Origin of the sequence: Cognatundibacterium crateris (genome assembly GCF_010078235.1) — a bacterium.
Classification (GTDB): domain Bacteria; phylum Pseudomonadota; class Gammaproteobacteria; order Burkholderiales; family Burkholderiaceae_D; genus Undibacterium; species Undibacterium crateris.
Genome location: NZ_JAABOS010000003.1, coordinates 403,700 through 519,042 on the forward strand (window position 1 = coordinate 403,700; position 115,343 = coordinate 519,042).

A 115,343-nucleotide genomic window follows, 5' to 3' on the forward strand; every position below is an offset into this window, starting at 1 on the left:
ATTTGGCGATCGCATAATCCTCGCAATCGCCACCGGCAGAGCCGACGAATTCTACCGGTGTGGCCCAGTAATCGGCTTGATTCCAATGCTCCTGATCGGTGAAATACGGAACCCGGTTATAAAAATCATTCACGCGGCGCAGTATCGTCATGGCAGGCTGCACATCGCTGGCTTGCTGTAAGCTCTTGCTAAAGTCTTTACCGGCAGTCGCACGGAATTGCTGTACTGCCTGCTGCATCTGTAATAAGCGCTTGGGTGCCTCTGGTCCGAAACGCTGTTTGACGTGCTCCAGCAAGCCTTTGGAAAAATCGACCAGTCCCGGATAAGCAGGCGTGCTCAGCACCAGCAGCATTGCGGCACACAACAGCCCGCCAGCCAGTCCCGGGCTAAGCAGGCGTCGTGATCGTGGAGGGCATAATTTCAGGGCTGCTGGCATAGGAAAAGTGATTGTGTCATCAGCCCGGTTAGCGTGTCAGCTACGATTTATGCTTGCGCAGTGTCGTCAGAAAAACGGACCTGGCCTTTCAATGCCGTAATCAGGTCCGCCGTTAAGGCGGCCGCTTCCTTGTCCTTCACGCTATAGCGTATGCACGTTTGCTGCGCATAGCTGACTTCCAGGATCTGCGCCTGATATTTGTCCAGCCAGTGGCGTGCCTGAGATTCGTCAGCATAGGCGACTTCCAGACTCGCTTCACGCCGGCTTTCCACTGCGATTAACTGCGCTTGTTTAAACGCTTCGGAAATCGCCTGCCCATAGGCGCGCGTGAGGCCGCCGGCACCGAGTTTGATCCCGCCCCAGTAGCGCACCACGACAGCCAATACATTGGTCACATCTTTATGTACCAGTACGTTATACATGGGCTTGGCCGCCGTGCCTGAGGGTTCGCCGTCGTCATCCAGACCGGATTCTCCGGCACAGATTAACGCCCAGCATACATGCACCGCACCGGGATGGGCACGGCGCAAAGCATCCAGCGTCTGACGTGCTTCTGCGCGGCTGTGGAGGGGATAAAGCTGACCGAGAAAACGGCTTTTTTTGATTTCAATTTCCGCAAAAGCGGGGGCGGCAAGTTGATGCATACTCAGCGATGCTGGCACTGCGGCGCAGTGCGCCACAGCAGCTGTTATTGAATGACGAAATTGACAAAGAAGACGTCAGTCACGCCATTCTTTTCTTTGGTTTCCAACACTTTATTGACTCTTTCCTTGATCTCTTCGATCAGGTCATGTTTGCCATCAGCAGACTGAATCTGGGACGATTCTTTACCGCTCAACAGCATGATCATATTGTGTCTGACCATAGGCATGACGGCCTTGATCTTGTCTGCCACTTCTGGTCCCGCAACCTGCAGTGTGACACTGACTTGCAGATAACGGTCAAAACTCGACAGATTGACTGTGAAAGGTTCCAGCGCAGCCGTAGCGGCACCACCGGCACTGGCACTCGCGCTGCCGCCACCGGAGTTGGCGAAGGCGGCCGGTGTCAGGCTACACAACACACACAGCAAAGCGGAACAGAACAGTTTCAGAAATGAGAATTTTTGCATGGTTTCACCTGGAAGCGACACAGAGAAAGCGGAGAACAGCCGGAAAACAGCCGGAAGACAGCTTCCGGCCGACTGCTGTACAGTATGCCCCGCCAGCTTTACACCGTCAAAGGTTTGTAGCGGATACGCTTAGGTTTGGCACCTTCCTCACCCAGACGCTTCTTCTTGTCGGCTTCATATTCCTGGTAATTACCGTCAAAGAAGACGGCCTGGGAATTGCCTTCAAACGCCAGGATATGGGTGGCGATACGGTCCAGGAACCAGCGGTCATGCGAGATCACCATCACGCTGCCAGCGAATTCCAGCAAGGCGTCTTCCAGTGCGCGCAGGGTTTCCACGTCCAGATCATTGGATGGTTCATCCAGCAGCAGCACATTACCGCCTTGCAGCAGGGTTTTGGCCAGATGCAGACGGCCGCGTTCACCACCGGACAGATTGCCCACGATCTTTTGCTGATCGCCGCCTTTGAAATTGAAGCGTCCCAGATAGGCGCGCGATGGCATTTCGAAACGGCCTACGGTCAGCAAGTCTGCACCATTGGCGACATCTTCGAACACGGTTTTAGTATTGCCCAAATCTTCACGTGACTGATCGACCAGCGAGATTTTAGCGGTCTGACCCAGCACCACTTCACCGCTGTCCGGCTGTTCCAGACCTTTGATCATTTTGAACAGCGTGGATTTACCGGCACCGTTAGGGCCGATGATACCGACGATGGCGCCAGGTGGAATCTTGAAGCTCAGGTTATCGATCAGCAGACGGTCACCAAAGGCCTTAGAGACATTCTTGAATTCGATGACTTCATTGCCCAGACGCTCAGCCACAGGGATAAAGATCTCCTGGGTTTCATTGCGTTTCTGGTATTCGTGCTCGCTCATTTCATTGAAGCGGGCCAGACGTGCCTTGCTCTTGGCCTGGCGTGCTTTCGGATTCTGACGTGACCATTCCAGCTCTTTTTGCAGCGCTTTCTGGCGCGCTGATTCGGTCGCTTCTTCCTGTTTCAGACGCGCTTGTTTCTGATCCAGCCAGGAAGAGTAATTGCCTTTCCATGGAATACCTGCACCACGGTCGAGCTCCAGGATCCATTCAGCGGCATTGTCGAGGAAGTAGCGGTCATGCGTGATCGCTACGACAGTGCCAGGGAAACGGCACAGGAATTGTTCCAGCCAGTCCACCGATTCTGCATCCAGATGGTTGGTTGGTTCATCGAGCAGCAGCATGTCGGGTTTCGACAACAACAGGCGGCACAGCGCGACGCGGCGTTTTTCACCACCGGACAAGACGCCGATTTTGGCATCCCAGGCTGGCAAACGCAGCGCATCCGCCGCCATTTCCAGTTGCAGCTCTACATTGTCACCGGCCGAGGTAGAGATGATCGCTTCCAGTCTGGCCTGTTCTTCTGCAAGTGCATCGAAGTCCGCATTTTCTTCTGCATACGCGGCATACACTTCTTCCAGTCTGGCTTTGGCAGCGAAGACTTCGCCCAGTGCCGACTCGACAGCTTCACGCACCGTCTGTTCCGGATCTAACTGTGGTTCCTGCGGCAGGTAACCGATGTTCAGATTCGGCATAGGGACGGCTTCACCCTGAATATCGGTATCCAGACCTGCCATAATTTTCAGCAGCGAGGATTTACCTGAGCCATTCAGCCCAAGCACGCCGATCTTGGCACCCGGGAAGAAAGACAGCGAAATATCTTTCAGGATCTGACGTTTAGGCGGCACGATTTTGCCGACGCGGTTCATGGTATAGACGTAATTAGCCATTTTTCTGTTGTTTTCCGTGTACAAATGAATGAACGCAAGGATACCTCATTGCCGCTCTGGCTGACAGGTTTTCCCTGATCTGCATCAAATTTGTGCTGCGCATCAATTTTGATCTAGCACAACTTGTCGTGTTCTGCAGACGCCTACACTTGGTTCATCAATTTCGACAACCAAGGAAAACAAAATGAAAAAGCTCGCATTGGCTCTCTCTCTCGCAGCAATCGGTTTGACCGCTACCCAGGCAATGGCAGCAGAACAAAGCCCATGGCAGGTACGCGCACGTATCGTCAACATTTCACCAGCGAATGGCTCTGATCCTGTTGGTGGCGTTGGCGCAGCAGATCTGATCACTGTCAGCAAAAAAACGATTCCTGAAGTAGATATCAGCTACTACTTCACACCAAATATTTCTGCAGAACTGATCCTGACTTATCCACAAAAACATGATGTGGAACTGGCTGGCAAAAACATCGGTCACTTCAAACATCTGCCGCCAACCCTGACTGCAAAATACCATTTTGCACCAGAAGCACAATTCAGCCCATATGTAGGCGCTGGTGTGAACTACACCCGCATCTCTGATGTGAACCTGCTCAACGGTGCAGCTGATCTGGAGAAAAGCAGCTTTGGTCTGGCTCTGCAAGCTGGTATCGATTACAAACTGGACAAAAACTGGTCTCTGAATTTTGACGTGAAAAAAGTACAGATCCGCAGCGATGTGACTTTGTCTGCAACTGGCGCAAAAATCAGCGCAGTGAAAGTAGATCCATGGCTGGTCGGTGTAGGCGTAGGCTACCGTTTCTAAGCCTGTCCCTGGGGCCTCGGATAAAAAGCCGGCAGCAGCCGGCTTTTTTTATGTTGCGCCTATGGCTGCACACTCAGAATGGCTGATCAACCGCCACACTGGGCCCGGTGAACCAGCGCGGGCCCTGCTCCGTCATATAGAAATGATCTTCCAGCCGCACGCCGAATTCGCCTTCTATGCAGATCATCGGTTCATTGGAAAAGCACATGCCTGCTGCGAGCGGACGGGTATTGCCGCGCACCAGATAAGTCCATTCATGGATATCCAGTCCGATACCGTGACCGGTACGGTGTGGCAAGCCCGGTAAGGCATAGTCAGGGCTCATACCAGCGGCGGCCAGCACCCGGCGCGCGGCAGCATCCACCGCTTCGCAGGCGACACCCAATTGTGCGGCATGGAAGGCGGCTTCCTGAGCTTCTTTTTCCAGGTTCCAGATGCTGCGCTGACGTGCGCTGGGCTGGCCAAACACATAGCTGCGTGTGATGTCGGAATGATAGTGCTGTACCTTACAGCCGGTATCGATCAGCACATTATCGCCTTCGCGCAGAGTCTGTACCCCATCCGGGCCATGTGGAATCGCCGTCAGTGCGCCGAAGCTCACGATACAGAAGGTCGACGGGCCAGCGCCATAGGCACGGTGTGCGCTGTCGATAAAATCGCTCACCTCGGTTGAGGTGATCCCTTCCCGTAAAATACGTGCCGCCCGTCTTTGCACATCCAAAGTAATCGACTTGGCTGTTTGCATCAGAGCGATTTCCTGCGCAGACTTATGCATACGGCATTCAGCGGTAATCACTACGCCATTGATCAGCGGCTGCTCAGGCAGGGCCTGGCGCAAGGCATCTGCCACAAAGAAAGGCGTGCTTTCGTCGATTGCCAGCGGGCCACGGTCGCAGCCCAGATCTTTGAGCCATTGTCTGACCAGCAGCGCCGGGTTTTCTTCTTCCTGCCACAAGCGTATGGCAGCCTGTTCGCCCAGCGTTTCACGCAGCTTGGATTCTTCAAAGGCCGGTGTGACGAATACGACCTGCGCGTCCGGAGTCAGGATGGCTGCTGTCAGACGTTCGCTGGCATACCAGCGCAAGCCGGTGAAATAATACAGACTGCTGCCGGCTGGCAGCAGCAGCGCGGCGATGCCCTGTTCGCGCATCAGCCGCGCTGCTTTGTTGACGCGGTCCTGGAATTCTTGCGGCGTAATGGGCTGCACTTGCGACAGCGCAGGCTGCAACTGCATGTGCGCGCGGATATCGGCTAATTCGATGGCGGCACTGGAGCCGCCAATTTGTGAGGATGTCATGATCGTATCGGTAGCAGAAAAACGGATGAATTCAGCACAGCTTACCTGCGCCACTCCAGGTTGTCTTGCCATCTTTGCTGCGCAGTTGTGGGGAAATCCGCACAGCTTAGCCCTGCCAGAGCTTTATTCGCGGATCGCTTCTATGCTGAAGCGCAGTGTGATGTCATCGCTGACAAAGGGTACGTAACGGCCCAGATCAAAATCACTGCGTTTGACGGTCGCCTCGCCATTAGCACCGCAAGCCTGTTTCAGGTACAGCAGCATGAAGCGGCAATGAAAGTGAGTGATCTGCAAAGTCACAGGCCGGGTAATGCCCTTGATGCTTAACTGGCCTTCAACCTGGCGCAATTGTTCGCCTTCAAACAGTAGTTTGTCTGATTGAAAACGGATGGCCGGAAAGCTGGCCACATCAAAAAAACTGGCTGAACGTAAGGTTTTATCGAACAAGTCTGAGCCGGTATTGACTGAGGCGGCATCGATACTCAGGTCAATACTGCCGCTTTTAGCGCCGCCATTCTGGCCAGCGTCAATTTGTATGCTGCCGCTGTTTCTATCGAAGCGTCCGCTCTGGCGCGCCAGGCCCCAATGCAGATACTCGAAACTGGAAAAAGTATGTTCACTGTCGATACGATAACGATCCGCTGCCTGCAGTGGTGTGCTGACAGCGATCAGCAGCGCGATGAGCGGCAACTGCCATAAGCTAAGCTGTGGGCGCAACATCCCGGCCTCCATCAGTTTTTATTCCTGAGTGGCTGCCGTGAGTATGCGCGGCATGCGTTTCAGGCGATCAGGGTTTGATAAATTTGAGCGTCATGCGGTCACTTTCACCGATAGACTCATAGTTTGCGCGGTCTTTGTCTTTGTTGGCATAGGTCGGTGGCAAAGCCCACACGCCGCCTTCGTGATCGGCCTTATCTTTGGGGTTGGCATTGATCTCGGAACTGCCAGCCAGCTTGAAACCAGCGCGTTCTGCCAACCTTATCACATAACTCTGATGCACATAGCCGCTGCTGGCTTTCTCATCCTGAGTACGCGATGCTGGCAAACGGTGCTCTACGATGCCGAACACACCACCGGACTTCAGACTGCGGAAAGCACTGTTAAAAATTTCCTGCACATTCGCTTCGCCAGCCGGTATCCAGTTATGGATATTACGGAAGGTCAGTACCATGTCCACGCTGCCAGGCGCGGCGTAGCTGATTTTCTTCGGTGGTTCAAAGATGCCGGTGCTGACCTGATCATAGATGGCCGGATTGGCATCCAGTTTCTGACGCAGACGCGCATACGCACGTTTGCCATAGTCACTGTCCGAGGCCGGATCATTGGCGGCTGCGATCAGCTTGCCGTTTTGGCGCAGATAAGGCGCCAGGATTTCGGTGTACCAGCCGCCGCCGGGTGACAACTCAACCACGGTCATGTCGGGACGGATACCAAAGAATTGCAGGGTTTCCAGCGGGTGGCGCGCCGGGTCGCGTGCGACATTGGCCGGGCTGCGATGGCTGCCACTGATGGCGGCTTGCAAAGCCTGATCGGCATGGGCTGACAGGCTGATCGTTTGCAATGCGGTGCCGAGCAGGGCGGCGCTGAGTAACAGTTTATTCATGGACGTCTCCGGTGGGCTGAGTGGCTGTCTGACCGCATTAGCGCACAACAGTTCCCGGCTGCTGCATGAAGGGCTTTCGCTGTGCATATCGAATACTGTGCTCAGGGCGCTGATACCACGATATCTTTTTTCATCACGGCCAGTCTGGCCAGCAAGCGGTTCTGGGTAGTGAAAGGGATATGGTTTTTGTGCATCGCTGCCTGCAAATCCTCGACCAGCGCATTGAAAGCCGCGCTTTTGATACCCAGTTGCGCATGCACCGTCAGCATGTCGTCACCGCTGTATTGGCAGGGGCCATCGCTGACCACGCAGAGCTGTTCTTTTAACAGTTCAGCCAGCCGCTTCATATTCGTTTCTTTAAATTGCGGACTGATGCGTGCATCCTGCTGAATTTCGACGATGAGCTGATCAACCACGCGTGCAATACCGGGGCTGCCACCCAGCGCCTGATACAGGCTGTCAGTTTGGGTCTGCGCCGACGCGCTTAGTGTGAAACTCAGGGCACTCAGGCCAGCGATTAAAAAAAGACGCATACGCGATCCACTTATTGAGCTAATTAGTTGGCGAGTTGCAGTGACAAATACCAGCCCTGTTGATTACGCGGATTGAATACCGTGATATCGCCCAGGCTGACATAGGCCAGTGTCAGTGACAATTGCTTATTCGGGAAGTAAGCCAGAAACACATCTTTTGCAGCTTTCTCACGATCGATCTGCAGATTCGATGGGCGCTGCCGGTATTCGGCACCGACTACCCAGTGCGGGCTTAACAAATAGGCCGCAGAGACCTCAGGCAGTAATTGATAATTTTGCGATTGCGGCCCGCCAAAACCCAGTAAGCCAAGTTGATTACCTTTGCTCAGACGCAGCGTCCCGTTGAGTAATAGGTTGTTGGCTAATAGTAGTTTGGTCGCAGACACATAGTAATCCACGCCCTTGCTGTCCGCTGCACCCAGTTGAGTCACGGAAGTGACGCCTAAGGCAGACAATCCTTCAACGGTACGGCTTTGTTTGAACATTGCGCCGACCGCCAGCTGCGGCCGCCAGCTGTCCTGATCGGCAATCAGATCGCCACTGAGTTTGAGCTTGATGCCCACGATATCCTGGCTGAGTCTGAGCTGATCCAGCGGTGCTTCACTGCCGGTGAATTCTTGCCTGGCCAGCGATACTTCCAGCTTATCGTGCCAGCCCAGCGCGACGCCGCTGCTGCGCAGACGGTAATCACGGGTGTTTAGCTGGGTCAGGAAGGCGGTCGCTCCAGCGCTGTCTTCGCTGCCATAGCCTGCAATCACGGCCCAGGGCACCAGACCGCCACCGGCCGCGCCTTCTGCCTGGCTCACCCCGGCAGTCGCGAGCAGTTTGCCACGATCTGAAACGGGTAATTCCAGTGCATGGGCCACATGAATCAGACTGGCACTCAGCAAAGCTGCCGCACTCAGTTGGAAAAATTGAAGTCTGCTCATAGTCGTCATCAGTACGTCATCGCGATCGCTTAATCTTAGTTGATTTTGGGAAATGATGCTTTTTGTATGGTTTTTTAGCGTGTTCTGTTGCATCTGCCGCATAAAGCAGAAAAAAGATGTTAAATCCAGATATTTACTGTCTTTGCGGCAACACTCCATAGTATGCTTAGCGATTTGTGTGAATTTGTAACAAAATAGGCTTGTTGCCGGATTGCTTCTTGTCTCTTGCAGAAAAGAGACAGAGTGCGCATGATCAGGCTGTGCGTAAGCCCGGTGATCTGCAGTTAAAAAGAAATAACGAAAACAAGAACGTCACACCCTAGTCGCTATCCATTCTTTATGAGTCGTTCCTCTTTACGCCGCGAGTTAGTTATACCCATCACGATACTGGTCATCAGTGTATCCGCGGCGATTGCCTGGGTATCCATGAAGGCTGGTACGGATGCGGTATTCACACTGACCCAACGGGTGTTGGTTGATATGGTCAACCGTATCAATGTCGCCTCTGAAAAGCATCTGGACGGTGCGCTGACTGCGTTGGAATCGGTCGCGCCCAGCTCTACACGTGTACCCAAAGAACATGATTTCTCAAGCGATCTGCATGTACTTGAAGATAAATTCTGGGCCGCCAGCGGTTTGTTCATGGACGTGAATAATTATGTGTATTTCGGCGGTACAGATGGCCGTTTTATGGGGGTGTATCGTATTTCACGCAGTGAAGTGCAGTTATTTGTACGTGAACCGGATTCTGATCATCGTGATGTCTACCGCGTCACAGCCATCGGCGACCGCTCCGTCAAAATCCGTCAGGATCAGTTTGATCCACGCAAGCGTCCCTGGTATCAGGCGGCCATGAATTCGGAAACGCCGGTCTGGTCAAAAATTTACAATAACTTCTCATTTCACTATCCGACTATTACGCTGGCTAAATCGGTTTTCCAGAAAAATCACGAATTTGCCGGTGTGGTCGCGACCGATGTGACGCTTAAAGAATTGTCGAACTTTCTGAGTCGTCTGGAAATCAGTAAAAACAGTGTCGCTTACATTGTTGATGCCGAAGGTTTTATCGTGGCGACTTCTGGCAAAGAATTACCGGAACGTGTAGTCAATGGTCTGCCTGAGCGCATGCGGGCTTCAGATATGAAGACCAGCCTGATTAGTGAGACTTTCAAAAAAGTTGGCAACCGCGTGCTGACCCAGCAGGAAACCCTGTCGCTGGAGCTGGAGCAAGGGACGGTGGATGTGGCGGTGTCTCCACTTGGCAATAAACAGGGACTGAACTGGCAGACAGTGGTTGCCGTACCGCGTGCAGATTTCATGAACACGATTAATCAGGGCTTTTTCCAGAGCGTGGTGATTGCGATAGCCTGCATTATTTTTGCGCTGACTATAGGTCTGACCATCGTGGAACGCGTGATACGCGATATCCGCAAGCTGACCGCAGCGGCAGAAAAATTCGGCAATGGCGAACCTATGCCGAAAATGGATATACGCCGCACGGATGAAATCGGGATACTGGCGGAAACCTTCAGCGAAATGGAAAACAAGCTGCGTTTCGATAAACTGACCCAGGTCGCCAACCGTGAATCGCTGTTTGCCCAAATCACCCATATTCAGCGACTGGCAGAAGACAATCCTGAGCAGATTCAGGGCTATACCTTACTGTTCGTCGATCTGGACCGTTTTAAATTTGTGAATGATAACTATGGTCATGACGCTGGCGATAAGGTGCTGGTGATTACCGCCGCCAGATTGCGCGCTGCTGTGCGCGATACTGACGATGTGGCGCGTTATGGCGGCGATGAATTTGTGTTGCTGATCAAAGATGTACGCAAGGCAAACGATATTCACCATCTGGTCGACAAAATCTCTGCAGTGGTGGAAGAGCCGATTGCACTGGAAAATGCCATGGTGGATGTGGGTGCCTCAATCGGCTGGGCCAGCTATCCGGAAGATGGAGATGACTACATGCGTCTTATCAAAATTGCCGACAGCCGCATGTATAACCGCAAACGCGACCGCAAATTACAGCGCGTGAATCGGGCTTGAACCGCGGGCCTAAATTCTCAGGCTTAACGCCTGCTCTTCAGGCTACGTCCTGGTTCTGCTGCAGCTGCGCTGCACGCTGTTCCCAGTCTTGTTTCCAGGCCGGTAACTGGCTCGCCGGCATAGGTTTGCTCAGGAAATAACCCTGTACCTGATCACAGCCCAGCTCTTTGAGCAAGTGCATCACCTGTTGATTTTCTACCCCTTCTGCGACCACCCTCAACTGCATATTATGAGCCAGATCGATGGTGGACTTGACGATGCGGCTGTCCGCATTATCCCTATCCATTTTCAGCACGAAAGACTTATCAATTTTCAGCTCATTGACCGGTAGCTGCTTCAGATATGCGAGTGAAGAGTAGCCAGTACCGAAGTCATCTATCGACAAATCCATGCCCATCGCATGCAGATTGTCCAGCGTCTGATGGGCACGCACAGGATCATCCATAATTGCGCTCTCTGTGATTTCCAGGCAAAACTGTGCCGGGGCAAGCGTGTGTGCATGGAGTATGGCTGCAAATTTTTGCGGTAAATCCTGATCCATTAAATCCATGGTGGAGATATTGACCGACATTTTCAGTGCGATATCCTGTGCCTGCCACAGTTTCAGGGTCTGCGCCGCCTGGTTCATGATCCAGTGCGTCAGGCTGCGGATAAAGCCGGATTGTTCGGCAAACGGGATGAATTGATCGGGGAAAACCATGCCGCGTTCAGGATGTACCCAGCGTACCAGCGCCTCTACCCCGATCAGCTTGTAGTCTGACAGACTGACTTTAGGCTGCACCCACAGCTGAAACTGATTTTGTCCCAGCGCTGCACGCATATCTGACAGCAGTGACAGATTTTTCTGGCTGGATTTATCAATCTCAGGCGAGTAGGTAACGGCCCCCTGACGTGCGCGTTTAGCCGCATACATAGCGACCTCAACCCGGCTCATCAGACTGGCGGCATCGCTGGCATGAGCCGGATAGGCGGCGATACCGATGCCGGCACCGATATCCACATTTTGCTCACCAATCGCGATTGGACGTTCAAATGACTGTGCGATTGCGCGCGCAGTCTGTTGTGCTTCTTCCAGCGTACTGGCTGGCAGCAGCACCGCGAATTCATCACCACCAAGCCGCGCAGGTTTCGGTTTACCAGCGCCCAGCTGCTGGCTCAGGCGCTGTGCGACTTCGGTCAGCAACTGATCGCCAAACTCATGCCCCATCAGGTCATTCACATATTTAAAGCGGTCCAGATCCAGCATCAGCACATGCACCGTATCGCCGCGTGTGGCAGCCGCAGCCAGTGCATCATTGAGCATAGAAGTGAACAGCGCGCGATTGGGCAAATGCGTGAGCGTATCCCAGTAAGCCAGCCGGCTGATTTCCTTTTCACGGGTGGCGATCGCATCGCGCATATGGCTGAAGCTCTTGGCCAGATCGCCGATTTCATCACTGCGCCGTATCGCAATTTCGTCTTGATAATTGCCTGCTGCAAAACGCCTGGCCGTGTCCGACAACTGGCGTAAAGGGTTAGTGATACGGCGTGCAGTGACTGCACTGATGATAATCGCCAGCAGGGTAGCGACTATGCTCAGTATCAGCAGATTACGTTGCAGCAGCTTATATGGCGCCACGGTGCGGCTGAACGATAACTGCAGCACAGCGACAGTATGCTGGCCTGCACTGGCATTCATATCGACCAGTTGTGAACTGTATTCATCCCGATCAATGTGCATGGTCGTGATCAGCTTATTGGAAGGCAGCGCGCGTGGCAGTGATGCAAGCAGCTGTTTGCCCTGGGCTTCAGTCAGGCTGGTGCTCTGCATTTCCCACGCGCCGTCTTTGGCAGCGCTGACGATACTGACCTGTAGCGGAGACAGTTCGTGCATTTCCCTGACCAGCACCTGATCGACCGGCACGGCCAGCGCCACCCAGCTGATTGCTACCGGTGCCAGTATCGGCACCATCACCAGCTGATAGGGGCGTCCATTCAGGCTGACGATGTTCGCGGCGCCGCCTTTATTGCTGGCGGCATGCATCAACTGCTGTACCCGGTCCTGCATCCCATGCGCCAGTGTATCGCTGCTGGCAGCGATAATATTCCCATCGAGTCCGACCAGCATGGTCAAATCCGCATTAATACGTTCACCATGATTCAGCAGCGCAGATACGATGGTCTGGATGTCGTTACTGCTGATGGCGTCGCGCAAGGCATAATCCTTAGCCACGATGGTGGCAGCCTGCACCAGATTTTGTGCATTTTTCTCTATGAGTCGCTGGAAAACGTTTTCATGATATTGCAGATTTTCGCTGAGCACCTTACGCGCATTTTTATCAATCGCCTGGTCAATAAAGCCATAGGCCAGCAGTTGCAGCACCAGCAGCAGGCTGATGAAGAGCGTAATAATTCTTGCTTCCAGGCTCAGAAAACGCATAAATTCTCTCGTGAATGAAGTACTGGCTGAGATACTGTTTTATTTATAGGACTGACGCAAAATTGTCCCGGCAAGGCATGGCGACGCAGGCAGTACGCAGTGTACGACAAGGCGCCATAACGCTGCTGGGGCGGTTTTGCGTCAGTCCTGACTTAGTCGAATTTGCCATTCAGCCTGATTGGATACGGTGCACCCTCTGCATCCGCTTGCCAGCTTTGTTGTATGCCTTCCGAGCCGGGTGCCATTTTGTAATGCCAGACTTTCAGTGTGTATTTCCCACTGGGTAAATTCGCTAAAGTGGCAAAACCTTTGGCATCCGTTTTGGCGAAATATGGGGTATTGACGACCTGCACATAAGCGATCATCTGATCGTGGATATTACAACCTATCACCACGGTGCCTGGTGTGTCGAACACCACCGGACTGCCGGGTTTACCAGAATACAGTTTAAGTTCAAATCGCTTGGCGGCGGAAAAGGAATAGGCATGGTGCTTCACCGTATCATTATTAGGGAAGCTGACGGCACTGCCGACCGGAATCACGCTGACTAAAGGCAGGAATTTGCGGTCCTTTTGTTCTATGGTGTAGCTGCCTGCCTTCACAGTGTGGTTGCCGTTAGCAGCTTCCGCGCTGACTACGGCGTTTTCAACAGCTTTCCCTTCGCTGTCCAGAATTTGTACTACTCTGTTGGCATAAGCTGTTTGCATGCCAGCCATCAGCAGCATCCCAGTCAATACCGGTGGAAAGCAGGACGCAAAGCGTAAGCGTGGCAGTAACATAGCTGAATCTTTCTAGTATCTCTTGTAAATGCAGGCGTGTAGCGACAGATGTAGGGATCGCAGTATCAGCTTTTGTTGTTATATCGCATCGAAATTAACAAGTACAGCGCTGCAATACCGGGATAGAAAATGTAATATGAAAACAATCAGGACTTACGCAAAACCGCCCCAGCGGCGTTATGGCTCCTTGTCGTACAGCTCGTACTGCCTTCGTCGCCATGGTGTAGCCAAGGTTTCAGGCAACATGTTGCCTGCTGGCGACACGGACATCGCTTACCAGCGATGTTTCCTAAAGCACCAAAGGGCTGTTTCGCCTTGCCGGGACAATTTTGCGTAGGTCCTAACAATTTTAGCCTAAGTTTTCCGCACGCACTGCAGGAATGTCAGCATGAACTCTTTTATCAAGCATCTGGTGGAAATCACTGGTCACCGTGACCATGATCTGCTCAATATCTCCGTTGCCTCCTCCCTGCGTGAATTGCTGGCTGCAGAGCAGGCGACTGTGTTTGAGGTGGCGAGTATGGGTGGCCATACTGTGATGCGCCCTAAAATACGCATCACAGCCGAAGGCACGGACGTGCTGGAGCAAGTGACAGATGCGGACGATCTGCTTCCCGAGCAGATCAGCGACTTATGGCAGGGATTGGAGCAGAAGCAGGGCGTGATCCGGGTCACGCAGGATGGGCAAGACTTGTTGTGGCTGCCGATCTGGATCAACGACAAACTGCACACCTGTCTGCAACTCCGCCATCCTCAACAGGCTGAAGAGCCGGTCATGGAAGTCGTCAATGGCATGCTGATTGTGTACCGGAATTTCCAGAATCTGCTGGATTACAGCGAGCGGGATTCGCTGACCGGACTGCTTAACCGCAAGACTTTTGATGACAGTTTTTCCAAGGTCTTACGCACCAATTTAAGGGAAATGACGCCATTAGAAGTCACGCCTGAGTCGCAACAGTTGCTGGCTAAGCCGGAAACCGAAAGACGTGAACAGGATGCGGAAAAATTCAACTGGCTCGCAGTGCTCGATATTGATCACTTTAAGCGTGTGAATGATCAGTTTGGTCACTTATATGGCGATGAGGTATTGATACTGATCGCCAACCTGTTGCGTAACTCTTTCCGTCCGAATGACCGCTTGTTCCGCTTTGGTGGTGAGGAATTTGTGATCTTGCTGCGCTCAGTCACGAAACAGGATGCTGACCAGATTTTTGACCGTTTCCGCGAGACCGTAGGTAATCATCACTTTCCACAGGTAGGTACCGTCACTGTCAGCATAGGCTATGCCAGGATCGACTTATTTGAACCTGCGGTCGCCATTGTAGGGCGTGCGGATCAGGCGCTGTACTATGCCAAAATGAATGGCCGTAACCGCAGTTGTTTTTACGACAGCCTGGTTGCGAGCGGTGACTTACATCAGGAACAGGCCAACGATATTGCCGAATTCTTTTGAATCCGGCGTCTGCGCTGGTCTTTCTTATTCAGCCGGACGGCGCGCGGTGGTCAGCATCACCACACTGCCCAGGATAATCGCCATTGCCAGCATGGCTTTACCCGATAAATGTTCGCCACCGAATGCCACCCCCAGCGCCACTGCGATGACAGGATTGACATAGGCATAGCTGGCCGCCAGTCCGGCCGGGACTTTGGACAACAGATACATATACGCGGTAAACGCGATCAGCGAACCGGCTACCACCAGATAAGCCCAGGCGCTGAAGGCTTGGACCGTCAGCGGCCCTGTCATTTTTTCACCACTGAGCAGGCTGACGATAAACAGGAAAGCGCCACCGACCAGCATTTCACTGGCGAAGCCCATGCCACCCTTGGCCATCTTCAGTTTTTTCTGCGACAGGACAGAGCCCACATCCCAGCTCAGTATCGCGCCCAGTAACAGGAAAATTCCTGCTGGCTGGGCCGCGAAACCATGATCCGAGGCCAGCAACACCGCACCCAGAAAACCGCACACGATGCCCAGCCATTCACGCCGCCGCGGCCAGTCTCCGAACAGGCCAGATAAACCGGACAAAATCATGGGCGAGCATGCAATAAACACTGCAGTCAGGCCGGACGACACATATTGCTGGGCACAGGCGGTCAGACCTGTGCCACCACCTAGCATCAGTATGCCGACGATGCCGCCATCGCGCCATTCACGCAGCGTGGGCTGCGGCGCTTTACGCCATAACTGCCACAGATACAGCAAACCACCCGCCACCAGAAAGCGCGTGCCTATCATCATGAATGGCGGAAAAGCAGTCAGCGCGACCTGAATCGCAAAATAGGTAGAGCCCCAGACGATGTAGACCGTCAGCAGGGCAGTCAGGACAGATTTTGGTAAATGACGCATACAGGCTTTCTTGAATTATTCACGATATTTTATGCTGGTCAGGTACGGTTTTAAATGGATGTTCTAAGGGAAATCAGCTACATTTCTTTTAAATTGACTGAAATATCCGGGTTTTCCCATGAAAATAGAATTAGATCTGATGGATGCCAGAATTCTCGAGATTCTGCAGGAAGATGCGCGTGTCACGCTGGCTGAAATCGGACGCCGCATTCATCTGAGCCAGCCTGCGGTGGCGGAACGCATACGCCGCATGGAAGCCGATCAGGTCATCACCGGCTACCATGCGCGCGTGAATCCTGAAGCTCTAGGTTATGGCATCACCGCCTTTGTGCGCATTGCGAGCCGTTCCAGTGATGTGTCGGTGCCGCAAATCGCGGCCCAGGTGCCGGAAGTGGTGGAGTGTCATGCCATTACCGGCGAGGATTGTGTGATCGTCAAAGTGGTGGCACCGTCGGTCCGTGAGCTGGAGCGTGTGATCACCGCGCTGGCACGCGGCGGCGTGACCTCGACTTCGCTGATCCTGTCGTCGTCGATAGAACGGCGCGCCATTAAACCTGCGGAGTAGTCATGGAACTGCGCCAGTTACGCTATTTTGTCGCGATTGTGGATCATGGTTCGCTGTCCCGTGCGGCGCGCGTGCTGCATATCGTGCAGCCGGCGCTGACGCAGCAAATCCAGTCGCTGGAAGAAGAATTGGGTGCCATCCTGCTGCACCGCTCGGCACAGGGTATGCAGGCGACCGATGCCGGTAAGCTGTTTTACGAACATGCTCAGGCTATCCTGAAACAGGTCAGTGACGCCAGAACTGCGGTGGCGCAATCAACCGATAAGCCACGTGGTACGGTGGCACTCGGCATACCGCAAAGTGCGTCCGGCGCGCTGGCTTTTCCTTTGCTCAAAGCGGTACGTGAGACTTATCCCGACATCCATTTTCAACTGACCGAGGAATTGACCGGCAATCTGACTGAGCAGTTGCGTTCAGGACGGCTGAATCTGGCGATATTGTTCGATGACGGGCAGCTCAACGGCTTTCACAGCCGCCCGCTGGTGCATGAAGAGATGATGTATATCACGCGCAGCGGCTCGCAATTTGCCTCGCGCCGCAAGAGTATCAAGCTGGCGCAGGTATTGCAGGTACCGCTGATTTTGCCCAGCCTGCAGCATGGTGTGCGTCCGCTGATAGAGCAGGTGGTGCGCGAACATGGGCAGCAGATCAGTCAGGTGATCGACATCACTTCGATTGCGATTTTGAAGTCAGCGCTGATGGCTGATATGGGCGCGACCATCTTGCCGGTTTCACCGATGCTGGCGGAAATTCAGCGTGGCGAAATGCAGGCCTTAGCTATCAGTGATGCGCAACTGTCGCGCACGGTCAGCCTGTGTGCATCGAAAAATATCCCGCTCACCAATGCTGCCATGGCGGTTGAAAAACTGGTCATCGAAGTGAGTCGTGAACTGTGCCAGAGTGGAGTCTGGCTAGGCACCCGTTTGCCTGCGAATCCGCACTGAGTCTGGTCCTAAGTTGGTGACAAGGCGTCTGTCATTGTTGCCTGCAGACGCCAGACACAGGCTGGTGGCAGATTGCGCCAGACCCGGCTCACGCGCTGCCATTGCAAGCCATCGACACCGTGCAGCGCAAACGGTGGTGCCAGTCCATAACTGAACTGGATGACGGCGCCACCATTCTGTACAAAGCGGATATAGGTGCTGCTCAATAAGCGCGCCTGCGCTGCTGGTAAAGACTTAAACGGTAAGGATGAAACCAACAGGCTGCTGCCGGGATCTGGCGCGGCCTGCGGCAAAAAATGTTCTATGCGTTCGCGTCGTATATCCAGATGCGGGAATTTTTTTCTGAGTACCTGAACCAGCTCCGGCGCACACTCGACGACTTGCAGGCGTTCGCTGCCAAAGCGGGTCAGCAGAGCAAGCGTCAGCGCTCCGCTGCCAGCCCCGACTTCAATCACCCGCCCGTTTGCGCCACAGGCTGCGGCAGCCTGCGCCATGGACTGCGCCAGATGACGCGAAGATGGCCACAGCGCGCCGACTTCAGCTGGTGCCGCCAGCAAGGCGCGCAAAAAACTCAGTGTGGTATTCATTCCGAGGCGGTGAGTGTCGCCAGTGCCTGCGCCAGATCGGCCTGTAAATCGGCCGCATGTTCAATACCGACGGATATCCTGAGCAAGTCCGGTGTCACGCCTTTTTCCAGCCGTATCGCTTGCGGAATCGCAGCATGCGTCATCGACCACGGATGATTAATCAGACTTTCCACGCCACCCAGGCTTTCGGCCAGTGTAAAAATCTTTAAGGCCTGTACAAAACGGCGCAAGCCCGCATCATCGGTATCGAGACGGATAGAAATCACGCCGCTCTGACCTTGCGGTAACAGTCGTTGCGCCAGCGCATATTGCGGATGGGATGGCAGGCCAGGGTAAATCACTGCGCGGATGCCAGCTTGCGTTTCCAGCCATTGCGCCAGGCTTAGTGCATTGCTGCTATGCCTTTGCATACGGATCGCCAGCGTGCGCAAACCGCGCAATGCCAGGAAGCTGTCAAATGGTGACAGCACAGCACCGACTGCATTTTGTAGCCAGCGCAATTTGTCTGCCAGTGCCTGCTCCTTCACGATCAGTGCACCACCTATCACATCCGAGTGACCATTGAGATATTTGGTCAGCGAATGCAGCACGATATCCGCACCCCATTTCAAGGGTTGCAGCAAATACGGTGTGACAAAGGTGGCATCCACCAACGTCAGTGCGCCGGCCTCTTTGGCGATGGCAGAAATCGCGGCGATATCCGGAAATTTCAGCAGCGGATTGGTCGGTACTTCCAGCCATACCAGACGGGTAGCCGGGGTGATGGCAGCCTTCAGTCCCTCCAGATCATCGGGTGATACATAGCGCACCTTGAGACCGGCGCTGCGGCCTTTGACTTGTTCAAATAAACGCCAGGCGCCACCGTATAAATCGTCGACTGCGACGATCTCACTGCCCGCTTCCAGCAATTCCAATACGGTGCTCATCGCGCCCAGACCGGATGCGAATGCAAAACCTGCGCTGCCGCCTTCCAGTTCAGCCAGTGCTTTTTCCAGTGCCTGACGGCTGGGGTTACCACTGCGGCCATATTCAAAACCGCTGTGTTCGCCCGGCGCTTGCTGGGCATAGGTCGAACTCAGATAAATCGGTGGCATCACCGCGCCGGTGGCATCGGGTTGATAGCCAGCGTGTACGCTTAAGGTATCGGGATGGGTCATAGCTGTTGTCCTTATTTGTCAGACCATTAGTGTTGCTGCCAGTAGTTGATGACGTCAGTTTGTGTGATCAGTCCGAGGAAGTTACCCTGTTCGATCACAGGTGCCACCTTGTTGTCGGCGAAAATACCGATAACGCGTTCCAGCGTGTCCTGTGGTGCCAGGGTGACCAGATCGGTGCTCATTACGCTGCGTACCGGCAGTTTGAAATTCTCTTTGTTGTCTCTGACTGCGTTTAAGATGTCCCATTCATCAATCAGTCCGGCCAGCGCCGCTTCGCCTTCGATGACCGGTAACTGCGACACATCATGGCGACGCATTTTTTGATAGGCATCGGCCAGACTGTCTTCCTGTCTGGCGAATACAGTCGCGCCTTTGTGATGTGGACGCGTAATCAGATCGGATAAATTGTCGCGTGGTGGTTCACGCAGCAGGCCCTGATCGACCAGCCAGTTATCATTGAATTGCTTGGATAAGTATTTGTTGCCGCTGTCGCAGATAAAGGTCAGCACCCGTTTCGGTGTGGTCTGGGCACGGCAATAGCGCAACGCCGCAGCCACCAGTGTGCCGCTGGAAGAACCCGCCAGGATGCCTTCTTTTTCCAGTAGTGCACGTGCGGTGAACAGGCTTTCCTGATCGCTGATGCGATAGGCTTTGTTGACCATATCAAAATTCGCAAGCGGCGGAATAAAATCCTCGCCTATGCCTTCCACACGCCAGCTGCCAGCCTGTCCAAAATGACCGGTCTCGACATAATCTGCCAGGATAGAACCCTGTGGATCCGCCAGTACAAACTCTAACTGTGGTGCGGTATCCGCAAAGTAGGCGCTGAGGCCGGACAAGGTACCGCTGGAGCCTACGCCCACAGCAATCGCGTCCAGTTGCTGATCCATTTGCTGCCAGATTTCTGGTCCTGTGCTGAGCGTATGCGCAAGTGGATTGGCAGGATTATTAAACTGATCGATGTAATACGCACCCGGGGTTTCACTCGCGATGCGCAGTGCCAGATCCTGATAATACAGAGGATGACCCTTGTTCACATCGGAGCGCGTCAAAATCACTTCGGCACCCATGGCCTTGAGTTGCTGGATTTTTTCTGTGCTCATTTTATCCGGCACTACCAGCTTGATGCGGTAACCCTTACGCACTGCTACCAGCGCCAGACCCAGGCCGGTATTGCCAGCGGTTGCTTCGATGATGGTGCCGCCGGCACGCAACTGACCGCTGCGTTCAGCCGCTTCTATCATCGTCAATGCTATCCTGTCTTTGATCGAGCCACCCGGATTCTGGCTTTCCAGTTTGACGTACAGCTCACAGAGGCCGGTATCGATATTTTGTAAGCGCACTACAGGTGTATTACCGATTAAAGCTAAAACGGGATCAGTTGACTTCATTGCATACCACTTCAAAAGTTAAGCGCCTTGCAGCGCCAGGAAAGCGGCAAATCTTAGCAGTGACAAGTTGACTCTGATAAGGAATTAATTCTCACATCTAAGTTCAGAAAACGTATAAAACCAGCCACGTACTTTAAATGCGGGCTTGCAGTAGCTTACTGGGAAGGTCAGGGATAACACCTGTGCTGCAGGCATGACAGTGAAGCTGCCGGATCTGCGCTAAGCCAGCAGGCATGGGCATTTCCGGCAGGGTGATTCATTTTCAGTGGCAGCGCAGACTATCGCTGTGCGGACTGTTGGCGGTGTAGTGCAGACAGCCCGATCAGGGCCGGATAGGCTTCGGTGATGACATAGACCGGGATCGCAGCGAGATAATCGCGGAAGCGCCCCTTGTCTTCAAAGCGTGCGCGGAAACCGGATTGCAGCAAATAGTCACCCAGCCGCGGCACAATACCACCACCGATATAAATGCCGGCACGCGCACCCAGCGTCACTGCCAGATTGGCAGCCATCGTGCCCAGCATCTCACAGAAGGTGGAGAGTACCTCGCTGCAAATGCCACATTCGCGTTGCAAGCCGCGTTGCAGAATGTCGGGGGCTTCCAGTGGTGCGACAGTCGCCTGCTGCAATTCAGCCAGCGCACGGTAAATCAGTACCAGACCAGGACCGGATAACAGGCGCTCGGCAGATACATGCGGAAATTCGCGCCAGGCAAACTCCAGTATCGCGACTTCTTTTGCATTGGCTGGCGTAAAGCTCGCATGGCCGCCTTCACTGTGCAGCGGCAGCCAGCGTTCGCCCGCAGGGATCAGGCCGGACACACCGAGTCCGGTACCTGCACCCAGCAGCCCGATTGCGCTGCCTGCCAAAGCCTGATGACCACCAACCTGAAAATACTGATGTGCTTGCAGATGCGGCAGAGACAGCGCGAGTGCGGTGAAATCATTCACCACATCGAGCCGCTCCAAGCCGAACTGATGACGGGTTGCGCTGATAGAAAATTCCCAGTGATGATTAGTCATGCGAACTTGGTCACCATGCACAGGATTGGCAATCGCGATCCCCGCATGACGCAGCTGATGCGCTCCCGCTGCCAGACTGGCAGCATCTTGCAAATAGCTGTGCAGCGCGGCTTCCAGACTGGTATAGGCGGCACAAGGCTGTACCTTGACTGCCTGCAGTTCGCCATGCGCAGTTTCTATCGCAAAGCGTGCATTGGTGCCACCGATATCAGCCAGCAACAAGGGATAGGACGGAGTACCGGTTTCGGTATGAGTTTGGGTATGAGCTTGGGTATGAGCTTGAGTATGAGCGATCATTGCTGACATCGGATACTCCGCTTATTTCAGACTTTGTTCCGAAACCGGATCGAAGAACACGGCCTTGGACAAATCAAAGGCCAGACGCATAGGCTGACCCGGCATGGCAGCCGCACGTGGATGGGTGCGGCAGGTCAGGCGGGTAGCATTAAAGCTGGAAAACACCAGCGTATCTGGACCGGTTGGCTCGGTCAGATCGACGATGCAGTCGACTTCGGTAGGATGATGCGCATCACTGCAATTTGCACTACTTGTTGCACTATTTGTTGCGCTATGTTCAGCCCGTCTGGCGCTGGCGGCATCGGTCACATGTTCGGGCCGGATGCCGAGTACGATTTCGCCATTGGCCGGGGACAAACGCTGGATTGCAGCTGCTTGCGCTGCCGGTATCGGTAACAGCGTGGAGCGACCCTGATGTTCAAGCACAAAATGCAGTTGCTGCTGTTCCTGCTGCACTTTGCCACGGATAAAATTCATCGAAGGTGAACCGATAAAGCCAGCCACAAACATATTCGCAGGGCGGTCATAAATATCCTGCGGACTACCAAACTGCTGCACTACGCCATCGCGCATCACCGCAATTTTGTCACCCAGGGTCATGGCTTCCACCTGATCATGCGTGACATACACGGTGGTGGTTTTCAAACGCTGATGCATGAGTTTGATTTCAGCCCGCATTTCCACGCGCAATTTAGCATCCAGATTGGATAAGGGCTCGTCAAACAGGAACAGCGAGGGATTGCGCGCAATCGCACGTCCCATCGCGACCCGCTGGCGCTGGCCGCCGGATAAATGCGCGGGTTTGCGATCCAACAAATGGGTGATCTGCAAAGTCTCAGCTACTCTGTCTACGATTTTCTTTTGTTCTGCGACGGCGACCCGGCGTATGCCTAAACCGAAAGAGATATTTTCACGCACTGTCATGGTCGGGTACAAGGCATAGGATTGAAACACCATCGCGATATCACGCGACTTGGGCGGCACATCATTGACGCAGCGATCACCGATATAAATGCCGCCTTCGGACACGGTTTCCAAACCGGCGATCATATTCAGTAAAGTGGATTTGCCGCAGCCCGAACCACCGACCAGGATCAGGAACTGACCCTCTTCGATATCGAGATTAATCCCTTTTAAAATCTCCGCACCGTTCGGGTACACCTTGCGTACATCGCGGATAGATAAGCTTGCCATAAATTGAGTCTCCTTCAGATCTTGCTTTGTTTATTCAGTTTGCATCACGGCAGCTTGCTCAGCCTTTGACTGCACCGGCAGTCAGGCCGCGTACAAAATATTTTCCAGCCAGCAGATATAAGCCCAGCGTAGGCAGTGCGGCAATGATGGCGGCCGCCATATTCACGTTGTATTCCGTCACGCCGGTCGAGGTATTGACCAGGTTATTCAGCGCTACCGTGACGGGTTGTGCATCGGTGCCGCCAAACACCACGCCGAACAGAAAGTCATTCCAGATCTGGGTGAATTGCCAGATAAAGCAGACCATGAAAATTGGCAGCGATAAAGGCAGGATCACACTGCGGTAAATCCGGAAAAAACCAGCGCCATCGATACGTGCCGCTTTCACCAGTTCATCCGGTACGCTCACGTAGTAATTGCGGAAAAACAGCGTAGTAAATGCGACGCCATACACGATATGCACCAGCACCAGACCCGCAGTGGTATTGGATAAACCGGCCAGTCCGAGCAGACGTGCCATCGGCAATATCACGACCTGAAACGGGATGAAGCAGCCCACCATCAGTGCGGTGAACACGATTTCCGAGCCACGGAATTTCCAGTGCGCGAGTACATAGCCATTGACGGAACCGATCAGGGTGGAGATCAGCACTGCAGGCACCGCCATCTTGACCGAGTTCCAGAAATACGGTGCCAGTCCCTCACAGCTGACGCCGGTGCAGGCGCCACTCCAGGCTTTTTGCCAGGCTTGCAGATTGAGCTGAGCCGGGAAGTCGAGCAGATTGCCAGCCCGGATTTCGTCCAGGGTTTTGACCGAAGTGGTCAGCATCACATACAGTGGCGCCAGGTAATACAAGGCACACAGGACCAGCAACAGATAAATTAACAGACGGCCGATACGGCCTTGGGAATCAGCGCGCACGGCCAGCCTCCTTGGTTTCCAGATAAATCAGCGGCACCAGTACCGCCAGTACCGTCATCAGCATCATCATGGCTGATGCCGCGCCCAGACCGAGTTGTCCGCGTGTGAAAGAAAACTGATACATGAAAATCGCCGGCACATCCGATGAAGTGCCGGGACCGCCCGCAGTCAGTGCCATCACCAGATCGAAACTCTTGATCGCAATATGGCTGAGTACCAGCAAGACACTGAAGAACACCGGACGCAGTGCCGGTATCACGATCTTGCGGTAGATGGTAGGCAGGCTGGCACCATCGACCATAGCCGCCTTGATGATGCTGTCATCCACACCGCGTAATCCAGCCAGAAACAAGGCCATCACAAAGCCTGATGATTGCCACACACCGGCGATTACCACGGTGTAAATCGCCATATCGGAATCTACCAGCCAGTCCATAGAAAACTGGGTGTAGCCCCAGTCGTGCAGCATTTTTTCCAGACCAAGTCCGGGATTCAAGATCCATTTCCAGGCTGCGCCGGTCACGATAAAAGACAGCGCCATCGGATACAGATAGATGGCGCGCAGTGCGCCTTCGAAGCGGATTTTCTGATCCAGGAAAACCGCCAGCAATAAGCCGGTGATCAGGCAGAACAGGATAAACAAGCCACCGAAAATACCCAGATTGGCGGCCGATACCCACCAGCGATCGAGATCGAACAGGGCGCTGTATTGCTCCAGACCGGCGAAGCTGTAATTCGGCATCAGCCTGGATTCTGTGAGTGACAGATAGGCCGTGAAAGCGATAAAGCCATACACAAACAGCAGCGACGCAAACACGGTAGGAGATAACACCAGTCTGGGTAACCAGCGGTCACCCAGATGTGCCAGCCGCCGCGTGAGCGGCAGACTGACTGGGGATGAAACAGGGGAAGACGGAAGGCGGACCGACATACTCAAATTCTCCGGGACTGTAGCGGCACATGTGTGCAACTGCGCAATGCATCTGCCTGCGACGGCAAACGCGGACGATGTGCCGCTACCTGAACTGATGGTTGCTGCTGCCTTGTATCTTGTACCTGGTGCAGCGCAGCAGCGGGACCTGCTTATTTGGCTTATTTGGCCTATTTAGCTTTTGCGGCCTTGACCAGCGCCAATGCTGCAGCCTGAGACGTCATGCTGGAGTTCATAAAGCGCGCCACCACGTCTTGAATCGCACCGGCTTTGGCTGAGTCTATCGCCATACCATGTGCGAAGCTCGGTACCAGACCGCCAGATTTGCTGGTCGCATCCATGTCATCCATGGATTTCAGTGCACAGCTGTCAAACTTGGCGCGTGATACACCGGCACGGGCCGGGATAGAACCTTTGTTCAGGTTGAATACTTCCTGAAATTCCGGACTCATCACCGCATTCGCCAGTGTCAGCTGGGCTTTTTGCTGATCCGCCCCTTTAACATTAAACATCGCCAGCGAATCAATATTGAACGTGAAGGCTTTTTCTGTGCCCGGTGCAGGCAGACACAGGTAATCTTTGCCTGGTTGTTTGCCTGCCGCGCTGAATTCACCTTTAGCCCAGTCACCCATGAACTGCATACCGGCCTTGCCATTGATGATCATGGCCGTCGCCAGATTCCAGTCGCGGCCAGCGGCATCTTTGTCGATATAGGTTTTGATCTTGGCCAGCGTATCGAAGGCTTTAATCATGCTTGGACTATTGAGGCTGGCAGGATCGAGTTGTACTAACGCTTTCTGATAAAACGCAGCACCACCTACGCCCAATACCACGGATTCAAACACGGTGGCGTCCTGCCATGGCTGGCCGCCATGCGCGATAGCGATCAGACCGGCTTTTTTAATTTTGTCGGCAGCGACAAAGAATTCATCGAAATTAGTCGGTGCGGTGGCACCGGCTTTTTTCAGCACCTCAGGATTCACCCACAACCAGTTGACGCGATGTACGTTGACCGGTACTGCCACATAATGGCCTTTGTACTTCATGACGTTCGACACCACTTTCGGCAGGCTGGCATCCCATTTGCCCTCTGTCGCAGCAACGTCGATATTGGCCAGTACACCTTCTTTGCCCCATTCCTGTATCGACGGGCCTTTGATCTGTGCAGCCGTTGGTGCACTGCCAGCGATCACGCGTGCCTTGAGCGCGGTCATCGCATTTTCACCACCGCCACCGGCTACAGCGAAGTCTTTCCAGCTCACGCCTTTGGCTTCCATCAGTTTTTTCAATTCAGCAGCGGATTTGGCTTCACTGCCGGACGTCCAGTAATGCAGCACTTCGACTTCTGCGGCCATACCGGATAACGGGATAGTCAGCAGACTGGCAGCAGCCAGGGTGGCTTGTACGATTTGTTTAAGTTTCATGGATAGTTCTCCAAGTGTGGGCATCCTCGCTGGATGCGCCTTTGTAGTGTAAGGGGCGCCGGATGAATGGCGCCAGAGTCAGAAGCTGAATTGTGGCTTTGTGGGTCTTTATCTCAGAACCATGTTTCCAGTTGGATACCAACCGAGGTGCCGCTGGTGTTATTGCCATACACCGGGCCGGAGTTATTGCTGGCGTTGACCGCTGCCGTCGCCGCATTATTCCATTTGCCATAAGTGACAAAGGCGCGCAGTTCAGGACGTGACCAGTAGCTTTCACCCATGGTGATGGTTGGTGCAATGGTGAGTTTGGTCAGGCGCAGTGCCTCGCCGCCATTGGCCTGAGTTACACGGCTGGTGCCGAGTTCGGCCTGCAGTTTCAGATTTTGGGTGAAGGCATACACCGGACGCGCACCCAAGGTAGTCCAGGTCGAGGAGCCGCCGGTATTCGATTTATCACGCTGCATCAATGCCACGAATTCCATGCTGAACTGACGGGTAGGCTGTATCACCAGATCATTGAAGATACGCAGGCGGGTGACATCCGAACCCAGCAGGGTGCTGCCTGAGCTGCCGATACGGTCGCAGCAAGGACCACCGACACCGGTGCCTGGACCTACGCCATACTGAATACCGACGGTATTGCTGCCGCCGAACACTTTGTCCTGTTTGTGGAATACCGATAATTGCCAGCCATTGTGGCGGTCTGTTCCTTGCGCACTGATCAGCGATAATGCCGCATCGAGTGTGCCATCCTGATTCACTGGCAAGCCTTCGTAAGTCAGGTTTTGACGCAGTGCTGCATCGCTGCTCAGCTGCTTGCCGGTTTTCGCATCAAACACATTGCTGTCATTGTCTTTGAAAATCGCATAACTGAATTTGCCCGGGCCCAGACCGATTTTATCGAAACCGCCACCGGTACCGTTCAGATTGATGTATTGCAGGTCCAGCATGTGGATGTCAGGACGGAAGTAGTAACGCTTACCAAGCCAGGCTACACCGCCATTCAGGAAATCCAGGCCTTTCGCTTCCATATAGGCTTTGGCGATTTCCGGTTTGGCATTGCCGAAGTCAGAGCCGTTTTTATACGCGCTCAGCCAGACCGTGCCGACGAAGCTCACACCATTGGCGGACTTCGCGAGTTCTTTGGTATAGCCGCCTTCAAAGTAGCTGTCGCATTCATTGCCGAGGCGGTATTTCATGGTATTGCCGCCGAGATCGAAGCAGCTTTGCGGGCCTTTTTCTGAACTGCTGCCGACACCGGCGCGCAGATAGCCGTGGAATTCACCTTCTGCTTCGCTGGCCTGTGCCATGCCTGCGCTCAGGGCGAGCGCGATCATCGCGGACATACCGCGCAGTTTGCTGGTTTTCATGTTGTCTCCGTCTTTTTTATCTATATATTTTGGGGGTGCTACAACAAAAACCATCATGCGGAACGTAGGGATGGAGAGGACTGCATGCTGGTTTTTGTTGTGGCAGGCAGACATTAACAGCGCGGTCAATGTGATACCAGTCAACTGTGGTGTAAGCCGGGATGATGACTTAAGTATTTGATTTATATGAAAAATATATTTTCTGGCGAATTGGGATGCTTACATAACTTTACAAAGCGAGCTGCATACGGCCATACGCAGTCGGCCTGAATGAGCGTCTTACGCAGGGAAAAGCATTGCTCCCGCCTGAGCAATGCTTTGCAAGACAGGCTCACACTTCTTTACAAAGACCTATGCTTTTTTACCTCGGTAAGCTGGCTGGTTTGCGCTATAGTCTGTGCCGAGACAAAGAAGGATCCGAACGGTGCAAACAGAACAAAAAAATTTCTTGCCCGCGGAGGAAGGTACACGCATGCAGCAGTTCAGGCCCAGCCGCTGGCGCCGTCTGTTCATGCCATGTCTGCTGGCAGTCAGCTGCACGGCAGCACAGGCGCAGTCCGTGCAGGTTCTGCATTGGTGGAAATCCCTCAGCGAGCAACAGGCAGTCAATCTCCTGACCACGAAGCTGGCGCAGGATAATCTGCAATGGCGCGATGGCCTGGTGCCCAGTGGCTCCGGCGTCGGTGCCAGTATCGTGCTTAAGAGCCGCATCCTGGCTGGCAATGCACCGGAGGCCGCACAGCTCAATGGCGTGCTGGTGTCCGAATGGGCGGAGCTGGGTTTGCTGCTCGATATCGACAGCGTGGCCCAGTCCGGTAAATGGGAAAAAAACCTGTTCCCCAAAGTCTGGAATCTGATTCAGGTAAAAAATCATGTGGTGGCGGCGCCGCTGGGTGTACACCGCATCAATACCCTGTTTTATAACAAAAAAATCTTCAGCAAACTGGAGCTGGAACCGCCAGCCAGCTGGGAAGAATTCGATCAGCTCATCCCAAAATTGCAGCAGGCTGGTATCACGCCGCTCGCACAAAGCAGCGAAATCTGGCAAGTCGCCACGCTGTTCGAAACCGTGTTGCTGTCGGTTTCCAATCCGGCTTTTTATCAGGATGTATTCGTGCGCAAACAGCCGTCAGCCTTCATGGATGCGCGCTTCGCGCAGGCGCTGAAACGTCTGCGTCTGTTGAAAAAAGCCATGCCAAATCCTGTGCCTGATAAATTGTGGATGGACCTGAGCCGCCAGCTGGCGGATGGACAAGCTGCCATGCTGATCATGGGTGACTGGGTCAAGGGCGAACTCAATGCATTGGGTCAGAGTACCGATGTCGGTTTTTCCTGTGTGGCCGTGCCGGGTACCGCTGCTTACCATATCTATGATGTGGATACCCTGGTCATGCTGGCCAAAGATAACAGCAAGCGCAGTGCTCAGGAAAAGCTGGCGCAATGGGTGGTCTCACCGGCCCTGCAACAGGAATACAATCAAGTGAAAGGTTCGATACCGGTGTTGAGGAATGCCGATACCGGCAAGATGGACAGCTGCGCCAGAAATGCCTGGAAAGTGTTTTCCAGCGGCACTGCGGCGCAGGTGCCCAGCTTTGCACACCGGATGGCGACCGATGAAATTTCCAGAGATGCGATGATGAATGAAATCCATCGCTTCTTTATGGATGATCAGATGACCGTGGGAGAAGCACAGAAACGCATGGCAACCATGGTGCGTGCACTCCCGAAAAATAAAGCAGGAAATGATGCGCAAGATATTAATCGTTGATGATGACCAGAAAACACGCAGCTTGCTGAAAACCTATCTGGAAAAAAATCAGTACGAAGTCAAACTGGCCCATAACGGCGAGTCGTTTCTGACTGAGTTTCAGCGTTACAGCGAAGAGTTATCGCTGGTGATACTGGATGTGATGCTGCCCGATACCGATGGCTTTGCACTGTGCAAAACAGTGCGCCAGAAATCGAATATTCCTATCATCATGCTGACCGCCAGCTCTGATGACACCGATCGCATCGTCGGGCTGGAGCTGGGTGCGGATGATTACATCGCCAAGCCCTACAACCCACGCGAGTTGCTGGCGCGTATCAAGGCGATACACCGCCGGGTCGGCTCGGAAACCGCCGGTGCACCGCGCTTTTACCGCTTTGCCGGCTTCACCATGGACACGGTGGAACGTTCGGTAGTGGATGCTGCCGGAGAGCTGATTGCGCTGACGGGTATGGACTTCCAGTTACTCAAATATTTCGTGGAGCATCCTGGCGATATTCTGGACCGCAATGTACTGAGTGAAGAAACGCGCGGCCGTGATGCCGGGCCATTGGACCGCTCGCTTGATGTGCAAATCAGCCGTCTGCGCCTGCGTTTGCATGATGATGGCAAACAGCCGCAATTAATCAAAACCGTACGCGGCGCAGGCTATGTGTTCTCAGCCGATGTCAGCTCAGGCAGCGCCGCATGAATAATCATGGCAGTCAGGACAGTTTCGCTGTGCGCTGTCAGCACAGGCTGGCGCGCTGGATGCCGCAATCGCTGTTGGGGCGGCTGAGTCTGGTGATGCTGGCTGGTGTGATGCTGGTACAGTTCGCCGGGAATGCAATCTGGGCCGCGCAGATGCGCAGCGAAGCGCGTACTGAAGTGCGTACTGCAGCCGAACATCTGGGACATAGCGCCGCCAGCAGTCTGCGTTATTTCCTGAGTTTGCCGGTCAATTACCGTGGTTTGGTGATACAGCAATTTCGCGAAATGGGCGGCACCCGTTTTTTTGCCAATCTGACTGAAGGGCCAGTGAGTATGGCGCCATTTGCCGATGAAGAATTATCGACACTGGCGCTGCAACAGGTACGCAAAGTGATACAGCAGGAATTGCCTGCGATCCGCCAGTTGCAGGTCAGCTTCGCCTGGCCACAGGATGTACGCTTTTCTCAGGATGGTAGCGGGATCAGCGATGTACCGGATAAGTGGGTAGAGCATATCCTGGTCACCCGGCCTAAACCCGCACCGATTATGGTGATACAGGCGGAACTGGAAACAGGGAACTGGCTGTATCTGGCAACCCTGATGCCGAATCCCTATTTTTTGAATGGCAGCGATCCGTTTTCGGGTGACCGCGTTTTGTTGCAAGTGCTGACCTTGTTGGCGGTATTTGTGTTGTCGCTGATGGTGGTACGCTGGATCACGCGTCCGCTGGCAGCCTTGTCCTCGGCGGCGGATGCGTTTGGTCAGGGTGACAGCGTACCTGCGCTGCCGGATACCGGCAGTAAGGAATTCCTGAAAACCGCTCGCGCTTTCGCGCTGATGCGTGAACGTATACAACGCTATATCGAAGACCGCGAACGTTTATTCGTCTCGATTTCGCATGATTTACGCACGCCGATTATGCGTTTGAAATTACGTGCTGAATTACTCGATGACGACGCGACGCGCAGTGAGTTTCATGATGATCTGGATGAACTCGATATGATGGTCAAAGGCGCATTGCAATGCGTGAAAGACAGTGATATCCATGAAAACCCGACCGCGATACGGCTCGATGCATTGATCGGCCGCATGGTCAGGGATGTCAAGCTGGGCGGCCATGCGATTACATTTGAAGCCAGCGGTGTAGAAGTGGTGGCTAAGCCGCTTGCACTCAAACGTGCGATCAGCAACCTGCTCAATAATGCGCTGCATTATGGCAGCCAGGTCGGTATCACGGTAAGTCAGACTGCTGCCTATGTGGAGATTGCGATCCGTGATCATGGCCCCGGTGTGCCGGAACAGGCACTGGCTACCCTGTTTGATCCCTATGTCAGATTAGAACATGGCCGACAAAGTAATCAATCCGGCATGGGGCTGGGGCTGGGCATTGCGCGCGATATCGTGCAATCGCATGGCGGTGAACTGCTGCTGCAAAATGCGCCGGGTGGTGGTTTGCTGGCCTGCATACGATTACCGGCGCAGGGCTTGCCGGATAGCGCGCAGGAATAAGCAGCCGTGGCGCGGGTGCCAGCCTGCTATGCTGAAATTTTTGGCATGCATGGTGGGCTATCAAAAAAAATGATAGCCCTATTCAAATTCTGTATTTTCGCTGTTTGCAGCACTGCCCTACACTGTAGTCACAGCAGATTTCAAAGGAAGTCGGGAAAGCGCTGCAGCGAATATTTCGAAAGCTTTCTTTGATATCTTACGAATCTGGACAATAGGAAACATTGCAAATAACTGCGTCGTTAGTTGTGACCGCAGTTGTGACATATATTGCATTGCAATGGCGATGGCTGCCTCATGGCTATCGAGTTTTGTCCCGGATTCGAATAAAATGGCTGCTATCTCAGCCAACGCAACTAACCTGTACCCGATACCTCGCTACAGGTGATGAACAAATTTGTGTCTTACCGGACGCTCTGCATGTTCTTTGCGATCAAAAATCACAAATTTTGGAGCCACTATGTCAACCGACACCACCATGGGGTCTGCTGGACTTTCGTCCGCCTCAGGCGCAAGCCCATCCACTACAGCAGCAACAATCCCGTCAGCAACTTCAGTTAATCCTGCCGCCACACCCGTTTTGCACGATGTGCAGCTCGATGATAAATACACATCAAACAGCGGAACGATATTCCTATCAGGCATACAGGCCTTAGTCCGTCTGCCGATGATACAACGCCAGCGCGATCTGGCTGCAGGGCTGAATACGGCCGGTTTTATTTCCGGTTATCGCGGTTCGCCGCTCGGTGGTCTCGATGAGACTTTGTGGAAAACCAAAAAATTATTAGAACAAAATCACGTACAGTTCGTACCCGGTGTGAATGAAGATCTGGCCGCAACTGCCGTCTGGGGCACCCAGACTGTCGATCTGATCGGTCCGGCCAAATACGATGGCGTGTTTTCTATGTGGTATGGCAAAGGCCCGGGCGTGGACCGCTGCGGCGATGTGTTCAAACACATGAACCATGCCGGTACCGCCAAACATGGCGGCGTCTTGCTGGTGGCCGGTGATGACCATGGCGCTTATTCGTCCACGCTGCCGCATCAGTCCGATCATATTTTTTCTGCCTGCATGATCCCTATGCTGTATCCCTGCAATGTGCAGGAATACCTGGATCTGGGCTTACACGCCTGGGCCATGTCGCGTTTTTCTGGTTGTGCGGTTGGCTTCAAGGCACTGGCCGATACGGTGGAATCCACCGCCTCGGTCGATGCTGATCCTTTCCGCCTGCAGATACAGATACCGCAGGATTTTGTGATGCCGGAAGGCGGCCTCAATACGCGTTTATCGCTTGATACGCTGGGCATACAGGCGCGTAAGCAGGAAGCGCTGATGCAGGATTACAAGATCTATGCGGCCCTGGCCTATGCGCGTGCCAACAAGCTCAATCACACCACCATCGACAGCCCGAATGCCAAGCTGGGCATCGTCGCCTCCGGTAAATCTTATCTGGATGTGCTGGAAGCGCTGGAAGAACTGGGTATCGATGAGCAATTCGCCGCCGACATTGGTATCCGCCTGTATAAAGTGGCGATGCCGTGGCCGCTGGAACCGGATGGCATACGCGAATTTGCGCAAGGTCTGGATGAAATTCTGGTGGTGGAAGAAAAACGCCAGATGGTGGAATACCAGCTCAAAGAACAGTTGTATAACTGGCGCGACGATGTGCGTCCGCGCGTGATCGGTAAGTTCGATGAAAAAGGCGAATGGGTACATCCGCGCGGTGAATGGCTGTTAACGTCGAAAGCAGATTTTTCTGTGGCGCAGATTGCGCGTGTGATTTCTTCACGGATTGCGCGCTTCCACACCAGCGACCTGATCAAGGCGCGTCTGGCCTTCCTGGAAGCGAAGGACGTGGTGCTGACCAAGCAAGTCAATACCCCGGCCCGTCCGGCTTACTATTGCTCGGGTTGTCCGCACAATACCTCGACCAAGGTACCGGAAGGCAGTCTGGCGCTGGCCGGTATCGGTTGCCACGTGATGGCGACCGCGATTTATCCTGAACACAATAAGCTCACCACTCACATGGGTGGCGAAGGCGCGCCGTGGATAGGTCAGGCGGCGTTTTCCAAATTACCGCATGTGTTCCAGAACCTGGGTGACGGCACTTATTTCCATTCCGGTTATCTGGCCATACGTGCGGCAGCTGCTGCCAAAGTGAATATCACTTACAAAATTTTGTATAACGATGCGGTCGCGATGACCGGTGGCCAGCCCGTCGACGGCACCATTACCGTGCCTATGATGGCGCAGCAAATGGCGGCTGAAGGCGTCAAGCGTATCGCCTTGGTGACAGAAGATTTGTCACGTTACACTGACCGTTCCCAATTGCCGGAGATGGTCACATTGCATGACCGTAAAGACATGGATGCGGTACAGCGCGAATTGCGTGAAATCGAAGGTTGCAGCGTGCTGATTTACGATCAGACCTGTGCCGCCGAAAAACGTCGTCGCCGCAAAAAAGGCGAATTCCCTGACCCGAATCAGCGTCTGTTCATTAACGACGCAGTATGCGAAGGCTGTGGCGATTGCGGCGTGCAATCCAACTGTACCTCGCTGATGCCGTTGGAAACAGAATTCGGCCGCAAACGTGTGATCGATCAGTCGTCCTGCAATAAGGATTATTCCTGCGTCAAAGGCTTTTGCCCCAGCTTTGTCACGGTAGAAGGCGGCAAGCTGCGCAAATCAAAAACCGGCACCGCAAAGAACGATGATTTTGGTGCTTTGCCTGAGCCACAACTGCCGGCCTGCAGCAGCGCTTATAACATCCTGCTCAATGGTATCGGTGGTACCGGTGTGATTACCGTCGGTGCCTTGCTGGGTATGGCGGCACATCTGGAAGGCAAGGGCGCATCGGTGCTGGATATGACCGGTATGTCGCAGAAAAACGGCTCGGTGACTTCGCATATCCGCATCATCGAACAGGCTGGCAAACTGCGTGCGCAACGTATCGCAACCGGTGAAGCCGATCTGATCCTGGGGTGTGACATCCTGACCGCTGGAGCGCATGATGCGATTTCCAAAATGCGTGCGGGCCGTACCCGTGCGGTGGTGAATACCCATGAACAGCCTACCGGCGCATTTGCCAAAAATGCAGACTGGCAGTTCCCGCTGGAGTCGGTCGAACATCTGATCGATGAATCGGTAGGTGGCAAGGTTGATTTCATCAATGCGACCCGTCTGGCCACCGCGCTGATGGGTGACTCGATTGCGACCAATCTGTTCATGCTGGGGTTCGCCTATCAAAAAGGCGCGATCCCGGTATCGGAAGCCGCGCTGATGCGTGCTATAGAACTCAATGGCGTAGCAATAGAGTCCAATAAAAAAGCCTTCCTCTGGGGCCGTCGTGCTGCGGTTGATCTGAAGCGGGTAGAGGCAGTTGCGTTCCCGGCACAGAAGGTGGTGCTGCAGATGCCAGAGAGCCTGGACAATCTGATCAAGCGTCGCGTGGACTTCCTGACCGCGTATCAACATGCAGGCTATGCCGCGCAATATAGCGAGCTGGTACAACGTGCGCGCAATGCCGAAAGTGCACTCGGCAAGGGCAATGCTTTCAGTACGGCAGTAGCACGTTATTACTTCAAACTCATGGCTTACAAAGACGAGTATGAAGTCGCGCGTCTGTACACCAATGGCGAATTCACCGATAAACTCAAGCAACAGTTTGAAGGCGATTTCAGTCTGCAATTCCATCTCGCACCGCCTTTACTGGCCAAGAAAAACGCGCAGGGTCATCTGGTCAAGGCGAAGTATGGCTCCTGGGTATGGCAGGCATTTAAACTGCTGGCAGGCCTGAAAGGTTTGCGCGGCACCGCACTCGATGTGTTTGGCTACACCGCTGAGCGACGTGCTGAGCGTGCCTTGATCAAGGATTACCAGGAAATGATCGCTGGCCTGATTGGTCGCTTATCGGCAGAGAATCTGGAGCAGGCGGTGGCGCTGGCCAGCCTGCCGGAGAAAATCCGCGGCTTTGGTCATGTGAAGGAAAAAGCCATGCAGACTTACTATGCCGAGCAGGCCCGCCTGCAAGTCAAGGCTGAAGTGGTGGAATTGCATCGCGTGGCCTGATCCGGCGTTAGTTCTGGTAGCAAAGACTGAGTACAGATGCGCCTTTCCGGCGTTTTTAGGCCGCTAAGGCGCATCAATGCTCAGACTTCTGAATTCACTTTTACACATTGCTGTTCATTGAGCAAATGCGAATGCAGATACGAGCACAGAAACCAGAGCCGATCCAAGAGCCAACACAAGAACAGAACTCTAAGCACTCATTTAATTTCATATTGACGTTAACGTTAACGTCATATAACTTAGCTGCATAATTCAGCAGCAAGTTGTCAGTCCAGGATGGTCAGTGCACACTCACCCCATGAACTGACAGCTTGTCCAACTACCGTTGAGGATGACATGACAGACCTGTCCGTAGCCCAAAACCTGACCGAATACAAACCCGCGAATAAAGTGCGCTTTGTCACTGCCGCCTCCCTGTTCGACGGCCATGATGCCTCGATCAATATCATGCGCCGCATTCTGATGGCGAATGGTGCCGAAGTGATTCATCTGGGCCATAACCGCTCAGTCGAAGAAATCGTTACTGCCGCCTTGCAGGAAGATGCGCAGGGTATCGCGATCTCCAGCTATCAGGGTGGCCACGTCGAGTATTTCAAATACATGATAGACCTGCTCAAACAACGTGGCGGTGCCCACATCAAGGTGTTTGGCGGTGGTGGCGGCGTGATCGTGCCGGATGAAATCGCCGATTTGCATGCGTATGGCGTGACCCGTATTTTCAGCCCGGAAGATGGCCAGCGCATGGGCCTGGTCGGCATGATACTGTCCATGATACAAGCCTGCGACATCGACTTGTCCGGCTATGCACCAGCCAGCCTGCAAGTGCTGCAGCAAGGCGATATCGTCGACAAACACAGACCGCTGGCGCAGCTGATTACCGCGCTCGAAAACGACCAGGTTAAACCGGAATTACGTGAAGCGCTGCATAAGGCCGCGGAGCAGACACGGGTACCGGCTTTTGGTATCACTGGCACTGGCGGCGCCGGTAAATCCTCGCTGACCGATGAATTAATCCGCCGTATCCGTCTGGATCAGGATGACCAGCTGAATATTGCGCTGATTTCTATCGACCCTTCGCGCCGCAAATCCGGCGGTGCCTTGCTGGGTGACCGCATCCGTATGAATGCGATCAACCCGTGGGCCGGTCAGCATCGCGTGTTTATGCGCTCGCTGGCGACGCGTGAAGCCGGTTCAGAAATTTCCCAGGCTTTACCCGACGTGATCGCGGCTTGCAAAGTGGCTGGCTTCGATCTGGTGATCGTGGAAACCTCGGGTATCGGTCAGGGCGATGCAGCTATCGTGCCACATGTGGATGTGTCCATGTATGTGATGACGCCGGAATTCGGTGCCGCATCGCAGCTGGAAAAAATCGATATGCTGGATTTCGCCGATTTTGTCGCGATCAATAAATTTGACCGCAAAGGCGCACAGGATGCTTTGCGCGACGTGGCCAAGCAATACCAGCGTAACCGCGAACTGTGGAGTAAAAAGCCAGACGAGATGCCGGTGTATGGCACTCAGGCTTCGCGTTTCAATGATGATGGCGTGACTGCCTTGTACCAGGGCATACTGCCAGCATTGAGCAGCCGTGGTTTGAAAACGCAGCCCGGCAAACTGGCTGCGGTAGAAGTACGCTATTCCAGCGCCAAAAATGTGATTGTGCCACCGGCGCGTGCCCGCTATCTGGCAGAGATTGCTGACAGCGTACGTGGCTATCACAAAACTACCCGCACCCAGGTCAGCTTTGCACGCGAACGCCAGCAATTACAGGAAACCAAACGCATGCTGAGCAAGGCCGGTAAAGGCGATTCGCTGAACAGCATCGACGAGCTGATCACCGAACGCGACAACCACTTGTCTGCTGAATCGAAAAAGCTGATCAGCATGTGGCCTGATATGCAGCAGGCCTATTCCGGCGATGAATATGTAGTCAAAATCCGCGACAAGGAAATCCGTACCCGTTTAACTTATCAGTCTTTGTCCGGTACCACCATCCGTAAAGTATCGCTGCCACGCTTTGCCGATCATGGTGAAATCCTGCGCTGGCTGATGCTGGAAAATGTTCCTGGCTCTTTCCCTTACACCGCCGGTGTATTTGCATTCAAACGCGAAGGTGAAGATCCAACCCGTATGTTCGCGGGTGAAGGCGATCCTTACCGTACCAACCGCCGCTTTAAACTGGTATCGCAAGGCATGGATGCCAAACGTCTGTCGACCGCGTTTGACTCGGTCACGCTGTATGGCGCAGATCCGGCGCTGCGTCCTGATATCTACGGCAAAATCGGTAACTCCGGCGTGTCGGTGGCGACGCTGGATGATATGAAGGTACTCTACGACGGTTTCGATCTGTGTGATCCGGCGACCTCGGTCTCCATGACCATCAATGGCCCGGCACCGACTATTCTGGCCTTCTTCATGAATACCGCGATTGATCAGCAAATGGATAAATTCCGTACTGATAACAAGCGCGAACCGACTGCCGATGAAGCTGCCAAAATCCGCAGCTGGGTCTTGATGAATGTACGCGGCACGGTACAGGCCGATATTCTGAAAGAAGATCAGGGTCAGAATACCTGCATCTTCTCGACCGAGTTCTCGCTCAAGGTGATGGGCGATATTCAGGAATACTTCGTGCACCATCAGGTACGTAATTTCTACTCGGTGTCGATCTCCGGTTACCACATTGCCGAAGCCGGTGCCAATCCGATTTCCCAGCTCGCATTCACGCTGTCAAATGGCTTTACCTTTGTCGAAGCCTATCTCGCCCGTGGCATGCACATCGATGATTTCGCCGCGAATCTGTCCTTCTTCTTCAGTAATGGCATGGACCCGGAATACACCGTGCTGGGCCGGGTGGCGCGCCGTATCTGGGCGGTGGCAATGCGCGATAAATACGGCGCCAATGAACGCAGCCAGAAGCTGAAATACCATATCCAGACCTCGGGCCGCAGTCTGCATGCGCAGGAAATCGACTTCAACGATATCCGTACCACGCTGCAGGCATTGATCGCGATTTACGATAACTGTAACAGCTTGCATACCAATGCCTATGATGAAGCGATCACCACACCGACTGATGAATCAGTCCGTCGTGCACTGGCGATACAGCTGATCATCAACCGTGAATGGGGCCTCGCGAAAAACGAAAACCCGATACAAGGCAGCTTCATTATCGAAGAACTGACAGATATGGTGGAAGAAGCCGTGTTGCAGGAATTCGAGCGTATCGCCGAACGTGGCGGTGTGCTGGGTGCGATGGAAACCGGCTATCAGCGTGGCAAGATACAGGAAGAATCCATGCATTATGAACACCTGAAGCATGACGGCACTCTGCCTATCATCGGTGTAAACACCTTCCGCAATCCTAAGGCCGGTGAAACACCGCAAAAGATAGAACTGGCGCGTTCAACCGAAGAGGAAAAACAGTCGCAACTGACGCGTCTGGCGGATTTCCATCAACGCCATGCTGCCGTCGCACCGCAGGCGCTGGCGGCCTTACAGCAGGCCGCAATCGACAATGAAAACGTGTTTGCACGTCTGATGGACGCCGCGCGCGTGTGTTCACTCGGTCAGATCACGACCGCCTTGTTTGAAGTCGGCGGCCAGTATCGTCGCAATATGTAATTCTGCGGCGCAGAGCTCAGCCCTGTGGATACGGGCTGAGCGTCAGCCTGATAAAAAGCCGATACGACTGATATTGGCAGCGCACATCAATGCAAATCAGTACAACACAAAAAAATCCCGGATCTGTGCCGGGATTTTTTTATGGATACGTGCATACTGTACTTAGTTTTCAACGAATAAAAACAGGAGCAGGAATACGATGGCTAGTCGTCCTATGCAGACTTATCAAGGCAGTTGTCACTGTGGTGCGGTGCGCTTTCAGATAGAAACTGATTTTCCAGAACTGACCATGTGCGATTGTTCGATTTGTCGCCGCAAAAATGCGCTGATGGTGAAAGTGCATGAGACGCAGTTTCAACTGATCGCGGGTGCAGAGGTACTGACTGAATATCAATTTCATACCCATACTGCGCGCCATTTCTTTTGTAAAGTCTGCGGCATTTATCCTTTCCACCGCAAGCGCGTCACGCCCGATCATCTGGGTATCAATGTATTCTGTCTGGAGGGTTTTGAGCCTGAGGGGATACCGGTAAGGCAGGCGGTTGGTGCGGCCATGGTATAAAACTGAGTCGCTCACCACAGCTTGCGAGTCGGGATCATCATTGCTGTCGTTCTGCGGCCTTACGAAAGCACTGTGATACTGCAGCAAGCACACCGTAGTCGATGTGCTTGCTGCTAATGCTGGCATTGCTGCCAGTGCGATCCTTATGGCAGGACGTTCAGCGTGAGCCGTGTTGTTGCTTCTGTGTAGCCATCATTCAGAAATAAGCCGATGAAATAGCTGCCAGCCGCCAGACCGGAAAAGCGCATACTGCCCTCGGCTGTAGTGACATAGCTCCATTTTTTCGAGGAAGTGCTGCCCGGAACGGCGCCTTTGGCATAAATACCTATCCAGTTTTTTGGATTGATTTTCAGATTTTTCCAACTCACGCTGAAACTGTCGTTAACCCGGATTTGCGTTACCGGACAACTGAGGCTGACTTCTCCGGGGACAGGATTTGGGGTAAGGGTGGCCAGACCATTGAGTACCGGATCGGTAAAGTCTAAGCCAGCGCCTTCCAGATGTCCGGCGTAGTGACGCCAATAATCGCCATCCCCTTCTATGCTGATGCTGAAGTCATACCATCCCTGGCTATTGTCCAAAGCTTTGATTTGCGTTTTGCTTTCGCCGGGCTGGGTGTCAAAATTGTAGACGGTGCGGTCACCATAGGCCAGGTCTGTCAGTTTGAAGCGGCAGGCTTGCTGGGAATTATTTTTCACCGTGATGCGTACGGAACGGCTTGCTGCATCTTCACTGATGCTGACTTCAGCGCCACGTGTGCCAACATTGAAGCGGCCACGGAATTCACGCAAAAAGCCATTCAGACTATGTACTGCCAGATGATAGCTGCTGTCCGGCCAATTAAAGACTTCGTTATCGATGCGCTTCTTCGCTTCCACCATATAGTGCCAGGGCCCATCATTACGCAGGCTGGAGTAAACCCGGTAAGGCACTGCTATGCTGCCTTCGTTAGAAAAACTCAGCGCGAGCTGATTTGCGCTGGCGGCTACACTGGCTTCCACCACTGAGCGGTAGGGCAGCGCTGCCGCTACACGTGGCAGGTTAGTGCTGACTTTCTCCTGGCTGGGCAGGGTCTGAATTGCCGGAGGATTCGCAGATGCACTGCCCCAGTTTTTGTTATACGTAGCGGTGCGGGGTATGCTGGAAACCCAGTCGGTATTGGTGGCGGCAAAGTTAAATGCGCGTGTCAGATCACCGCAGACGGCACGCCGCCACGGTGAGATATTCGGGCATTGTATAGCTGCGCGGTTCAGGCCTTTTGCCTGTACCAGCCACTCTTCCATAAAGCGTATTAAGGAGGTGTGATCATATAATTCCGAACAGATGCGCCCACCTTTACTCCAGGGAGAAATCACCAGCAAAGGCACGCGTGGCCCCAGGCCTATAGACTCGCCATTATGCACTTCACCCTGCAACACGTTGCTCAAAGTGCTGCGGCCACGGTCATTGTTGAGCGGTGGAATATATGGCGGCATATGATCGAAGAAACCATCGTTTTCATCATAAGTGATGATTAGCGCGGTTTTAGACCACATATCAGGATTGTCGACCAGCGCAGATAACAGTCTGGCGCTGAAGTTCTCGCCCGCATTTGGCGTCGCTTCAGGATGTTCGCAATACTCGGTCGGTGCGCAAATCCAGGAGATCGCAGGCAAGGTATTATTTTTCACATCCTGAGCAAACTGATCAATCAGCCATTGACCGGTAGTGCCTTTGGCATTGCCGGGGGTGGAGCCAGGTGCGTAAGCGCGGGCTTTCTGATAGAGCGGCGAAGCGCTGGTCAGACGTTTACCGTTGGCATCGACCCGGAAATTTTGAAAATACTGCAGATAGTTATCACCGTAGTTATCCCATTCCTGATAGACCTTCCAGCTGACTGCATTGCTTTCTAAAATCTCGGCATAGGTTTTCCACTTGATTCCCTTAGCCGCCAGATTGTCATTGCTGATATCCGCGTTATAAACACCATTTGTGACATTGTACAAACCGTGGTCTGACAAGCCGGTGATGTTGTCCGGCGCATGTCCGCTCAGTGCATAGAAGCGATTGGGATCAGTCGGCCCAAACACCGAGCAGTGATAGGCGTCACATACTGTAAAAGCATCGGCCAGCGCGTAGTAGTAAGGCAGGTCAGCGCGGTTGAAATAACCCAGACAGCGTGCGGATTTCTTTTCCACCCATACATTCCAGTCTTTCCAGCTGGCTTCGGTACCTTTCCATGAATGATCCAAACCCACCCGCAAGGCATTGGTATTGCGTACATCAAAGTGGTAGGGCAGGGTGTAGCTGTTGCCATTTGGCTGATACCAGACTGGCTTGCCGGATGGAAGCGTGATCGCGCGCGGATCGTTGTAGCCACGTACCCCAGGCAGGGTGCCGAAATAGGAGTCGAAAGAACGGTTTTCCTGCATCAGGATCACTATATGCTCCAGATCACGGATGCTCTTGGTTTTACTGTTGGCTGGAATCGCCAATGCGCGGCCTATGGCTTCGGCGAAGGTCGGCATACTGGCGATACCGGCCGCGGCAGCCGTCAAAAACTTACGTCTGGAGTCATTACTCATGATGGATTAGGTCCTCGAAAAATTGGGTGGTGTGATTCTGAAGAGAAACCGGATTCAGTGAGTTTATGATATCGCCGATTCCAGAACGAAAGATCATAGTGAGTATAAATGACAATTTCATGACGCTAGATTGTTCTTTGGAAAAACGCTGTTTAACTGCCACAAGGAAACAAGTGCACACTGACCTAAGCAATGAAGTGTGATCTGGTATAGTTGGCCGGATCATGTTCATAAGCAAAGATATTTCTGGAGAAAATATGAAGCCGATCCGAATGATGAAAACGCTGAGTCTTGCTTTGTCTGTCTGCTGCCTGAATACGGCTAGTTTGCAGGCGGCACCGATTTCTGCTGCGGAGTCCAGATTCCTTGTGTTGAAGGAAGGTAACGCCCCCGAGTCCGGTGTGTTCACCAGAAAACAAACGAAAGTGATCCAAACGCAAGCGGATTACAAAGCAGAATTGAGTCGTTACACCAGTGCTGCACCAGGAACCGTTGACTTTTCTAAAGGCCGCGTATTACTGATCGATATGGGGCCACGTCAGAGTGGTGGTTTTTCACTGAAAGTTGCAGCGGTCAATATTTCTCCAAATGCAGTGACGGTCAATCTGGAACTGGTCGTGCCCGGCCCGCAATGCATGGTGACTGCGGTGCTGACCAATCCGTATCAATTCATTTTCATCCCGACCCAAAAAGAAATTCTGATGTCTGAGAAACTGGTGGCTGCTGCTTGCTAGGGTGAGGTATCTACGCCCAGGTACTTGCTTGAGCCCGGTTTATGTTGCAGTGTCCGAGAGAAAATAAATTGTTGATATGTATCAGTATTTTACATATTATATTAGCAATTAATTTTTATTCACAGGACTGAGGAAAAATTGTTCCGGTAAGGCGTGGTGAGGAAATCAGTATCACTTGTACGGCAAGTGGGCAATCACCCAGCGTGCGGACGCCATTCCTCATTCGAATTTATCGGAGACTGCATGCGTGCGTTTATTTGTCTGATTACTGCGCTGGCCGCGTATATGCCAATTGCTTCACTTGCACAGAGTGAGGCGCAATATAAACTCCGTGAAGAGACGCCCAGAACCGGAACCAATATCCGTAAAAACCTGACCGAACCCATTAATGTCGCGATCAACCTCAGCTATGCAGAGTTGAGTGCAGAAGAAAAAAAACGGGTGCGTGGTAATTATGAGGTGATGCCAGATGCGGATGAGCCGCCATTTCCTAAAAAGGGTTTACGAGCGCTCATTAAACCTATCTCTCAGCTGCAACAGAAGTTGTTGGTTGAAGGGCCGTTGTCACTGATAGGTCTGATCGATGAAAACGGTAAGGTGGTGGAGGTCAAAGCGATAGGATCACCTTCTCCCGAAATGACTAAGTTTGCCAGTAGCGTGATGATACTGACAGAATTCAAACCTGCTGTGTGCGCTGGCCAGCCCTGCGTTATGGAGTTTCCGTTTCGCATGCAATTCACGACGCGGCGATAAGTTAGCCTGACAAACAAATCGCGAAAGCCAATGATCTGGATTATTTCAGTTTGATCGCCTTCGCCAGCACTTCCCACAAGCGATCCAGGTCTATCGGTTTGGTCACATAATCCTGCATGCCGGCCTGAAAGCATTTGTCTATTTCCTGTTGCATCACATTGGCAGTCATCGCAACGATAGGCAGTTCTTCTGCGGCATACAATTGACGTAAGTGTTCGGTGGCGGTAATACCATCCATCACCGGCATTTGCATATCCATCAAAATCAAATCATAAGGCGTATTGTGCGCCATGCTTGCGGCAACCATGTCCAGACAAATTTTTCCATCCGCCGCAACGTCGACTACCAATCCGACCCCTTCCAACAGCGCGGTGGCCACTAATTGATTGATATCGTTGTCTTCTACCAGCAGTACTCTTGCACCTTGAATTTCGCCTAGGTCAGCCTCAGCCTGACTGGCTTCTACGGTTTCTGAAACATGGAAGTCGTTCGACTCATTGCCTAACATTTGCATCATCGTATCGACTAGCAAAGAGCTATTGACCGGTTTGGAAAGCACATGCTCGATACCCAGTGTTTGTGCGCCTTTTAACAGTTCCTCGCGCCGGTGTGCGGTGACCATCAGCAAAAACGGCGGTGCTTTTTGGGCGACATGTTGAATTTTTTTGACTGCTTCCAAGCCATCCATTTCAGGCATTAACCAGTCGAGTAAGACAAACTCAAATGGTGTTTCACACTTCTCTGCTTCAACGATATCTTCAATTGCAGCTTTACCCGAATTCGTGCAGCTTACCTGAAAGCCCAAGGCATTAAGCATGTCCGCCATCACATGCGCAGCGACCTCATTGTCGTCCACCACCAGAATACGTTTACCACGCAAATTCTCATTCGCCAACCTGGGTTTTTTGACACTGGCATCGACGCCAAACCGGGCTGTAAACCAAAACGAAGAACCTTCGCCAAAGACACTGTCAACACCGACCCCGCCACCCATAGCGCTGGCCAGATTTTTGCTGATGGCTAATCCTAAGCCGGTGCCGCCAAACTGGCGAGTGGTGGATGAGTCAGCCTGAGAAAAGCTTTGAAATAAGCGGCCTATCTGTTCTTTGGTCAGACCTATGCCGGTATCTTTGACCACGAATTTCAACAGTATGCCTTGCGCATCCTGATGTATCAGCTGAATGCTCAGCTGTATCACGCCTTTGGCGGTGAACTTAATCGCATTATTGGAATAATTGATTAAGATTTGTCCTACCCGCAGAGGATCACCAATCAGCGTATCCGGAATAGCAGTATCGACCTGACAGATAAGTTCCAAACCTTTGGCATCCGCCTTTTCTGATAACACCGTGATGACATTGTCCAGCACGGATTCCAGTTGAAACGGAACGGCTTCTATCGACATCATGCCAGATTCAAATTTTGAAAAATCTAAGATGTCATTGATGATGCCTAATAAATTATCGCCGGACAGTTTAATTTTTTTCAGATAGTCTCTCACCACAAAAGACAGATCGTGTTTAAGAGCGAGGCCGGACAAGCCGATAATGGCGTTCATCGGTGTCCTGATTTCGTGGCTCATATTGGCGAGAAAGGCGCTCTTGGAACGCGCTGCCTGTTCCGCTGCCAGCTTGGCCTGATACAGTTCTTCTTGCTGCGCCATGAGTTTTTCATTGGCGCTGGATAAGGCCAGCGTGCGCTGCGCTACCTGTTCTTCCAGGTCGGCATACAGCTCAGCATTTTCTATGGAAATCGCTGCCTGGGCAGTCAGCCATTGCAAGGCTTCGAGCAGGCGCTCAGAAAACAGACCGGCTAATTCACGGTGCTCCAGAAACAGTACTCTGCGCAGTGGTGAACGGTTTCCGATAGGCTGACACAGCACACTGGCAATTTTCCTTTGTGAAAAAAAAGGCTCATTCAGTATTGCTGTATGTTTGTGGATGCTGTTTTCATCATCAACGATGACCTTTTGCCCCAGGTTCAAAACATAACGGATCAATTTTTCCGGCAGCACGGCGTCCTCCATGCCGTAGCTGACTTCAATAAACAATTGATCTTCTGTGACACGACAGATGGCACCCTGCTGTGCACCGGATACCTCTACGATGGTGTTCATCAAACGATGGACTAAACTTCCTAACTCCATTTCGCTGCTGATCGCCTGCACCGAACGCAGCACCGCCAGTGTATCGAGCGAATCACCGATATCCCAGCCTGTAGTTGCCTTCGCACCGTGAACAGGTGCAGGTCTGAGTGCGAGTTCGGCCTGAACTTTGCCCGCAAGATACAGCGCCTGCGCATGCTGGAAGGACGATAGACTTTGCTCCCATGCCCACCATCCGTCCGGCGAGGTGCTGCCGCGCCACTGCGCTAACAGCGTATAGGCAAGGCCTGCGTCCAGATTGAATCCATGCGCTTGCGCCAGTTGCGCTGCCTGCAGCATTTGCGCATCGCTGTGATGACTATGTTGATCCAGTCTGGAACGTATCGCTTTCAATAGCAATAGCCTGTGTTCTGCATTGTCCGGCGCCGCATACTTACACAGCCGCAGGAAATAGCGTAGGCCCTGATTAAATCGTGTCCGCAGCGCTGAATGTGCTGATTGTGTTGACGGTTCCGACTGCGCAGTTGCGTTGATGCTGCTTGCTTCCTGCTTGCCCGTCAGGATATGCAGACCCGATGCCGCGCTAATCCAGAATTCGACTTCCTGAGCAATCGCAAAGCCCGGCATGGATGACAGTAGCGGGGAACTGCTGCATTCCAATACCTGTTCATAGTGGCCGCAACGGCCATACATAATCAGCTTCACCGCCATCAGTAATGAAGCACAGACTGGTTTGCCTCGCAGAGTCAGCATCAGAGCATCGATTTGGCGATGGAATTGTGGCTCTGTGTCAGAATCAGCAGAATTGTCGCGTAGCGCCCTGACATAGCAATATGGGCCATGTAATAACTCCAGATCAGCATCCAGCGTAAATGAGCGGCTGAAATTTCTGAGTGCGAGATAATCCTCCTCAACCATGTGCAGATTCTTACCAAGGCATAAGCCAAGCAAAAATTTACAGCCGAGGAAGCTGGCTGCAGCCTTAGGCTTGCTGGCCTGACTGGCACAGATGAAATCCGCATCTGCCAGGGCCTGCAGGCACTCCCAGGCCTGCAGCCAGGGAGCGACGAAGTAAAACCAGCGGCTGCGTGCATCTGCCAGGTCAGATGACGGCGCTCCGCTAACACTGTGCAGCAAACTGCTGGCCCGCGCTGCTGCACCAGGATAGTCCTGATCGCATTCGATCCGGCTTTGCGCCAGCATGACATCCAGCATAGCCTGTACAGCGAGAGTGGGTGCGACGGTCCTCTGCGCTGACAGCTGGTGAGCGAGTGTATGGAACATGGACCGATCCGTATAAGAAGCTGCCTCCATCGCGGTCACGGACAGTATGACGGATTCATGATCCGGCAGTGCCAGGCCCTTATGCGCTAATGCCTGTAAAGCGATAGGCAATGCTTCTTGATAAAAGCCGTACTGACACAACAAATCAAGCTGTAATACTGTGAGCCGGAAGCGTTCTTGCTCAGCGTTCACCAACTGAAGCAGACGATCAAAACTGGCGATGCTTTGTGCTAAAGCGCCCGATGCGAGTAATGCTTCTGCCTGTTTCAAGTACAAAGTGCTAAACAGCTGATCATGCATAGCCGGATCGGCTTTGGAGAGCAGTTTCAGCGCCGCTCCAAAATAATTAGCAGCAGATTGATGCGCCATATTCGCCATCGCCCGCTCACCTGCTTTGACCAGCAATCTGGCGACTGCAATTTGTTCCTCATGCTGTTTGATGAAAAATTGCGCTTGTACCAGGTGATCGACCAGTAAAAACAAATCACTGTCACTGGAATTGTCGGAATATTCCTGCCAGAGCACATGTCCTATTTTTAAATGCAATTGGGATAAACTCAGTGGCCCGACTAATGCATACGCGGCTTGCTGTATCCGGTCATGGGTGAATTGAAAAATACGGGTTTTATCCTGATTGCTGACGGCGACAATTAATTCTTCGTATAACGGTGCCGCCAGCCAGGCTAAGGTACGAGCCTCCGTTTGCTGCGACACGCGCGCCAGCAGCGACAGACTGAATTGCTTACCTATGCAGGCACCAAAGCGTAACATTTGTTGTGTCGATGAACCCAATGCAACCAGGCTTTGCATCATCATATCAACCACATTATCAGAGGCATCCTGCATTTGTGCATATGACAGCGACCAGTCCCAGGACTTCGTGTTGGGATCCACATAGAGCTGTCCTTTGGCATACATATTTTTCAAAAACTGACGGATATGAAAGGCGTTGCCACGGGTTTTTTGCATAATCAAAGCCGCTAATCCGGCCGCATCCCGAATACCCTCGCAAGTATCCTGTATCAGTTTTTCTGCATCGTCACGATACAAAGGCAGCACGGTCAGATCCAGCACCTGACATTCGGTCGCCCTGACTTCTTCCAGCATTTTCATCAAAGGATGGCTGGGGCTGACTTCATTATCGCGATAAGCCAGAACCAGCATTAAATGGCTGTCATGGGTATTGAGCAGCAAATAGCGTAGCAAATGCAGGGACGCATAATCGGCCCACTGCAGATCGTCCAGAAAGAGCACCAAAGGAGAGTCTGCACTGGCAAACAGGTGTATGAAGTCCAGAAATACGCCATTAAAGCGCTGGCTCGCGGATGCGGCTGGTAAGTCTGGAGCTGACACAGCTGGCTCGATAAAGTGCAGCAGGTCAGGCAGTAAATTGACAAAAACTGCAGCCTGATTACCCAGGCAAGCTTTAATTTTTGTGCGCCAGACTTCTAATTCTGACTGACGTTTAGCCAGTAACTGATGCAGCAAAACAGTCAGCGCCTCCACAAACGCGGCATAAGGCCGGTCGGCATGATGCTGGTCATATTTTCCTTCGCAAAAATTAGCCTGAGCCTCTGCGATACAGGCTTGCATTGCATGGATCAGTGATGATTTACCTACGCCGGAACTGCCACCGACCACACATAACAGGGTTTGTCCTTTGCGTGCGCTTGCAAAGCCTTGTACAAGCTGCGCGACTAACTCTTCACGGCCGTATAAATGTGAGGACAATAAAAATTGTGACGCCGGCTCAGTCGATCCCAGCTGAAATGGGGGAATGCTGCCGGTCTGGCCTAGCTGCGTGAGGCAAATTTCTAAGTCGTGACTCACACTGTTGGCAGTGGCATAGCGTGCCTGCGGTGATTTTGCCAGCAAGCGCATCAACAGCTCCGACAGCATATGCGGAAGGGCTGGATTGAGCAGCACAGGAGCAGGCGGACTCAATGCCATTTGGCTGTGGGCCAAATCTAAAGGGTCGGTACTTTGAAAAGGCGGATGGCCCAGCATCCATTCATAAGCGATGATACCCAAGGCATACAGATCACTGCGCTCATCAATACAGGGCAGCTTCCCGGCCTGTTCTGGCGACGCATAGCGCAGCCGTTCCAGTGAACTGGCGCTGAGCAGCTTATTGTCGGCAAGGATAGACACCGTTCCATCCGCATTGATCTCTAATGATGCCGCTGTCAGTGCACCGTGGCAGCCATGTAACTCATGATACTCAGCCAAAGCCTGGCTGAATTGCAGCAGTTTGCGGATGGTGTGTTCGTCAGCTGCCGACGTCGTACTGAAATTTGAAGCGGTCGTTTTTTCATTGAGCATACTTATTTTTCTTTGAAAAAAGGCAGGGAGGGCAGGGCAAGGTGCAATCCTTCAAACCCAGATCACAGAAAGAGGATGCGAAGGTCAGTTTAGGCCGCCGATCCTGATACTTCAAAAGTATTTTTACAGACGCTGAGCAAAACAAGCATGTCCATTAGCGTTGACAGGTTTCGATCCGCGTCCTTTCCCGTGCAGTCTCTGCCTGACTCCGCTTATTGAGGGTGTAAGGGCTGGAAACTGAAATCTCCCCTTAAAGATTTTTTTCTATGCACTATGATGGTTTGACAAGCTGCGTGTTTCCCTGCGCCTGGCTCTATACAACTATTAATTTTGCAAGAGGTCATCATGGATTATGTAGAACGAATAGATCGTGTCTGTAAAAATGTGATTGAACCGAATAGCATACGAGTTGATAAAGAAGGCGTATTCCCGCATGAAGCGATTGCGGCCTTGAAAAAGGAGGGATTGCTGGGACTGATCTCGGCTGAGCCAGTTGGCGGACAGGGCCAGGGCTTGCATGCGGCGGCGCAGGTGATATTGCGGATCGCTCAAGACTGTCCTTCCACCGCCATGGTGCTGTGCATGCACTACTGCGCGACAGCGGTATTGGAGGCTCAGGGTAGTGAAGCGGTACGCAAAGCGATTGCGAGCGGTGAACATCTGAGCACGCTGGCCTTCTCCGAAGCGGGATCGCGCAGTCATTTCTGGGCACCGGTCAGTACCGCAGAACGTGTGAATGACACTATCCATCTGAACGCGCATAAGAGCTGGGTGACCTCAGCCTTTGAAGCCGACAGCTATGTGTGGTCGAGTCAGTCGCTGAGCCAGACCGGTAGCACCTTGTGGCTGGTCGCATCTGATTTGGCGGGTCTCAGTCAACCGGCAAAGTTCGATGGCTTAGGCTTACGCGGAAACGCTTCAACGCCTATCATGGCGCAGAATGTCATGATACCGGCGGCTTGTCAGCTGGGTCAGGATGGAAAAGGCTTCGACACCATGATGGGTGTGGTATTGCCCTGGTTTTCTGTGCTGAGTGCTGCGTGCTGCGTAGGCTTGTGTCATGGCATCCTGGAGCGTGCTATCGGCCATGTCGCCGCCACCAGGCATACCCATTTATCGACTTCGCTGGCTGACTTACCCACCATACGCGCCTATCTGGCACGTGCAAAAATCCAGGCGGATGCCGCCGCCACCTTGTTACAAGACACGATAGTCGCGATACAAACAGAACGTGCCGACAGCATGCTGCGGGTGCTTGAAGTCAAAGCCGCGGCATCAGAGACGGCATTGAATGTGTCTGAAACAGCGATGCGGGTGTGCGGAGGGGCGGCTTTCCGTAAGGAGGCCGGTATCGAACGCCTGTTCCGCGATGCACGTGCTTCTTATGTGATGGCACCGACCAGTGACGTGCTGTATGACTTTATCGGTAAAGCGATCACGGGCCTGCCTTTATTCTGAGTAAATGGAGAAATCATGAGTCGCGATACGCTGGTGATGGGAGCAGTCGCTTACGCGCCCAAGGTGGTCACCATTTGGGAGGGCTTAAAAGCCTATCTGGCCCAGCACAATATGAAGTATGACTTTGTGCTGTATACCAATTACGAGAGACAGGTACGGGATCTGTTCAGTGGCTATATCGACGTGGCCTGGAATTCGCCGCTCGCTTATGTCAGGGCGCGACGCTTTGCCACCAGCCGTGGCTTGTCCATCCGCCCCCTGATCATGCGTGACACCGATTGTGATCTGCGCTCAGTGTTTGTCGTCAATGCAGAAAGCCCGATACAAACGCTGCAAGAGTTGCGCGGAAAAACACTGGGAACCGGGGCGATGGATTCGCCACAGGCTACCCTGATTCCGCTTGATCATTTGCGTCAACTGGGATTGGTCGAGGATAAGGATTACACCGTTTGCCGCTTCGATGTGCTGACCGGAAAACACGGCGATCATATCGGTGGCGAACGGGATGCCGTGCTTGCCTTGCTGGCCGATGCCGTCGATGTATGCTGCATCTGTGAGGGCAATTACAATAATTTTATGTTGGATGGCACGATGCGTTCCGGAACGACCCGGATTATCGGACGTACCGGTGCTTTTGACCACTGTAACTTTACAGCAGGTCCGCATGCGCCACCTGAGTTAGTTCAGCAATTTACCGAATTAGTACTGGCGATGCGCTGGGAGAATCCGCAGATTCGCCCCTTGCTGGAATTGGAGGGTTTGCGCGAATGGTTACCCGCCAGAAGTACCGGTTACGATTTACTGGAGCGTGCAGTGGGCGAACAGGGATTTTATGCGGAAGACGGTAGCATTTTGCATCCTGACTATGATTATGATTAGCGGTATCAGCTCAGCCCTGAGCATGTGCTGATACACGCTTGTGGCGCACGCTCATTCCTTGCGCAGTGGCAGAAACAAGGAAAATACACTGCCGCTTTCAGGTGCACTGTAGTGTTGTATGCATCCATACATACGCTGCGCCAGTTGACGTGAGATGGACAAACCCAGACCGGTTCCGCCGTAAGGACGGGTGGTCGACCAGTCTGTATTCGTCAACGCCTGTGAAATCTGTTCCGACAGCTCCGCCGTCATTCCCGTCCCGCTATCACTGACCGCAAAATGTAAAGCGGGCACAGCTAAAGGATTTTGTTCCGCTTCTGAGCGCAGAATAGCCAGACTCACTTTGCCTTCACTGTTAAATTTAAACGCATTGTTCAGTAAATGTCTGATTATTTGCTGGGTGCGTGCAAGGTCCACATTCAGCACGGCCGGAACATTGCTGGCGAGATTCAGATCAAAGTTCATATTTTTGCTTTGCGCCAGAGACTGGAACTGGTGCTGGATGTCGGCGACAAATTTCTCAGTGTCGACATCGTGGTAATTGAATTCAACAGCCCCGGCTTCAATCTTGGATAAGTCCAGTATATTTTCAATCAGGCTTAATAAACTCTTGCCTGAAGTATTGATAGTCGCCGCATATTCCACCTGCCGTGCAGACAAGCTGCCGTCGCGGTTGAGTTGTAATAACTGAGACAGCGTCAGTATGCTGTTAAATGGTGTACGCAGGTCGTGCGACATATTGGATAAAAACTCAGCTTTAAGCAGACGCGTTTGTTCGGGCAAGGAAGTTTGTTCCGCCAGCCTTGCATTCGCAGCCAGTAAAGCTTGCTGGTGCGACGCGATTTCTTCTGCCTGCGTTTGTATTTGCTGCAGCAAATCCCTGTTGTGCTGATGAGCGCGAAAACTGTCGATCGCAATGGAGACAATGCCAGCAGCTTCTTCCAGCCATTGCACTTGCTGCGGTGTGTATGCATGCGCTGCGACCAGGCTGATGGCGCCATGGATGTGCGCGTTCCAGATCAGTGGAATCGCGATACTGGAAACAGCTGGCGCGTCGTTTGCTTCACCAGACTGTATCAGTGTTTTTTTTAAGCGTACAGACTCGTTGGACATGCTCAGCAGGGCCGTGCTGCCATCTGCGGATTGCTGTTCCGGCGGATAGGTATAAACGGCAGGCTTGCTATGCGTGGCTGGAGTGAAAAGAATCAAGCCAAGTTCAGCGTCCACATAACTGGCTAATTGTTGGATGCTCGCCTGAGCAAGCTTTGCCTGATCGTATTCAGCATTCATCGTTTTTCTGAGTTGATGAATACCATTCCTGAACCAGTCTGAACCGGCTTCGTGTTCCGCGACTTGAGGCATCTTTTCCTCCACGTGAGTGATGTTCAGTTTAATTTATGCAGACAGCATGCGTGTGCAGAGCTAGTGTGACGAGTTAGTCAGCGCAGCAGGAATGACAAGTCTGAACAGTACGCCCTTACCAGACTCACTCTCTAGCGAAATATCGCCCTTCAGGGTGCCGCGTATCAGATTGTGAACGATGAACAGACCGAGCCCGGAACCGCCTTGCCCAAATTTCGTTGTATAGAAAGGTTCAAATATCCTGCGATGCAGTTCAGGTGCAATGCCTATACCGTCATCGCAATAGCTGATGTGGATCTTATCATCGTGGCGCACAGCTTCAATCGCAATTTTCCCACCTTCCTTTTCATCGAAGCCGTGACGGATGGAATTGACAATCAAATTGGTCAGTATTTGCTCAATATCACCCGGATAGCTATCCAGTGTCAGCTCGGCTGCAATATGAACTTCAGTGCTGATTTTCGCACTTCTCAAAGCAGCACCCTGGGTCGTTAATACGTCGCTCACTGTTTGTCTCAGATTGAACAGGCGTTTGGATTTGCTGGTCTGGTTGATCGCAATATTTTTAAAGCTCTCGATTAATTTTTTTGAGCGGTTCGCATTCCGCAGTAGCAGCTCGCTCGCACTATTGCAATCGGCGATGGTATGTTGAAGTTGATTGAGCGTCAGTTTTTTCTGTTCCACATTTTCAAACAGCGTCATTAGCATTTCTTGTATGGTGGATGCCGCTAATACGATATTGCCTATCGGCGTGTTTAATTCGTGCGAGACGCCGGCGACGATGCCACCCAGTGAAGCCAGTTTTTCTGATTCAAAAATCTGTTCCATCGCCAGGCTCAGCTGTTCCGTTTTTTCCTTCACCCTTTGTTCCAGATTTTTAGTCAGTTGGAAAATCTCTTCTTCCGCATGCTTGCGCTCAGTAATATCGTAGTTGACACCGGTCATACGCTGCACATTGCCATGTTCATCAAAGCTCACCATGCCGTGATTTTTCAAGTGGCGCACAGATCCATCGGGCAGCACAATACGGAACTCTATGTTGAAGTTTTGTTGATTTTTGAGTGCCAGTTTGAGCGCAGTTTTACATCTGGACTGATCTTCAGGATGGACATACCGGAGCCAGGATTCCGTCGTGCCATCAAACTGATCGCGCCCGATTCCGAATAATTGATAGACGCGATCTGTCCATACCTGGTGATTGCTGGCGGCATTCCAATCCCAGATGCCTAATTCCGCTGCACGCGTTGCCAGCTCCTGGGTTTCGGCCAGATGTTTATAGCGCTCCAGGTTTTCGTTTAACTCTGTGGTGGCGTGTTGTAATGCAGCTGCCCGGGATGCACTCAACACTTCAAGGAATTTTTTTTGTTGTTGAATAATGTCCCTTTGCCGGCACAGATCGCAAAAAACCCGGATTTTACTTTTGACGATAGTGGGTTCGATTGGCTTGATCATATAGTCAATCGCGCCCAGCTCATACCCATACAACTGGGCACTGTACTGACTCATTCCGGCAGTGATAAATATGATAGAGATATGAGAGGTAACGGCATTGCTGTGCAGCCGTTTTGCTACTTCAAAACCATCCATGCCCGGCATTTGTACATCTAACAGTATCAGTGAAATATCGTTTTGTAGCACGGCGCTTAACGCTTCCTGGCCTGAAGTTGCCCTGATCAGTGTGATGTCTGTCAATTCTTCCAGGATCGCTTCCAGTACCAGCAGATTTTCCAGACGATCATCGACGATCAGCACCTGCAGTTTATGTCCTTGTCTTTCCAGGCTGCTGGTACGTTTTGCAAGCAACTCTTCGACATGCGTCATGTATTGATTATTGTTGAGCAGCGTTTGCTGAGGCCGGTACAGTTTGGCAAATACCTCGACCTTATTGCGCAGAATAAGTGGCTCTAACGGTTTGATCAGATAGTCGACCGCGCCGCTTTCATAGCCTTGAAACTGGAAATCTTCACGCGATGAGGCTGTCAATAAAATAATGGGTATATGGCTGGTCAGCGGATTGGCACGTATTTGCGTGGCAATTTCAAAGCCATTCATTTTTGGCATGTGTACATCGAGAAGAATCAAGGCGAATTCACGATTCTTCAAATGGCGTAAGGCCTGATCACCTGAAGTGCACGACACGATTTCAAGCTGATCGAGATCTCCCAACATAGATTCCAAAGTAAACAGGTCTTTCAGTTCATCGTCGACCAGTAGTATTGGAATGGAATGTGCTGCCATTGACATATTCTCCGTACTCAGTGCAAAGCAGGTGGTGTGTGACAAATGCTAATCAGGCGGAATGAAAGGGCCCGCGATTGATGTGGAATGAACGCTGCTCCCGCACTGCGCAGGCAAATAAGATACGCAAATATCACTTCTATCCATTGCCATTGCGTGACTTGCTTGACATGTGCTTGTGATGAACGCGGTGCTAAACTTCGCGTTGGATCAACTGATTCAGTCTTATGCATTTTTGTTCTGTCCCGACTAAATTCAGCACTGATTCCAGTCATTATCACTATGTGAAGTGGGCTAAACAGTCAGCCTGCAGGCTGGGCTGGCCTGACACTCTGTGATCGCTACATGTCTGCACCCGTCGGTAAGCGGCAAACTTCAGTAACGGAGGAATCGATCCGAGTTACTCCTCCTCAGCCAAGACGGACTAGATACAAATGTAGGATACGGGAGTTGGAACTTCAAGTATTCTTCTATGCAAATTCCATCAGAAGAAGTTGCGCCCAGTCGTCTTTAAACTGCAAGCAGTCTATGCCAGTCAGCCCTGCCTGTTGTGCCTGGCTGGTGCAATTCAACAGCGGTGAAGTTGTGTCCGGCATTTCCATCACTCATTTCCCGCTTGCGTCTATCCCATGTTGTAGTGAAATCACAGGTGCTGACAGGCATGGCTGTTCGATGATGCGTGGCAAGGTATATACTGCACTGAATGACTGAACACTGAGTAGACCGATTAATTGCAGGGAGACCGTATGACCACCGTATTTGTCAGCTCCACACCGTTTGATCTCGCTGTGCATCGCAAACGTCTGAGTGAGGAATTCGCACGAGAGGCCGCCGATTATTTTGGTGCGACCCTGACTTCGGCCTTACCGGAAACCCCGATTGAAGACCGCTTACGTCTGGTGCGTAGTGCGAAAGCCTATATCGGCGTGTTTGGCATGGTATTTGGTGATGTCGACGCCAGCACCGGAAAATCTCTGATACAGCTCGAGTATCTGGAAGCGCAGTTGTATTGTGTGCCGACGCTGATTTATCTGATAGACGAAGATGAACATCCTATTTTGCCTAAAAATGTGGATACCGGTATTGCCGCGCAATGGCTGGCCGACTTCAAGGCGCAGTTGAGCCAGTCGCATGATGTGCGTTTCTTTGATTCCCCCGATGATCTGGTCGCCAAAATTCATAATGACTTGCACCGTGTGCTGAGCCCTGCACAAAAAACAGCCGCAGCAGCAGCTCCAGCCCTAGCTCCGGTTCCTGTTCCTGTAGCGGTCGCACCAGTTACGGTCGCTGCTGTGGTGACGCCGCAAGCACAGCCAGCCGCCCTCAGCGCAGCAGCGCCAGAGACGGTGGAGACGGCCGCAGTTCCGGCAGTGAAGAAGAATTCGCAGCGCTATTTACTGACTGAGCCGCGTTTTGCGTTTTTTAAATCCAAGGTGTTACCGGTGCTGCCACCGGACTTTGATGATGTGCCGCTCAAGGATGCACTGGAATTACTGTTAGCCAGCAATACGCTGTCAGCTGCTTCCAGCCTGGCGCGCGGCGCGGCGATGCCACTGGAAGATGCGGTGGAAGTGATACGCAAAATGGAGCTGATCATCATCGACACCATCTACAAGCAAAAGAATGGCGGCTGAGTGCAGCTTGCTGTGGCGTTTTCCGCCGCAGCATTTGCCGCAGTATTCTGCTCGGGCTTTGGCGGGGTAGGGCAGCTGTCCGGTTATACTGGCGCCTGTTTAATGTTTTGAAAGTATGTATGTCCAGTTTCCCCGCCTGCCCGCAATGTGGCTTAGAAAATACCTATCCCGACGGTGATAACCTGGTGTGTGCGGATTGTGGTTTTGAATGGCCGGCTCAGGCTGCTGCCAGTGAAGACGACAATGATGAACGCATCGTGAAAGATTCCGTCGGCAATGTGCTGGCCGATGGCGATGCCGTGGTGCTGATCAAGGATTTGAAAGTCAAAGGGTCTTCCACCACCCTCAAACAAGGCACCAAGATTAAGAGTATACGCATCGTTGGCGGCGACCATGAAGTCGATTGCAAAATGGATGGCGGTAACTTCATGCTGAAAGCCTGTTACCTGCGTAAAGCATAAGCAGACTCATCAGTACTCATCACCTTACATCTCACCAGCGCTCAGACCGTCGTCCGCTAAAGTCCGCGAAAGTTGACTAAGGCTGCGCTGATCGCTGTCACCACACTGTCCCAGTCCCCTGCTGCCGTTTGTCGAAACAGGCGGGTTTGCGGATACCACGGGCTGCTCTGGGTACGATTCAGCCAGCGCCAGTCAGGTTTAAACCAAGGCAGCATCAGCCAGCAAGGCTTGCCTAAGGCACCGGCCAGATGGGCGACGGCGGTATCGACGCTGATCACCAGATCCAGTTGCTGTATCAAGGCGGCGGTATCGGCAAAGTCATGCAACTCCGCTGAGTAGTCCTGCAAAGGCCGCTGCGGATAAGCCCGATTCCATGCCGCTACCCCATCCTGTGCGCTGTGCTGCGTTTTTTGCAGACAGATCCAGTCTATACCGGGTAATTCAGCTAAGGGAAGCAGACAAAGAATATCCGCGATCGAGCGGTCTGCGTCATTTTCAAACGCCGGATTGCCCTGCCATGCCAGCCCGATGCGCAAGGGTCTGGATGCAGCTTGCGTGAACAGCTGTTGCCAATGTTGGCTCAGTGCCGCAGTCAGCGATAAATAAGATGTCCCAGCCGGGATGCTGTCAAAGCGGGTTTGAACATGGCCGGGCAGGCTCATCAATGGCAGCCAGCCATCCCAGTCTGTTTCATTGATCGTGTCAGAAAAATCCAGCAACACGTCCGGCGCGGCGGGATGGGCAGGATTGCCAGTTTCAGTCAGCTCAGTCAACCCCTGCATCAGACGCGTCAATGTGCGATCACAGACCAGACCCAGTCTGGCGACACCTTCCTGGCGCAGCAGTGGCAGATAGCGACAAAACTGGATCAGGTCGCCGGCACCGCCCTCCTGTGTAATCAGCACGCGTAATCCGCGCAGTGACTGTCCGGTAGTCAGGCGTTTTGTGTGTACATAGCGGCTCAGCTGTTGCCAGGGGCGGGCTTCCCAGTGTTGCCAGCCTTCCTGCATGCGGCCTTGTCTGAGCAGCAGATAACTCAGATTGAAGCGCGGTGCCAGATTGTCCGGTGCCAGCGCTATGGCATGACGGTAGGCTTCCTCTGCCTCCACCTCGCGGTATTGCACCGTGCGCAGCATGCCGTAGTGCGACCAGCCAGCGGCGGAGGTCGGCTCTCGCTGTAAGCCCTGCAGCAGATGCAGCTCGGCTTCCTCAAAGCGTTTCAGTTGCAGCAGCACATGCGCCAGCTGAAAACTGAGTTGTGCATGCGGCGCCAATAAGGCAAGGGCTTGCTGATAGTAGTTGGCTGCGCCAGACCAGTCTTGCTGTTGCTCGGCGAGCCAGGCCAGGTTGGCCATGGCTTCGCCGTTATCGGCTTGTAAGGAGAGTGCTTTACGGAAGGCCAGCTGTGCTGTCAGCAGATCACCGTCAGCGATGCAGGCATGGCCTTCGCGCAGGTAAGCGGCAATTTCGTAGGTGGGCTTGGCGCACATGAGCAAGATCAGCACAGCGTCTGGGTAGTTCAGGATGCTGGCATGGTAATGCCGTGCTCAGCGACTGGCAAGCTGCATGCAGTAGTGCACAGCTTAGTACACGTCACGCAGATAACGGCCCTGATCGCTGAGCTGATCCAGCTGCTCCTCACCCAGCACATCGACTAAAGTCTGATGCACTTCGCCCGCCATGCCCTGCAGGCTGCCACAGACCAGGATCGCAGCACCTTGCGCAACCCAGTCTGCCAGCAACGCAGCACGCTCGCGTAAGGCATGTTGTACATAGCGGCGCTCGGCTTGATCGCGCGAAAAACACAGATCCAGTTCCGGCAGCCAGCCCTGTGTCTGCCAGTCGAGGATTTCGGACTGGTGGAAAAAATCCTTGCTGCGCTGACGTTCGCCAAAAATCAGCCAGTTCTGTTGCTGACCTTTGGCGATGCGTTGTTTCAGATGCGCACGCAAACCCGCCAGGCCAGTGCCATTGCCGATCAGGATCAGCCGTTCTGCGCCTGGGGTATGGAATTGCGGATTGCTGCGTATGCGCAGCTGTATGGCTTGCCCGACCTCTGCATAGGCGGTCAGCCAGCCGGAACCCAGACCCAGACTGCCATCATCCTTTTGCAATTGTCGGACCAGCAGCTCCAGTCCGCCATCGCCAGGCAGCGAGGAAATGGAATATTCACGGTGCGGTAAAGGGGTACCGTCTGCACCGTCGATCGCCATTCCCGGTGCGGGCTGCGGGCCGATTTCAGCGATATCGCCAGCCTTCCAGCCGACAGTGTCACCAGCCGGTGGCGTGAGCCTCAGATGAAACACCGGACTGCCCTGGCTGTCCGGGTTCAGACAAAGACGCTGTTGCAGCGTCCATTGTTGGTAATCAGGTGTGCTCCAGTCGGCCAGTTCGGTGTGGCCGCTGAGTTTGCCCAGATAATGCTGCCAGTGGCGCAAGGCGGCTTCATCGCCATTATCGACTTCAATCAGGTCGCATAAGGGCGTTGCTCCCTGATGCGCAAACCAGTGCGCCAGCTGATGGCCAAATGCACAGTATTGGCTGTAGTGACGATCGCCAAGCGCGAGCAGGCCAATTTGTAAGTGATGCAGGTCCAGCTGTTGCGGCAGCAGCTTGCGACAAAACTGATCGGCATTGTCCGGCGCATCGCCTTCACCTGTGGTACTGACGATCAGCAGCAGGCGCCGCGTCTGCTGTAACAGCGCAGGGGTCAGCTGGTTCAGGCTCAGGATCTGGCTGGGCAGTCCGGCTTGCTGTAAATGTTCTGCTGTTTTCTGTGCCAGACTCAGTGCAAAGCCGGTCTGACTCGCATAGCCGATCAGGATGCTTTCCTCATTGTCCGTGGCATCGCTGCTGTGTTGCTGACGTCGTTCGGCCAGCCAGGGACTGATCCAGCTGGCCCAGCACAGACTCAGATAGCTGCCGGCGATCAGTGCCACACTGAGTGGACGTGGCGCAGCCTGGCTCAGTGCCAGCGCACCGGCCACGCCGCTGGCCAGACTGAGGCGTCCGGCACTGAGGAATTGCTTAGGAAATTTCATTATGTATCCAGCATGGCCTGCATGGTGCGACTGAGGCTTACTTGCAGCCCGCTTGCGGACTGGCTCATGAGGCAACAGGCAATTTGATGGCTGTTCGCATAGTCCAGCGCAGCCTGCTCACCCATCACGGTGAAGGCGGTAGCCAGCGCATCGGCGATCATGCATTCCTTGTGTAAAACGGTGACCGAGACCAGACTGTTATCGACCGGATAACCGCTGCGCGGGTCCAGGGTATGCGAATACTGGCGTCCATCCTGCTCAAAAAACTGGCGGTAGTTGCCTGAGGTCGCGACCGCTAAACCATGCAGCGCGACCAGGCCGTTCCAGTCTGGCGGTGCTGACTTTGCTGCACTGGCGGGTGGTGTTTCTATGCGCACCCACCATGGCATCTGATCCGGCTTGATGCCAAAGCCGCGCAGTTCGCCGCCCACTTCCACCAGATAGCTGGGGATAGCATGCCGCTCCAGAAATCCAGCCACCTGATCGACTGCATAGCCTTTCGCAATCGATGACAAATCCAGACTCAGGCCGCCGGGTTGCAGCAGTTCGCGCTGTAGCCGGTTCAGTTGCAGGTCGCGCCAGCCAGGCTGTGCCAGCACCCCTGCGATGTCTGCTTCAGACGGGCGGCGCGCAGGCTGATGACGATTTTCTGCCGGGCCGAAGCCCCACAGATTGACCAGCTTGCCTGCGGCGGGGTCATACGCGCCTTCGGTTTGCCGTGCCAGATAAATGGCGTAATCCATCACAGTACAAAACTCCGGAGCCAGCGTGCACACGCTGCCAGCCGCGGCCTGGTTGAAGCGTGATAAATCAGACCCGGCTTCCCAGTGGCTCATTTGCTGCACCACCAGATCGAGTTCCTGCTGTATCCCGTTCTGCCAGAACGCCACCTGTTGCTGTGGCAGGCTGGCAGGCAGGTAAAACTGTACCTGCCAGTTGCAACCCATGCTGCTGCCTGAAAGCTGCAACAGGCGCAGTTGTGCAGGCAGCGCCGGTGGTTCCGGCGCATCCAGAGGGATGAACACTAGTCTCATGCGCTGCTGTTTATTGAGGCAAGACTTCCAGTGTCACCACATAGCTGGAGACACGGCTCTTGGCCGGTGCTACCGTCGCTTTGTCGTCTTTCACTTCCGCTTCCAGCCATTGCAGGCCAGGCTGAGTCCAGCTCACACTGAACTGGCCATTGGCATCGGTGACATAGGTTTTGTCATTCAGCTTTTGACGGTAACGCGCACCGCCGGGTATCACTTCCACACTCACATTGGCAGCAGGTTTACCATCCAGCAGTAAGCGGAAGGTCGCGTTTTCACCAAACACCAGATCATTCGGGTGCGTCACGGCGCTGAGCTCCAGACCTTTGCCGGAAATTTCCAGTGCTTTACCGCCTGGTTTGCCGTAGGTAACGATGGTTTCGACACGACCGCTACGCTGGGTCACTTGCAAATCAGTCACACCGGCCGGGATTTCCTTGGCAAAGGTCTCGGCGTTGCCGCGCCAGCGTTTAGGCTGACCGTTTTCTTTGTAGGAGGCGACCAGTCCATCGCTGTAGGTCCCGATTTTATAGGTACCAGTCTGTTTGAGCTGCACATCAAAGCTGCTGCGGAAACGGCCGCTATAGCTGTTTTCCGGTGTCAGTTTGCTGCCATCCGGAGCAGTGATTTGCAGGTTATCGAGTTTCAGTGCGACGTGATCAAATTCAAATACATTGGTCGCAGCTGCGGCATCGAAGCTGACCCAGGGGGCATTACCGGAAACCACGGTGGAAGTCGGTACCAGGAAAGTACGGTGCGCCTGAGCCGACAGGCTGGCGCAGGCCAGCAGCGTGAAGGCACTCAATTGACGTAAGGTGATCATGCTGCTGCTCCTCAGGATTTGATGTTAATGCTGATGGCGCCCAGTTCATGGTTGCCCTGCGCTTTGAAATTGACTTCTTTGCCTTGCCACTGGAACGGTACTTTCACCACTTCACGGCCACCGCCTTCACGCGCGGCTTCCACCAGCAGGTTGTAGTCACCGGCAGGTAACTTAGCCAGCGCGCCTTTGTCGCCGGCAAAGCTCAGGCTGTGTTCGCCGGTGGTGCGGGTCGCACCGCTCAGGCCATCAACCGGCATGTCCAGTTCGCGTCCGCTGCGACGCCACCACTGACGCATATCCTTGAGCCATTTCGTGCCTTCGTTATTGCGTTTTTTCAGGTCATACCAGACCGCCAGATTGCCAGCGAAAGTCTGATCTGGTTTTTCTATCCAGATCGCGACATAGGGTTTGTGGTATTCCGCCACATTCAGTTTCGGTACTTCGACCTTGACGTTCAGGTCAGCCGCCTGGGCGACTAAGGCCTGGCTGCCAAGCAGGGCGGTGATCGCAAATGGACGTAAATTCGGACGCAAATTCTGCAGCGTAGCAGGAGAGAGAGAACGCATAGTTAACCTTGATAAACAAGTCAATAACAAGACTGCTGCACCATCACGGCTGGGGTGGACTCATGCCTGGCAATGTCAGGGTGCGGCTCAGCTTGATCGTTAAACGCAGACTGCCGTTGAGCGATCAAGCTGCCAGTCTAATGGATAAAAATAACTGCAAGCAGTAAAGGCGTGACCAGACCCAGTGCCACATAAGGCCAGGTGCCGCGCCGGTTGGCTGCATGCATTTTCAACAAAAATAAACCGGTAATACAAAAAATCAGACAGGCCGCAGCAAACAAATCGATAAACCAGCTCCAGGCGCTGCCGGTATTGCGACCTTTGTGTAAGTCGTTCAGGTATGAGACCCAGCCACGATCAGTCAGTTCATATTCGACCGCACCACTGTCCAGATCGATGCGCAGCCAGGCATCGCCACCAGGGCGCGGCAGCGGCAGATACAATTCTTCCGGTGACCATTCGGGAATGGCGCGCGCGCTGTGGCTATGGAATTCCTGATCCAGCCATTGCGTCACAGCGGCAGGCAAGGTCGCAGGTTCTTCGTTGCTCAGGCTGTGTAATTCAGCGCGTAAGGCTGCAGGTAAGCTGGCTGATAACTGGGTCACTACCGGATGCGCTTCAATCTGCGCGGAATGATTCAGGGTGATGCCCGTGGCAGCAAACAAGATCATCGCGACCAGGCAAATTGCAGAGCTGATCCAGTGCCATTGATGCAGGTGACGCAGCCAAAATGCGCGTTGTTGATGGGATGAGCTGGAATTCGGCACTGAATACTTCCTGAAATCTTAAATGATAATGATTCTCAATTATACATTGAGTTTTTCTAATTTCTCACAATAAATGAAAAAGCTGATTTGCTGGGAATCAAATTGTTTGAATTTTGTAATCAGTCAGACCCAAGACCCTTGCCCCCGTAACGCGCACTCATAAGCAAAAAGTACACATCCCAGGCTGGCTCCGGTCTCAGATTGAACTGTTGCCTTACCTGCTATTTTGCCCGGCAGGTAAATCCTTGCATGGTAAAATCGCGCCTCTTCTTTTATTCACCAGTTCAATCAACTATGAATGTTGTGATACTCGCCGCCGGCATGGGCAAACGCATGCAATCTGCTTTACCAAAAGTTTTACATTCGGTCGCTGGTAAGCCCTTGCTGCAACACGTGATTGACACCGCACGCAGCCTCAATCCTGCTTCCATTTGCGTGATTTACGGTCATGGTGGCGAGCAGGTGCCGGTTGCGGTTGCTGCACCGGATCTGAAGTTTGCCAAACAGGAGCCACAACTGGGTACAGGCCACGCAGTGGCGCAAGCAGTACCGGTACTGAATGATGCGCATCCTACTCTGGTTTTATACGGCGACGTGCCGCTGACCACCGCAGCCAGTCTGCAGCGCCTGATCGATGTGGCGGGTAATAACAAGCTGGCGATTTTGACCGCAGTGATGGCAGACCCGACTGGTCTGGGCCGTATCATTCGTGAAGATGGCAAGATTGTGCGCATCGTTGAACAAAAAGATGCGACCGCCGCAGAGCTGGCGCTTAGTGAAATTAATACCGGCATCATGATCGTGCCTACCCCACAATTACGTGTATGGCTGACTACGCTGTCGAATAACAATGCGCAGGGCGAATACTATCTGACCGACATCGTGGCGCGTGCCGTAGCGGATGGCGTTGAAGTTGTGTCGGCACAGCCCGACGATGTGGTGGAAACTTATGGCGTCAACAGCAAGGTACAACTGGCTGAACTGGAACGCAGCCATCAGGCACGCGTTGCCAGAAAACTGCTGGAACAGGGTGTGACCCTGCTCGATCCGGCCCGTATCGATGTGCGCGGTACGCTGACTTGCGGACGCGATGTGAGTATCGATGTTGGCTGTATCTTTGAAGGTGAAGTCCATCTGGAAGATGGCGTATCGGTCGGTGCATACAGCGTGATCCGCAATGCGCGCATCGCGGCAGCGACCCAGATCAAACCGTTTTGCCATATTGAAGAAGCCAAGGTCGGCGCTGCATCGCAGATCGGTCCTTATGCGCGTCTGCGCCCTGGTACCGAGCTGGGTGAGGATGTGCATATCGGTAACTTCGTGGAAGTCAAAAACAGCCAGATCGCTGCCCATTCCAAGGCGAATCATCTGGCCTATGTGGGCGATGCCGATGTGGGCAGCCGCGTCAATATCGGTGCCGGTACCATCACCTGCAATTACGATGGTGCGAATAAATTCCGTACGACGATAGAAGATGATGCGTTTATCGGCAGCGACACTCAGCTGGTGGCGCCAGTCCGTGTTGGCAAAGGCGCTACGCTGGGTGCTGGCACGACGCTGACCAAAGATGCGCCAGCCGGGAAGCTGACCGTATCCCGTGCCCGTCAGCTGACTATCGAGAACTGGCAGCGTCCGGTCAAAATCAAGAAATAAGCACCGCGCGAGTACGACGCGGTCTTGCGCCTGCAGATGCCAACACCTTGCTGGCATCTGCAGCGATGATCATGCTATTCGGCCACCTGCTGTGCAATATGGCCTCATCCCTGCGCAGGCGGGAATGCCGCGCATCTGTTTCTGCACCTCGAAACAGGCTCCCTGATCCGGCTTAAGCGCTTGCTGAGCGCTTTTTTACACAGATGAAAAATCTGCATCGGCGCCGCTTCAGTACCCGGCTGCATTTATACTGCACGATTCCGGAGAAGATGCATGTCAGTGACTACCCCTACCCAACTTTGTCTGCAAGGTGCGCGTGACACTTTGCCTATGCTGGTCGGCGCGATGCCGTTCGGCGTGATTTTTGGCACGCTGGCCGCCGCCAGTGCGATGGCCCCGTGGCAGGGGCAACTGATGTCGCTGCTGGTGTATGCGGGTTCCAGCCAGTTTATTGCGATCGGTCTGGTGGCTGGGCATACCAGTATGCTGCTGATCTGGCTGACCACGTTTTTTGTCAATCTGCGTCATATGCTGTATGCCGCCAGCTTATTGCCGCTGGTTGCGCATCTGCCTCTGCGCTGGCGCTTGCTGCTAGGCGCTTTACTCACCGATGAAACGTTTGCCGTGGTATCGGCGCGTTTGCAGCAGTCTGCCGGACAGACATCAGCATCCAGTCTGCGTGATATGCATTGGTATTTTCTGGGTTCGGGACTGGCGATGTATCTGAACTGGCAATTGTGGACGCTGGTGGGCTTAGGCTTTGGCAGTGTGTTCCCGCAAATGCAAAACTGGGGCCTGGACTTCGCTATGGTAGCGACCTTTATTGCGATCATCGTGCCGCAAGTGCGCCGTTTTCCCTATCTGGCAGCCGCACTGGCGGCTGGCAGCCTGTCCTATCTGCTACAGCATTTACCGTATAAATCCGGCTTGCTGATCGCGGTAGTATCCGGCGTTTGTGTCGGTATGCTGGCCAGCCGTGCTGCCACGGCACAGGGAGAGGCAGCATGAATTACACCTGGATGGTGATCGGTATGGCGCTGGTCACGCTGTTTGTGAAAGCGGTGTTTTTTGTGTTGGGCGACAGGATTGCCTTTCCACTGTGGCTGAGCCGCGCGCTGGCTTTTGTGCCGGTGACTGTGCTCACTGCGATTATTGTGCCTATGATTTTGTCGCCTCACGGCAACGGTTTGGAAATTCATCTGGAAAATCCACAGTTATTGGCTAGTCTGGTTGCAGTGGCAGTCAGTTTGTTAAGTGGCAGACAATTGTTGACCATCGCCAGTGGGCTGATTGCTTTTTTCATGCTGCAGTATTTCTTCCTGCATTGAGCCCGCCACCAGCTGCACTGAGGCTGGCTTACCACAGAGTTAGCATAGGAGCGGGTTTTAAGGCTTACAGATGTCGCTAGAAAGGCAATTGAAAGCTTGCTGTCCGTAGCATGGGAGCGGTGATATGGCAACCATGTCACCTCAGAATCATAATGACCAGGAGATCCATGATGAAAAAATGTCTCAGCGCCTCCGCGCTGTTATGTCTTGCGGCCGCAGGCCAGGCGCAGGCGCAAACCAATGTCAGTATTTACGGCCTGATCGACGCCAATGTATCTTACAACAATGCGGGCGACGCAAATGGCGGCAAGCAGTTCAAAGTTAACAGCGGCGGTATGAATACCTCGCGCTTTGGCTTCCGTGGTACTGAAGATCTGGGCAATGGCCTCAAAGCCGTATTCCAGCTTGAAGGCGGTGTAATTCTCGATACCGGCGCTTCCGATGGCGATCTGTTCGGACGTCAGGCTAACGTTGGCTTGCAGGGCGATTTTGGCCGTATCGTTGGTGGCCGCTCGTACAGCACCAGCTACGATTTCATCCTGCCTTTCGACCCTATGGGCTATGCGCCGCAATACTCCTGGGCGACTTCCGCCGGTGCGACGGGCGGCCGTAAAGATGGCTTGCTGACCACCGCATCCAATTTGCTCAAGTATCAGTATGACGGTCAGGGCTATAAGCTCGGCGCCACCTATGCATTCGGTGAAACTGCCGGTAATACCAGCGCCGGTTCCAAGTATGTATTGGGTGCCAGCGCCTTTGATGGCCCGTGGGCCGTGGTAGGTACGTATGAGCAGAATAATGCAGCACTGGCAGCCAATGGCCAGTACGACCAGTCGAAAGCATTTCAACTGGCTGGTACGTATTCTGTGGGTGAAGTGAAAACCTTCGTCGGCTACCGCAACTATAAAAAATCCCTGGCCAGCGGCGCTGCAGAACAGCAGTCCGATATGCTGTGGCTGGGTGTCAGCTATGGTTTTGCTCCGAACTGGAATCTGACTGGTGCTTACTACACCCAGAACATCAAGAACGTGGCGGCAGGTAAGGATGCCGATCCGAGTTTGCTGTCTGTGCGTGTGAAGTATGCATTTTCCAAGCGTACCGATCTGTATGTGGCCGCTGGCTACGCCAAAGCCAAGAATGGTCAGCTGACCGGTGTGTCGCGTGATGACGCAGGTTTTGCTAATTCACAGTCTTCAGGTACGGTAGGTATCCAGCACCGTTTCTGATCATGGCGAATATCAGCAGGTGGCGCGGAATAGCGTGACCAGCAATGCCGGGTGCAGTTTAACCCGGCATTTTTTTATTGCGGACGGACTTCTTTTTTCAGTGCTGCCATCGCGATTTTATCGACCAGACCAGGTGCGATCAGGCGTAACCAGCGTCCCAGCTTGCCTTTGGCGGTCATCACCACTTCACGCTGATTCTGTTCCATCGCCTGTATGATTTGATAGGCGCATTCTTCAACCGGCATGGCCTGCTCTTCTTTCAGGCCGCTGCTGCCCGCCGCTACACCGGCTGCGTTGTAGCCGTTATAGCGAATCCGGGTGGCGACTACACCGGGGTAGGCCAGCGTGATCTGTACGCCAGCTTCCTTCACTTCAGTGCGCAGGCTTTCAAAAAAACCGTTCATGGCAAATTTACTCGCGCTGTAGGCGGTGCGTCCCGGAACGCCGACCAGGCCAGCGAGCGAAGACACCGCGACGATTTTTCCTTTCGATTCTTTCAGGTAGGGCAAGGCTGCATGGGTACACCAGACGCTGCCCCAGAAATTCACCCGCATCAATTCCTGATACCAGCCCAGATTATCGACTTCAGAAAACAATGCCTGTGCTGATTTACCTGCGTTGTTAATCAGGATATCGATGCAGCCAAAATTTTCTACTGTCTCGCGTATCAGGCGACGACAATCGGATTCCACACTGACATCCGTCTTAACCAGCAGGCAGACACTGCCAAAGCGTTTGCACACATCAGCGACTGCGCGTAAGCCGGCTTCGTTTCTGGCAGCAAGTACCAGGGCTAGTCCAAGCTGATGCTTAGCCGCCAGCTGCTTTGCCATTTCTGCACCGATTCCATCGGAGGCACCGGTGATCACCACCACCAAATGCTGTTGAGTACTCATGATTGATCGCCTTCATCTATGTGATTACCGAAAGGCCAAAGGAGTATCCTCAGCTCAGGGTAACGACGCTTTGCCCATCGTTTTTTTTCGTGGACCGACATCGAAATTCAGTCACTGGATGCGGGTAGCAAAGATGAGTTAAATATAACATTTAATGAATAGTGGCTTTTAGTAATCGTGTTTTTCACTTCATGGAATTTCGTTGATTAATGTTAAATGTTGTAATTTCACAGGAGTTGCAGCATGTGTCGTAACTTGTATGGCACGGTTTGTTGTGTGCAGGGAAGTTAGTCAGGATTTGGGTCGGTTAATATTTAAATTACGCATCTCGCAATGTAAATGTTAACAGGCTCTGGTCTTACCATTTTTTTTCTTCAGTGTTATTCTGGAAGGCAATAGTGCTTGTTCACATTTACATTGCGCGCACAGTTAAATGCTCACAGGCCCTGATCTGGCAAGCCATCTCGTTTGAACGGAGTCTGCATCATGCTGAAACGGCACTTATTTTTCATGCTCCCCTTGATCCTGTGCTCCGCTTGTTGGTATGGCGAGGCTTTTGCAGGCTGCATCAAAAAAATTCAAGTGTCTTTGGCGCCGACCGGTTTAAGCGTGATTAGTAATGGCGCCGTGATTAACGGTATTTACCCTGAAATTTTGGAGGGAATGGCGGGCAAAGATGGTTGTCAGTTCGAGATGCGCATTGTACCCAGGGCGCGCATGGAGCTCTTATTTGAAAATGGTCAGGCTGACTTGCTGATTCCTGCTATCCGTACCAGTCGCCGTGATGAATTCGGCATATTTGTTCCTTTGGTCTATACCAGAGCTACCCTGATTTCTATCAATCCGAATCGCCCTCCCATCACCAGCTTGCAAGAGTTACTGGAGCAAAAACAGCTGAAACTGGCGGTAGTGCGCGGCTATGATTACGGCGACGCTTATCAGCAGGTGCTACAGGATATGCAAAAAGCCGGACGCCTGATTGTGGAGTCTGACCCGGTTTCGGTGGCGCGCACTATGCGTGCAGGCGCGGCAGATATCACACTGATGGCGCCGTATATTTTTACCGGTGCAGTCCAGATCGATAAGCGGGTGGATGATATTCTGGATAAATTGCGCTATGAACCCGTCGCTGAAATTGGCTGGGCCGATAGTGGCGTCTACTTGTCGAAGAAGTCCTTGACGCCTGAAGACAGGGCAACACTGCAAAGCTTGTTTGAAAACGCTGCAAAATCCGGTATGGTATGGAAAGGTTTTCAACGTTATTACAAAACTGAAGTGCTGAAAGAGGGGAGCAGGCCGCGCTAAGCCCAGTGTGCCACCGTCAGCAATGCGGTGAAGTGCGTGTCAGGAGAAAGATTTGTTCGTGTTTTATTTAGTCAGAGTGGCACTGTACAGTACGGCCTTGAGTTGCCTGTTCTATGCGTCCGGCATCATGGCGGCAGAGTGCAGTCGCAGTATGCAAGTGCCGATGGCTGCAACAGGCTTAAGTGTTGTCGCCAACGGGGATTTGATCAGCGGTGTTTATCCTGAAATGCTGAACCAGATATCCCTGAAAAAGACGTGCCAGTTTGATTTAAGTATCGTGCCACGTGCACGTCAGGAAGCCTTGTTTGAAGCGGGCCAGTCTGATTTGCTGATCCCCGCCGTACGCACCCAAAAGCGTGACCAGTCCGGCACTTTCATTCCATTGATACAGAATCGCCCTATGCTGATCTCGCTCAAAGATAGCGGTGCTGCGATCAATCGCTTGTCCGATTTATTTTTGATGAAAGAAGCCAAGGTGGTGTTAGTCAGAGGTTTTGACTATGGTCCCGCCTATCAGACCTTTGTACGCAGGCTGCAGGCTGAGGGGCAACTGATGTTTGAAGCCGATGTGTTTTCTGTCGCGCGTACTTTAAAGTCTGGTGCAGCGCGTTACACCGTGCTGGAGCCTTCTGTGATCGCGGGTGCCATCGAAGCCGATATGAGGCTGAACGACTTGCACGATAAATTGAATTTTGAAGCCGTGCCTGAATTACCCTGGAGCGAAAATGGCGTCTATCTCTCAAATAAAACGCTGTCGCAGGAGGATGTACATACCCTGAGCCGCGTGTTCGAACAGGTCCGGCAACAGCAACTGGTCTGGAAAGGTCTGCAGCGCTACTACCGTAAAGAAGTAATTGCCGACAGCATGCGGCCACTGAAATAGCAGCTGGCCAGCGCGCCTCAATCCAGCACGATCCGCGTATCGAACTTACTGCGGTGTATAGAGAAGAAGCTGCGTACATTGCGGATATTGCTCTGCGTGGCAAACAGGCGATGTGCCAGCGCGTGATAAGCCGGCATATCAGCCACCAACATAATCAGCACAAAATCCGGCCCGGGGGATACCCGGTAACACTGCTGTACCGCGGTCTCGCCCGCCATCAACTGTTCGAACTTCAGCATCTCTTCGCTGTTCTGGCGATCCAGCGTGATTTCGACGATGGCAGTCAGCTGACTCGCCAGCCGCTCCGGATTCAGTAAAGCCACCTGGCGCGCAATCACCCCATCTTCCGTCAGTTTTCTGACCCGGCGCAGACAGGTAGGCGGCGAGGCATGCACCCTGGCCGCCAGCTCGTGATTGGTCAGGCTTGCATCTTGTTGTAATTGCGACAAAATTCTTTTGTCTAAGTCATCCAGTGCATCCATAGTGATGAAATATCCTTCCAAAAATACTTATATATTGAAATTTATAGTGATATATGTTTGACGATTTCATTATATTTCAAAGATGAGTAAATTTTGAAATATAAATTCATGCACTCTCGATTAGCATGGCAACATCTTAATTTTTCTTTGTGAGGCCATTATGTGCGGTATCGTCGGTGCAGTTGCTCAACGTAATATCACTCCAGTATTGCTGGAAGGTTTGAAGCGTCTGGAATACCGCGGTTACGATTCCTGCGGTGTGGCCTTGCATGTCAACGGTGAACTGCAGCGTTCGCGCAGCACTTCACGCGTTGCTGAATTGCAGGCGCAGGTGGATCAGACTGGTCTGGCTGGCTTTACCGGCATCGCCCACACCCGCTGGGCCACGCATGGCGTGCCATCTTCCGCGAATGCCCATCCGCATTTTTCGCGCGAACGTATCGCACTGGTTCACAACGGCATTATCGAAAACCACGAAGAACTGCGCGCCGAACTGAGCGCACTCGGCTATGTGTTTGAAAGCCAGACCGATACCGAAGTGATCGCGCATCTGGTCGATCATCTGTATCAGGGCGACCTGTTTGAAACCGTGAAGTTAGCCGTCAAACGCCTGGTGGGTGCTTATGCGATAGGCGTATTCTGCCGCGATGAACCACACCGCGTGGTCGGTGCCCGTCATGGCTCACCGCTGATCGTTGGTGTTGGCGAAGGTGAAAATTTCCTCGCCTCTGACGCGATGGCACTGGCCGGTGTAACTGATCAGATTATCTATCTGGAAGAGGGCGACGTCGTTGACCTGCAATTGCAGCGTTACTGGATCGTGGATATCGAAGGCAAAGACGTGCAACGTGAAGTGCGCACCGTACACGCACACAGCGGCGCGGCCGAACTGGGCCCGTATCGCCACTACATGCAGAAAGAAATTTTCGAACAGCCACGCGCCATCAGCGATACGCTGGAAGGCCTGACCAACATCATGCCTGAACTGTTTGGTGACAAGGCATTTGAAGTTTTCAAAAAGATAGACTCCGTGTTGATCCTGGCTTGTGGCACCAGCTACTATGCAGGTTCCACCGCGAAATACTGGCTGGAATCCATCGCTAAAATTCCGGTCAGCGTCGAGATCGCCAGTGAATACCGCTACCGCGACAGCGTGCCTAACCCTAACACCCTGGTCGTCACCATTTCCCAAAGTGGCGAAACCGCTGACACCATCGCCGCGCTCAAACATGCACGCAGCCTGGGCATGGAACACACACTGACCATCTGCAATGTCTCCACCAGCGCCATGGTGCGTGAATGCGTACTGTCCTACATCACGCACGCCGGTGTCGAAGTCGGGGTCGCATCGACCAAGGCCTTCACTACCCAGCTGGTTGCCTTGTTCCTGCTGACGCTGACCCTGGCGCAGTCCAAAGGCCGTCTGACTGCTGAAGATGAAGCCGCGCATATCAAGGCGTTGCGCCATTTGCCATCCGCAGTCAGCGCCGTGCTGGCGCTGGAGCCGCAAATCATTTCCTGGGCTGAGCAATTTGCCGCTAAAGAAAACGCCTTATTCCTGGGCCGTGGCCTGCATTATCCAATCGCACTCGAAGGCGCGCTCAAGCTCAAAGAAATTTCTTACATCCACGCTGAAGCCTATCCGGCCGGTGAATTGAAACATGGCCCGTTGGCCCTGGTCACCAAAGAAATGCCAGTCGTGACCGTGGCACCGAATGATGCGCTGATTGAAAAACTCAAATCCAATCTGCAGGAAGTCCGCGCACGTGGCGGTGAATTGTTTGTATTCGCCGATGCCGATTCCCACATCACCTCCAGCGAAGGCGTACACGTCATCCGCCTGCCAGAACACTATGGCCAGCTGTCCGCCATCCTGCACGTCGTACCACTGCAATTACTCGCCTACCACACCGCCCTGGCCCGCGGCACCGACGTCGACAAGCCACGTAATCTGGCGAAGAGTGTGACGGTGGAGTGATTGTTCCCGACAATTTGTAACTAGAGCAAATAAAGTTGGTCGGGCTGTGTTTGTTGACATTAAAGTCGTAAATTTCTCAGCAGGAATGGACATTAAATTCGTAAATTCCTGCTGAGAAAATAGTCTGGACTCTCGGAAACAACTTTCTGTTCCAATAGGGCCATTTGCGGATCCACGTAGCTCGCAAGCCACGTGCGAACGATGACTTTGCTAACTGCCTTATGCGCCGTTCTCTCCTTGGCGATTAATTGCCGACGTAGTCTGAAAGCAACATCAATAACATGGCGGGGATTTGACACAAGAGCGTCTGGTGACGATAGATCACTTCAGTTAACCATTACCTGCTCCCCAACTTTAATGGGAAATCAATCAAGAACATTGTGCCAATTTCTTCTCCGTCACCCGTGAGTCAAAATCAATTTGGTACTGATCAAGTAAATCGCGTTTGCTAATCAGATCCAATTGCGTAGCAAGAAACTGACGTTTCTTCTTGTTAATAAATGGCTGAAAAATTCTTTTTGGCATCGGCCCATAGCAACATAGCGCAGCCAGCCCTGCAGCGATCCAACAAAAAAAATTGAGGTAATGACTGTATGGCGCCTGGATTGGATAGAATTTATCAAAAACGTATGGCAGCCCGCAAAGAATGACTGCCAGTGCGCCGAAGAGTAAGGCAAGCCGAATATCCCAACGTCGCTGAATTTCAGCAGTTTTTTGGACGAGATTATTGACTAGATTGTGTTCGTCCAACTGGCGTTGCTTTTCGATTTCGATAGCCGCTGCCTTTGCAGCCCTGGCTTCTTTTTCTGCGATTTCAATCTGATTAGTTTTATCGGCAATTTCGCTATCATGAAGCAGTTTTCTAGCTTGGGCGTCAAACTCAGACTGTGCTAAATTCGCTTTGTACATCAACATCTCATTCTCAGCCTCTGACAAATTTCTTTTAAGTTCTGACTCCACACCGCTCATTGTTTGCTTTAGCTCTTGTATTTCTTTGTCCTTTTCTGCAGAAACGAGATTTGCCGCATGCTCTCCCGCAGCTATTCGAATCTCCTCAATAAGGCTAGGGATACTTTCAACAGTGACCAAGTGTGGGTCGCCCAGGTTCTTTCTAACTAATATTTCAGCCCCACGAGGAGTCCGTGACCAAATATCGAAGGATCGTGATAATTCAGGATCATCGTTTGACATGAGCTGAGCCACACGACTACGAACTTGAAGATCGGACTGTGGAATACTCGTGCAATTTGCCAACAGTCGATGATATGGCAAACTCGAAGTGGTTATGCTACCGAGCATCAACAGCAAGATCGCAGCTAGTGATTGATCGGTAATGGCGGCCGGCATTTCTGACTGATCGTATACGTTTTGACCTATCAAGAAATTTTCCGAAAGATTGGATAATCGAGAATTTCTTGTAATGAAAATATACCTTGTCAACGACAAGTCTCGCCTAATTGTCCGATTATTTTGTCTCAACCTGACAATGCTCGCGATGGACGAAGCGTCTCTTCGGCGCGCTTCGTCATGTGCGTATTCGCCAATTTGATTTGATAGTTGATCCTCTAAATCCTTAGAAATAAATGCGAGGGACCCTGTACTAGATGGAGCAGGCTGAATTTGAATTCCGAGGTTTTTAACTTCGGCGTAAATATTGTCTAAAGTTGCCGCAATACGCCGCACAAAATGTGCGTTGCTAATCATCCTAATTCCAATCGCACCATACGAGCACCTATTTTCATATGCACTCAAGGCAGCCTTAATATTGTTCCCGGCTTCTTCTAGGCTATGTGTGAAAATTGCGATTCTGGCCTTTGCATTGATAAGCTGATCCAGTAAATCTTTCGCATATACATGGCGCTCAGGTGTGTCTAAATCCAGCAAGTCCATCAAAAGGGGGGTGTCAAGAAAAAACCAAGTATTTCCAAGTGACTGAGCAGCTTTGGGATTACAAAAATTAAGTACTGCTTCTACAACTATTGCACCATTTGCTACACGTTGAACCAGTTCGTAGAGTTCAGTCGATTCATTTTTTAGATTCAAAATATATGCGGAAAATATAGTGTTTAGCCACTGAGTTTTTCGCGCATCCAATGACTTTAGAGAAGTGTCACCTGTTGTCGGTGTCAGTGAGAGCGTGCTGCTCGCGCCATCAGACTTCAATTTAAGCCCTTTGGGATCTGGCATCGGGAAGCTTTGCAGCCGCACTACAAATGCTGCGTCAATCTCGTCGTTTGAGAGAGTCAAACCGCCATGTCTTTGAAGTTCACTGCAAGTGAATGATCTAAAGGCCTCAAACAGTTGCGTAATCGTAGTCTCTTCGATTGATGGACTATCTTTGATGTCAGAAGCAACTTTGTATAAAACGTTGTTGTAAGTCCTAGATATTTCTACTAAATAACCAAGTTCAACAAATTTTGGTGTGACTTCGGAAATGGCGTATGGGTGAATTTTCGATCCGTAAAGACTTGAAAAGCAATTACTTACAACTGTGGGTTCGAAAATCCTGCCGGCTTGGGACTTAAAGATAGGGGCAAATAGTGGCAAGAGGCCCTTAATAATACCAACGCTGTCAGTACTCTTTTGGTTCCCCATTAAAAATGCGAACGTAACTCGTGCTTTAAAGTCCTCATCCTGCATGTCCATAATCATTGGCAGACCTTCCCTGTTTTTCTTAATATTTGAATTCTATTAGCCAGCAGCCTTGGATATACCAGCACCTGCAAAGACTGCAACATTCTGTTCATCAAGAGCCTTGACAATGCTCTTGATGAACGCTTCAATTTCACGGCCAAACTCCATACATTCTCCTCAAGAGAACGTTGGAAAATATAATTTTTGACAAAATTACACGCTTTTGCCAAGAATATCACTAGTAGTAATAATTGTAACAAAATAATTAAATGTATGAGCAGTACCATAGTTCGATTTTGATCTGCCCAATTTCCAGCATCCGTCCCCACTCTTTCACCACCCCTGCACCTGACTAAAACTCAACTCAAATTTACTCAGGTATTTGCGTAAGCGGTCGGCGTCGTTCGGGGTTTTTTTGTCTTTGCGGCTGTGCTCATATAAGGCGCGGCCGGCGTCGGACAGGCTGGCGGATTGTTTGCAGATCTGGATTACATAGGCCAATTGGACGCGGTCGAAGGGGTCGATCTGGGTTTGCAGCGCGATCCAGTCCGGGTGGCTGAGGGTTGACTGCGTAGCCAGCGCGCTTTGCTCAGATCCTTGATTGCGCAAGCTCAGGCGCTGTACTTCGGCCTGTACCAGTGGCTGATCGATGCGGCCGGAATCGGCCAGAGTGGCCATGCGTAGTAAGCTGCCGGACAGGTCGCGGAAATTTCCGGCCCATTGCGTGCTGCCCGCCATCGCGTATTGCAGGTAAATTTTTTTGCATCGGAATTGAAGCGCACTTTTTTACCTAGCTGGCCGGCGATGCGTTCCAGTTCAAATTCCAGATTGGGTTCTATATCTTCGCGCCTGTCCTTCAGGCCGGGCAGGGTGTACAGCCAGGTATTGATACGCGCGAATAAATCCTCACGAAAACGCCCATCCCTGACATCCTGGCTCAGGTCTCTGTGCGTACCGGCGATAAGCTGAAACTGGCTGGAGATTTCTTTGTCGCTGCCCATGGGGAAGAAGCGTTTTTCTTCTATCGCTTTCAGCAGCATGGCTTGCTCATCTAAGCCCAGCTCACCTATCTCATCTAAAAACAGTAAGCCGTTTTCTGCTGCTTTCAGATAACCGGCGCGCGCTTGTAAGGCGCCGGTAAATGCGCCCTTGGTATGGCCGAACAAGGCAGACATGGCGCCTTCACCGCGCAAGGTGGCGCAGTTGACGTCGATAAAATCGCCTTGTAACTGATGTTTGGCGCGTTTTAATTCGTAAATGCGTCGCGCCAGAAAAGACTTGCCGGTTCCTGTCGGGCCGGTCAGCAGTATGGGTGAGGAAGAGCGCAGCGCGACTTGTTCGATCTCGGCGATCGTGGCATTGAAGGCGGCGTTTTGGGTTGCGATGCCGAATTTGAGAAAGGACAGGTCTTCTTCCCGTTCGGCTTCAAAGCGGCTGGCTAACTGGTTGTATTGCGAGAGGTCCAGATCGACGATGGCGAATGCGTTGCTGTCATCGCGCTGCGGATTGCGTGGTGGCGATGTCTGCAGCAGCTTCGCAGGGAAGTAGCGTGTTTCGGTCAACAGGAACAGACAAATCTGCGCAACGTGGGTGCCGGTGGTGATGTGCACCAGATAGTTATTCTGTTCGGTATTGAACTGATAGCGACGCGCAAAATCATGCAGTGCTGAATACACCTCAACGAAATCCCAGGGGTCACGCATGCGCAGCAGCACCGGTTCGACCACAGTCTCCGGTGAGATGCGTTTGATATCTGCGGTAATCAGCCTGAGTAAAGCGTCATGCGCGCCGATGTGGAACAGGACCAGCCGGTGTACCAACATATCCTCTTGCTGGCACAGCGCTATCGTCGGACGCCAGCGGCTCCAACGCTGCGCGCTGAAACCGGCATCCAGTGTTGTGCCCAGAAAGCTGAAAATCACATTATCCATTTTTATAAATACGTATCTGAAAATATATGGAATTGATTTTCCTATAGTGATCTATTTTTTGCAAAGTATTTTGTTTTTAAAAAAATTCCTTATAAATCAAGTGTTTGTAAATTTTTTAGGAAAACTGTGCAGAGCTGGCACGCTTATCGCAATACAGTCAGGGTCTTCAGTGACATGGATTGCAACAGGTAAGGGTTCCAAAGCCCTTCCGGTGCTTCCGCCTCCACCACGGTTTTCCGTCAGGTGTATCGGCAGGAAGTATGCCGCAGCTATGTAATGAAGACAGTTTGCGATGTTCTGGTGAATTTATCCGGGTTCGATTCCCGGCGTCGCTGCAAATGGACTGCTCATTTGGTAGAGCCACTGACTAATACTCAGTTCTTAGTGGGTTCGATTCCCACTCCACTTACCTTAACCGGGTATGCATGTAGCACAAGTAGTAAAGGGTGGGAGGCGCGTAAGCTGAACAGGTATAACGCTTCCTCATTGTAGTTGACCGGAATTTGTCATCACCGATCTGACCAGGGATGCTTCAGTCTTGTTTGTGTGTCGCATTGAAAGCAAGCGTCAACAGTCAGGCACGATACCTTCCTGCTCGATTGTGCTGAGACACATTGTCGTCCTCTGCAAACCACCCTTCCCCCTTGGTTCAATAACAGAAGAGAAAAAAGAGAGAATCATGAAAATTAAAGTACAAAAAAATGAACGCGCTATTTTGTTGAAAGATAAGGAATTCGAGGAAATTCTGGGCCCGGGCGAACATGTGCGCCGTAGTTTGTTTGCGACTTATACCTGTCAGGTTTTCGATATGGGCAAGGTAGAATTCGACGGCCCGTTTGCCGAGTATTTACGCTTGCACGAAGCTGCTGTGACAGATGAGAATTTTTACGTCGCCGATGTCGGTGATGAAGAAGTGGTTTTGCGTTACGAAAACGCGAGTCTGGTTGAAATTTTAGCGCCGGGTAGCCGTAAATTATTCTGGAAATGGGGTGCAGCGCAAAGCTTTGAGCGTGTGAGCATACGTGAGCATTATCAGGTTCCGGAAAAATTGTTAACTTACCTGGCACAGCCTGCGCTGCGCGGAAAAGCGGTGGCTGGCCTACAGAATATCTTACCGGCTCAAGTACCGGAATCCTTTGTTGGTTTGTTGCGTGTCGATGGTAAGTTAGTGGCGCAGCTCACACCTGGTAAATCCGCTTACTGGCGTTTTAATCGCGATATACAGCTGGAACTGGTCGATACCCGCTTGCAGGTGCTGGAAGTCTCAGGTCAGGAAATTTTGACCCGCGATAAAGTGAATTTGCGTATTAACCTGAATGCGCACTGGCAGTACGATGATGTCAGCCTGGCTTACGCGCGCCTGGCAAAACCTGCTGAGCATATCTATCGCGAATTGCAGTTTGCGCTGCGCGCGGCAGTTGGAACCCGCAGCCTGGATGAGTTGTTGGAAGATAAGCAGGTCATCGATCGCGTGGTTGATCAGCATGTGCAGGAAAAGCTGGCTGGCTTTGGCTTGCGTGTCGCTGGCATCGGTGTGAAAGATATCGTGTTGCCAGGTGAGATGAAGGTATTGCTGGCACAGGTAGTCGAAGCTGAAAAAGCCGCTCAGGCCAATGTGATACGCCGGCGCGAAGAAACTAATGCGACCCGCTCTATGTTGAATACCGCACGTGTGATGGAAAGTAATCCGATTGCGCTGCGCTTGAAAGAATTGGAGACTTTGGAAAAAGTCGCAGAACGTATCGATAAGATCTCCGTCTTTGGTGGCTTGGATCAGGTCTTAAACGGACTCATCAAGATCAAAGCCTGAGCGATGCCTAAAGGAGGGGACGATGCCCCGCCTTCCAAAAAATAAGAACAGAAAGAAAAAGAAAATGACGAATAAAAATTACCAGTTACTGGAAATAGACAATGCTGCGCCGATCAAAATGTGGACCGAAGGGGTACCGGTCGAGGCCGATGCGAGAGCGCAATTGATCAACACTGCGCGTATGCCTTTCATCTATAAGCATCTGGCTGTGATGCCCGATGTGCACCTCGGAAAAGGCTCGACCATAGGCAGCGTGATACCTACTCATAAAGCGATTATTCCTGCTGCCGTCGGGGTTGATATCGGTTGCGGCATGATCGCTTGCAAAACCACATTGAGCGCCAAAGATTTGCCCGACAATCTGGCACCTTTGCGTGCTGCGATAGAACAGGCTGTGCCACACGGTCGCACCTCTACCCGTAGTGGTCGGGATAAGGGGGCCTGGGGTGACCGTCCGCCTGCATTGGTGGATGAGGCCTGGAAGTCATTGCAAGGCGTGTTTAATGAAATCACCGCTGACTACCCGCAGTTAATAAAGACCAATCAGCATAAGCATTTGGGTACGCTGGGAACCGGCAATCATTTCATAGAAATTTGTCTCGATGAACAGGATACGGTCTGGATCATGCTGCACTCGGGTTCGCGTGGTGTCGGGAATGCGATTGGTACGCTGTTCATCGAGTTAGCGAAAAAAGATATGCATCAGCATTTGTGCAATATCCCGGATCAGGATCTGGCGTATTTCGAAGAAGGTAGCAAATACTTTGGAGATTATGTGAAAGCCGTAGGATGGGGCCAGAAATTCGCCAAGACCAATCGCGAAATCATGATGCAGCATGTGATAGATGCGATGCGTAAAATCATTTCCAAGCCATTTCAAACTCATCTGGAAGCCGTAAATTGTCATCATAATTATGTGCAGAAAGAGCAGCATTTTGGCGAGGAGGTGTATATCACCCGTAAAGGTGCGGTATCCGCGAAAAAGGGTGAGTTGGGCATTATTCCGGGATCGATGGGCGCCAGAAGTTTTATCGTGCGTGGTTTGGGAAATGAAGACAGCTTCAGCTCTTGCAGTCATGGTGCGGGACGCACCATGAGCCGGACCAAGGCTAAAAAGCTGTTTTCTCTTGAGGATCAGATACTTGCGACGCAGGGCGTGGAATGTCGTAAGGATGCGGACGTGATTGATGAAATCCCGATGGCCTACAAGGACATCGATGCGGTCATGCATGCGCAAAAAGATCTGGTTGAAATTGTGTATACCTTAAAGCAGGTGGTGTGTGTTAAAGGCTGAAAATTCTAAGAATAAAGCGGCGTCTGTGTTAGACATAGATGCTTCACAAGGAGAAGGGGGCGGGCAGATATTACGCACCGCGCTCTCCTTGTCTATCCTGACCCAAACGCCGGTTCGGCTAACTAAAATCCGGGCGAAACGCAGTAAGCCGGGTTTAATGCGCCAGCATTTGAGCTGTGTGCGTGCGGCTACTGAAATTTCAGCTGCCATCGTTACCGGCGATGAAATCGGCAGTGATAGCCTGAGCTTTGCACCAGGGCCGGTGCGCGCGGGTGAGTATGCTTACGCGATTGGCACCGCCGGTAGCTGTGCCCTGGTATTGCAAACGGTGTTGTGGCCGCTGTTGTTTGCCGATGCGGAGAGTCAGGTGAGGATAGAGGGCGGCACCCATGTGGATATGGCGCCATCCTTTGAATTTTTGAAATACAGCTTTTTCCCTGCACTCGCGAAAATGGGTGTGGATACCGGGCTCAGTCTGGGTAAGCATGGATTCTATCCGGGTGGCGGAGGAAAACTGCAGGCGCAAATCCGACCGTGGCGGCAGCGCAATGCACTCGATTTGCAAACGCGCGGAGAATTTGTCGGACAACAGGCACTGTGTCTGACCGCCAATCTGGATCCTGCTGTCACTGCGAAACAACTCAGCGAAGTTGAACGTCATTTGCAGTGGCCGCAAGAAAGTTTACAGCATCAGGGCTTACGTAATTCACATGGCATCGGTAATGCTTTGATGCTGAGCGTGCAGAGTAGTGCGCATACCGAGGTCGTGACCGCATATGGGCTAAAAACCAGATCGAGTGAATATGTGGCACAGCTCGCCTGCGATGAGATCAGGCGTTATCTGGCGAGCGATGCCGTCGTTGGTGAACATTTGGCGGATCAGTTATTGCTGCCGCTGGCCTTGGTGGGCGGCACATTCACCACTAACCTCATCAGCGAACACTTTACAACTAACGCCGCATTGATAGAAAAATTTTTGCCCGTGAAATTCTGTATTGAGCAAAGAGATGCCCACTGTTTTACGGTAAGCTGCATATTGCCGTAAGCATCGCCAGCCTGGCATCAGCCACAGGCGGTCAAATTAATGAGAAAGAAGAATGGATATGAACAGGATACCTGAGACAGTGCGCGAAGAGATAGTGCGCCGTATCCGTCGGGCAGAGGATGAACACGGTGTACGCGTATTGCTTGCCGTTGAATCGGGGAGCCGCGCCTGGGGCTTCGAGTCGCCCAACAGCGACTTCGATGCACGCTTTATCTACGTCAATGCGCGCGACTGGTATTTGTCAGTGGGTCTGGAAGAACAACGCGATGTGATTGAATATCCTATCGTTGATGAGATCGATCTGAACGGCTGGGATGTACGCAAAGCCTTACGGCTGTTTCGGAAATCAAATCCCGCATTCGTTGAATGGATACAGTCGCCTGTCATCTACGCAGAAAATACGTGCTTTGCGCAAGACGTGCGTCAGCTGCTGCCGGAAATCTATTCGTGCCAGAATGGGATATACCATTACAGAAGCATGGCGAAAACAAATTACCGGACGTACCTAAAGGCGGATCTGGTGCCGCTGAAAAAATATTTCTACGTTTTACGCCCTTTGCTGACCGTGCGCTGGCTGGAACGTTACGGCAGCGCCGCACCGATAGAGTTTAGCAAATTGCTGCATTTGATCGAGGATGAGCCAGGCTTAGTCGCCGACATTCATGCGCTGCTTGAACAAAAGCGTGCAGCGCCGGAATTAGGCCTGTCGTCACCGGTGTTGAGTATTAACGCATTTGTTGAACGCGAGTTAGAGCGGCTGGAAGCGAGTGTGCCCGCTACAGCGCAACGTGAACATATCACGAGCAAACTGAATGCCGTTTTTCATCGCAGCTTGCAGCAGGCCTGGGCTTGATGGAGTAAATTAAGGTGGTGATTACACCTTGCTGTCTATCTTCTGCTTTTTTCGCTGCGTGTGGATTTGATCCTGGATGGCACAGAAGGCCAGGCATTTTTTTTTGATTATGTCAGGCAGTTTTTTGTTTGCGCGACTGTACTTTGATTCCTTGTCGTTTGTGCTGGCTGCAAGCTGAGTAGATAATTTGAGTGTATAAAAATTAGTGGCAGGCGACACGCTTGTTTGGGTTTTTGTTTTGACGCATCGCACTTCGGCATGATGCGATAAACCAGGGAAAAAATCATGCAATTAAGCAGAATTGAAACCGACTCCATGGGCAGTATCGCTGTCCCTGCCGACTGTTACTGGGGCGCGCAGACTGAGCGCTCTGTCCATCATTTTCCTATTGGCGTTGCGCGTTTTCGCTGGCAGCGTCCGGTCATCCGTGCACTCGGCATACTTAAGCGCGCAGCCGCGGAAGCGAATGTGGAACTGGGTGAATTAGATCCACAACTGGGTGCATGGATCATACAAGCCGCTGATGAAGTCATCGCCGGAACGCTGGACCGGCACTTTCCTTTAGTGGTGTTCCAGACCGGTTCGGGCACACAATCGAATATGAATGCGAATGAGGTGATCTCCAATCGCGCCATCGAATTAGCGGGCGGTGTGATGGGCAGTAAGCTGCCGGTGCATCCGAATGATCATGTCAATCGTGGACAATCTTCTAACGACACTTTTCCGACTGCCATGCATATCGCCGTGGTGTCTGAATTGTTTGTGCATCTGTTCCCCGCCGTGACGCAATTGCGAAATACGCTGGCGCAAAAAGCGCAGGATTACCATGATGTGGTGAAGACCGGACGCACCCATTTACAGGATGCGACGCCGATCACTTTAGGGCAGGAAATTGGTGCCTGGGTAGCACAAATCGATTTTGGTCTGGCAGCGGTGCATGCTGCTTTGCCCGGCTTATACGATCTGGCAATCGGTGGTACGGCTGTCGGCACCGGCTTAAATGCGCATCCACAATTTGGTGATCTGGCTGCGAGCCGGATTGCGCAATTGACGGGGCAGCCATTTCGCTCTGCATCCAATAAGTTCTTTGCCTTGTCTGCGCATGACGCTATGGTGCAGGTATCGGCAGCACTCAGAACGCTGGCTGGTGGCCTGATGAAAATGGCGAATGATGTACGCTGGCTGGCGAGCGGGCCGCGCTGTGGTATTGGTGAGTTGCGCATACCGGAAACGGAACCTGGCTCTTCTATCATGCCGGGTAAAGTCAATCCTACACAGTGCGAAGCATTGACCATGGTTTGTGTACAGGTGTTTGGTAATGATGCTGCTGTCGCGTTTGCGGGTACGCAAGGGAATTTTCAGCTCAATGTGTATAAGCCGGTGATGCTGCACAATGTGATGGAAAGTATCGCCTTACTGGCAGATTCCTGCACTGCATTTGATCAGTTCTGTGCCAGCGGGATAGCGCCCGATCTGGATCGTATTCAAAGTAATCTGGAACGCAATCTGATGTTAGTGACGGCTTTGAATCGTCATATCGGTTATGACAAGGCCGCTGCCATCGCTAAAAAAGCGCAGCATGAAGGCAGCAGCCTGCGCGAGGCGGCACTGGCGCTTGGGTATGTCAGCCCTGCGCAATTTGATGCATGGGTACAAGCGCTGGAAATGACCAGCAATCAGTGAATGCTTGCGCAGCCTTGCTTGTTCATTAGCTGGCTTGCAGAGCCTTGATGTCAAGCGCAATCGCAGTGCTAAGCTGGCGTATCGCATCGGATACGCTGGCGGCCAACGCGGCGTATTGAGGCGATGCCACCGGCACAGTAATCAGCTGATGCTGGCGCCTGAGCGCTTTTCTGTCCTTATCCAGTATGACCCAGCTGATATCGAGTTCAGCTGATTTTCCCGGGCTGAGCAGCAAACGCTGTACCTCTATTCTTAGCCGCAAACGCGGCAAACTGGCTTGCTCGGCAGGTTCAGTGGTGACCCAGGCTGAAGCTAAGCTGGCACGCAGATTTCCAGCCAGCGCAAGAGCTATCTGTTCCTCCAAGGGCGCCAGCCAGCGCTGATGTTCGAGCATGCTGAGCTCACCACCTTCATGTTGAATCACGAATTGTGGCCGGTTGATCGCATCCGGAATTTTGACACTTTCCAGCAGGATTTCATAAGCCGGTGCCGTGGCCTGACCGGCCAGGCTGGTTTGTCGCTCATAGTCCAGACTGTAAAAACGTTCTGTGGCAGGGCTCGCGCAGCCGCTCAGCGTCGCTATGACTGGCAGGCTGAGCAGGCAGATACACAGCCAGCGCTTACTTGTTTTCATTTTTAGGTTTTTCCTTACCATAGATGAGTGCTTCGGGATGGCGCTCCAGCATATCAGCCAGATTTGCTAAGGCACGCGCTGACTTAGCCACTTGCTTTAATGATTCCCGCATATCTTGCTGTAAAGGCGCACCTTCGGCCAGCACAGCATTGGCATGATTGAGCGTAGTACGGGCATCTTTCAACGTCGCGGTGAGTTCTGGTGTCACATCGCTGTCGATACGGCGTGTGAGTTTCTCCGTGTTTTCCAGTGTCTTATTCAGAGTCGCGATGGCTGTCAGTAAATCGGCAGACATTTTATCGAGAGGCAGCCGGTCGACTTTCTTGGCAATGCGGCCTACCGTATCCTGAATTTCACCCAGCCCACCGCCTATCGTCGGCAGCACCGGGACTTCGCTATTCCAGTTTATTTTTGCAGCTGGCGCATCAGGGAAAAAATCCAGCGCGATATACAATTGGCCGGTCAGCAGATTACCGGTGCGCTGCTGGGCCCGTAAACCGGAGGCGGTCAGGCTGTTCAGCAAGGCCTTTTCTTTGGCTATTGTTTCGTCATCCGGTGCATTGGCACCTGAGCGCAAACGCGTGCGCAGGCGATCCGGATAAATGCTGACCTCGACCGGAAAGCGCGGGATCTTCCCATCACTACCGAAATCAACACCGATTGATTTTACTTCCCCGATTACGATGCCACGCATGTCTACTGGCGCGCCTTTGCTAAGACCACGCAAAGACTCCTGGAAATACATCACAAAGCTGCGTACCCGGGTATCGGGCGCGCGCAGGGCTTCTTCGCGGTTATCAAACAGGGAGTACACACTGCCTTCAAACGCGGGTTTTTCATCTGGAATGGCATCATCCCGATTTTGAAATGCCAGGCCACCTTCGATCACCGAGGTCAGCGATTCGGTCGATAATTTGACGCCATTCGCATCCAGCGTCATCTCCATGCCGCTGGCATGCCAGAAGCGTGTATCCGCATTCACATACTGGTCATAAGGCGCATTGATAAACACCCTGAGTGTGACCCCTTTGCCATCCGGGTCCAGACTGAACTTCGTTACGTGACCTGCATTAATGTGGCGGAACAGGATAGGCGAGCCGTAGTTAATTGAACCTATTTGCTTACCGCGTAACACGAACTCTTTGCCGACTGAATCGCGTGTCACCAGCGGTGGACTTTCCAAACCATCGAAATCATCTTTCATATCAGGCGAGGTACCCGCATCAACGCTGATGTAAGCGCCTGACAGCAGGGTACTCAGGCCTGATACTGAACCACCTGAAATGCGTGGGCGCACCACAAAAAACCGGGTGTCGCTGGATAATAAATCGGCAGCGCTCTTAATCAGTTGTGCCGTGACGATGACCCTTTTCCTGTCTTGCGACAGGCTCAGTGCTTTGATTTGTCCAATATCCACATCCTTAAAGCGCAATTTGGTTTTGCCAACTTCCAGGCCTTCCGCCGATTTGAAACTGATGGTGATGACTGGACCGCGGCTGGTGATATTGTGTATCAGCAGCCATATGCCTATCAGTGCAGCGATCAGTGGAATGATCCACACCACAGTAGGATATTTCCGCCGTGGCCGCACCACCAGCGCAGGAGCCTCAGTGACAGTGTTTGTTGCCTGCGTATCGACAGGTGTAGGTTCATTCATGATGGGTCTCAATCGTATCCCAGATTAAACGTGAATCAAAATGCTGTGCTGACAGCATAGTCAGTACCACCACAGCAGCAAAAGCGAAAGCACCACCACCCGGATACACTGAAGCCAGGCTTTGGAACTGTACCAGTGCCACCAGCACCATCACCACATAGATATCCAGCATGGACCAGCGGCCTACTGCTTCCACCACACGGAATAGCCGGGTGCGTGGCAAAGGCAGCCAGCGTGAACGACGCCAGCTGCTGATCAGTAACAGCGTTAGCGAAAATAATTTCAGCAGCGGTACCATAATGCTGGCGAAAAAAACCAGCAGGGCCAGCGGCCATGATCCAGTCGACAGCAGTACCACCACGCCGCTTAGTATGGTGTCATCCTCGGCGCCGAAGATGGTTTCGGTATGCATGACGGGCAGCAGGTTAGCTGGTATGTACAGGATGTAGGCAGCGATCAGATAAGCGGCTGCTTTACTCAGTGAATGTGGATCTCGCAAATGTAAATGGGCGCCGCAACGTTCGCAATGTGCTCCAGCCTGCACCTGGCAAAAGGCTTCGCACACCGGACAGCTCAGATAACCCGCCTGCGCACCGCTGCTACCCTTGATAGGGGATTGCTGTTTGCTGTCAGCCATGCTGGCTCCCGCGCTGTGCCCATAGCCATAAATTACGCGGTGTCAGCATGCTGCTCATGATGGCGCTGCAGACGATCAGACCAGCGCAAGACCAAAACGCAGGTCCGATAATGATCTCTGCTAAATCCTGGAGTTTGACCAGAGAAACGAGCAAGCCCAGCATGAACACTTCTATCATGCTCCAGGGCCGGATTTTCTGCAAAATCAGTATCGGTGCCGCCAGTTTGTGTGCTGATATACGGCCGCGCATGGCAAGCACCGTCACATAGATTTCCAGCGCAATCTGTAATGCCGGGATCAACAGGGTGGTCAGCATCACCAGTAAGGACAAGATGTGCATCTCCTTATCCCACATGGCTAAAGCGGCTCCGAGCAAGGTTGCTTCCCTGCTGGTCTGCTGCAAGTTCATGGCGATTAAAGGAAACAGATTCATGATGCCAAACAGGAGGGCCGCAGTCAGTGTCAATGCCAGCGTCTGCTCGGGTGTGGCACCTGAATGTTTCATCAGTTTCGCCTCACAGCGCGGGCAGTAGGCAGATTCACCGGGTGCAAGTACAACGACTGCAGAAATCAGATCACATTCGTGACATACAAGCAGTTTGGTTGATGTGGGCATGGATAAACAGAATCCCTGAAAAAAGTGTAGCGCCAGACATGGCGAAAAAACACTATACCCGTAAATGATGAATTCTTTAAGACTAAGTGTTAAATGGTGTTTTCCGAATGTATTTTTGGAGCTGATCGAGGCCACATTTTCCCGCGCTATGACCGCCAGGCATACCAATCGCGCTTTCAGGTTCTGCGCTACACTGACTCTTTTTTACAGCAATATGATTATGCAAAGCAGCGCCAAAAAATATGAGTGGGTGTTATTCGATGCCGATGAGACCTTGTTTCACTTTGATGCTTACCGTGGCTTGCAGACGATGTTTGCGCAATTCGGTGTCGCATTTGCCGAAGCGGATTACGCAGCTTATCAAGTCGTGAATAAGGGCTTATGGCAGCGTTATCAGGAACATCAAATCAGTGCCAGCGATGTGCAGCAATTGCGTTTCACCAGCTGGGCAGAGCGCTTGTCTGTCACGCCTGCCACATTGAACCAGTCTTTCCTGCACGCGATGGCGGAGATCAGCACTCCCATCGATGGTGTCCCTGAATTACTGCAAACCCTGCATGGCAATACGAAGATGGGCATTATCACCAACGGCTTCACGCAATTGCAGCGCATACGTCTGGAACGTACCGGCTTACAGCCGTACTTTGAAGTGCTGGTGGTATCGGAAGAAGTCGGCGTGGCTAAGCCTGGCTCGCTGATTTTTGATCATGCATTGGAGCAGATGGGGCATCCCGCACGTTCGGCGGTACTGATGGTCGGCGACACGCTGGAATCCGATATTCTTGGCGGCATACAAGCCGGGTTGGATACCTGCTGGCTGAATCCTGCCCAAAAAGCTGGCACACCCGGTATTGCGCCTACCTTTGAAGTGACTAATCACCATATGCTCAAAACGCTGTTGACTGCGTAACTGTGACCGCAAGTACGGCGATTGTCCCCTGCTTTACACGCTTTGCGACTGGCATAGCGGGCGTATCTGCTTCTGTATCAAACCGCGCTTAAAAAATATTTTTTCAGGATGGCGCTTTGGTGACGCGCTTTGCGTCTTTAGGGCATCAGGCCGGATTCCGTGCATTTCACCTCGCCAACAGGCGCCCGGGATCTCCGTCGAATGAATGGCATTTTCCATTCAGGCTTGAGCTTCATAAAGGGTGCATAGCGATGTCAGATACAGAGATAGAAGTTCCTTTGCCGGTTGCGCAGCGCTTACAGGCCGCGCGCGCTGCCTATGCCGACGCCGATCAACACTACCAGGCTTGCAATCAGGCTTTGCAAAGCCATCAGGCCGGGGTGCAGGCGATACAGCAGCAGGCGCAAGAGCAACTGCCTAAGGTGGTAGAGACTGTACGCCAGGAACTGTTGGCTGAACAGCTGAAGAAAACGCCGTGGAAGCCAGCCTTACTGCTTAAGGGCTTGCAACACCGCTTCCCGCTTGCGAACTGGGCTGGCTGGCTGTATCTGCTGGGTAGTATGTATTTCTTTGGTTTTTTCGGCATGATGCGGGTCAGTTTCACCTTTGGCCTGCCTTACTTATTTTCTGGTCTGGTCAGTTTCACGGGATTGCTGTTTGTCTGGCTGCCTTATATCGTGATGGTGCGCGCAGCCAGACGCGGCAGTGCGCTGCAAGAGCTGAAAAAGCCATATCAGCAGTTGGATGAACAATTGGCTAAAGCCAGTATTCACGTGCTGGCCTTTGCCAGCGCAGAATCCGGTGATCCTAAGTATCCTTACTCAGCTGTGATTTATCCGGGTGCAAACCCGTCCGAGCTGGGTTGCACCAGCTTCCGACTTGGACAGGTCGCCAGACGTTATCTGGGTGCCACGCTGCTGCAATTCACTGAGCAGGGGCAGTCAGCCCAGCCTAAGCGTGCCTGGCTGGCGTATTTGCCAGAGCAAAAAAAACTGCTGCTGGAAGGTGATCATCACTTCTTTATGGCAGAACGTTGTCAGTCACATTGGATAGGGCTGCTCGGCCAGCATCATACGAGTTTGCAACAGGTGGTTGCGGCCAGTCAGTCCATCCGCGACGCTTATCAGGTGCTGCAATCCGCACATCAGCAATTGCAGAAATGCGAACAACTGGTCAGTCTCTGGCGCGAAGTTGCGGTTCCGGATGCGCTGGCGGATAAGCTGATCAAGCTGGTCGATTTATTTGCAAGCCGCTCGGAAGTTTCACCCAAAGGTATTTTGCTGTACGGGCCACCCGGTACCGGTAAGACGACCATTGCAGAATTGCTCGCTAAGACAGCGGGCGTGCATTTCATGAGTGTCAGTGAATCGGATCTGAAAGGCAGTTATCAGGGGCATACCTCACCCAAAGTCAAAGCCGTGTTTGAAGCTGCGCGCAAACAGAGTCCTTGTATTTTGTTTGTCGATGAGTGTGAAGGCATCTTCAAGCGTCGTGGCGGAGCCAATTCAGGTGGTGTGAATTTTGATGACGAGCTGGTCAAGGAATTTTTGAGTCAGTGGGGCGGCATCGCCCAGGGTGGGCAGGTGATGGTGGTGGGTGCCACCAATCTGCGCGATGGTATTGATGATGCAATATTGTCGCGTTTCACCAGTGTGGTGGAAGTTGGTTTGCCGGATGCGCGTAACCGCGAAAAAATCCTGAAAGCAGAATTACTCAAGGCTAAGCTGATCGCCCCTGCAGAAATGAAATCCATCGTACGCGAAACCAGCGGCATGAGCGGACGCGACCTGCATCAGCTGGTGATCGCCATCGCGGCTGAGCTGGCGGGACGCAATGATCCGGAAGCAGCTGAAATTCTTAAAGAAGTCAGACGTCAGCGCGGTAAAAATTCCAGCGAGGTCAGTGATCTGGGCTGGGACGACATCGTTTTGCCTGAGCTGGTGAAAAAGTCGTTTATTCATCTCGGTAAGATGCTGCGCAATAGCGAAGAGCTGAAAAAGAGTGGCATTGATACCCCGCGTGGCGCTTTGCTGTGGGGCCCACCAGGCACTGGTAAGACCCAGCTGGCGCGGGTGTTGGCGAATGAGGCCGGATTGGCCTTTCTGACCTGTACCACGGCTGAGCTTAAGCAAGGCACGGTAGGCAGCTCCGGTAACGCGGTACGCAGTCTGTTTGAACGTGCGCGTAATCAGTCACCCTGCATCTTGTTCATCGATGAAATCGAAATTCTGGCACCGGCACGCGGTGCGCAGAACAGCAACTCGGCGACCGAAGAAGTGGTTGGCCAGCTGTTACAGGAAATGGATGGCGCGAAAAGTCATCAGGGTCTGGTGTTTGTACTGGCCGCCTCGAATTTACCAGATCAGATTGATAGTGCTGTGTTATCGCGTCTGGAGCAAAAACTGGAACTGCCTTTACCTGACCGTGGCGGTCGTGAAGCGATTTTACAGAGCTTATTGCGTAAAAAACCGCTGGGCTTTGATTTGCCTGAAGCAGCAGCGACACTGGGCAAAATGACGGAAGGGAAATCCGGACGCGACTTGCGTACCCTGGTCGAAGTCGCGGCACGCAAGGCCACTGAGCGCGCCCTGCTGAGTGGTGAGGATATTCACCCCGAACGCAATCCTGTTTGTCTGCAGATGGATGATTTGCTGCAGCAATTAGAAGACAGTAAGCAATCGACTAAGGTTGAAACTTTAAGCTGGGATGATATTGTGCTGCCGGATGAATTGCGGCAGCAGTTTGAAGCACTGGGTCGCATGATACGCAATGCGGAGCAGCTCAAGGCCAGTGGCATTAACGCACCGCGCAGCGCCTTATTGTGGGGGCCGCCGGGCACAGGTAAGACGCAGCTGGCCAGGGTACTCGCAAGTCAGTCTGGTTTATCCTTCTTTGCTCCTTCCACGGCTGAGATACAGAAACAATGGATAGGTCACTCGGGAACTGCTGTGAAAGCGATGTTTGACAAGGCGCGCAGTCAGTCACCCTGCATCTTGTTCATCGATGAAATGGAAATTCTGGCGGCCAAACGGGGTGAGCACAGCAAATCCTTTTCTGAAGAAATTATCGGTCAGCTGTTACAGGAAATGGATGGCGCACAAAGCAAGCAGGGTCAAGTGTTCGTACTGGCTGCGTCCAATCATCCGGAACTGATCGACCCGGCGGTGTTATCGCGTTTTGCCCAGAAAATTGAATTGCCTTTGCCTGACCTGGCGGCACGCCAGACAATAGTGCGGCAATTGCTGCGTGATAAACCGCTGGCCTTTGATGTAGATATTGCGAGTCTGGAACTGGCAGCGCGTACTGAGGGCAAGTCCGGACGTGATTTACGCAGTCTGATCGAAATCGCTTCGAATCAGGCCACCACCCGTTGTCTGCTACGTGGTGATATCGATCCCGTCACTAATCCCATCCGCATAGAATTGCCGGATCTGACCCGGCAATTAGAGGACGTGGTGACAAAGAGCGAGACCCGGTCCGTCGTATGATGCAAAAAAGGGAGCCTGCGGGCTCCCTTTTTTTGGGTCTGATTCTATGTCTGATTCTATGTCTGATTCTATGTCTGATTCTATGTCTGATTCTATGTCTGATTCTATGTCTGATTCTTTGCCGGATTCTGTGCATGATGCAAATTACTGCCCGAATCTGCTTATTGGCTATCGCTTATCACGCAGGCGGCTGATGATCGCGATCAGGACGCTTCCAAGGATCGATATGTGTCATCAGATTCAGCACCCTGTGTCTTTGCATCACGCGCTGACGTGCCAGCACCGCGATATCGTGACCCGCTTCAACGGTGATATTGGCATCGACTTCGATATGCGCATCGACCACGATCATGTCACCCATTTTACGGGTATGTACATCATGGGCATTGATCACGCCTGGAGTGTCGAGCAAGGTCAGGCGTATCGCTGCGACTTCTTCTTCATCGGCGGCGCGGTCCATCAGATCATGCAAGGCTTCCCAGCCAAATTCCCAACCCATGCGCGCCACCATAAAGCCCACGATCAATGCCGCAATCGGATCAAGTATCGGGTAGCCTGCCATATTGCCTATGATGCCCAGCCCGACCACCAGCGAAGAGGCCGCATCTGAGCGTGCATGCCAGGCGTTGGCCACCAGCATGCTGGATTTGACCTTCTGCGCGACTGCCAGCATATAGCGGAACAGCAGTTCTTTAGAAATCAGTGCCAGCCCGGCCACCCACAGCGCTATGCTGTGTACCTGTTGCACCGATTCCGGCGTTTCCAGCTTGCGAAAAGCTGACCACAGCATGCCACAGCCAACCGCCAGCAGTATCAGTCCCAGTACCAGTGAGGCCGCATTTTCAAAGCGTTGATGGCCATAAGGATGATCGGTATCCGCCGCTTTTTTGCTGTGATGGCTGGCCAGCAGCACCACAAAATCCGATATCAGATCGGACAGCGAATGAATGGCATCCGCAATCAAGGCCTGGGAATGGCTGAAGAAACCGGCCGCGAACTGTACGCTGGTCAGCACTATGTTGACCACGACGCTGGTCCAGGTGCTGCGGTTGCCAGCAGCTGCACGCTGTGCTGCGCCTAAGGGGCCATCCTGCCCGTCTTCGTGATCATCGTGAAATTCTTGGTTATCCATCTTTTTCCAGCTTGAGGGTTGGCGGGTCAGTGCAAAACTGTGCACACAGCGAGGTGACATGGGACAATGGCGAAGAGCCGCAGTTTTTAGCCGCCGCCCTTACGCTGCTCAGCAACGCATTTCAGTTTGAAAGGAACTCACATGATCATAACGCAAACCAGGCAATCTGGCCGCGCATGGCTCAGATCCGGCCTGAACCTTGGCCTGCTATTGAGCCTGTCATGCAGCGCAGTTCTGAGTGCCTGTAGCTGGAGTCATGCCGGCAAGGGGCAATCGGCAACCGTCATCCGCGACAGCATTGTGAATGAGCAGACTGTGTTGCAGGTACAGACAGCGACTCAGACCCTGCAATTGAGCCGGGCGCAGTTACTGGCTTTGCCTGAGGTGAAGACGATAGCGCTGGACTCCGATGTGGCCTATGGAGGTCGTCGCAGCTATCGTGCTTTGCCGTTGCAGACTTTTTATCCGGATTTGTCCAAGCTGAATTTGCAATTTACCGCGCTCGATGGCTTTGTCGTGACCTTGTCTGCCAATGTGTTTAATACCTCTGCGCGTCCCTGGTTAGCGATAGAGGATGCAGCAACTCCCTGGCCTGCGCTGGCGGCTGGTAAGCCCAGTGCCGGTCCGGTTTACCTGGTCTGGCAAGATACTGAGCATCAGGTGTCCAGCGAACAGTGGCCGTATCAGATTGCTAAAATCAGCCTGACGCAAACCCTGGAGCAGCGTTATCCGCAGCTATTGCCACGTGCCAGCGGCACACAGCAGACGCAGGCTTTACGTGGCATGCAGGTCTACACTAAAAATTGTGCTGCCTGCCACAGCCTGAATGGCGGCGGTGATGCCAGGCTGGGGCCGGATCTGAATCTGCCGCATAGTCCGGTTGAGTATTTTCAGGAAGGGATGTTGCGTCAGCTGATACGCAATCCGGCCAGCGTGCGCAGCTGGCCCGCTTCGGCGATGCCTGGCTTCAATCTGCAATCCTTGTCTGCGCAGGAGTTGGATGACTTGCTGCTGTATTTCAGGCAAATGGCGCAACAAAAAGAATAGGACTGACGCCAAAGTGCCCCGGCGGCCTGATGGCTCCTTGCCGGGACAATTTTGCGTCAGGCCTGAAAAGTGAAAAAATAAAAAAGCACAGCCCTGAATTGCTGACTGTGCCGTCTTGCCTGGCTGGTACTCAGGCGCTGGTATTGATCAGACGTCCAACCACCTGGCCGCTGCCATTGACGCTGGGCTTGGGTTTGTTTTCCTGAGCTGCACGCGCCTGTTGCAACGCATCGGCAGACTGCGTCGCCTGTGCGGCTTGTGCCACCTGCTGCGTCTGGGTTTCCGTCTTTACCTTCTTATCATCCTGTTTGACTTTGTTCAGCTCACTGTCGCGCTGTTTGAGTCTTTGCACATTGTTGCTATAGGTGTCTGCTTGCGATGACTGATTATTCACGCTTCCGATATTCATGATCTTTCCTTACTGACGCTCAATGTTGCGCTGTGTTGTGTAACTTCGCACAGGTGAGATTGAAATTTCCACTTGGAAATAAATTTCTACACCTAGGTATAGAAGAAAAACGTCCTGAATACAATGGAAAGAAGTTAATTTCTGGCTGCCCAGATTTGGTTTGGTAGTATTCACTATCACGGTAGTCATTTAAATTCCTGGACTTATCTGGCTTGACGAACGCATCTTAGCCCCGCCCTCATGCGTAAAAATAGTCGTCATGCAATTGCCATGCGGCATGGTTATACTTGCAGCCCTAACATGCTTGCTGAAGCAAACCTCATTTCGATTTTTATTGTCAGGAAAATACGTGCTGAATTCTTTACCCCGACTGCGCTTTGCCCCGGCGCTTTTCATTGCGCCTTTACTTACTTTACTGAGCGCCTGCACCCAGTTACCAAGCCCGTCTGCGACCAATACGGCAGCAGCTGCGCCTGCGACAATCAGCTATCGCGCGCCTTTAGCCGCACCGGTGATTCTGGTGTCTATCGATGGTTTCCGTCCTGATTACCTCAAACGTGGCGTTTCGCCTACGCTCAATGCGCTGGCCAGCCAGGGTGTGCTGGCGGATGTGATGCGGCCGTCATTTCCTTCGATTACTTTCCCGAATCACTACACCCTGGTGACAGGCTTACGCCCGGATCATCACGGCATCGTCGGTAACACCATGGTGGATGCGGCGATCCCCGGCGTGAAATTTACGCTGAGTAACCGTGATGCAGTGACTGATCGCCGCTGGTGGGATCAGGCTGAGCCGGTCTGGGTCACGGCAGAAAAAAATGGCGTGCGCAGCGCCACCATGTTCTGGCCTGGTTCGGAAGCAGCAATACATGGCGTGCGTCCCGGCGAATGGCGTATGTTTGATGGCAAGGTCACGCCGGATCAGCGCGTCGATACCTTGTTGGGCTGGTTAGATAAACCGGCTGCAGAGCGGCCTTCCATGCTGACTTTGTATTTTGATGATGTCGATCATGCCGGTCATGATGATGGGCCAGACAGCCAGATGGTGACTGAGGCGGTAGCACACGTGGACCGCGCGCTGGCACGTCTGGTCGCAGGGCTGAAGGCACGTCAGATCGAAGCCAATCTGGTGATCGTATCTGATCATGGCATGGCTGCGACCAGCGCACAACGCACTATCGTGCTCGATCAGCTGGTACCAGCTGCCAGCTTCCGTATGGTCAATAGCGGCACCTATGCTGCATTTGAAGCGGTACCTGGTAAAGAGGCAGAACTGGAAGCCGCTTTGCTAAAACCGCATGCCCATATGCAGTGCTGGAAAAAAGCCCAGATCCCGGCGCGCTTTGAATTTGGCCGGAATGCACGGGTTCCATCCTATCTGTGTCTGGCTGAAACCGGCTGGCTGATTTTCGGCGACCAGAATCCTAAGAACCGCAGCAATGGCGGCGCGCATGGCTATGACAATCTGGCACCGGAGATGGCTGCGCTGTTCATCGCCAACGGCCCGGCATTCCGCCCGTCGGCGCGTTTGCAAAGTCTGGATAATGTGGATGTCTATCCTTTGCTGATGCGCCTGATACAGGTCCCTGCGCTGGCTTCTGACGGTAAGCCGGAAGTCACGCAAGGCATTTTGAAGTAATCCGCTACGGCCTGCGGCGTTCAGACGCTGTAGGCTTGCATGCGGTTCAGGTATTTCACCAGTATCCGGTAGGTGTCGCGATCAAAGCGTGGCTTGCCGGATGCCAGCAAGTCCGGCACCTGGGCCAGCGTCTCGGCGCGACCCAGATAGCACCAGGCCTCGATCACATGATAGACCCCGGCTTCCTGCAGCAAGGCAGGTCCGGCAAATGGCCAGGCCTTGAGCTTCATCTCGGCCAGCGCTTCGATCAGACGCAGATTATGTTGTAAGGCGCTTTCCTGACCAACACAAGCGCCTTTACATTGCTTGAGCTGACGCGCAAAACAGGGCTTGCCATTGCCGCCTTTTTCCAGTCCCAGCGTGGCCGCACACAATTGATATTGTTTGACGGCTTGCAGTAAAAATTCACGTGCACTGGCACCGCTTTTAAACAAGCCATACAACTGCTCCTGCCTGCCGAGGTCCAGATCGCGGCCATACACCAGTTGCGGTTGCAGCAGGCCGCTGCCCAGATCGCTGAGGCGCCATGAGCAGAATTCGCTATTCCTGCGTAACTGGCGATTCAGGGTAGGCTGTTTTTCCTTGATCAGGCGCGCTTCGGTAATCAGCGCATCGATTTCACCCGCGCATTCTATCCATTCGATATCTCTCACCTGTTGGGAGATATTCATTTCCTTAGCCAGTGCATGATCAGCTGAGAAATGCGATAACACGCGCTGGCGCAAGGTATTGCTCTTGCCGACGTAGATAGGCAGCCGGTTTTCTCCATAGAACAGATAGACACCATACCCCTTAGGTAACTGGTCGACGATATCGGCATCCAGATGTGGCGGCAGCGCCGGGCGTGAACTCAGCTCTTTCACCGCTGCCAGCAAGGCGGCTTCGCCCGGCACCTGATGCAGCGCCTGCCAGAACTGCAGCAGTGCATCGGCATCGGTCATGGCACGATGCCGCTCGCCGACCACGATCTGATGTCTTTCTATGATGCTGTCGAGATTGTGTTTGACGAATTGCGGGAACAGCTTGCGCGACAGCTTGAGCGTACACAGCACCGGTGCGCGGTAAGACATCTCCAGACGGCGGAATTCGTTTTTCAAAAAACCGTAATCAAAGCGCGCATTGTGCGCCACCAGCATATGGCCTTGCAGCTGCGCCAGAATCTGCGGTGCCAGCTCGGCGAACAGCGGCTGATCCGCCACCATGGCATTGCTGATGCCAGTCAGTTGTTCGACGAAGGGCGGTATCTGGGTTTCCGGGTTGATCAGTTGTGACCAGCGTTCTATGTGCTCACCGTCAAAACGGATGATGGCGATTTCGGTAATCCGGTCACGGGTGGCGATCGTGCCTGTGGTTTCCAGATCCACAAATGCCAGAGGTGTTGCTAATTTGCTCAAGATGGGACTCAGTGTTCAAGATGTGGCGTCATTGTATCGCGTTAGCCTGCACGTGGCTTTCTCCTGTGAAATCTACCTGCGCTGTGGCCCGATAAAAAAACAAGTGCAGCAGGATTAGAGCTGCTATCCTAAAATATCACTTGCGTAACAAAAGTGTTTTTTATTACAGTCAATTTATAACTTTGTTAAGAAAGTTGCTACATGAGTAAAGGTTCATTCGCAGACATGAATTGCCCTATCGCCCAGACATTGGAGCAGGTTGGGGAGTGGTGGTCTTTACTGATTTTACGCAATGCGTTTTGCGGTATGAGCCAGTTCCAGGATTTTCAGAGTCATCTTGGAATCAGCACCAATATTTTGTCCCAGCGCCTGAGCCAACTGGTGGCAAATGGCATTCTGTCGCGCCAGCAGGCGGAGGATGACGGGCGGGTGGTGCACTATCACCTGACCGCTAAAGGCCAGTCTTTGTACCCGATTCTGGCGGCTATGTCAGTTTGGGGTGAACAGTGGGTGCCCCATCCTCAGGGGCCAAGAATGACGATCGTGGCCAGCGATACAGGAAAAGCAATCAGCGGTGTAGGCATCATCGCTGATGACGGGCGCGAATTGCGACCCGATCAGCTCGATACGGTTGCCGGTCCGGGCGCCGATGAAAAAACGCACATTTTGATGCGGATGAGAATGGAGACGATGAAATGACAACAGAAAAACACTGGCTCAAATCCTACCCGGCAGGGGTACCTGAGACCATAGACCCGGCACAATACAGTTCGCTCAATCATTTATTTGATGAGTCCTTCAGCAAATACGCAGCGCGTCCAGCCTATGTCTGTATGGACAAAGAGATGCGTTACAGCGAACTGGATGCCTGTTCGCGCCATCTGGCAGCCTGGCTGCAGCAACGCGGACTGGCAAAAGGCGCCAGAGTCGCGGTGATGATGCCCAATGTGCTGCAATATCCGGTCGCTGTCACCGCTATCCTGCGTGCCGGTTGTACCGTGGTGAATGTCAATCCTTTATACACGCCACGCGAACTCGAACATCAGTTGCGTGATGCCGGTGTTGAGGCCATTTTTATTCTGGAAAATTTTGCGATTACCCTGGAAAAAGTACTGCAGCAAACGAGCGTTAAACACGTCGTCGTTGCCAGCATCGGTGACATGATGGGCAGCCTCAAAGGTGCGCTGATGAATCTGGTGGTGCGTAAAGTCAAGAAACTGGTACCAGCCTTCAGTTTGCCGGGTTCCATCAGCTTCCGCACGGCGCTGGCGCAGGGCGCAAAACTGAGTTTGCAAGAAGTAGCGGTCACGCATACCGATATCGCTTTCCTGCAGTACACCGGCGGCACGACGGGCTTGTCTAAAGGTGCAACGCTGACGCACAGGAATGTGATCGCCAACATGCTGCAAAACGATGCCTGGGCAGGTCCCACTATGCGGCATGAAGCAGCGCAAGGCGCGCTGGTCACCGTCTGCGCTTTGCCGCTGTATCACATCCTGGCATTGAATGCCTGCATGCTGATGGGCATGCGTTGGGGCGCGATGAATGTCTTGATTCCTAATCCGCGTGACATGCCGGGCTTTGTAAAAGAACTCGCGAAATACCGCGTCAATTTTTTCCCGGGTGTGAATACGCTGTTTAATGGCTTATTGAATCAGCCCGCGTTTGCCAAACTCGATTTTTCCGGTCTGCGTATTACGCTGGGTGGCGGGATGGCGGTACAGGAAGTCGTGAGTGACCGCTGGTGCAAAGTCACCGGCAGCCCTATTCTGGAAGGCTATGGCCTGTCTGAGACTTCGCCTACTGCTACCTTGTGCCCGCCCGACCAGAATGGCTTCTCAGGCACCATAGGCTTACCCGTCCCATCTACCGAAGTGGCAATCCTGAATGATGAAGGCGAGCCAGTTCCATTCGGACAGGCAGGTGAAATTGCAATCCGGGGCCCGCAGGTCATGATCGGCTATTGGAACCGCCCGGATGAAACTGCCAAAGTCATGACCGACAGCGGCTATTTCAAGTCAGGTGACGTCGGCATCATGGATGAGCGCGGCTACGTCAAAATCGTGGACCGTAAAAAGGACATGATCCTGGTTTCCGGTTTCAATGTGTATCCAAACGAAATCGAAGCCGTCATTGCCGCCCATCCGGATGTGCTCGAATGCGCATGCGTCGGGGTCCCCGATGCGGTTTCGGGTGAGGCAGTGAAATTGTTTGTAGTGAAGAAAAATCCTGCGCTGACAACGGATCAGCTCATGGACTACTGCAAACAGCAGCTGACCGCTTACAAAAAACCAAAATACATAGAATTCCGCCAGAGCCTCCCCAAGACCAATGTGGGAAAAATCCTGCGCCGTGAATTACGCGATACACCCATCGCTGCTTGAGTGACACTGTTTAAAAATTTGTACTAACCGATTGTTTTCCCACGTATTTACTTCAAGGAGTTACAAGGATGGAAGCCAGTACTGCAGTTGTCTCAGAGTTGACAGTGGATCCGATTGTTTTAGATGAACGAAGCAGAAAGACGGTCAAAACCTTAATTAATGCTTCACACCGGAATTTGCTGTTTCTCGATAAAGTCGTCGATTGGGAAGCCGGCATCGATTTCTCTAAACCGCCTAAGCTGCCTGAATCCAGCTGGATTTATGGCACACCCTACTGGGATGGCTTGACGGAAGCGCAGCGCAATGAAGTGTTGTGGCTGGAAACCGGACGTGATGTCTCATATTTTATCTGGCTGGAGCAAACACTGCCTGAGCTGTATGTCGGCTATGTGAACAAATATCATGGCTGCATGAGCGATGATGTACGTGAATACCTGATGGTGTTTTCGCGCGAAGAAATCGTGCATACCCTGATGTTCCGTCGCTATCTGGAAGCAGCTGGTTTGCGCCTGTGGAGTCATCCGGAAAACATCCCCAACTACTCGCTGTTCGAACAGCAGCTGGCAGGTAAACATCCGGTCTACGGGATATGCTGGAATTTGCTGATCGAGTGGTTTGCCGAACTGAATTCTATCTACCAGACTCAGCATGATGGCATCGATCCGCTGACGCGTAAAATGTTCAGAGAACACCATACGGAAGAATTACGTCACATCGCTTTTGCCAAAACAGTTTGCGAAAATTATTTTGAAACTGCACCCGAAGGCGAACTGGAAGAAATGTGTGAATTTTTCCAGAAAGGTTATGGCTTTCTGCTGGACGAATACACTTACATGCCTGAAATCGCTCTGCATGCGAGTTTTCCATTTCCTATCCAGCCTGGCGACACAGATAAGATACGCGAAATCCGTCTCTCTCCAAATAATCAGCGCCTCAATGAACAACGTTTCCGCGACGTCCGTGAGTGGTGCCTGAAGTACAACATCATCAAGTAATTCTTACTCTTCCCTGGCAGTGACAAGTTTGGCGTTGTACACGTCAGGGAGTGTTTTTGCCGTCCTCTTTATACGGAAATGGATACATCATGATAGACCTGATTGAACACGGAAGCGAGATCATAGAATTACGCATCTCCCGTCCTCCGCTTAACCTGATCGATGTCACGGTGCTGAAAGCTTTGCGTAGCGCATTGGCAGAGGCAGAACATGCGGGCTTTCGCGGCGTTATGCTCTCGGGCGTGCCGGGTATGTTTTCTTCCGGGGTTGACATCGCCAGCCTGATTGATGCGGATCGCGCTACGGTGCGTGCATATTGGGAACAGGTTTTTTTATTAGCGATTGACATGGCGCGCTCGCGCTTACCAATTTTTGCCGCGATTAGCGGACATTGCCTGGCAGCGGGTGCATTGCTCGCAGTGTTTTGTGATTACCGCCTGATGGCCCGTGGTGGATGGCGCATCGGGCTCAACGAAGTTCAGGTGGGCGTTGCCTTACCCGCTTGTTTTCAATACGCAGTACGCCGCGTGGTTGGTGCGCTCAATGCAGAACGGCTATTGGTTTTTGGCCGCTTGCTGGAACCGGCGCAAGCACTGGAAATGGGACTGGTTGATGAGTTAGTCCATCCCGCTAATCTGATCACCAGCACGCGTGAGCGTTTACAAGAGTTACTGCTGATGCCAGCACATGGATTTACTGAGACACGTGCCATTGCACGCCGTGATTTGTGTGAGGTATTCGCGGACATGGATGCCTTACCACTGGATGAATTTGTGGATGCGTTTATGTTACCGGAAACACAGTCTGTGTTACGCCGTGTTGTCAGTCAAATGCGGCGCACCACGCTGAATGTCACATCTGTCTGAGTGGAGTCTGGTGATGAATCTGTATTTTCGTTTGATTTGGGTTTGGCTGAAAGCGCATTGGAAACCCGCCATCCGCATCGGTGACAGTATCGATATGCAGTTGACGGTTTTGCCGAATGACCTGGATGTGAACGGGCATATGAACAATGGCCGTTACATGACCATTATTGATCTGGCCTTAGTCGAATACATGACACGTGCCGGCTTGATGAAGCCAGCCTTGCAGCACGGCTGGCGTCCTATGCTTGGTGGTTCGATGATCGCATTCCGGCGCGGTCTGAAACCATTTTGCCAGTATCAGTTACGTTTTGCAGTCATGTGCTGGGATGAGCGCTGGACCTATATCCGTTTTGAATTCATCAAAGATGGTCAGCAGATGGCGTTGGGTCATACCAAAGGTGGCATCGTGGGACGAAATGGTATCGTCAGCAGCCGCGAAATGTGCCAGACCCTGGGCGTTAATCCTGAGTCGGCTGACTTCCCTCCTTCTGTCACGGCGTGGATAGAGGCAGATCGTTTGTTGCGCGCCTGATTTTTGCAAGCAAAGTGAGCTTATGAATCATTCTATGTCCATTGCGATTATCGGTGCCGGGCCCTCTGGTCTGTCCGCAGCAGACACACTCAGGCAACTGGGTTACCGGCATATCACCATCTTTGAAAAAAATCAGCGCGTCGGTGGCAAAGTCCATTCCGTGAGCAGCGCGGCGGGTGTGGTCGAGTTGGGTGCTGTTCTGGCTTCGGCTGAATGTGAACTGGTACTGGGACTGGCCAGACGGCTCAATATTCCGCTGCTGCCCTATCCGGCCCAGCAGCGCTATCTGGACGCGCAGGGACAGCGGCATGACGCGCTGTCCTGGTTGCAGCTACGTTATCCGCTGGCGCAGATACAGGAAGCGATACGCTGCTATGCGGCTGTACTCACGCAATTTGCTGACCTGTCTCAGGATAACTCGCTCATCGTGCATGAAGATTTGCTGCTGAGCTTAGATCGTTTCGCTGACAAATATGGCTTTACGCCGGTCGCAGAACTGGCACGTAGCATGCTGGTGGGATTTGGTTACGGCTATATCGAGACAGTACCTGCGCTGTATTACATGAAGCTGCTTGCCTGGCTGTTCAAGCCGGATGCACAGGGTGGCTTAGTTGCAGGCGATTTCTATATGTTCCCGACCGGATTCCAGTCATTATGGGAGGCAGTGGCAAGCGAGCATCAGGTTCACCTTGGCGCTGCTGTCACAGCGCTGCAACGTACATCCGATCCGGAAGGCCGCATTGTACTGACCATCAACGGTCAGGAGCGGCATAGTTTTGATGCACTGATCATTGCGGCTCCCTTGCATACACTTAAAGATTTTATGCCGCTGACGGAGGAAGAGCACAGTTTGTTTAGCCAGTTAAAGAGTACCCGCTATATCGTCAGCGCCTTTGCGGCTGATGGGCTGACAACCGGGGAATTTCTGTTTTTGCCGGAAAATGGACACGCGGCAGGTATCGGTCATATGAATGCCTGGGCAAACCGGAATCCAGCTGTTCCCGTTTATCTGGGGTGGCAAACCGCAGCATGGACATCAACCGTCGCGGAATTAGAGCAATACCTGGAAAACGATGTGAGCGCGCAGGGCGGGGTGTTGAAGCAGACCGTATTACGTCAGGAATGGGATTACTTTCCTCATGTGGATGCGGCAGAGATACGTGCAGATTATTTTTCCCGGATAGATCGTCTGCAAGGACAGGGACGCATCTATTTTGTCGGCTCCGCTTTAAATTTCGAAACGGTAGAACACAGTGCCCGTCAGGCGCGCGCGCTGGTGCAGCGTTGTTTTGGTATGCAAGCGCAATGCAATAATTCGTAGTGAAACGGAATTGTGGTGTGCAGTTTGGCCAGGGGCCTGTTAACATTTAAATTACGCATCTCGCAATTTAAATGTTAACAGACCCTGGAATCAGCAATTCTTTTTACACTCACAATCGATGATGATCACAAGTTTGCCTGAGGCACCTGCATCGGTGCTCGATGAAAAAGCGGCGGTGCGGTTCGGACAATATGCCGGAGCGCCGGAACGCATAGACTGGACAGGCTTAGCCCAGCCTTTTCGCCGCCACCCGGTATGGCAGGCGCTGCACCACAAGCACTGGAATTACGCGGCGCTGGCGACAGACGAGATTTTTTGTGGGATAGCGATTGTGGATGTGGGCTGGACCAATACTGCATTTGCCTATGTCTTTGACCGCCGTGCCAGGAAGATCATTGCCAGTTATAGCCAGGACGGCTTGCCCGGATTGACGGCGCGCTTACGGCCTCAGCCTGCGGCAGGTGCAGCCAGTCACTTTCAGTTCCTGCGCAATCGCATCCATTTTCAGCATGTGGCTGAGCGTAATCATTACCAGCTCTCGCTGGCTTGTGGTGATTTTCGGATAGAGGCGTACATGCTGGCCGAGGATGCCGCACGTCCCTTGTTTGCGGTTGGGACGGCAGAGGGAGGCACGGTGCATGCGACCTTGAAATCGGCAGGTATGCGTTTGCAAGGCAGCGTTAGCGTGGCCGGACGCCAGTTTGATTTGACCGGTGGAATTGGCAGTTACGACCACAGCAATGGCTTTCTGGGGCGGGAAACCGCCTGGCGCTGGGCTTCGGCGCATAGTCTGGGTCTGGGCTTTAATTTACAGGCCGGATATTTTGGGCAGAATGAAAATGCTTTGTGGCTCGATGGCGAACTCATCAAGCTGGGCGCGGCACATTTTGATTATCAGCCTCAACGTCTGATGGATAGCTGGCATATTGTTACCGATGACGGATTACTGAACTTACATTTTCAGCCGGAAGGTCTGCGCCAGGAAAACAAGAACCTGCTGATTGCAGCCAGTCGTTATGTGCAGCCTATTGGCTGCTTCAATGGCTGGGTCAAAGCGCATGCCTCTGCACCGGCACGGTCTGTGACGCAGCTGGTGGGCGTGACTGAGGATCATTTTTCGCGCTGGTAGGGTCGGTGACATTGCTGTAAGGACCCCAGCACCACTATCCGCACAAAGTTTGATCTGTTCGCTATAGCGAAAAAAGCAGGCGTGTTACAACCGCGTTTTCTTCCTGTTTTTCCTACGGCGGCGCCATCATGTTGACCTTACAGCTAAGTGAATTTTCTCTAGACCGTTTTCTGGCGGAATACTGGCAGCAGAAGCCTGTGCTGATACGCCAGGGTTTCCCGGCTTTTCGTGATTTAATCAGTCCGGATGAGCTGGCCGGGCTGGCCTGTGAAGCGCAGATAGACTCGCGTCTGATCAGTCGCCGTAACGGCGAGTGGCAGGCCGAGCGTGGCCCGTTTCAGGATTACAGTCATTTGGGCGAGCGCGACTGGACACTGGTGGTGCAGGCGGTCGATCACTGGTCGCCGGATGTGGCTGAGCTGGTACAGGCTTTTGCGTTTATTCCCAAATGGCGACTGGATGATGTGATGATCAGCTTCGCCGCACCCGGCGGCGGCGTCGGGCCACATATTGATTTATATGATGTGTTTATTTGCCAGGGCTCGGGCAGGCGCCACTGGCGGGTCGGCGATCGTGGCGCGCATCGCCAGTTCGCAGCGCATTCGGCGCTGCTGCATACCGATCCTTTCGCGCCCATCATCGATGCTGTGGTCGAAGCGGGTGATATTCTGTATATCCCACCCGGTTTCCCACATGAAGGCGTGAGTCTGGACAGTTCCATGAGTTTTTCCGTTGGCTTTCGCAGCCGCTCGGCCAGCGACATGCTGAGTGGCCTGGCGGATTACCTGATCGACCACGAACTCGGCAAGACTCTGATCAGCGATCCGCGGCGTGAGGCACATCAGCAGCAGGGTTATATCAATCGCAGCGATTTCGCCATGATACGGGCGCAGATGCAAAGCGTGCTCAATGACGATGCGCTGATGGCGGATGTAGTTGGCAGCCTGCTGTCGACCACGCGCAGCGAACTGGATTTGCAAGCGATGGAGCCGCCACTGGATGCGGATGAATTGCTGTGCGCCTTAGAGGAGCAGCAACTGCGCCGTACCGGTGGCCTGCGTTGCTTTTATCTGGAGCCACAGATCAGCGAGGGCATTTGCTACGTCGATGGTGAGCGCCATACTTTCGGCGCAGCCCTCAGCGAGGCGGTACGCGTACTGTGTAATCACGATGTGATCGGAATCGTGAATCTGGGTTCGGCCCTACAGCAGACGCAGTTCCTGACTACGCTGCTGCAATGGGTGAACCAAGGTTACTGGTACCTGGATGAGCCGGATTAAGCATAAAATTAAGCATGAAAAAACGCCGCTGGATAATATCTCAGCGGCGTTTTTTTAACTTTAGTCCTGCGTACTTACATCAGCCAGGTAAAGCGATCTGGTTATCGGTACTGAATTGGTAATCGCGGAATACATGCTCCGCACTCAGTAACTGATAGCTGCCATCCGGGTTTTTACGGGTGGTGTCTTTCAGACGATAAGTGGTTTGGCCACAAGTCCAGCATTTGAAGTTACGCATATGGGTACACAGACAGGTCTTGTCCATCACCACTACTTTTTTCGCATCCGGATGGGCAGCAACTTCGCGGTTATACGAAGTAATGTAGGCGCAATTGCCGTTGCCATCGAGCAGATAGCCATAAGATTCACAACCCGGACGCACGCCGTCGCCGATGGCCGGCGTATTTTTCAGCATACGCATAGGATAGCCAGTCGGGGAAATATGATTAACTTCGATATCCTGTTCGCTGGCTTTGAAATATTCCTGTTTCACATCGGCGGGTAAACCGCATTCATTGGTCACGGTAAAGCGGGTTGCAACCTGCACGCCAGCTGCACCGTTTTCCAGGAAAGCGACGGCATCGCTGCCGGTGAAAATACCGCCTGCAGCGATCAGCGGAATATCGAGCTGCTCAGCCTGCAGCCATTGATGAATTTCAGTGATGATGGTTTGCAGATCAAATTCTGCCCAGTCATCACCGAAGCCCAGATGGCCGCCAGCCAGCGGGCCTTCGACGATCACATAATCCGGCAGACGGTTGAGTCTGGCATTTTTACGCAGGAATAACTGCAGCGCGCGCAAGGAAGAGACGATGATGCCCAGTTTGGCCTCACGGAAGCGCGGATGATCAGCCATCAGACCAAAGGAGCTCAGATGCAGACCCGCACTCAGGGTGATGCCATCGATACCTCCATCCAGTGCGGCTTCCAGCCTGACCTTCAGGGTTTCACGCGGGCCGTTCATGGTCAGCTTTTCCATGCAGTTCACGAAAATCATGCCTGAGCCTTGTTTGGCTTCCATGGTTTTCCCTACATGCAGGCGGGTTGCTTCGGCCAGATGCTCGAGGTTGAATTTAATCTCCGTTTTGTCGGAGTTATTGATGTTGTACTTATAGAAGCGGGTTTTTTCTTTGATATAGCTGGTGTCAAAACGACGGTCTGACACATCATGCACCATGGCATCAGAAATATGTCCGATACCACCCAGGCGTGCGGCGACCAATGCCAGTTCAGCAGTGGAAATGTCCACGCCCATCCCACCTATCATGATAGGAACCAGTTCATCTTTGCCTAGCTTCAGGCGGAAATCATCTACTCGTTTCATTGCTATCCTTGACACATTGAGCTCAAAAGTCGCACCTGGTTACGGGGTCGCGCATCCGGTGAAGCCGCCTGCCAGAGCGGCGGCGCCCCAGATTGTATGCCAGCCTACGACGTGATTGTGAATAATTTAGCGGGTGGGATTGCTTATTTTTTGTGCAGTCGGCACGTCGAATCGATACAAAAAAAGTTGCATAAAAATAATCATCTCCGATGTTGTGAACAGCTAAGCGATGAAGACATGTAATTGTCTAGAGTTAGACTGTTTTCTCTAATTTAATTTCTTTGCCTGGATGAAAGAAATGCTGGCGACTAAGCTGAAAACGCATCCCATAGCAGAAATTTTTTTTCTGCTGACTTGATTTCCATCAAGCGATTTTGCGCAGATTTTACCTGCACTGCAAAAAATCTGCTGCAGCCTAATCTGCCTGAAAACTATGTCAGGCGTATGAAAAAACTTAGATGTGACTCCCTAGTGATTCGGATTGAGGCAGAAGCTGAAGCGCAGTTCAATAGCGACTCTGTCTTACCCATGGTGCTGACGCGGCGATCCCGTCGTCAGCATAATTTGAGGACAGACGTAAGGCCGTTTGCATGATGTGATGGCGTTTGCCTGATCATCCTGGTGCGATGTTGCCAGGGGTTCTGCTGCCATACTTTGTGAGAATTGGATTGCGTCCGTTCTTTTGATTGTGTTTTTTGTTTTGAATCCAAGGAAAAACAATGAAATCAGTCTTCAAAGTGACAGCGCTCACGCTCGCTCTGTGCGCCAGTTTGCCAGCTTCAGCATTTCAGCAGGAAACCCATAGACGCATCGCTATTGATGCCGTCAACTTCATGAAAAACAATCCGGGCAAAACCAATTTTGCCAAATTGCAGGCCGGATTGAACAAAGCAGGTATTACCCTGGATCAGTTTGCCACCGCCATGGGCCAGGGTGCCTATGATGTGGATGATTTTGCTGACACCTATTTGTGTGGCGCCACCACTGGCAGCTGTGTACTGGCACCGGTCTGGGGCGCTGCACAAAGCATCGTGAAATACACGTCTTACTGGCATTTTCAAAACCATACTGCAGGTGCCGATGTGCATGGCAATCCGTTTGGCGGCTATAACTATGCCAAGCTGACTGTTGCGGGTGATATCGATAAGCTGGCGGCCACCTGGCTGGTGGGTGATTATCTGGATGATGGTCCTGGCGGCCTCAAGGGCTGGTTTGGCGACAGCAGCAAATACAATAGCTATGGCATCACGGAAGCACGTTATCGCCACGGCGGCTACTCCACACCGCAGCAATATGCGGATTTTGAAACTGCACCGTTTCAGCCTATCGACAATCTGGCGCAGTACTGGTTCCAGCAATTCCTGACTAAGCCCAGCTTGCAAAGCCTGGGTTTTGTGATGCACTCGACTGACTTGCTGCAACCACACCATACCTGGACTACTTCGGCCCGTAATCACTCGGGCTGGGAGCAATGGGTTAATGACTATTACTACAGCCAGAATCTGAACGACAGCGCATTGGTTAACGCTGCACTGGCCGACTTCACACCGCTGAGCGCAACAGCGACTGACATTCGTCCTTTGCTGACGCAGGGCGGTACTTACTCGTATCAGAATGGTGGCATCGTATTGTCATCGACCGATCAGAATGACCGGGTACAAGTCGCTAAAAAAGTGGTACCGCATGCGATTGCAATGATGGTGCATGTGCTCAACCGTGCGGCAGAACGTCTGGCGAACTAAGATGTGGAACTCACGCATAGCGCGTGCCAACAAGCGGTGCCTGCACCGCTTGTTGTGCGCAGCAGTTGGCTTACTGACTGCAGTCGGACTGGCCTCAGTTGCCAGTGCCTCGGTGTTGGCAAAGCTGGATGGACAAGCCGTACACCAGCTGACCGTGGATGTGATGCTGCAAATGGCGCAGCAGCAGGATGCCGGCGCGACGAAAGCAGCGGTACTGGAAGAAATCATCAGCAACCGTAGTCTGGTCCGTTTAGCCCAAAAACGTTTTACCAATCTGGATTTGCAAGCCGGTGCGAAGCGGGTCGGTTTTGATCCTGCCGTTGCGGCTGATGATCAACTCGCAGCCGCGCTGCGTTCTGCTTATCTGCAGCCTTTGGAGGCGGGATTGAAAGCGCTGCCCGGTGCCAGTTTGCAGGGCAAAGTGAGCGCGGAGTATCCGGTCACCGAACAGGATTGGAAAAAACTGCTGGGTGCTGACGATAAGCTGATTGTGGAATATCGCTGGAATGAAGCGCAATTAAAAACAGCGCAGCAAATTGTAGTGCTGCGTTCAAATCTGGCACCGGGCGGTGTGATTACGCTGGCCGATGTGTATCAGCGCCAGAATGTACAGGGACGGGTCGAACTGTTTGCACGTAATCAGGCTTTTGTGCGCCAGCAAGCCATGCTGTATCTGAGCCAGCGTTATGTGCAGGATTGGGCGGAGCAGCGTTTTGGCGGTGCCGCTGTGGCGGATTTGCGGCAGGCTTTACAAGAGCAGAATCAGGTGCGTGCTTTGCTGGCATTGCATGGCATAGGCGCTGATATCGACGCTGAAAGTCCGGTGCTGAATAGCTTGGCTAAGCAAGTTAAAACGGCTGAGATTCAGACCTATTACCGTCAGCATAAAGAAGAATTCAAACGCATCGCCACGATCCGCGCCAGACATATCCGGTTAGCAGATCAGGCTACCGCAGAACGGATAGTGCAGGAGGCGCGGCGTGGTCAGGATTTCGCCGCACTGGCGCGCCAGTGGTCGATTGCGCCAGACGCGGCCAGCGGTGGTGATCTGGGCGAAATCCGGCATCAGGGCCAACTCAGCTGGTTGCAGGAACTCGCAATGATGCAGGAACCGGGGCAGGTGTCGCCACCCTTTCGGGCTGCAGTCGGCCCACAAGAGCCAGCCTATTGGGAAGTGATTCTGGTCAGCCAGCGGCAGGACGGCTATCAGCCTGTTGATTCGGAATCCGTACGCTATCTGGCCAGTCGCGCCATCGCACAGGAAAAAGCCGTGCAACAGATACGCCAGTTACAACGCAGTGCAAGGCAGGCTGCCAAGGTCGAATACCTGACAGCCGGGAGCGCGACATGATGCGCCGCGCCTGGCTCTGGGTTGTGTTGCTGGCATTGGGCTTACTACTGGCGGCACGTCTGTTGTTTGATGATGGCAGTGTGCCGCAAGCGACAAATCAAAATCTGACTGCAGTGAGCAGTCAGTCTGGTACACAACTGAGCCAGCAGGGCAGCGCGAAAACCGCAAGCTGGCCACCGCCATTTCCGGAGCTCAAGCGCGTGCCTTTACTCGATACCGGTCCTGCCATGCCAGCGGCGCAGAGCCTGGCTGCAACCCGCTATGGCGACCCGCGCAGCCCGCCGATAGCGCGCGATACCCAGCGTCCGCTGCAGCCTACGCGCGAAGAATTGGCCGATCCCCAGGCGTATCAGCGTTACGAGGCGAATCAGCATCAGCAATTGCTGGCCTCGTTTGCCGATGCTGCGCAACAGGAAGTGCCGCGCCTGTTGAGCGACATAGAGCGTGGGCGGCAAAGCGGAATCGATCCGGTGGCGATCGCTAAGATGGAAGAAAAAGCACGCAGGCTGGCTGCACTGGAGCAGGAATTACGTCAGCAGCATCCGGAATGGAAACGCACTCAGCGCTAAATCAGCGCTAAAAAATTAACGCTTATTCCAGCGCAGTTTTTTCCAGCTGCTTTGCTGTGACGGGGTCAGGAAAGTCCAGGCCAGCAGGCGGCTTTGTTTATTGCCCTGACCCATAGCGATTTCGCGCCAGTCCTGAACCTTGAGTTGTTTGAGTCGTGCTTTGAGTGCAGGCAGATGTTCAGCCTTGGCCACCAGGCTGGAATACCAATAGCAATGGGCAGGGAAGAGTGCGCTTTCATCCATCATTTGCAAGATGAAGGCAAGCTCACCGCCGGGGCACCAAAGTTCTGCATCCTTGCCGCCAAAATTGAGTACGGCTGTTTGTGTAGCCTGTTTTTTTGGAGCCGCGCTGGCCTTGCCTAATTGCCGCCATTTGCGCTCAGAGCCTGCCGCGGCTTCTTGTGGCGAACGATGAAATGGCGGATTGCACAAAGTCACATCAAACCATTCCCCTTGCTGCAGGATATTCTTGAAAATAGCGCCCGGGTCAGGTTGCTGCCGCAAAACGATGCGGCTGGCATGAACGGGATTGTGACTCAGCAAAACGCTGGCATGGTCCAGCGAAGCCGGATTGATATCGGTCGCGACAAACTGCCAGCCATAGTCTGCGCTGCCTAGCAAAGGATAAATCAGACTGGAGCCGGTACCGATGTCCAGCACCTGTATGCCGCTCGCAGCGGGTAGCCGTCCACCATGGCTATCACTCAGTAAATCCGCCAGATGATGCAGGTAATCAGCGCGTCCCGGTATTGCGGGACAGAGCTGCCCTGCTAATACCGACCAGTTCAATATGCCATAGTCTGCCTGCAGGATGGCGCGGTTCAGCATGAACACCGCAGCCGGATTGGCAAAATCAACGCTGAGGCCATGCGCAGTCTGCACCAGAAATTCCTTCAGCCCGGGCTCGCTTGTGCTCAGGGCACTCAGGTCATAACGTCCCTGATGGCGGTTGCGTGGATGCAGCTGAGCGCTGACTGTCTTGTCGCTCTTGGCTGCGTTGTTGACTGGTGGCTTGGGTTTGCGGGGTGCAGGCATGATAAGTCCGTGAGGCTAAGCTCAGCATTTTGACATAAACCCACAGTGCAGCCCAAAAAAAGCCTCCGTCATTGACGGAGGCAAGAGTAAATGCCGGGAGTTATTCAAACCGGGTTCAGCCTGGGGATAGGCTGAACTGCGGTTGACAGCCTGATTAGCTAATCGCTACTGCGGCTGTGCCAGTGTTGACGGTGGCCGTGGTTACACGCGCAATCACATTGGTTGGCGCTGTCATGCTGCCGGTATTAACCAGCTTGTTCACTTGCTTGAACTGCGCCACCAGATTGCCCGGTGTGACTGTCACGACGGTATAACCTTGTGCATCGGCATTGATGTATTTCATCCACTGGTTATTCGCCAGTGCGGCCAGTTGCTGTGCCAGTCCCAGCAGATTGGTATTGAAGCTGCTGTCGGCTTTCAGTCCGGCCAGCACGGCCTGTACTGTGCCTGTCAGAACGGCGCCTTCAGGCACGCCTTTGGCTGCCAGCGCACCGGTCAGCGGAACGCGGATTTGTTCCAGCAAGCCATCGATAGTCGGTGCCGCTTTACCCATGGTGTAGTCGAGCATATTGGCATTGACGGTGATGGTGCCGATATTCGGAACCGGGATAGACAGCGGATAGAAAATGATCGTTGCCAGTCCGGTCGAGCCTGCGCCATCCATCATATATTTGAAGAAGGAGTCGGAGCTGATACCGGCGCTGACCAGATCCACCATCGCTGGCGTGCCGCCACCGACAGCATCGAAGTCATGATTGACGGTACCGGCAAAGAAGCCATGGATATCGCCCGTGACAGACACCACATTGCTGACTTTCTTATCCAGCAAATGCTGCATCAGGGCCTTACGTTCCGCATTGTAGCCATCCCACTGATCGCAATTCAGCAGGAATTTGGTGAAGAAGGCAGACAATGCAGCTTGCTGGCCAGATGCGATCACGAAGGTGGATTTTTCTTTATTCGCCTGTACATCCGGTTTGATGTAGCCAAACGCAATGGTCTGTGCCGCAGCACCGACTTGGGTGTTTGTACCTGCTGGCGCTGCTGCTTTGGCGGCGCCATAGGCAGCAACTGCGATGCCAGCCTGTGCAGTCGTCAGGCCAGCGGCCACCGCTGCTGCCGGTAAGGATGCGCTGGTGGCGTCTGCCGTTGCAATCGCTACTGCTGCGCCCGCAGCCGTCGCTTGCGCCGCGCCTGCGGTAGCGGCTGCCACCAGCGCGGATGCGACTAGCACATTGCCTTTCAAGGCAGGATTGCTGAGTGCAGTGCCGATGTTGGTCGCCAGCGTAGAAACCGAGCTCAAAGCGATCAGCGTCGCAATCGCATCCGTACCATTCAAGCCCATGCGCATCAGCGATACTTCATTGCCCCATACCTTCCAGGTCGCAGAAGAAGAGGCCATCTTGTCTTTCCACCAGTCGCGCTGAGTTTTACCGAGCATGGAGGTGTAAGCCAGCGGGTCGGTGGTCATCGCAGTTGCGGTGGTGACTTTCTGAGCTTCCAGTGCGTTGAATACGTCTTGTGGCACTACATAGCGTGAACCTATGCTGCTATTGAGTGGCTTGCCAGTCGATGGATTAAACAGGTTTTCCGGCACCACGTGATCGCTACGATACAGGCGCTCATCTGTCATCACCAGTTGCATCAGTTTGCCGAACTGGAAATCGCGATAGATCTTGATGTTCTGGAAGCCATTGTCTGCTGTATCCAGATTTACATCGGCGGGCATGAATTCAAACCAGGCCTGATTGGCAGAGCGGCGACGCTGCGGTAAGTGCTGGTTGTCACCCAGTTTATCGAGGCTGTTATTGTCGTAAGTGATCGCATCTTGCCAGGCATCGTCCGAGAATTCATGGTCATCCCAGATCGCGATATAGGCGAAGCGTTCATGCAGCGCTTGCTGACGCGGGTCGCTGCGATACATTTTGTACAGATAACGGTAGTCGGCCAGCGTGGTCGCATACTTGGCCTTGGTCGGTGTGCCGGACGCGTCGTTCAATACTGTCCCATCCGGTAATTGCAGCGCCGTGTGGCGCGCTTCCACATTACCGACCTGGAAAGAAGCACCCACGGTTTCGTAAATGTAGTCACCCAGATGGATGATAAAATCGAGGTTCTCGTTTTTGGCGA

At 52.9% G+C, this 115,343-nt stretch carries 89 protein-coding genes, 1 tRNA gene and 1 pseudogene (2 of these 91 running past the window's edge); 46 read left to right on the forward strand and 45 right to left on the reverse strand.

Annotated features, from left to right (window positions below; translation table 11 throughout):
• From EYB48_RS07835 to ettA, 4 genes are all read right to left on the reverse strand, one after another.
• Positions 1-436: the 5' portion of a transglutaminase-like cysteine peptidase gene (locus EYB48_RS07835; protein ID WP_202927718.1), read on the reverse strand. It extends 305 nt beyond the left edge of the window; the window shows 436 of its 741 coding nt (coding positions 1-436); it begins with the start codon at positions 434-436; the stop codon falls past the left edge of the window.
• Between the two features lie 47 nt (positions 437-483).
• Positions 484-1,080 carry an IMPACT family protein gene (locus EYB48_RS07840; protein WP_162019770.1) on the reverse strand — a complete coding sequence of 199 codons (597 nt, stop codon included), beginning with the start codon at positions 1,078-1,080 and terminating at the stop codon, positions 484-486.
• 44 nt (positions 1,081-1,124) lie between these two features.
• Positions 1,125-1,547: a flagellar basal body-associated FliL family protein gene (locus EYB48_RS07845; protein WP_162019771.1), complete on the reverse strand. Its 423-nt coding sequence runs from the start codon at positions 1,545-1,547 to the stop codon at positions 1,125-1,127.
• 98 nt (positions 1,548-1,645) lie between these two features.
• On the reverse strand, positions 1,646-3,313 hold the full coding sequence (gene ettA, locus EYB48_RS07850; RefSeq protein WP_162019772.1) for an energy-dependent translational throttle protein EttA: 1,668 nt from the start codon (positions 3,311-3,313) through the stop codon (positions 1,646-1,648).
• A 184-nt stretch (positions 3,314-3,497) separates the two neighbouring features.
• On the opposite strand from ettA, the gene EYB48_RS07855 reads away from it, so the two are divergent.
• Positions 3,498-4,118 carry an OmpW/AlkL family protein gene (locus tag EYB48_RS07855; RefSeq protein WP_162019773.1) on the forward strand — a complete coding sequence of 207 codons (621 nt, stop codon included), beginning with the start codon at positions 3,498-3,500 and terminating at the stop codon, positions 4,116-4,118.
• A 73-nt stretch (positions 4,119-4,191) separates the two neighbouring features.
• Here EYB48_RS07855 and EYB48_RS07860 read toward each other — a convergent pair whose 3' ends face one another.
• The 5 genes from EYB48_RS07860 to EYB48_RS07880 form a co-directional block, all read right to left on the reverse strand.
• Complete coding sequence (locus EYB48_RS07860; protein ID WP_235934960.1) at positions 4,192-5,487, reverse strand: M24 family metallopeptidase; 1,296 nt, start codon at positions 5,485-5,487, stop codon at positions 4,192-4,194.
• A 51-nt stretch (positions 5,488-5,538) separates the two neighbouring features.
• Positions 5,539-6,135: a YceI family protein gene (locus EYB48_RS07865; RefSeq protein ID WP_162019774.1), complete on the reverse strand. Its 597-nt coding sequence runs from the start codon at positions 6,133-6,135 to the stop codon at positions 5,539-5,541.
• Between the two features lie 67 nt (positions 6,136-6,202).
• Positions 6,203-7,018 carry a class I SAM-dependent methyltransferase gene (locus EYB48_RS07870; RefSeq protein ID WP_162019775.1) on the reverse strand — a complete coding sequence of 272 codons (816 nt, stop codon included), beginning with the start codon at positions 7,016-7,018 and terminating at the stop codon, positions 6,203-6,205.
• A 101-nt stretch (positions 7,019-7,119) separates the two neighbouring features.
• Positions 7,120-7,551, reverse strand: coding sequence for a group I truncated hemoglobin (locus EYB48_RS07875; protein WP_162019776.1), 432 nt, complete (start codon positions 7,549-7,551; stop codon positions 7,120-7,122).
• A gap of 23 nt (positions 7,552-7,574) precedes the next feature.
• On the reverse strand, positions 7,575-8,480 hold the full coding sequence (locus tag EYB48_RS07880) for a DUF3034 family protein (protein WP_235934962.1): 906 nt from the start codon (positions 8,478-8,480) through the stop codon (positions 7,575-7,577).
• Between the two features lie 339 nt (positions 8,481-8,819).
• On the opposite strand from EYB48_RS07880, the gene EYB48_RS07885 reads away from it, so the two are divergent.
• On the forward strand, positions 8,820-10,529 hold the full coding sequence (locus EYB48_RS07885; protein WP_162019778.1) for a diguanylate cyclase domain-containing protein: 1,710 nt from the start codon (positions 8,820-8,822) through the stop codon (positions 10,527-10,529).
• Between the two features lie 37 nt (positions 10,530-10,566).
• Here EYB48_RS07885 and EYB48_RS07890 read toward each other — a convergent pair whose 3' ends face one another.
• Together EYB48_RS07890 and EYB48_RS07895 are read right to left on the reverse strand one after the other, a co-directional pair.
• On the reverse strand, positions 10,567-12,948 hold the full coding sequence (locus tag EYB48_RS07890; protein ID WP_162019779.1) for a putative bifunctional diguanylate cyclase/phosphodiesterase: 2,382 nt from the start codon (positions 12,946-12,948) through the stop codon (positions 10,567-10,569).
• 152 nt (positions 12,949-13,100) lie between these two features.
• Positions 13,101-13,727: a methylamine utilization protein gene (locus EYB48_RS07895; RefSeq protein ID WP_162019780.1), complete on the reverse strand. Its 627-nt coding sequence runs from the start codon at positions 13,725-13,727 to the stop codon at positions 13,101-13,103.
• A gap of 388 nt (positions 13,728-14,115) precedes the next feature.
• Here EYB48_RS07895 and EYB48_RS07900 point away from each other — a divergent pair, with 388 nt between their 5' ends.
• The gene (locus EYB48_RS07900; protein ID WP_162019781.1) at positions 14,116-15,180 is read left to right on the forward strand and encodes a GGDEF domain-containing protein; all 1,065 of its coding nucleotides are present in this window, start codon (positions 14,116-14,118) and stop codon (positions 15,178-15,180) included.
• Between the two features lie 24 nt (positions 15,181-15,204).
• Here EYB48_RS07900 and yedA read toward each other — a convergent pair whose 3' ends face one another.
• Positions 15,205-16,077 carry a drug/metabolite exporter YedA gene (gene yedA, locus EYB48_RS07905; protein WP_162019782.1) on the reverse strand — a complete coding sequence of 291 codons (873 nt, stop codon included), beginning with the start codon at positions 16,075-16,077 and terminating at the stop codon, positions 15,205-15,207.
• A 118-nt stretch (positions 16,078-16,195) separates the two neighbouring features.
• On the opposite strand from yedA, the gene EYB48_RS07910 reads away from it, so the two are divergent.
• A complete protein-coding gene (locus EYB48_RS07910) occupies positions 16,196-16,642 on the forward strand; it encodes an Lrp/AsnC family transcriptional regulator (RefSeq protein ID WP_162019783.1) in 447 nt (148 codons plus the stop codon).
• A gap of 2 nt (positions 16,643-16,644) precedes the next feature.
• Positions 16,645-17,586: a LysR substrate-binding domain-containing protein gene (locus EYB48_RS07915; protein ID WP_162019784.1), complete on the forward strand. Its 942-nt coding sequence runs from the start codon at positions 16,645-16,647 to the stop codon at positions 17,584-17,586.
• An 8-nt stretch (positions 17,587-17,594) separates the two neighbouring features.
• Here EYB48_RS07915 and EYB48_RS07920 read toward each other — a convergent pair whose 3' ends face one another.
• From EYB48_RS07920 to EYB48_RS07960, 9 genes are all read right to left on the reverse strand, one after another.
• Positions 17,595-18,173, reverse strand: a complete 579-nt coding sequence (locus tag EYB48_RS07920) for a class I SAM-dependent methyltransferase (protein WP_162019785.1) — start codon at positions 18,171-18,173, stop codon at positions 17,595-17,597.
• Positions 18,170-19,330, reverse strand: coding sequence for a trans-sulfuration enzyme family protein (locus tag EYB48_RS07925; RefSeq protein ID WP_162019786.1), 1,161 nt, complete (start codon positions 19,328-19,330; stop codon positions 18,170-18,172). The genes EYB48_RS07920 and EYB48_RS07925 overlap by 4 nt, the downstream gene beginning before the upstream one ends.
• Before the next feature lie 26 nt (positions 19,331-19,356).
• Positions 19,357-20,721 (reverse strand): pyridoxal-phosphate dependent enzyme, encoded by a 1,365-nt coding sequence (locus tag EYB48_RS07930; protein ID WP_162019787.1) that lies wholly within the window; start codon positions 20,719-20,721, stop codon positions 19,357-19,359.
• Positions 20,722-20,999: 278 nt separating this feature from the next.
• Positions 21,000-22,049, reverse strand: coding sequence for a glucokinase (locus EYB48_RS07935; protein WP_235934964.1), 1,050 nt, complete (start codon positions 22,047-22,049; stop codon positions 21,000-21,002).
• 12 nt (positions 22,050-22,061) lie between these two features.
• Entirely contained in the window at positions 22,062-23,234 is a 1,173-nt protein-coding gene (locus EYB48_RS07940) for an ABC transporter ATP-binding protein (protein WP_162019788.1), read from the reverse strand.
• A gap of 58 nt (positions 23,235-23,292) precedes the next feature.
• Complete coding sequence (locus EYB48_RS07945; RefSeq protein WP_162019789.1) at positions 23,293-24,156, reverse strand: carbohydrate ABC transporter permease; 864 nt, start codon at positions 24,154-24,156, stop codon at positions 23,293-23,295.
• The gene (locus EYB48_RS07950; protein WP_162019790.1) at positions 24,146-25,087 is read right to left on the reverse strand and encodes a carbohydrate ABC transporter permease; all 942 of its coding nucleotides are present in this window, start codon (positions 25,085-25,087) and stop codon (positions 24,146-24,148) included. The genes EYB48_RS07945 and EYB48_RS07950 overlap by 11 nt, the downstream gene beginning before the upstream one ends.
• A 170-nt stretch (positions 25,088-25,257) precedes the next feature.
• A complete protein-coding gene (locus EYB48_RS07955; RefSeq protein WP_162019791.1) occupies positions 25,258-26,511 on the reverse strand; it encodes an ABC transporter substrate-binding protein in 1,254 nt (417 codons plus the stop codon).
• A gap of 113 nt (positions 26,512-26,624) precedes the next feature.
• On the reverse strand, positions 26,625-27,881 hold the full coding sequence (locus EYB48_RS07960) for a maltoporin (protein ID WP_162019792.1): 1,257 nt from the start codon (positions 27,879-27,881) through the stop codon (positions 26,625-26,627).
• A 472-nt stretch (positions 27,882-28,353) separates the two neighbouring features.
• Between EYB48_RS07960 and EYB48_RS07965 the strand changes: the two genes are divergently transcribed.
• From EYB48_RS07965 to EYB48_RS07990, 6 genes are all read left to right on the forward strand, one after another.
• Positions 28,354-29,649 carry an ABC transporter substrate-binding protein gene (locus EYB48_RS07965; protein WP_202927719.1) on the forward strand — a complete coding sequence of 432 codons (1,296 nt, stop codon included), beginning with the start codon at positions 28,354-28,356 and terminating at the stop codon, positions 29,647-29,649.
• Positions 29,624-30,340, forward strand: coding sequence for a response regulator (locus EYB48_RS07970; protein WP_202927720.1), 717 nt, complete (start codon positions 29,624-29,626; stop codon positions 30,338-30,340). The genes EYB48_RS07965 and EYB48_RS07970 overlap by 26 nt, the downstream gene beginning before the upstream one ends.
• A complete protein-coding gene (locus EYB48_RS07975) occupies positions 30,337-31,848 on the forward strand; it encodes a sensor histidine kinase (RefSeq protein WP_235934966.1) in 1,512 nt (503 codons plus the stop codon). Before EYB48_RS07970 ends, EYB48_RS07975 begins: the two co-directional genes overlap by 4 nt.
• 457 nt (positions 31,849-32,305) lie before the next feature.
• Entirely contained in the window at positions 32,306-35,914 is a 3,609-nt protein-coding gene (locus EYB48_RS07980) for an indolepyruvate ferredoxin oxidoreductase family protein (RefSeq protein WP_162019793.1), read from the forward strand.
• A 336-nt stretch (positions 35,915-36,250) separates the two neighbouring features.
• Entirely contained in the window at positions 36,251-39,538 is a 3,288-nt protein-coding gene (gene icmF, locus EYB48_RS07985) for a fused isobutyryl-CoA mutase/GTPase IcmF (RefSeq protein ID WP_162019794.1), read from the forward strand.
• 199 nt (positions 39,539-39,737) lie between these two features.
• Entirely contained in the window at positions 39,738-40,100 is a 363-nt protein-coding gene (locus EYB48_RS07990) for a GFA family protein (RefSeq protein WP_235934968.1), read from the forward strand.
• A 143-nt stretch (positions 40,101-40,243) separates the two neighbouring features.
• Here the strand turns inward: EYB48_RS07990 and EYB48_RS07995 are convergent, their stop codons facing one another.
• Positions 40,244-42,664, reverse strand: a complete 2,421-nt coding sequence (locus tag EYB48_RS07995) for a phosphocholine-specific phospholipase C (protein WP_162019795.1) — start codon at positions 42,662-42,664, stop codon at positions 40,244-40,246.
• Between the two features lie 257 nt (positions 42,665-42,921).
• On the opposite strand from EYB48_RS07995, the gene EYB48_RS08000 reads away from it, so the two are divergent.
• Together EYB48_RS08000 and EYB48_RS08005 are read left to right on the forward strand one after the other, a co-directional pair.
• Positions 42,922-43,398: a protease complex subunit PrcB family protein gene (locus tag EYB48_RS08000; protein WP_162019796.1), complete on the forward strand. Its 477-nt coding sequence runs from the start codon at positions 42,922-42,924 to the stop codon at positions 43,396-43,398.
• 243 nt (positions 43,399-43,641) lie between these two features.
• Positions 43,642-44,151, forward strand: a complete 510-nt coding sequence (locus EYB48_RS08005) for a hypothetical protein (RefSeq protein WP_162019797.1) — start codon at positions 43,642-43,644, stop codon at positions 44,149-44,151.
• Positions 44,152-44,191: 40 nt separating this feature from the next.
• Here EYB48_RS08005 and EYB48_RS08010 read toward each other — a convergent pair whose 3' ends face one another.
• Positions 44,192-49,861 (reverse strand): ATP-binding hybrid sensor histidine kinase/response regulator, encoded by a 5,670-nt coding sequence (locus tag EYB48_RS08010; protein ID WP_162019798.1) that lies wholly within the window; start codon positions 49,859-49,861, stop codon positions 44,192-44,194.
• Between the two features lie 345 nt (positions 49,862-50,206).
• On the opposite strand from EYB48_RS08010, the gene EYB48_RS08015 reads away from it, so the two are divergent.
• Both EYB48_RS08015 and EYB48_RS08020 read left to right on the forward strand, forming a co-directional pair.
• Positions 50,207-51,319 carry an acyl-CoA dehydrogenase family protein gene (locus EYB48_RS08015; RefSeq protein WP_162019799.1) on the forward strand — a complete coding sequence of 371 codons (1,113 nt, stop codon included), beginning with the start codon at positions 50,207-50,209 and terminating at the stop codon, positions 51,317-51,319.
• A gap of 15 nt (positions 51,320-51,334) precedes the next feature.
• On the forward strand, positions 51,335-52,198 hold the full coding sequence (locus tag EYB48_RS08020) for a phosphate/phosphite/phosphonate ABC transporter substrate-binding protein (protein WP_162019800.1): 864 nt from the start codon (positions 51,335-51,337) through the stop codon (positions 52,196-52,198).
• 51 nt (positions 52,199-52,249) lie between these two features.
• Here the strand turns inward: EYB48_RS08020 and EYB48_RS08025 are convergent, their stop codons facing one another.
• Both EYB48_RS08025 and EYB48_RS08030 read right to left on the reverse strand, forming a co-directional pair.
• A complete protein-coding gene (locus EYB48_RS08025; protein ID WP_162019801.1) occupies positions 52,250-53,560 on the reverse strand; it encodes a sensor histidine kinase in 1,311 nt (436 codons plus the stop codon).
• Positions 53,561-53,620: 60 nt separating this feature from the next.
• Positions 53,621-55,798: a response regulator gene (locus tag EYB48_RS08030; protein ID WP_162019802.1), complete on the reverse strand. Its 2,178-nt coding sequence runs from the start codon at positions 55,796-55,798 to the stop codon at positions 53,621-53,623.
• A 528-nt stretch (positions 55,799-56,326) separates the two neighbouring features.
• Between EYB48_RS08030 and EYB48_RS08035 the strand changes: the two genes are divergently transcribed.
• The 3 genes from EYB48_RS08035 to EYB48_RS08045 all read left to right on the forward strand — a co-directional run bounded on the left by EYB48_RS08035 (position 56,327) and on the right by EYB48_RS08045 (position 57,893).
• Complete coding sequence (locus EYB48_RS08035; protein WP_162019803.1) at positions 56,327-56,509, forward strand: hypothetical protein; 183 nt, start codon at positions 56,327-56,329, stop codon at positions 56,507-56,509.
• Positions 56,510-56,544: 35 nt separating this feature from the next.
• Entirely contained in the window at positions 56,545-57,432 is an 888-nt protein-coding gene (locus EYB48_RS08040; protein ID WP_162019804.1) for a DUF4062 domain-containing protein, read from the forward strand.
• A 119-nt stretch (positions 57,433-57,551) separates the two neighbouring features.
• A complete protein-coding gene (locus EYB48_RS08045) occupies positions 57,552-57,893 on the forward strand; it encodes a zinc ribbon domain-containing protein YjdM (protein WP_162019805.1) in 342 nt (113 codons plus the stop codon).
• A gap of 56 nt (positions 57,894-57,949) precedes the next feature.
• Here EYB48_RS08045 and EYB48_RS08050 read toward each other — a convergent pair whose 3' ends face one another.
• The 6 genes from EYB48_RS08050 to EYB48_RS08075 form a co-directional block, all read right to left on the reverse strand.
• On the reverse strand, positions 57,950-59,383 hold the full coding sequence (locus tag EYB48_RS08050) for a tetratricopeptide repeat protein (RefSeq protein WP_162019806.1): 1,434 nt from the start codon (positions 59,381-59,383) through the stop codon (positions 57,950-57,952).
• A 93-nt stretch (positions 59,384-59,476) separates the two neighbouring features.
• Complete coding sequence (locus tag EYB48_RS08055; RefSeq protein ID WP_162019807.1) at positions 59,477-60,934, reverse strand: sulfite reductase subunit alpha; 1,458 nt, start codon at positions 60,932-60,934, stop codon at positions 59,477-59,479.
• The gene (locus EYB48_RS08060; protein WP_162019808.1) at positions 60,934-61,968 is read right to left on the reverse strand and encodes an FAD:protein FMN transferase; all 1,035 of its coding nucleotides are present in this window, start codon (positions 61,966-61,968) and stop codon (positions 60,934-60,936) included. Before EYB48_RS08060 ends, EYB48_RS08055 begins: the two co-directional genes overlap by 1 nt.
• Before the next feature lie 10 nt (positions 61,969-61,978).
• A complete protein-coding gene (locus EYB48_RS08065) occupies positions 61,979-62,788 on the reverse strand; it encodes a DUF4198 domain-containing protein (protein WP_162019809.1) in 810 nt (269 codons plus the stop codon).
• A gap of 11 nt (positions 62,789-62,799) precedes the next feature.
• Positions 62,800-63,354: a DUF2271 domain-containing protein gene (locus EYB48_RS08070; RefSeq protein ID WP_162019810.1), complete on the reverse strand. Its 555-nt coding sequence runs from the start codon at positions 63,352-63,354 to the stop codon at positions 62,800-62,802.
• 137 nt (positions 63,355-63,491) lie between these two features.
• Entirely contained in the window at positions 63,492-64,121 is a 630-nt protein-coding gene (locus EYB48_RS08075) for a PepSY-associated TM helix domain-containing protein (RefSeq protein ID WP_162019811.1), read from the reverse strand.
• A 294-nt stretch (positions 64,122-64,415) separates the two neighbouring features.
• On the opposite strand from EYB48_RS08075, the gene glmU reads away from it, so the two are divergent.
• From glmU to EYB48_RS08095, 4 genes are all read left to right on the forward strand, one after another.
• Positions 64,416-65,774 carry a bifunctional UDP-N-acetylglucosamine diphosphorylase/glucosamine-1-phosphate N-acetyltransferase GlmU gene (gene glmU, locus EYB48_RS08080; protein WP_162019812.1) on the forward strand — a complete coding sequence of 453 codons (1,359 nt, stop codon included), beginning with the start codon at positions 64,416-64,418 and terminating at the stop codon, positions 65,772-65,774.
• A 273-nt stretch (positions 65,775-66,047) separates the two neighbouring features.
• Entirely contained in the window at positions 66,048-66,782 is a 735-nt protein-coding gene (locus EYB48_RS08085; protein WP_162019813.1) for an AzlC family ABC transporter permease, read from the forward strand.
• A complete protein-coding gene (locus tag EYB48_RS08090; protein WP_162019814.1) occupies positions 66,779-67,102 on the forward strand; it encodes an AzlD domain-containing protein in 324 nt (107 codons plus the stop codon). Before EYB48_RS08085 ends, EYB48_RS08090 begins: the two co-directional genes overlap by 4 nt.
• A gap of 170 nt (positions 67,103-67,272) precedes the next feature.
• Entirely contained in the window at positions 67,273-68,328 is a 1,056-nt protein-coding gene (locus EYB48_RS08095; RefSeq protein WP_202927734.1) for a porin, read from the forward strand.
• Between the two features lie 74 nt (positions 68,329-68,402).
• Here the strand turns inward: EYB48_RS08095 and EYB48_RS08100 are convergent, their stop codons facing one another.
• Complete coding sequence (locus EYB48_RS08100; protein WP_162019816.1) at positions 68,403-69,224, reverse strand: SDR family oxidoreductase; 822 nt, start codon at positions 69,222-69,224, stop codon at positions 68,403-68,405.
• Positions 69,225-69,710: 486 nt separating this feature from the next.
• Between EYB48_RS08100 and EYB48_RS08105 the strand changes: the two genes are divergently transcribed.
• Entirely contained in the window at positions 69,711-70,529 is an 819-nt protein-coding gene (locus EYB48_RS08105; RefSeq protein WP_162019817.1) for a substrate-binding periplasmic protein, read from the forward strand.
• A gap of 52 nt (positions 70,530-70,581) precedes the next feature.
• Positions 70,582-71,412 carry a transporter substrate-binding domain-containing protein gene (locus tag EYB48_RS08110; protein WP_162019818.1) on the forward strand — a complete coding sequence of 277 codons (831 nt, stop codon included), beginning with the start codon at positions 70,582-70,584 and terminating at the stop codon, positions 71,410-71,412.
• 17 nt (positions 71,413-71,429) lie between these two features.
• Here EYB48_RS08110 and EYB48_RS08115 read toward each other — a convergent pair whose 3' ends face one another.
• Positions 71,430-71,894, reverse strand: coding sequence for an Lrp/AsnC family transcriptional regulator (locus EYB48_RS08115; RefSeq protein WP_162019819.1), 465 nt, complete (start codon positions 71,892-71,894; stop codon positions 71,430-71,432).
• 160 nt (positions 71,895-72,054) lie between these two features.
• Between EYB48_RS08115 and glmS the strand changes: the two genes are divergently transcribed.
• Complete coding sequence (glmS, locus tag EYB48_RS08120) at positions 72,055-73,872, forward strand: glutamine--fructose-6-phosphate transaminase (isomerizing) (RefSeq protein WP_162019820.1); 1,818 nt, start codon at positions 72,055-72,057, stop codon at positions 73,870-73,872.
• A gap of 369 nt (positions 73,873-74,241) precedes the next feature.
• Here glmS and EYB48_RS08125 read toward each other — a convergent pair whose 3' ends face one another.
• Together EYB48_RS08125 and rtcR are read right to left on the reverse strand one after the other, a co-directional pair.
• Positions 74,242-76,512, reverse strand: coding sequence for a hypothetical protein (locus tag EYB48_RS08125; RefSeq protein ID WP_162019821.1), 2,271 nt, complete (start codon positions 76,510-76,512; stop codon positions 74,242-74,244).
• A gap of 327 nt (positions 76,513-76,839) precedes the next feature.
• Positions 76,840-78,437 (reverse strand): annotated as a pseudogene (rtcR, locus tag EYB48_RS08130) (RNA repair transcriptional activator RtcR).
• Positions 78,438-78,773: 336 nt separating this feature from the next.
• Between rtcR and EYB48_RS08135 the strand changes: the two are divergent.
• The 6 genes from EYB48_RS08135 to fumC all read left to right on the forward strand — a co-directional run bounded on the left by EYB48_RS08135 (position 78,774) and on the right by fumC (position 85,122).
• Positions 78,774-78,842 (forward strand) — tRNA-Ile (locus EYB48_RS08135).
• Positions 78,843-79,116: 274 nt separating this feature from the next.
• On the forward strand, positions 79,117-80,247 hold the full coding sequence (locus EYB48_RS08140) for a slipin family protein (RefSeq protein ID WP_162019822.1): 1,131 nt from the start codon (positions 79,117-79,119) through the stop codon (positions 80,245-80,247).
• A gap of 64 nt (positions 80,248-80,311) precedes the next feature.
• A complete protein-coding gene (locus EYB48_RS08145; RefSeq protein ID WP_162019823.1) occupies positions 80,312-81,541 on the forward strand; it encodes an RtcB family protein in 1,230 nt (409 codons plus the stop codon).
• Positions 81,542-81,566: 25 nt separating this feature from the next.
• Complete coding sequence (gene rtcA / locus EYB48_RS08150) at positions 81,567-82,586, forward strand: RNA 3'-terminal phosphate cyclase (RefSeq protein ID WP_162019824.1); 1,020 nt, start codon at positions 81,567-81,569, stop codon at positions 82,584-82,586.
• 58 nt (positions 82,587-82,644) lie between these two features.
• Positions 82,645-83,439 carry a nucleotidyltransferase domain-containing protein gene (locus EYB48_RS08155; RefSeq protein ID WP_162019825.1) on the forward strand — a complete coding sequence of 265 codons (795 nt, stop codon included), beginning with the start codon at positions 82,645-82,647 and terminating at the stop codon, positions 83,437-83,439.
• 285 nt (positions 83,440-83,724) lie between these two features.
• On the forward strand, positions 83,725-85,122 hold the full coding sequence (gene fumC / locus EYB48_RS08160) for a class II fumarate hydratase (RefSeq protein WP_162019826.1): 1,398 nt from the start codon (positions 83,725-83,727) through the stop codon (positions 85,120-85,122).
• A 25-nt stretch (positions 85,123-85,147) separates the two neighbouring features.
• Here fumC and EYB48_RS08165 read toward each other — a convergent pair whose 3' ends face one another.
• Genes EYB48_RS08165 through EYB48_RS08180 form a run of 4 tightly spaced genes read right to left on the reverse strand, consistent with a single transcriptional unit; the run spans position 85,148 to position 88,555 of the window.
• Positions 85,148-85,756: a PqiC family protein gene (locus EYB48_RS08165; protein ID WP_162019827.1), complete on the reverse strand. Its 609-nt coding sequence runs from the start codon at positions 85,754-85,756 to the stop codon at positions 85,148-85,150.
• On the reverse strand, positions 85,743-87,413 hold the full coding sequence (locus EYB48_RS08170; RefSeq protein ID WP_162019828.1) for a PqiB family protein: 1,671 nt from the start codon (positions 87,411-87,413) through the stop codon (positions 85,743-85,745). The genes EYB48_RS08165 and EYB48_RS08170 overlap by 14 nt, the downstream gene beginning before the upstream one ends.
• A complete protein-coding gene (locus EYB48_RS08175; RefSeq protein WP_408058272.1) occupies positions 87,406-88,023 on the reverse strand; it encodes a paraquat-inducible protein A in 618 nt (205 codons plus the stop codon). The genes EYB48_RS08170 and EYB48_RS08175 overlap by 8 nt, the downstream gene beginning before the upstream one ends.
• Before the next feature lie 19 nt (positions 88,024-88,042).
• Entirely contained in the window at positions 88,043-88,555 is a 513-nt protein-coding gene (locus tag EYB48_RS08180; RefSeq protein WP_162019830.1) for a paraquat-inducible protein A, read from the reverse strand.
• A 331-nt stretch (positions 88,556-88,886) separates the two neighbouring features.
• Between EYB48_RS08180 and yjjG the strand changes: the two genes are divergently transcribed.
• Positions 88,887-89,576, forward strand: a complete 690-nt coding sequence (yjjG, locus tag EYB48_RS08185) for a pyrimidine 5'-nucleotidase (RefSeq protein ID WP_162019831.1) — start codon at positions 88,887-88,889, stop codon at positions 89,574-89,576.
• 251 nt (positions 89,577-89,827) lie between these two features.
• Entirely contained in the window at positions 89,828-93,064 is a 3,237-nt protein-coding gene (locus EYB48_RS08190; RefSeq protein WP_162019832.1) for an AAA family ATPase, read from the forward strand.
• Between the two features lie 178 nt (positions 93,065-93,242).
• On the opposite strand, the gene EYB48_RS08195 is transcribed toward EYB48_RS08190, so the two are convergent.
• A complete protein-coding gene (locus EYB48_RS08195) occupies positions 93,243-94,196 on the reverse strand; it encodes a cation diffusion facilitator family transporter (protein ID WP_162019833.1) in 954 nt (317 codons plus the stop codon).
• Positions 94,197-94,337: 141 nt separating this feature from the next.
• Here EYB48_RS08195 and EYB48_RS08200 point away from each other — a divergent pair, with 141 nt between their 5' ends.
• Positions 94,338-95,243 carry a c-type cytochrome gene (locus EYB48_RS08200; protein ID WP_162019834.1) on the forward strand — a complete coding sequence of 302 codons (906 nt, stop codon included), beginning with the start codon at positions 94,338-94,340 and terminating at the stop codon, positions 95,241-95,243.
• 130 nt (positions 95,244-95,373) lie between these two features.
• On the opposite strand, the gene EYB48_RS08205 is transcribed toward EYB48_RS08200, so the two are convergent.
• Entirely contained in the window at positions 95,374-95,652 is a 279-nt protein-coding gene (locus EYB48_RS08205) for a hypothetical protein (RefSeq protein WP_162019835.1), read from the reverse strand.
• Positions 95,653-96,001: 349 nt separating this feature from the next.
• Here EYB48_RS08205 and EYB48_RS08210 point away from each other — a divergent pair, with 349 nt between their 5' ends.
• Entirely contained in the window at positions 96,002-97,291 is a 1,290-nt protein-coding gene (locus EYB48_RS08210; RefSeq protein ID WP_328823310.1) for an alkaline phosphatase family protein, read from the forward strand.
• 20 nt (positions 97,292-97,311) lie between these two features.
• Here EYB48_RS08210 and EYB48_RS08215 read toward each other — a convergent pair whose 3' ends face one another.
• Positions 97,312-98,685: a 3'-5' exonuclease family protein gene (locus tag EYB48_RS08215; RefSeq protein ID WP_162019837.1), complete on the reverse strand. Its 1,374-nt coding sequence runs from the start codon at positions 98,683-98,685 to the stop codon at positions 97,312-97,314.
• A gap of 201 nt (positions 98,686-98,886) precedes the next feature.
• Here EYB48_RS08215 and EYB48_RS08220 point away from each other — a divergent pair, with 201 nt between their 5' ends.
• From EYB48_RS08220 to EYB48_RS08255, 8 genes are all read left to right on the forward strand, one after another.
• A complete protein-coding gene (locus EYB48_RS08220) occupies positions 98,887-99,384 on the forward strand; it encodes a winged helix-turn-helix transcriptional regulator (RefSeq protein WP_162019838.1) in 498 nt (165 codons plus the stop codon).
• On the forward strand, positions 99,381-101,069 hold the full coding sequence (locus tag EYB48_RS08225; RefSeq protein WP_162019839.1) for a long-chain-fatty-acid--CoA ligase: 1,689 nt from the start codon (positions 99,381-99,383) through the stop codon (positions 101,067-101,069). The genes EYB48_RS08220 and EYB48_RS08225 overlap by 4 nt, the downstream gene beginning before the upstream one ends.
• A gap of 68 nt (positions 101,070-101,137) precedes the next feature.
• A complete protein-coding gene (locus tag EYB48_RS08230) occupies positions 101,138-102,064 on the forward strand; it encodes a diiron oxygenase (RefSeq protein ID WP_162019840.1) in 927 nt (308 codons plus the stop codon).
• An 89-nt stretch (positions 102,065-102,153) separates the two neighbouring features.
• A complete protein-coding gene (locus tag EYB48_RS08235; RefSeq protein WP_162019841.1) occupies positions 102,154-102,930 on the forward strand; it encodes an enoyl-CoA hydratase/isomerase family protein in 777 nt (258 codons plus the stop codon).
• Between the two features lie 13 nt (positions 102,931-102,943).
• A complete protein-coding gene (locus EYB48_RS08240) occupies positions 102,944-103,462 on the forward strand; it encodes a thioesterase family protein (protein ID WP_235934970.1) in 519 nt (172 codons plus the stop codon).
• A gap of 22 nt (positions 103,463-103,484) precedes the next feature.
• Positions 103,485-104,783, forward strand: a complete 1,299-nt coding sequence (locus EYB48_RS08245) for a protoporphyrinogen/coproporphyrinogen oxidase (protein ID WP_162019843.1) — start codon at positions 103,485-103,487, stop codon at positions 104,781-104,783.
• Between the two features lie 118 nt (positions 104,784-104,901).
• On the forward strand, positions 104,902-105,912 hold the full coding sequence (locus EYB48_RS08250) for a DUF2804 domain-containing protein (RefSeq protein ID WP_235934971.1): 1,011 nt from the start codon (positions 104,902-104,904) through the stop codon (positions 105,910-105,912).
• 128 nt (positions 105,913-106,040) lie between these two features.
• Complete coding sequence (locus EYB48_RS08255; protein ID WP_162019844.1) at positions 106,041-107,192, forward strand: ribosomal protein uL16 3-hydroxylase; 1,152 nt, start codon at positions 106,041-106,043, stop codon at positions 107,190-107,192.
• Between the two features lie 79 nt (positions 107,193-107,271).
• Here EYB48_RS08255 and EYB48_RS08260 read toward each other — a convergent pair whose 3' ends face one another.
• Positions 107,272-108,516, reverse strand: a complete 1,245-nt coding sequence (locus EYB48_RS08260) for a nitronate monooxygenase (RefSeq protein WP_162019845.1) — start codon at positions 108,514-108,516, stop codon at positions 107,272-107,274.
• Between the two features lie 719 nt (positions 108,517-109,235).
• Here EYB48_RS08260 and EYB48_RS08265 point away from each other — a divergent pair.
• The 3 genes from EYB48_RS08265 to EYB48_RS08275 are packed head-to-tail and all read left to right on the forward strand — an operon-like array spanning position 109,236 to position 112,178.
• A complete protein-coding gene (locus EYB48_RS08265; protein WP_162019846.1) occupies positions 109,236-110,258 on the forward strand; it encodes a phospholipase C/P1 nuclease family protein in 1,023 nt (340 codons plus the stop codon).
• A 1-nt stretch (position 110,259) separates the two neighbouring features.
• Positions 110,260-111,609: a peptidylprolyl isomerase gene (locus EYB48_RS08270; protein ID WP_162019847.1), complete on the forward strand. Its 1,350-nt coding sequence runs from the start codon at positions 110,260-110,262 to the stop codon at positions 111,607-111,609.
• On the forward strand, positions 111,606-112,178 hold the full coding sequence (locus EYB48_RS08275) for a hypothetical protein (protein ID WP_162019848.1): 573 nt from the start codon (positions 111,606-111,608) through the stop codon (positions 112,176-112,178). Before EYB48_RS08270 ends, EYB48_RS08275 begins: the two co-directional genes overlap by 4 nt.
• Positions 112,179-112,193: 15 nt before the next feature.
• Here the strand turns inward: EYB48_RS08275 and rlmF are convergent, their stop codons facing one another.
• On the reverse strand, positions 112,194-113,213 hold the full coding sequence (rlmF, locus tag EYB48_RS08280) for a 23S rRNA (adenine(1618)-N(6))-methyltransferase RlmF (protein WP_162019849.1): 1,020 nt from the start codon (positions 113,211-113,213) through the stop codon (positions 112,194-112,196).
• A gap of 154 nt (positions 113,214-113,367) precedes the next feature.
• Positions 113,368-115,343, reverse strand: partial view of an alkaline phosphatase D family protein gene (locus EYB48_RS08285; RefSeq protein ID WP_328823313.1) — the 3' portion only. 565 nt of this gene lie beyond the right edge of the window; only the last 1,976 of its 2,541 coding nucleotides appear in the window; its start codon lies beyond the right edge, outside the window; its stop codon occupies positions 113,368-113,370.

What these genes read in the sequence shown, in the direction of transcription:
- EYB48_RS07840 (WP_162019770.1), bottom strand. Translation starts at nt 1,080, where the DNA reads ATGCATCAACTTGCCGCCCCCGCTTTTGCGGAAATTGAAATCAAAAAA.
- EYB48_RS07845 (WP_162019771.1), bottom strand. Translation starts at nt 1,547, where the DNA reads ATGCAAAAATTCTCATTTCTGAAACTGTTCTGTTCCGCTTTGCTGTGT.
- ettA (WP_162019772.1), bottom strand. Translation starts at nt 3,313, where the DNA reads ATGGCTAATTACGTCTATACCATGAACCGCGTCGGCAAAATCGTGCCG.
- EYB48_RS07855 (WP_162019773.1), top strand. Translation starts at nt 3,498, where the DNA reads ATGAAAAAGCTCGCATTGGCTCTCTCTCTCGCAGCAATCGGTTTGACC.
- EYB48_RS07860 (WP_235934960.1), bottom strand. Translation starts at nt 5,487, where the DNA reads ATGGCAAGACAACCTGGAGTGGCGCAGGTAAGCTGTGCTGAATTCATC.
- EYB48_RS07865 (WP_162019774.1), bottom strand. Translation starts at nt 6,135, where the DNA reads ATGTTGCGCCCACAGCTTAGCTTATGGCAGTTGCCGCTCATCGCGCTG.
- EYB48_RS07870 (WP_162019775.1), bottom strand. Translation starts at nt 7,018, where the DNA reads ATGAATAAACTGTTACTCAGCGCCGCCCTGCTCGGCACCGCATTGCAA.
- EYB48_RS07875 (WP_162019776.1), bottom strand. Translation starts at nt 7,551, where the DNA reads ATGCGTCTTTTTTTAATCGCTGGCCTGAGTGCCCTGAGTTTCACACTA.
- EYB48_RS07880 (WP_235934962.1), bottom strand. Translation starts at nt 8,480, where the DNA reads ATGAGCAGACTTCAATTTTTCCAACTGAGTGCGGCAGCTTTGCTGAGT.
- EYB48_RS07885 (WP_162019778.1), top strand. Translation starts at nt 8,820, where the DNA reads ATGAGTCGTTCCTCTTTACGCCGCGAGTTAGTTATACCCATCACGATA.
- EYB48_RS07890 (WP_162019779.1), bottom strand. Translation starts at nt 12,948, where the DNA reads ATGCGTTTTCTGAGCCTGGAAGCAAGAATTATTACGCTCTTCATCAGC.
- EYB48_RS07895 (WP_162019780.1), bottom strand. Translation starts at nt 13,727, where the DNA reads ATGTTACTGCCACGCTTACGCTTTGCGTCCTGCTTTCCACCGGTATTG.
- EYB48_RS07900 (WP_162019781.1), top strand. Translation starts at nt 14,116, where the DNA reads ATGAACTCTTTTATCAAGCATCTGGTGGAAATCACTGGTCACCGTGAC.
- yedA (WP_162019782.1), bottom strand. Translation starts at nt 16,077, where the DNA reads ATGCGTCATTTACCAAAATCTGTCCTGACTGCCCTGCTGACGGTCTAC.
- EYB48_RS07910 (WP_162019783.1), top strand. Translation starts at nt 16,196, where the DNA reads ATGAAAATAGAATTAGATCTGATGGATGCCAGAATTCTCGAGATTCTG.
- EYB48_RS07915 (WP_162019784.1), top strand. Translation starts at nt 16,645, where the DNA reads ATGGAACTGCGCCAGTTACGCTATTTTGTCGCGATTGTGGATCATGGT.
- EYB48_RS07920 (WP_162019785.1), bottom strand. Translation starts at nt 18,173, where the DNA reads ATGAATACCACACTGAGTTTTTTGCGCGCCTTGCTGGCGGCACCAGCT.
- EYB48_RS07925 (WP_162019786.1), bottom strand. Translation starts at nt 19,330, where the DNA reads ATGACCCATCCCGATACCTTAAGCGTACACGCTGGCTATCAACCCGAT.
- EYB48_RS07930 (WP_162019787.1), bottom strand. Translation starts at nt 20,721, where the DNA reads ATGAAGTCAACTGATCCCGTTTTAGCTTTAATCGGTAATACACCTGTA.
- EYB48_RS07935 (WP_235934964.1), bottom strand. Translation starts at nt 22,049, where the DNA reads ATGTCAGCAATGATCGCTCATACTCAAGCTCATACCCAAGCTCATACC.
- EYB48_RS07940 (WP_162019788.1), bottom strand. Translation starts at nt 23,234, where the DNA reads ATGGCAAGCTTATCTATCCGCGATGTACGCAAGGTGTACCCGAACGGT.
- EYB48_RS07950 (WP_162019790.1), bottom strand. Translation starts at nt 25,087, where the DNA reads ATGTCGGTCCGCCTTCCGTCTTCCCCTGTTTCATCCCCAGTCAGTCTG.
- EYB48_RS07955 (WP_162019791.1), bottom strand. Translation starts at nt 26,511, where the DNA reads ATGAAACTTAAACAAATCGTACAAGCCACCCTGGCTGCTGCCAGTCTG.
- EYB48_RS07960 (WP_162019792.1), bottom strand. Translation starts at nt 27,881, where the DNA reads ATGAAAACCAGCAAACTGCGCGGTATGTCCGCGATGATCGCGCTCGCC.
- EYB48_RS07965 (WP_202927719.1), top strand. Translation starts at nt 28,354, where the DNA reads ATGCAGCAGTTCAGGCCCAGCCGCTGGCGCCGTCTGTTCATGCCATGT.
- EYB48_RS07970 (WP_202927720.1), top strand. Translation starts at nt 29,624, where the DNA reads ATGATGCGCAAGATATTAATCGTTGATGATGACCAGAAAACACGCAGC.
- EYB48_RS07975 (WP_235934966.1), top strand. Translation starts at nt 30,337, where the DNA reads ATGAATAATCATGGCAGTCAGGACAGTTTCGCTGTGCGCTGTCAGCAC.
- EYB48_RS07980 (WP_162019793.1), top strand. Translation starts at nt 32,306, where the DNA reads ATGTCAACCGACACCACCATGGGGTCTGCTGGACTTTCGTCCGCCTCA.
- icmF (WP_162019794.1), top strand. Translation starts at nt 36,251, where the DNA reads ATGACAGACCTGTCCGTAGCCCAAAACCTGACCGAATACAAACCCGCG.
- EYB48_RS07990 (WP_235934968.1), top strand. Translation starts at nt 39,738, where the DNA reads ATGGCTAGTCGTCCTATGCAGACTTATCAAGGCAGTTGTCACTGTGGT.
- EYB48_RS07995 (WP_162019795.1), bottom strand. Translation starts at nt 42,664, where the DNA reads ATGAGTAATGACTCCAGACGTAAGTTTTTGACGGCTGCCGCGGCCGGT.
- EYB48_RS08000 (WP_162019796.1), top strand. Translation starts at nt 42,922, where the DNA reads ATGAAGCCGATCCGAATGATGAAAACGCTGAGTCTTGCTTTGTCTGTC.
- EYB48_RS08005 (WP_162019797.1), top strand. Translation starts at nt 43,642, where the DNA reads ATGCGTGCGTTTATTTGTCTGATTACTGCGCTGGCCGCGTATATGCCA.
- EYB48_RS08010 (WP_162019798.1), bottom strand. Translation starts at nt 49,861, where the DNA reads ATGCTCAATGAAAAAACGACCGCTTCAAATTTCAGTACGACGTCGGCA.
- EYB48_RS08015 (WP_162019799.1), top strand. Translation starts at nt 50,207, where the DNA reads ATGGATTATGTAGAACGAATAGATCGTGTCTGTAAAAATGTGATTGAA.
- EYB48_RS08020 (WP_162019800.1), top strand. Translation starts at nt 51,335, where the DNA reads ATGAGTCGCGATACGCTGGTGATGGGAGCAGTCGCTTACGCGCCCAAG.
- EYB48_RS08025 (WP_162019801.1), bottom strand. Translation starts at nt 53,560, where the DNA reads ATGCCTCAAGTCGCGGAACACGAAGCCGGTTCAGACTGGTTCAGGAAT.
- EYB48_RS08030 (WP_162019802.1), bottom strand. Translation starts at nt 55,798, where the DNA reads ATGGCAGCACATTCCATTCCAATACTACTGGTCGACGATGAACTGAAA.
- EYB48_RS08035 (WP_162019803.1), top strand. Translation starts at nt 56,327, where the DNA reads ATGCCAGTCAGCCCTGCCTGTTGTGCCTGGCTGGTGCAATTCAACAGC.
- EYB48_RS08040 (WP_162019804.1), top strand. Translation starts at nt 56,545, where the DNA reads ATGACCACCGTATTTGTCAGCTCCACACCGTTTGATCTCGCTGTGCAT.
- EYB48_RS08045 (WP_162019805.1), top strand. Translation starts at nt 57,552, where the DNA reads ATGTCCAGTTTCCCCGCCTGCCCGCAATGTGGCTTAGAAAATACCTAT.
- EYB48_RS08050 (WP_162019806.1), bottom strand. Translation starts at nt 59,383, where the DNA reads ATGTGCGCCAAGCCCACCTACGAAATTGCCGCTTACCTGCGCGAAGGC.
- EYB48_RS08055 (WP_162019807.1), bottom strand. Translation starts at nt 60,934, where the DNA reads ATGAAATTTCCTAAGCAATTCCTCAGTGCCGGACGCCTCAGTCTGGCC.
- EYB48_RS08060 (WP_162019808.1), bottom strand. Translation starts at nt 61,968, where the DNA reads ATGAGACTAGTGTTCATCCCTCTGGATGCGCCGGAACCACCGGCGCTG.
- EYB48_RS08065 (WP_162019809.1), bottom strand. Translation starts at nt 62,788, where the DNA reads ATGATCACCTTACGTCAATTGAGTGCCTTCACGCTGCTGGCCTGCGCC.
- EYB48_RS08070 (WP_162019810.1), bottom strand. Translation starts at nt 63,354, where the DNA reads ATGCGTTCTCTCTCTCCTGCTACGCTGCAGAATTTGCGTCCGAATTTA.
- glmU (WP_162019812.1), top strand. Translation starts at nt 64,416, where the DNA reads ATGAATGTTGTGATACTCGCCGCCGGCATGGGCAAACGCATGCAATCT.
- EYB48_RS08085 (WP_162019813.1), top strand. Translation starts at nt 66,048, where the DNA reads ATGTCAGTGACTACCCCTACCCAACTTTGTCTGCAAGGTGCGCGTGAC.
- EYB48_RS08090 (WP_162019814.1), top strand. Translation starts at nt 66,779, where the DNA reads ATGAATTACACCTGGATGGTGATCGGTATGGCGCTGGTCACGCTGTTT.
- EYB48_RS08095 (WP_202927734.1), top strand. Translation starts at nt 67,273, where the DNA reads ATGAAAAAATGTCTCAGCGCCTCCGCGCTGTTATGTCTTGCGGCCGCA.
- EYB48_RS08100 (WP_162019816.1), bottom strand. Translation starts at nt 69,224, where the DNA reads ATGAGTACTCAACAGCATTTGGTGGTGGTGATCACCGGTGCCTCCGAT.
- EYB48_RS08105 (WP_162019817.1), top strand. Translation starts at nt 69,711, where the DNA reads ATGCTGAAACGGCACTTATTTTTCATGCTCCCCTTGATCCTGTGCTCC.
- EYB48_RS08115 (WP_162019819.1), bottom strand. Translation starts at nt 71,894, where the DNA reads ATGGATGCACTGGATGACTTAGACAAAAGAATTTTGTCGCAATTACAA.
- glmS (WP_162019820.1), top strand. Translation starts at nt 72,055, where the DNA reads ATGTGCGGTATCGTCGGTGCAGTTGCTCAACGTAATATCACTCCAGTA.
- EYB48_RS08125 (WP_162019821.1), bottom strand. Translation starts at nt 76,512, where the DNA reads ATGCAGGATGAGGACTTTAAAGCACGAGTTACGTTCGCATTTTTAATG.
- EYB48_RS08140 (WP_162019822.1), top strand. Translation starts at nt 79,117, where the DNA reads ATGAAAATTAAAGTACAAAAAAATGAACGCGCTATTTTGTTGAAAGAT.
- EYB48_RS08145 (WP_162019823.1), top strand. Translation starts at nt 80,312, where the DNA reads ATGACGAATAAAAATTACCAGTTACTGGAAATAGACAATGCTGCGCCG.
- EYB48_RS08155 (WP_162019825.1), top strand. Translation starts at nt 82,645, where the DNA reads ATGAACAGGATACCTGAGACAGTGCGCGAAGAGATAGTGCGCCGTATC.
- fumC (WP_162019826.1), top strand. Translation starts at nt 83,725, where the DNA reads ATGCAATTAAGCAGAATTGAAACCGACTCCATGGGCAGTATCGCTGTC.
- EYB48_RS08165 (WP_162019827.1), bottom strand. Translation starts at nt 85,756, where the DNA reads ATGAAAACAAGTAAGCGCTGGCTGTGTATCTGCCTGCTCAGCCTGCCA.
- EYB48_RS08170 (WP_162019828.1), bottom strand. Translation starts at nt 87,413, where the DNA reads ATGAATGAACCTACACCTGTCGATACGCAGGCAACAAACACTGTCACT.
- EYB48_RS08180 (WP_162019830.1), bottom strand. Translation starts at nt 88,555, where the DNA reads ATGAAACATTCAGGTGCCACACCCGAGCAGACGCTGGCATTGACACTG.
- yjjG (WP_162019831.1), top strand. Translation starts at nt 88,887, where the DNA reads ATGCAAAGCAGCGCCAAAAAATATGAGTGGGTGTTATTCGATGCCGAT.
- EYB48_RS08190 (WP_162019832.1), top strand. Translation starts at nt 89,828, where the DNA reads ATGTCAGATACAGAGATAGAAGTTCCTTTGCCGGTTGCGCAGCGCTTA.
- EYB48_RS08195 (WP_162019833.1), bottom strand. Translation starts at nt 94,196, where the DNA reads ATGGATAACCAAGAATTTCACGATGATCACGAAGACGGGCAGGATGGC.
- EYB48_RS08200 (WP_162019834.1), top strand. Translation starts at nt 94,338, where the DNA reads ATGATCATAACGCAAACCAGGCAATCTGGCCGCGCATGGCTCAGATCC.
- EYB48_RS08205 (WP_162019835.1), bottom strand. Translation starts at nt 95,652, where the DNA reads ATGAATATCGGAAGCGTGAATAATCAGTCATCGCAAGCAGACACCTAT.
- EYB48_RS08220 (WP_162019838.1), top strand. Translation starts at nt 98,887, where the DNA reads ATGAGTAAAGGTTCATTCGCAGACATGAATTGCCCTATCGCCCAGACA.
- EYB48_RS08225 (WP_162019839.1), top strand. Translation starts at nt 99,381, where the DNA reads ATGACAACAGAAAAACACTGGCTCAAATCCTACCCGGCAGGGGTACCT.
- EYB48_RS08230 (WP_162019840.1), top strand. Translation starts at nt 101,138, where the DNA reads ATGGAAGCCAGTACTGCAGTTGTCTCAGAGTTGACAGTGGATCCGATT.
- EYB48_RS08235 (WP_162019841.1), top strand. Translation starts at nt 102,154, where the DNA reads ATGATAGACCTGATTGAACACGGAAGCGAGATCATAGAATTACGCATC.
- EYB48_RS08240 (WP_235934970.1), top strand. Translation starts at nt 102,944, where the DNA reads ATGAATCTGTATTTTCGTTTGATTTGGGTTTGGCTGAAAGCGCATTGG.
- EYB48_RS08245 (WP_162019843.1), top strand. Translation starts at nt 103,485, where the DNA reads ATGAATCATTCTATGTCCATTGCGATTATCGGTGCCGGGCCCTCTGGT.
- EYB48_RS08250 (WP_235934971.1), top strand. Translation starts at nt 104,902, where the DNA reads ATGATGATCACAAGTTTGCCTGAGGCACCTGCATCGGTGCTCGATGAA.
- EYB48_RS08255 (WP_162019844.1), top strand. Translation starts at nt 106,041, where the DNA reads ATGTTGACCTTACAGCTAAGTGAATTTTCTCTAGACCGTTTTCTGGCG.
- EYB48_RS08260 (WP_162019845.1), bottom strand. Translation starts at nt 108,516, where the DNA reads ATGAAACGAGTAGATGATTTCCGCCTGAAGCTAGGCAAAGATGAACTG.
- EYB48_RS08265 (WP_162019846.1), top strand. Translation starts at nt 109,236, where the DNA reads ATGAAATCAGTCTTCAAAGTGACAGCGCTCACGCTCGCTCTGTGCGCC.
- EYB48_RS08270 (WP_162019847.1), top strand. Translation starts at nt 110,260, where the DNA reads ATGTGGAACTCACGCATAGCGCGTGCCAACAAGCGGTGCCTGCACCGC.
- EYB48_RS08275 (WP_162019848.1), top strand. Translation starts at nt 111,606, where the DNA reads ATGATGCGCCGCGCCTGGCTCTGGGTTGTGTTGCTGGCATTGGGCTTA.
- rlmF (WP_162019849.1), bottom strand. Translation starts at nt 113,213, where the DNA reads ATGCCTGCACCCCGCAAACCCAAGCCACCAGTCAACAACGCAGCCAAG.